General features: G+C 70.9%; 101 protein-coding genes and 1 tRNA gene. 55 read left to right on the forward strand and 47 right to left on the reverse strand.

All coding sequences use genetic code 11. The features are described 5' to 3' along the window. The first annotated feature begins 214 nt into the window (after positions 1-214). The 6 genes from ACWDRW_RS26470 to ACWDRW_RS26495 all read left to right on the forward strand — a co-directional run bounded on the left by ACWDRW_RS26470 (position 215) and on the right by ACWDRW_RS26495 (position 3,949). On the forward strand, positions 215-505 hold the full coding sequence (locus tag ACWDRW_RS26470; protein WP_451726549.1) for a hypothetical protein: 291 nt from the start codon (positions 215-217) through the stop codon (positions 503-505). Positions 506-683: 178 nt separating this feature from the next. Continuing rightward, positions 684-1,181 carry a DUF5949 family protein gene (locus tag ACWDRW_RS26475; protein ID WP_451726550.1) on the forward strand — a complete coding sequence of 166 codons (498 nt, stop codon included), beginning with the start codon at positions 684-686 and terminating at the stop codon, positions 1,179-1,181. Then, positions 1,181-1,786, forward strand: a complete 606-nt coding sequence (locus ACWDRW_RS26480; RefSeq protein WP_451726551.1) for a vitamin K epoxide reductase family protein — start codon at positions 1,181-1,183, stop codon at positions 1,784-1,786. The genes ACWDRW_RS26475 and ACWDRW_RS26480 overlap by 1 nt, the downstream gene beginning before the upstream one ends. A gap of 109 nt (positions 1,787-1,895) precedes the next feature. Beyond that, positions 1,896-2,408 carry a hypothetical protein gene (locus ACWDRW_RS26485; RefSeq protein WP_451726552.1) on the forward strand — a complete coding sequence of 171 codons (513 nt, stop codon included), beginning with the start codon at positions 1,896-1,898 and terminating at the stop codon, positions 2,406-2,408. Between the two features lie 202 nt (positions 2,409-2,610). After that, entirely contained in the window at positions 2,611-3,099 is a 489-nt protein-coding gene (locus ACWDRW_RS26490; RefSeq protein WP_451726553.1) for a tyrosinase cofactor, read from the forward strand. Next, positions 3,083-3,949, forward strand: coding sequence for a tyrosinase family protein (locus ACWDRW_RS26495; RefSeq protein ID WP_451726554.1), 867 nt, complete (start codon positions 3,083-3,085; stop codon positions 3,947-3,949). The genes ACWDRW_RS26490 and ACWDRW_RS26495 overlap by 17 nt, the downstream gene beginning before the upstream one ends. A gap of 125 nt (positions 3,950-4,074) precedes the next feature. On the opposite strand, the gene ACWDRW_RS26500 is transcribed toward ACWDRW_RS26495, so the two are convergent. Both ACWDRW_RS26500 and ACWDRW_RS26505 read right to left on the reverse strand, forming a co-directional pair. Continuing rightward, positions 4,075-4,389, reverse strand: a complete 315-nt coding sequence (locus tag ACWDRW_RS26500; RefSeq protein ID WP_451726555.1) for a chaplin — start codon at positions 4,387-4,389, stop codon at positions 4,075-4,077. Positions 4,390-4,519: 130 nt separating this feature from the next. After that, positions 4,520-5,479: a D-2-hydroxyacid dehydrogenase family protein gene (locus ACWDRW_RS26505; RefSeq protein WP_451726556.1), complete on the reverse strand. Its 960-nt coding sequence runs from the start codon at positions 5,477-5,479 to the stop codon at positions 4,520-4,522. Between the two features lie 254 nt (positions 5,480-5,733). Here ACWDRW_RS26505 and ACWDRW_RS26510 point away from each other — a divergent pair, with 254 nt between their 5' ends. Then, positions 5,734-6,165 (forward strand): DUF6416 domain-containing protein, encoded by a 432-nt coding sequence (locus ACWDRW_RS26510; protein WP_451726557.1) that lies wholly within the window; start codon positions 5,734-5,736, stop codon positions 6,163-6,165. Between the two features lie 58 nt (positions 6,166-6,223). On the opposite strand, the gene ACWDRW_RS26515 is transcribed toward ACWDRW_RS26510, so the two are convergent. The 3 genes from ACWDRW_RS26515 to ACWDRW_RS26525 form a co-directional block, all read right to left on the reverse strand. Next, entirely contained in the window at positions 6,224-6,673 is a 450-nt protein-coding gene (locus tag ACWDRW_RS26515) for a hypothetical protein (RefSeq protein ID WP_451726558.1), read from the reverse strand. 344 nt (positions 6,674-7,017) lie between these two features. After that, the gene (locus ACWDRW_RS26520) at positions 7,018-7,215 is read right to left on the reverse strand and encodes a hypothetical protein (protein ID WP_451726559.1); all 198 of its coding nucleotides are present in this window, start codon (positions 7,213-7,215) and stop codon (positions 7,018-7,020) included. A 50-nt stretch (positions 7,216-7,265) separates the two neighbouring features. Continuing rightward, a complete protein-coding gene (locus ACWDRW_RS26525) occupies positions 7,266-8,021 on the reverse strand; it encodes a GntR family transcriptional regulator (protein ID WP_451726560.1) in 756 nt (251 codons plus the stop codon). Positions 8,022-8,099: 78 nt separating this feature from the next. Between ACWDRW_RS26525 and ACWDRW_RS26530 the strand changes: the two genes are divergently transcribed. The 4 genes from ACWDRW_RS26530 (at position 8,100) to ACWDRW_RS26545 (ending at position 10,179) form a co-directional block, all read left to right on the forward strand. Continuing rightward, a complete protein-coding gene (locus ACWDRW_RS26530) occupies positions 8,100-8,378 on the forward strand; it encodes a hypothetical protein (RefSeq protein WP_451726561.1) in 279 nt (92 codons plus the stop codon). 516 nt (positions 8,379-8,894) lie between these two features. After that, positions 8,895-9,140 carry a hypothetical protein gene (locus ACWDRW_RS26535; protein WP_451726692.1) on the forward strand — a complete coding sequence of 82 codons (246 nt, stop codon included), beginning with the start codon at positions 8,895-8,897 and terminating at the stop codon, positions 9,138-9,140. Between the two features lie 8 nt (positions 9,141-9,148). Next, on the forward strand, positions 9,149-9,880 hold the full coding sequence (locus tag ACWDRW_RS26540) for a GntR family transcriptional regulator (RefSeq protein WP_451726694.1): 732 nt from the start codon (positions 9,149-9,151) through the stop codon (positions 9,878-9,880). Further along, positions 9,877-10,179 carry a hypothetical protein gene (locus tag ACWDRW_RS26545; protein ID WP_451726562.1) on the forward strand — a complete coding sequence of 101 codons (303 nt, stop codon included), beginning with the start codon at positions 9,877-9,879 and terminating at the stop codon, positions 10,177-10,179. The genes ACWDRW_RS26540 and ACWDRW_RS26545 overlap by 4 nt, the downstream gene beginning before the upstream one ends. Positions 10,180-10,554: 375 nt before the next feature. Here the strand turns inward: ACWDRW_RS26545 and ACWDRW_RS26550 are convergent, their stop codons facing one another. The 3 genes from ACWDRW_RS26550 to ACWDRW_RS26560 form a co-directional block, all read right to left on the reverse strand. Beyond that, a complete protein-coding gene (locus ACWDRW_RS26550) occupies positions 10,555-11,028 on the reverse strand; it encodes a Pycsar system effector family protein (RefSeq protein WP_451726563.1) in 474 nt (157 codons plus the stop codon). A 266-nt stretch (positions 11,029-11,294) separates the two neighbouring features. Beyond that, positions 11,295-11,612: a winged helix-turn-helix domain-containing protein gene (locus tag ACWDRW_RS26555; RefSeq protein WP_451726564.1), complete on the reverse strand. Its 318-nt coding sequence runs from the start codon at positions 11,610-11,612 to the stop codon at positions 11,295-11,297. A 280-nt stretch (positions 11,613-11,892) separates the two neighbouring features. Then, entirely contained in the window at positions 11,893-12,183 is a 291-nt protein-coding gene (locus ACWDRW_RS26560) for an Imm32 family immunity protein (RefSeq protein WP_451726565.1), read from the reverse strand. Between the two features lie 307 nt (positions 12,184-12,490). On the opposite strand from ACWDRW_RS26560, the gene ACWDRW_RS26565 reads away from it, so the two are divergent. Continuing rightward, positions 12,491-13,771: a DNA sulfur modification protein DndB gene (locus tag ACWDRW_RS26565; protein ID WP_451726566.1), complete on the forward strand. Its 1,281-nt coding sequence runs from the start codon at positions 12,491-12,493 to the stop codon at positions 13,769-13,771. A 271-nt stretch (positions 13,772-14,042) separates the two neighbouring features. On the opposite strand, the gene ACWDRW_RS26570 is transcribed toward ACWDRW_RS26565, so the two are convergent. The 3 genes from ACWDRW_RS26570 to ACWDRW_RS26580 all read right to left on the reverse strand — a co-directional run bounded on the left by ACWDRW_RS26570 (position 14,043) and on the right by ACWDRW_RS26580 (position 16,260). Beyond that, positions 14,043-14,726, reverse strand: a complete 684-nt coding sequence (locus ACWDRW_RS26570; RefSeq protein WP_451726567.1) for a hypothetical protein — start codon at positions 14,724-14,726, stop codon at positions 14,043-14,045. A gap of 779 nt (positions 14,727-15,505) precedes the next feature. Next, positions 15,506-15,808 (reverse strand): hypothetical protein, encoded by a 303-nt coding sequence (locus tag ACWDRW_RS26575; RefSeq protein ID WP_451726568.1) that lies wholly within the window; start codon positions 15,806-15,808, stop codon positions 15,506-15,508. Beyond that, a complete protein-coding gene (locus tag ACWDRW_RS26580; RefSeq protein WP_451726569.1) occupies positions 15,805-16,260 on the reverse strand; it encodes an NUDIX hydrolase in 456 nt (151 codons plus the stop codon). Before ACWDRW_RS26580 ends, ACWDRW_RS26575 begins: the two co-directional genes overlap by 4 nt. Before the next feature lie 30 nt (positions 16,261-16,290). On the opposite strand from ACWDRW_RS26580, the gene ACWDRW_RS26585 reads away from it, so the two are divergent. The 12 genes from ACWDRW_RS26585 (at position 16,291) to ACWDRW_RS26640 (ending at position 23,856) form a co-directional block, all read left to right on the forward strand. Beyond that, positions 16,291-17,070: a GntR family transcriptional regulator gene (locus ACWDRW_RS26585; protein ID WP_451726570.1), complete on the forward strand. Its 780-nt coding sequence runs from the start codon at positions 16,291-16,293 to the stop codon at positions 17,068-17,070. A 138-nt stretch (positions 17,071-17,208) separates the two neighbouring features. After that, positions 17,209-17,568 (forward strand): SCO3933 family regulatory protein, encoded by a 360-nt coding sequence (locus ACWDRW_RS26590; RefSeq protein ID WP_451726571.1) that lies wholly within the window; start codon positions 17,209-17,211, stop codon positions 17,566-17,568. Positions 17,569-17,570: 2 nt separating this feature from the next. Continuing rightward, positions 17,571-18,926 (forward strand): FtsK/SpoIIIE domain-containing protein, encoded by a 1,356-nt coding sequence (locus tag ACWDRW_RS26595; protein WP_451726572.1) that lies wholly within the window; start codon positions 17,571-17,573, stop codon positions 18,924-18,926. Positions 18,927-19,010: 84 nt separating this feature from the next. Next, positions 19,011-19,187, forward strand: coding sequence for a hypothetical protein (locus ACWDRW_RS26600; protein ID WP_451726573.1), 177 nt, complete (start codon positions 19,011-19,013; stop codon positions 19,185-19,187). After that, complete coding sequence (locus ACWDRW_RS26605; RefSeq protein ID WP_451726574.1) at positions 19,187-19,861, forward strand: DUF2637 domain-containing protein; 675 nt, start codon at positions 19,187-19,189, stop codon at positions 19,859-19,861. Before ACWDRW_RS26600 ends, ACWDRW_RS26605 begins: the two co-directional genes overlap by 1 nt. Positions 19,862-19,878: 17 nt before the next feature. Beyond that, entirely contained in the window at positions 19,879-20,067 is a 189-nt protein-coding gene (locus ACWDRW_RS26610; RefSeq protein ID WP_451726575.1) for a hypothetical protein, read from the forward strand. Positions 20,068-20,072: 5 nt separating this feature from the next. Next, positions 20,073-20,264 (forward strand): mobile element transfer protein, encoded by a 192-nt coding sequence (locus ACWDRW_RS26615; protein WP_451726576.1) that lies wholly within the window; start codon positions 20,073-20,075, stop codon positions 20,262-20,264. A 13-nt stretch (positions 20,265-20,277) separates the two neighbouring features. Further along, the gene (locus tag ACWDRW_RS26620) at positions 20,278-20,433 is read left to right on the forward strand and encodes a hypothetical protein (protein WP_451726577.1); all 156 of its coding nucleotides are present in this window, start codon (positions 20,278-20,280) and stop codon (positions 20,431-20,433) included. Between the two features lie 24 nt (positions 20,434-20,457). Next, the gene (locus tag ACWDRW_RS26625) at positions 20,458-20,772 is read left to right on the forward strand and encodes a SpdD-like protein (protein WP_451726578.1); all 315 of its coding nucleotides are present in this window, start codon (positions 20,458-20,460) and stop codon (positions 20,770-20,772) included. A 128-nt stretch (positions 20,773-20,900) separates the two neighbouring features. Next, positions 20,901-22,268, forward strand: coding sequence for a replication initiator protein RepSA (gene repSA / locus ACWDRW_RS26630; RefSeq protein WP_451726579.1), 1,368 nt, complete (start codon positions 20,901-20,903; stop codon positions 22,266-22,268). Further along, entirely contained in the window at positions 22,265-22,465 is a 201-nt protein-coding gene (locus ACWDRW_RS26635; protein WP_451726580.1) for a helix-turn-helix transcriptional regulator, read from the forward strand. The genes repSA and ACWDRW_RS26635 overlap by 4 nt, the downstream gene beginning before the upstream one ends. A gap of 83 nt (positions 22,466-22,548) precedes the next feature. Next, a complete protein-coding gene (locus ACWDRW_RS26640) occupies positions 22,549-23,856 on the forward strand; it encodes a tyrosine-type recombinase/integrase (protein WP_451726581.1) in 1,308 nt (435 codons plus the stop codon). Positions 23,857-24,039: 183 nt separating this feature from the next. Here the strand turns inward: ACWDRW_RS26640 and ACWDRW_RS26645 are convergent. After that, positions 24,040-24,115, reverse strand: a tRNA-Arg gene (locus ACWDRW_RS26645). Positions 24,116-24,435: 320 nt separating this feature from the next. On the opposite strand from ACWDRW_RS26645, the gene ACWDRW_RS26650 reads away from it, so the two are divergent. The 4 genes from ACWDRW_RS26650 to ACWDRW_RS26665 all read left to right on the forward strand — a co-directional run bounded on the left by ACWDRW_RS26650 (position 24,436) and on the right by ACWDRW_RS26665 (position 30,329). Continuing rightward, positions 24,436-26,043, forward strand: a complete 1,608-nt coding sequence (locus ACWDRW_RS26650; RefSeq protein WP_451726582.1) for a dynamin family protein — start codon at positions 24,436-24,438, stop codon at positions 26,041-26,043. Between the two features lie 3 nt (positions 26,044-26,046). Further along, positions 26,047-27,954: a GTPase gene (locus tag ACWDRW_RS26655; RefSeq protein WP_451726583.1), complete on the forward strand. Its 1,908-nt coding sequence runs from the start codon at positions 26,047-26,049 to the stop codon at positions 27,952-27,954. A gap of 223 nt (positions 27,955-28,177) precedes the next feature. After that, the gene (locus ACWDRW_RS26660) at positions 28,178-28,636 is read left to right on the forward strand and encodes a single-stranded DNA-binding protein (protein WP_451726584.1); all 459 of its coding nucleotides are present in this window, start codon (positions 28,178-28,180) and stop codon (positions 28,634-28,636) included. 253 nt (positions 28,637-28,889) lie between these two features. Beyond that, a complete protein-coding gene (locus ACWDRW_RS26665; protein WP_451726585.1) occupies positions 28,890-30,329 on the forward strand; it encodes a Cys-Gln thioester bond-forming surface protein in 1,440 nt (479 codons plus the stop codon). A gap of 114 nt (positions 30,330-30,443) precedes the next feature. Here ACWDRW_RS26665 and ACWDRW_RS26670 read toward each other — a convergent pair whose 3' ends face one another. Further along, entirely contained in the window at positions 30,444-30,827 is a 384-nt protein-coding gene (locus ACWDRW_RS26670; protein WP_451726586.1) for a hypothetical protein, read from the reverse strand. Positions 30,828-31,017: 190 nt separating this feature from the next. Here ACWDRW_RS26670 and ettA point away from each other — a divergent pair, with 190 nt between their 5' ends. The 3 genes from ettA to ACWDRW_RS26685 are packed head-to-tail and all read left to right on the forward strand — an operon-like array spanning position 31,018 to position 33,788. Then, positions 31,018-32,682, forward strand: coding sequence for an energy-dependent translational throttle protein EttA (gene ettA / locus ACWDRW_RS26675; protein WP_451726587.1), 1,665 nt, complete (start codon positions 31,018-31,020; stop codon positions 32,680-32,682). A gap of 6 nt (positions 32,683-32,688) precedes the next feature. Beyond that, positions 32,689-33,102, forward strand: a complete 414-nt coding sequence (locus ACWDRW_RS26680) for an acyl-CoA thioesterase (RefSeq protein WP_451726588.1) — start codon at positions 32,689-32,691, stop codon at positions 33,100-33,102. Further along, positions 33,099-33,788: a hypothetical protein gene (locus tag ACWDRW_RS26685; protein WP_451726589.1), complete on the forward strand. Its 690-nt coding sequence runs from the start codon at positions 33,099-33,101 to the stop codon at positions 33,786-33,788. The genes ACWDRW_RS26680 and ACWDRW_RS26685 overlap by 4 nt, the downstream gene beginning before the upstream one ends. Before the next feature lie 59 nt (positions 33,789-33,847). Here the strand turns inward: ACWDRW_RS26685 and ACWDRW_RS26690 are convergent, their stop codons facing one another. Beyond that, complete coding sequence (locus tag ACWDRW_RS26690) at positions 33,848-34,252, reverse strand: globin (protein ID WP_062720712.1); 405 nt, start codon at positions 34,250-34,252, stop codon at positions 33,848-33,850. A gap of 93 nt (positions 34,253-34,345) precedes the next feature. Here ACWDRW_RS26690 and ACWDRW_RS26695 point away from each other — a divergent pair, with 93 nt between their 5' ends. Next, positions 34,346-35,329, forward strand: coding sequence for a methyltransferase domain-containing protein (locus ACWDRW_RS26695; RefSeq protein WP_451726590.1), 984 nt, complete (start codon positions 34,346-34,348; stop codon positions 35,327-35,329). A gap of 6 nt (positions 35,330-35,335) precedes the next feature. On the opposite strand, the gene ACWDRW_RS26700 is transcribed toward ACWDRW_RS26695, so the two are convergent. The 14 genes from ACWDRW_RS26700 to ACWDRW_RS26765 all read right to left on the reverse strand — a co-directional run bounded on the left by ACWDRW_RS26700 (position 35,336) and on the right by ACWDRW_RS26765 (position 54,706). Next, the gene (locus ACWDRW_RS26700) at positions 35,336-36,694 is read right to left on the reverse strand and encodes an FHA domain-containing protein (RefSeq protein ID WP_451726591.1); all 1,359 of its coding nucleotides are present in this window, start codon (positions 36,692-36,694) and stop codon (positions 35,336-35,338) included. Between the two features lie 106 nt (positions 36,695-36,800). Next, a complete protein-coding gene (locus ACWDRW_RS26705) occupies positions 36,801-38,147 on the reverse strand; it encodes a vWA domain-containing protein (RefSeq protein WP_451726592.1) in 1,347 nt (448 codons plus the stop codon). Positions 38,148-38,249: 102 nt separating this feature from the next. After that, positions 38,250-39,530 carry a protein phosphatase 2C domain-containing protein gene (locus ACWDRW_RS26710; protein ID WP_451726593.1) on the reverse strand — a complete coding sequence of 427 codons (1,281 nt, stop codon included), beginning with the start codon at positions 39,528-39,530 and terminating at the stop codon, positions 38,250-38,252. 3 nt (positions 39,531-39,533) lie between these two features. Next, positions 39,534-42,008 (reverse strand): tetratricopeptide repeat protein, encoded by a 2,475-nt coding sequence (locus ACWDRW_RS26715; RefSeq protein ID WP_451726595.1) that lies wholly within the window; start codon positions 42,006-42,008, stop codon positions 39,534-39,536. Next, positions 42,005-43,336 (reverse strand): hypothetical protein, encoded by a 1,332-nt coding sequence (locus tag ACWDRW_RS26720; protein WP_451726597.1) that lies wholly within the window; start codon positions 43,334-43,336, stop codon positions 42,005-42,007. The genes ACWDRW_RS26715 and ACWDRW_RS26720 overlap by 4 nt, the downstream gene beginning before the upstream one ends. Before the next feature lie 58 nt (positions 43,337-43,394). Further along, the gene (locus tag ACWDRW_RS26725; RefSeq protein WP_451726599.1) at positions 43,395-44,438 is read right to left on the reverse strand and encodes a glutamate ABC transporter substrate-binding protein; all 1,044 of its coding nucleotides are present in this window, start codon (positions 44,436-44,438) and stop codon (positions 43,395-43,397) included. 14 nt (positions 44,439-44,452) lie between these two features. Next, the gene (locus ACWDRW_RS26730) at positions 44,453-45,823 is read right to left on the reverse strand and encodes a hypothetical protein (RefSeq protein WP_451726696.1); all 1,371 of its coding nucleotides are present in this window, start codon (positions 45,821-45,823) and stop codon (positions 44,453-44,455) included. A gap of 866 nt (positions 45,824-46,689) precedes the next feature. Continuing rightward, on the reverse strand, positions 46,690-47,655 hold the full coding sequence (locus tag ACWDRW_RS26735; RefSeq protein WP_451726601.1) for an N-acetylglucosamine kinase: 966 nt from the start codon (positions 47,653-47,655) through the stop codon (positions 46,690-46,692). After that, positions 47,652-48,917 carry a 6-phospho-beta-glucosidase gene (locus tag ACWDRW_RS26740; RefSeq protein WP_451726603.1) on the reverse strand — a complete coding sequence of 422 codons (1,266 nt, stop codon included), beginning with the start codon at positions 48,915-48,917 and terminating at the stop codon, positions 47,652-47,654. The genes ACWDRW_RS26735 and ACWDRW_RS26740 overlap by 4 nt, the downstream gene beginning before the upstream one ends. Before the next feature lie 5 nt (positions 48,918-48,922). After that, the gene (locus tag ACWDRW_RS26745; RefSeq protein ID WP_451726605.1) at positions 48,923-49,813 is read right to left on the reverse strand and encodes a carbohydrate ABC transporter permease; all 891 of its coding nucleotides are present in this window, start codon (positions 49,811-49,813) and stop codon (positions 48,923-48,925) included. Then, complete coding sequence (locus tag ACWDRW_RS26750; RefSeq protein WP_451726607.1) at positions 49,813-50,748, reverse strand: carbohydrate ABC transporter permease; 936 nt, start codon at positions 50,746-50,748, stop codon at positions 49,813-49,815. Before ACWDRW_RS26750 ends, ACWDRW_RS26745 begins: the two co-directional genes overlap by 1 nt. 6 nt (positions 50,749-50,754) lie before the next feature. Beyond that, on the reverse strand, positions 50,755-52,086 hold the full coding sequence (locus ACWDRW_RS26755; RefSeq protein WP_451726609.1) for an ABC transporter substrate-binding protein: 1,332 nt from the start codon (positions 52,084-52,086) through the stop codon (positions 50,755-50,757). Between the two features lie 49 nt (positions 52,087-52,135). After that, positions 52,136-53,347 carry an ROK family transcriptional regulator gene (locus tag ACWDRW_RS26760; RefSeq protein ID WP_451726611.1) on the reverse strand — a complete coding sequence of 404 codons (1,212 nt, stop codon included), beginning with the start codon at positions 53,345-53,347 and terminating at the stop codon, positions 52,136-52,138. A gap of 267 nt (positions 53,348-53,614) precedes the next feature. Then, on the reverse strand, positions 53,615-54,706 hold the full coding sequence (locus ACWDRW_RS26765; protein ID WP_451726613.1) for a mechanosensitive ion channel family protein: 1,092 nt from the start codon (positions 54,704-54,706) through the stop codon (positions 53,615-53,617). A 299-nt stretch (positions 54,707-55,005) separates the two neighbouring features. On the opposite strand from ACWDRW_RS26765, the gene ACWDRW_RS26770 reads away from it, so the two are divergent. Further along, the gene (locus ACWDRW_RS26770) at positions 55,006-55,542 is read left to right on the forward strand and encodes an HNH endonuclease (RefSeq protein WP_109498769.1); all 537 of its coding nucleotides are present in this window, start codon (positions 55,006-55,008) and stop codon (positions 55,540-55,542) included. 65 nt (positions 55,543-55,607) lie between these two features. Here the strand turns inward: ACWDRW_RS26770 and ACWDRW_RS26775 are convergent, their stop codons facing one another. From ACWDRW_RS26775 to ACWDRW_RS26795, 5 genes are read right to left on the reverse strand one after another with little or no spacing between them, the layout of a single operon-like run. Beyond that, the gene (locus tag ACWDRW_RS26775) at positions 55,608-56,210 is read right to left on the reverse strand and encodes a hypothetical protein (RefSeq protein ID WP_451726615.1); all 603 of its coding nucleotides are present in this window, start codon (positions 56,208-56,210) and stop codon (positions 55,608-55,610) included. Next, positions 56,207-57,511: a hypothetical protein gene (locus ACWDRW_RS26780; RefSeq protein WP_451726617.1), complete on the reverse strand. Its 1,305-nt coding sequence runs from the start codon at positions 57,509-57,511 to the stop codon at positions 56,207-56,209. Before ACWDRW_RS26780 ends, ACWDRW_RS26775 begins: the two co-directional genes overlap by 4 nt. After that, positions 57,508-58,287, reverse strand: a complete 780-nt coding sequence (locus tag ACWDRW_RS26785; protein WP_451726619.1) for an ABC transporter ATP-binding protein — start codon at positions 58,285-58,287, stop codon at positions 57,508-57,510. The genes ACWDRW_RS26780 and ACWDRW_RS26785 overlap by 4 nt, the downstream gene beginning before the upstream one ends. A 48-nt stretch (positions 58,288-58,335) precedes the next feature. Beyond that, entirely contained in the window at positions 58,336-59,289 is a 954-nt protein-coding gene (locus ACWDRW_RS26790) for a zf-HC2 domain-containing protein (RefSeq protein WP_451726621.1), read from the reverse strand. Further along, positions 59,286-59,888, reverse strand: coding sequence for an RNA polymerase sigma factor (locus ACWDRW_RS26795; RefSeq protein WP_451726623.1), 603 nt, complete (start codon positions 59,886-59,888; stop codon positions 59,286-59,288). The genes ACWDRW_RS26790 and ACWDRW_RS26795 overlap by 4 nt, the downstream gene beginning before the upstream one ends. A 296-nt stretch (positions 59,889-60,184) precedes the next feature. Here ACWDRW_RS26795 and ACWDRW_RS26800 point away from each other — a divergent pair, with 296 nt between their 5' ends. The 3 genes from ACWDRW_RS26800 to ACWDRW_RS26810 all read left to right on the forward strand — a co-directional run bounded on the left by ACWDRW_RS26800 (position 60,185) and on the right by ACWDRW_RS26810 (position 62,995). Further along, complete coding sequence (locus tag ACWDRW_RS26800) at positions 60,185-60,490, forward strand: hypothetical protein (protein ID WP_451726625.1); 306 nt, start codon at positions 60,185-60,187, stop codon at positions 60,488-60,490. Continuing rightward, positions 60,491-62,647 (forward strand): 4-alpha-glucanotransferase, encoded by a 2,157-nt coding sequence (gene malQ / locus ACWDRW_RS26805; protein WP_451726627.1) that lies wholly within the window; start codon positions 60,491-60,493, stop codon positions 62,645-62,647. A gap of 75 nt (positions 62,648-62,722) precedes the next feature. Next, entirely contained in the window at positions 62,723-62,995 is a 273-nt protein-coding gene (locus ACWDRW_RS26810) for a hypothetical protein (protein WP_451726629.1), read from the forward strand. A 180-nt stretch (positions 62,996-63,175) separates the two neighbouring features. On the opposite strand, the gene ACWDRW_RS26815 is transcribed toward ACWDRW_RS26810, so the two are convergent. Beyond that, complete coding sequence (locus tag ACWDRW_RS26815; RefSeq protein ID WP_451726631.1) at positions 63,176-63,775, reverse strand: TetR/AcrR family transcriptional regulator; 600 nt, start codon at positions 63,773-63,775, stop codon at positions 63,176-63,178. 133 nt (positions 63,776-63,908) lie between these two features. Here ACWDRW_RS26815 and ACWDRW_RS26820 point away from each other — a divergent pair, with 133 nt between their 5' ends. After that, positions 63,909-65,375 (forward strand): FAD-dependent monooxygenase, encoded by a 1,467-nt coding sequence (locus ACWDRW_RS26820; protein WP_451726633.1) that lies wholly within the window; start codon positions 63,909-63,911, stop codon positions 65,373-65,375. Positions 65,376-65,394: 19 nt separating this feature from the next. Here ACWDRW_RS26820 and ACWDRW_RS26825 read toward each other — a convergent pair whose 3' ends face one another. Next, positions 65,395-65,916: a MarR family winged helix-turn-helix transcriptional regulator gene (locus ACWDRW_RS26825; protein ID WP_451726635.1), complete on the reverse strand. Its 522-nt coding sequence runs from the start codon at positions 65,914-65,916 to the stop codon at positions 65,395-65,397. A 171-nt stretch (positions 65,917-66,087) separates the two neighbouring features. Here ACWDRW_RS26825 and ACWDRW_RS26830 point away from each other — a divergent pair, with 171 nt between their 5' ends. From ACWDRW_RS26830 to ACWDRW_RS26840, 3 genes are read left to right on the forward strand one after another with little or no spacing between them, the layout of a single operon-like run. Beyond that, complete coding sequence (locus ACWDRW_RS26830; protein ID WP_451726637.1) at positions 66,088-67,035, forward strand: EamA family transporter; 948 nt, start codon at positions 66,088-66,090, stop codon at positions 67,033-67,035. A 43-nt stretch (positions 67,036-67,078) separates the two neighbouring features. Further along, a complete protein-coding gene (locus ACWDRW_RS26835; protein WP_451726698.1) occupies positions 67,079-67,990 on the forward strand; it encodes a DMT family transporter in 912 nt (303 codons plus the stop codon). Positions 67,991-68,004: 14 nt separating this feature from the next. Beyond that, a complete protein-coding gene (locus ACWDRW_RS26840) occupies positions 68,005-68,928 on the forward strand; it encodes a LysR family transcriptional regulator (protein ID WP_451726639.1) in 924 nt (307 codons plus the stop codon). Positions 68,929-69,120: 192 nt separating this feature from the next. Here the strand turns inward: ACWDRW_RS26840 and pepN (ACWDRW_RS26845) are convergent, their stop codons facing one another. Continuing rightward, positions 69,121-71,697, reverse strand: a complete 2,577-nt coding sequence (gene pepN / locus ACWDRW_RS26845) for an aminopeptidase N (RefSeq protein WP_451726641.1) — start codon at positions 71,695-71,697, stop codon at positions 69,121-69,123. 102 nt (positions 71,698-71,799) lie between these two features. After that, positions 71,800-72,816 carry an aspartate-semialdehyde dehydrogenase gene (locus ACWDRW_RS26850; protein WP_451726643.1) on the reverse strand — a complete coding sequence of 339 codons (1,017 nt, stop codon included), beginning with the start codon at positions 72,814-72,816 and terminating at the stop codon, positions 71,800-71,802. A gap of 472 nt (positions 72,817-73,288) precedes the next feature. Here ACWDRW_RS26850 and ACWDRW_RS26855 point away from each other — a divergent pair, with 472 nt between their 5' ends. Beyond that, the gene (locus ACWDRW_RS26855; protein ID WP_451726645.1) at positions 73,289-73,834 is read left to right on the forward strand and encodes an RNA polymerase sigma factor; all 546 of its coding nucleotides are present in this window, start codon (positions 73,289-73,291) and stop codon (positions 73,832-73,834) included. 1 nt (position 73,835) lies between these two features. Further along, positions 73,836-74,576 (forward strand): hypothetical protein, encoded by a 741-nt coding sequence (locus ACWDRW_RS26860; RefSeq protein ID WP_451726647.1) that lies wholly within the window; start codon positions 73,836-73,838, stop codon positions 74,574-74,576. Positions 74,577-74,639: 63 nt separating this feature from the next. Here the strand turns inward: ACWDRW_RS26860 and ACWDRW_RS26865 are convergent, their stop codons facing one another. Together ACWDRW_RS26865 and ACWDRW_RS26870 are read right to left on the reverse strand one after the other, a co-directional pair. After that, a complete protein-coding gene (locus ACWDRW_RS26865) occupies positions 74,640-77,930 on the reverse strand; it encodes a S8 family serine peptidase (RefSeq protein WP_451726649.1) in 3,291 nt (1,096 codons plus the stop codon). A 164-nt stretch (positions 77,931-78,094) separates the two neighbouring features. Beyond that, positions 78,095-78,628 carry a CGNR zinc finger domain-containing protein gene (locus ACWDRW_RS26870; RefSeq protein WP_451726651.1) on the reverse strand — a complete coding sequence of 178 codons (534 nt, stop codon included), beginning with the start codon at positions 78,626-78,628 and terminating at the stop codon, positions 78,095-78,097. Positions 78,629-78,757: 129 nt separating this feature from the next. Here ACWDRW_RS26870 and ACWDRW_RS26875 point away from each other — a divergent pair, with 129 nt between their 5' ends. The 4 genes from ACWDRW_RS26875 (at position 78,758) to ACWDRW_RS26890 (ending at position 83,399) form a co-directional block, all read left to right on the forward strand. Next, entirely contained in the window at positions 78,758-79,201 is a 444-nt protein-coding gene (locus ACWDRW_RS26875; protein ID WP_451726653.1) for a VOC family protein, read from the forward strand. A gap of 2 nt (positions 79,202-79,203) precedes the next feature. Beyond that, the gene (locus tag ACWDRW_RS26880; protein WP_451726655.1) at positions 79,204-80,094 is read left to right on the forward strand and encodes a pyridoxamine 5'-phosphate oxidase family protein; all 891 of its coding nucleotides are present in this window, start codon (positions 79,204-79,206) and stop codon (positions 80,092-80,094) included. Positions 80,095-80,341: 247 nt separating this feature from the next. Beyond that, positions 80,342-82,099, forward strand: coding sequence for a TIGR03767 family metallophosphoesterase (locus ACWDRW_RS26885; protein WP_451726657.1), 1,758 nt, complete (start codon positions 80,342-80,344; stop codon positions 82,097-82,099). A 157-nt stretch (positions 82,100-82,256) separates the two neighbouring features. Continuing rightward, positions 82,257-83,399: a serine hydrolase domain-containing protein gene (locus tag ACWDRW_RS26890; protein ID WP_451726659.1), complete on the forward strand. Its 1,143-nt coding sequence runs from the start codon at positions 82,257-82,259 to the stop codon at positions 83,397-83,399. A gap of 113 nt (positions 83,400-83,512) precedes the next feature. Here ACWDRW_RS26890 and ACWDRW_RS26895 read toward each other — a convergent pair whose 3' ends face one another. Then, positions 83,513-84,562 carry a hypothetical protein gene (locus tag ACWDRW_RS26895; protein WP_451726661.1) on the reverse strand — a complete coding sequence of 350 codons (1,050 nt, stop codon included), beginning with the start codon at positions 84,560-84,562 and terminating at the stop codon, positions 83,513-83,515. A gap of 206 nt (positions 84,563-84,768) precedes the next feature. Further along, positions 84,769-87,345 (reverse strand): aminopeptidase N, encoded by a 2,577-nt coding sequence (gene pepN, locus ACWDRW_RS26900; RefSeq protein ID WP_451726663.1) that lies wholly within the window; start codon positions 87,343-87,345, stop codon positions 84,769-84,771. Positions 87,346-87,467: 122 nt separating this feature from the next. Between pepN (ACWDRW_RS26900) and ACWDRW_RS26905 the strand changes: the two genes are divergently transcribed. After that, positions 87,468-88,127: a mycothiol-dependent nitroreductase Rv2466c family protein gene (locus tag ACWDRW_RS26905; RefSeq protein WP_451726665.1), complete on the forward strand. Its 660-nt coding sequence runs from the start codon at positions 87,468-87,470 to the stop codon at positions 88,125-88,127. Between the two features lie 3 nt (positions 88,128-88,130). Here the strand turns inward: ACWDRW_RS26905 and ACWDRW_RS26910 are convergent, their stop codons facing one another. Further along, positions 88,131-88,367 (reverse strand): hypothetical protein, encoded by a 237-nt coding sequence (locus ACWDRW_RS26910; RefSeq protein WP_451726667.1) that lies wholly within the window; start codon positions 88,365-88,367, stop codon positions 88,131-88,133. 189 nt (positions 88,368-88,556) lie between these two features. On the opposite strand from ACWDRW_RS26910, the gene ACWDRW_RS26915 reads away from it, so the two are divergent. Both ACWDRW_RS26915 and ACWDRW_RS26920 read left to right on the forward strand, forming a co-directional pair. Beyond that, positions 88,557-89,990, forward strand: coding sequence for an FGGY-family carbohydrate kinase (locus ACWDRW_RS26915; protein ID WP_451726669.1), 1,434 nt, complete (start codon positions 88,557-88,559; stop codon positions 89,988-89,990). Between the two features lie 117 nt (positions 89,991-90,107). Beyond that, positions 90,108-90,722 carry a histidine phosphatase family protein gene (locus ACWDRW_RS26920; protein ID WP_451726671.1) on the forward strand — a complete coding sequence of 205 codons (615 nt, stop codon included), beginning with the start codon at positions 90,108-90,110 and terminating at the stop codon, positions 90,720-90,722. 103 nt (positions 90,723-90,825) lie between these two features. On the opposite strand, the gene ACWDRW_RS26925 is transcribed toward ACWDRW_RS26920, so the two are convergent. After that, entirely contained in the window at positions 90,826-91,467 is a 642-nt protein-coding gene (locus ACWDRW_RS26925; protein WP_451726673.1) for a superoxide dismutase, read from the reverse strand. A gap of 106 nt (positions 91,468-91,573) precedes the next feature. After that, complete coding sequence (locus tag ACWDRW_RS26930; protein WP_451726675.1) at positions 91,574-92,953, reverse strand: amino acid permease; 1,380 nt, start codon at positions 92,951-92,953, stop codon at positions 91,574-91,576. Positions 92,954-93,305: 352 nt separating this feature from the next. Here ACWDRW_RS26930 and ACWDRW_RS26935 point away from each other — a divergent pair, with 352 nt between their 5' ends. Then, on the forward strand, positions 93,306-93,887 hold the full coding sequence (locus ACWDRW_RS26935) for a biotin transporter BioY (protein WP_451726677.1): 582 nt from the start codon (positions 93,306-93,308) through the stop codon (positions 93,885-93,887). Positions 93,888-94,130: 243 nt separating this feature from the next. On the opposite strand, the gene ACWDRW_RS26940 is transcribed toward ACWDRW_RS26935, so the two are convergent. Next, positions 94,131-94,862, reverse strand: a complete 732-nt coding sequence (locus tag ACWDRW_RS26940) for an LPXTG cell wall anchor domain-containing protein (RefSeq protein ID WP_451726700.1) — start codon at positions 94,860-94,862, stop codon at positions 94,131-94,133. Between the two features lie 240 nt (positions 94,863-95,102). Between ACWDRW_RS26940 and ACWDRW_RS26945 the strand changes: the two genes are divergently transcribed. Then, on the forward strand, positions 95,103-96,896 hold the full coding sequence (locus ACWDRW_RS26945; protein WP_451726679.1) for a protein kinase domain-containing protein: 1,794 nt from the start codon (positions 95,103-95,105) through the stop codon (positions 96,894-96,896). A 63-nt stretch (positions 96,897-96,959) separates the two neighbouring features. Here ACWDRW_RS26945 and ACWDRW_RS26950 read toward each other — a convergent pair whose 3' ends face one another. Beyond that, positions 96,960-98,441 carry an amino acid permease gene (locus ACWDRW_RS26950; protein ID WP_451726681.1) on the reverse strand — a complete coding sequence of 494 codons (1,482 nt, stop codon included), beginning with the start codon at positions 98,439-98,441 and terminating at the stop codon, positions 96,960-96,962. Between the two features lie 229 nt (positions 98,442-98,670). Here ACWDRW_RS26950 and ACWDRW_RS26955 point away from each other — a divergent pair, with 229 nt between their 5' ends. Then, positions 98,671-99,156, forward strand: coding sequence for a ribose-5-phosphate isomerase (locus ACWDRW_RS26955; protein ID WP_451726683.1), 486 nt, complete (start codon positions 98,671-98,673; stop codon positions 99,154-99,156). Between the two features lie 491 nt (positions 99,157-99,647). Further along, entirely contained in the window at positions 99,648-100,463 is an 816-nt protein-coding gene (locus ACWDRW_RS26960; RefSeq protein ID WP_451726685.1) for an Fpg/Nei family DNA glycosylase, read from the forward strand. A gap of 7 nt (positions 100,464-100,470) precedes the next feature. On the opposite strand, the gene ACWDRW_RS26965 is transcribed toward ACWDRW_RS26960, so the two are convergent. Next, positions 100,471-101,742, reverse strand: coding sequence for a GNAT family N-acetyltransferase (locus ACWDRW_RS26965; protein WP_451726687.1), 1,272 nt, complete (start codon positions 101,740-101,742; stop codon positions 100,471-100,473). Positions 101,743-101,904: 162 nt separating this feature from the next. Between ACWDRW_RS26965 and ACWDRW_RS26970 the strand changes: the two genes are divergently transcribed. Then, positions 101,905-103,095, forward strand: coding sequence for a PP2C family protein-serine/threonine phosphatase (locus ACWDRW_RS26970; RefSeq protein ID WP_451726689.1), 1,191 nt, complete (start codon positions 101,905-101,907; stop codon positions 103,093-103,095). Continuing rightward, positions 103,092-103,532, forward strand: a complete 441-nt coding sequence (locus tag ACWDRW_RS26975; protein ID WP_451726691.1) for an HD domain-containing protein — start codon at positions 103,092-103,094, stop codon at positions 103,530-103,532. Before ACWDRW_RS26970 ends, ACWDRW_RS26975 begins: the two co-directional genes overlap by 4 nt. Positions 103,533-103,643 lie beyond the last annotated feature (111 nt).

Below are 103,643 nucleotides of genomic sequence, written 5' to 3' on the forward strand. Positions count from 1 at the left end.
AAGTCCCGTCCGGGGGGGCCCGGACACGGCTCCCCGGCACCACGGCTTTCTCGATGTTCACCGGGATTCCCTCGACGTCCCCGAAACTCCTGCCGCGCGCTCCCCGGATCTCATATGAGGATGAGCGCCCGGGGTTTCCGCTCCGGTACCAGGTCGTTAGGCACGGCGGCAGAATTTCCTGTGGTGACTGTGAGTTGCCGAAGAGAGGAACACGATGAAGTCCCTGAAGGCCGCCGCTGTCGTTGCCGGTTCCCTGGTCGTCGCCGGGGCCGCCGCGCCCGCGTTCGCCCACAGCCCCGCCGACCTCACGCCGACCAGCCTCAACGGCGCGGTGAACACCCTCACCAGCGGCCGTCTGACGGCCGCCGACGCGATGCCGCTGCAGCACCAGTCGGAAGCCCTCGACACCGAGAACAGGGACTCCGTGCTCCACACCGTGAAGGGCGCCACCACCGCGCTGAACCAGGGCGGCGGACTGCTCGGCGGACTTCCACTTCAGCACTGAATTCTCCATTTCCGCGCCGTGCGGGCCGATTCCGTTTCCGTGCGGAATCGGCCCTCGGCCTTTCCGCCGTCGCTGTTCGAGGTGTGCGTAACTCGTTCGTGTGGACCGGCCGTTGGTCGTCGCCCGGTCGGGTGAGAAGGGCCCCGGCGCCCTTCCGGGGCGTCGATAAGGTCGCGCGGTGACCTCAACCTCAAGCGAAAACCGCGCCTTCAGCGCCGCCGACCTCGGCACGCTCGTCGTGATGGCCTGGAGCGGCGAGGCCCCCGGCGGCGACATGCCCTATCTGCTCGCCTACACCCTCGGTGACGGCGCCGCGGGGCCGGAGGGCTCGACCAACGCCGTGGAAGCGCTGCTGGAGAACAACGGACTGCCGGTCGGCGGTGACCTCGTCGACGGCAACGCCCGCCCCACCATCCCGGTCAGCCTGCTCGTCGAGTCCGGGCGGGCCGTCGTCAGCATGACCGGCTTCAACGCCACCTGCACCCCGCCGCCGGAGTGGCTGGAGGCGGTGGCCGAACGCGGCTTCGCCTACTTCGTGTTCACCTCCCGCCCCTGGCCCGAGGCCGAGCCCGGCAAGCCGATCCAGCCGGAGGCCCTGGCCGAGTTCGCCGGCGCCGACGAGACCCTGAACGCCGCCGCGCACGTCGTGCTGCCGGCCCGGAGCCTGCGCGGCTGATGGCCACCACCGCGGGACGGTCCGCGCGGACCGTGGGCGCGGGGCGGGGGTTCGCCCTGTTGCTGGTGCTCACCGGCGCCGCCGGACTGCTGGCCTCCTGGGTCATCACCCTCGACAAGTTCAAGCTGCTGGAGGACCCGGACTTCACCCCGGGCTGCAGTCTGAACCCGGTGGTGTCCTGCGGCAGTGTGATGGAGAGCGACCAGGCCGAGGCCTTCGGCTTCCCCAACCCGATGCTGGGCCTGGTCGCCTACGGCATCGTCATCTGTGTCGGTGTCAGCCTCTGGGCCGGTGCCGCCTTCCCGCGCTGGTACTGGCTCACCTTCGAGGCGGGTTGTCTGTTCGGCGTCGGGTTCGTGTCGTGGCTGCAGTTCGAGTCGCTGTACCGGATCAACGCCCTGTGCCTGTGGTGCTGTCTGGCGTGGATCGCCACGATCATCCTCTTCTGGTACGTCACTTCGCTCGTCGTGCGCCGCGAACTCCTGCCCGCCCCCGGCTGGTTGGTCTCGTTCTTCGGCGAGTTCACCTGGGTGCTCGCGGTGCTGCACCTCGGCATCGTCGGGATGCTGATCCTGACCCGCTGGTGGGACTTCTGGACGAGCTGATCGACGTACTACTGCGGCAGTCGGGGGAATCTTGCGCTGGTCGTGAGTGCGGAGTCGTTGTGCGGTACGGACGTCGAACCACCGAACCCTGGAAGGGACCGTAGCTGAGATGAAGTCGACCACCCGAGGAACCCTTGCCGCCGTCGTCACGGGCGTCGCGGCCGCGGTGGCAGCCGCCGCCCCCGCCGCCGCGGTCGGCACGGTCCCGGTCCCGGTGCCGCTGGACGGCGTCGAGAAGTCCCTCAACATCGAGCTGCCGAAGATCGGCGGCGAGGTGCCGGTGCCGATGCCGGGTGCCCCCGACGGCCCCCGGTACGTCGAGGGGCGGCTCATCCCCGAGCGCGTCGTCCCGCAACTGCCGGTCACCGGCGGGCTCCCCGGCGTCGGCCTGCGCGCCCCGCTGCCGCACCTCCTCGGCGACGACTTCGACCACGTCGGTGTCCACGCCCCGGCCTCCGACCTGCGCACCCTGGCGCCGGGCCTCACCGTGGACGCCCCGCTCACCCCGCCGAACCCGGACAACTTCGGCCTGCCGGAGCTCAAGCTGCCGCAGGCGGGGCTGCTCGCGCCGGTGCTGCAGACCGCGTCGGCGGCGGACCTGGCGATGGGACCGGGCCTGTAGGTCCAGTCGGCAGGTCCTGCCGGCCGCGGCTCCTGGTTCGTGGCTCCGGGGTCGCAGCCCTCGGTTGTCGCCGAGCCTTCGTCAGGGCCCGGGGCGCGTGTCGCGTCGGCCGGGCCCTTCGGCTGTCCGGGGCACGGACGGTGACCGGGGCGCCCCTCGGGGGGTTACCGCTACGACAAACCAACCGGATGAGGAGCACACGATGGTGGTCGGCGTCGGTGGAGTGGCCGTGGGGGCGGAACCCGTAGCGCAGGGCAAGGCGAGACCCGTGCGGGGCGGCAGACGGGACGTGCTGCGCGGCTTGTTCGCCGCGGCCGGCGCGCTGGCCCTGGCGCCGGTCGTCGCCGCCTCCCGGCCGGCGGCCCAGGACCGGGGCGCGGACCGGGCGTCGGGCCGGGACAACCCCGGCGAGATCGCCTTCGACGAGACCTACCGCGGCCGCCAGATCCGCGGCATCTACACCTCGGCCGGTGGCACCTTCGGCGCCGACGAGTGGCACGTCACCGTCGACGGCGTACGGCTGCACCTGATGCGGCGGGCCGACGGCACCTGGCTGAGCATGGTCGACCACTACCGCTCATACGACACACCGCTGGAGGCGGCCCGGGCGGCCGTCGACGAACTCGGGCCGGGGGAGCGGCTGCGCGACTGGAAGAAGAGGACCGGGGAACATCATGGCGTACACGCGTAAGGACGTCAGCACGCTCACCCGTGCCGAGCGGCGGCGACTGGTGAACGCGCTGCTGGAGCTCAAACGGCGGGGCGAGTACGACGAGTTCGTGCGCACGCACATCGACTACTACGTCTCCGACGGCGAGGACGGACTGCGTACGGCCCACATGGCGCCCTCCTTCCTGCCCTGGCACCGGCAGTTCCTGCTGGAGCTGGAGCGGGCGCTGCGCCGGGTGGACTCCTCGGTGACCCTGCCGTACTGGGACTGGACGAAGGACCGTACGGCCGGGGCCGCGCCCTGGACCTCCGACCTGCTCGGGGGCAACGGGCGGCGCACGGACCGGCAGGTGATGACCGGCCCCTTCGCCTACGCCCAGGGCAACTGGACGATCAGGGAAAGCGTGACGGACGGCCGGTTCCTCACCCGGGACCTCGGCCGGGCCCGTGATCCGATCGCGCTGCCGACGAAGCGCGACCTGGAGTGGGCGATGGCGGATCCCGTCTATGACGCGCGGCCGTGGAACTCGACCGTCCGCAAGGGCTTCCGCAACAAGCTGGAGGGGTGGGGCGAGGGGCGCGGCCCGGTGGCCTGGCGCAACCACAACCGGGTGCACCGCTGGGTGGGCGGTGACATGGTCGGCGGTGCCTCGGTCAACGACCCGGTGTTCTGGATGCACCACGCCTTCATCGACCTGTGCTGGACGCGCTGGCAGCGGCGGCACCGCACGCACCGTTATCTGCCGGCCACGCCCCCGGCGATCGGGGACGAGCAGCGGGGGCGGGTCGTCGCGCGGCACGAGAAGCTGCCGCCGTGGAATGTGACGCCGGACCAGTTGGAGGACGTGAGCCGGATCTACCGGTACGCGTGAGGTGCGGCGGGTGTGAGGTGAGCCAGGTGTTGGGTGAGCCGGGTGTGAGGTGAGCCGGCAAGGGGAGAGCCCCGGCGCTCGAGGTGCCGGGGCTCTCTTCCGTACGGGGAGGTACGGGCGGGGCTTCAGTCGCCGTAGCCGCTGTTGCCGTGGCCCTTGCCGTGTCCGTGGCCGTAGCCGCCGTGCTTGTCCTTGTCGTCACCGTTGTTGACGCAGGTGTTGCCGAAGGCGGGGTTCAGCAGACCGATCACGTCGACGGTGTTCCCGCACAGGTTGATCGGGATGTTGACGGGAACCTGGATGACATTGCCCGACGCGACGCCGGGCGAGTGCTCGGCCTTGCCGTGGGCGCCCGCGTCCGCCAGGGCCATTCCGGCCCCGCCGATCACCATGGCACCGGTGCCGACGGCGACAGCGGCTGTCTTCGCGATGCGCGACATCACGTTCTCCTTCTGAATCGGTGAGCTCGGCGGCAGGGTGCGCCGCCGCACTCCCCGTTCAACGCCGGTGATCGCGGGTGGTCACGCCGATCGTGCCGGGATCACCCCCGGCGTAACCCGTGCGGCGGTGTCAGGGCAGCCGCCGTACGGGCGAGCCCGCGAGGTAGGCCCTGATGTTCTCCACGGCCTGGCCGTAGTACGTGCGGTAGTTGGCCTCGGAGACATAGCCGAGGTGAGGGGTGGCCAGCAGGCGTGGGGCCGTGCGCATCGGGTGGTCGGCGGGGAGCGGCTCGGTGTCGAAGACGTCCACGGCGGCGCCCGCGATCCGGCCCGCGTGCAGGGCGGCGAGCAGGGCGTCCTGGTCGACGATGGCCGCGCGGGAGGTGTTGACCAGATACGCCGTCGGCTTGAGGAGGGCGAGTTCGGGGGCTCCGAGCAGGCCGCGGGTGCGGTCGCCGAGGGCGAGGTGGACGGAGACGAAGTCGCTGTCGGCGAGGAGGTCCTCCTTGCTGCCGGCGAGTTCGACCCCGACTTCGTCCGTGCGCTCCTTGGTGAGGTTCTGGCTCCAGGCGCTGACGCGCATGCCGAAGGCGAGGCCGACCTGCGCGACCCGGCCGCCGATCTTGCCGAGCCCGAGCAGACCGAGCCGGCGGCCGTGCAGATCGGCGCCCACGGTGGACTGCCAGGGCCCGTTCGCACGCAGGGAGTTGCTCTCGGTCACGACACCCCGGGCCAGGCCCAGCAGCAGTGCCCAGGTCAGCTCCACGGGCGGGGTCGAGGAACTGGCCGTACCGCAGACGGTGACGCCGTGAGCCTCGGCGGCGGCGTAGTCGATGACGCTGTTGCGCATGCCGGAGGCGACCAGCAGCCGCAGCCGGGGCAGCCGGGCGAACAGGGAGGCCGGGAAGGGGACGCGCTCGCGCAGGGTGACCACGATGTCGAACTCGGCGAGCGCGGCGGCCAGGGCGTCCTCGTCGGCGAAGTGGAAGCCGAAGGAGACCACTTCGACGTCCTCGGCGATCGGCGCCCAGCCCACGAGCCCGGTGGCGACCTGCTGAAAGTCATCGAGCACGGCACAGCGCAGCGGCACAGCGAGGTCCTTTCGGCGGGGCGGGATCCCCGACTCTACGCCGAACCCGACCGCCCAGCCCCCTGAACAGCGCAAACGCCCTCCCGAGGGAGAGCGGAGACGGGGCGCGTCCGGCAGGACTCGAACGCGCGGCCAAGGGCGTAGACGTCGCCTTGCGGATACCACCCTCGCCTGACCTGGAGCCCTTCCCTGATGGAGCTCTGGGCCGGTAGAACATCGACACGTACTCGACAGACGCGGGATGTGGGGCGGACGTGACGGTGTATCTGACCGAAGCCGATCCGAGATGGTCTGCGCATTCCGGTGAAGCGGGCCACCACGACGCTCCGGAGTGGGGACCCGCGGATCTTGAGCGCGCGGCGGCCTTCCTGGCCGAACTCCCCTCCCAGGCGGGACGAGTGTTGGAGTACTTGCTGCGCAATCCCGGCCGGACGATCCACTGCACCGAGTTGGTGGACAAAGTCCTGGGCGGACCGAATGAGGGTGATCCGGCGCGGCGCGTGGCAGGTGTGCTGTCTGGGATGACCAAGGCGCACCACAACAGTGGGCGGCGCTATCCGTTCTACTGGTGGGAGGCGCCCGAGGGGAGTGCGGGCGCGACGTACGCTGTGCGCCCCTCGATGGCAGCGGTGTTCCTGGCGGCCCGTCTCGGCCACGGGCAGGCAGCGCACTACCAGTTGCCGTAGCGCGCGCCCCGCTACGGCTTGAGCACTCCTCCGCGGCGCGGGGCGGTCTCGCTCCCGTTCAGAGGGCGTCGATCCGCCAAGCGATCACACCGGTTGATCCCTCGGCGCCGTCCACGTGGATCCGAACGGGCTTGTCCCCACTGATTCGTTGCTGCACCACTGCCTCATCGCAAGGCACGGAGGTCTCCGTGCCGGCCTTCGAGGGCACGAACTCCAGGTGCGCACTGCCACTGCCCACGCAGACCAGGTTGAGCCGGTAGGTCCGGCCCTTGCTCAACCCGGGCTCGGTGTGGACGCCATCGGTCACACGCTCGACCCCGGATTCGACGAGGGTTCCGCTGTGGACTGAGGCGATGGCCGCTTGGGCCCGACCGGTGAGATCCCTCTCCGACGGCTCGGCCGCTGTGCGGGACGGGCTCGACGCGGGCGGCGTCGGCCGGGAGGCCGAGGTGTCGTCACCGTCGTCGGCTGACGTGCACGACGTGAGCAGCAACGTCGACAGCACCACAGCGCATCCGGCGAGCCCGGACCGTCTCGGGCGTGAACGGATCATGACGGGGCTTCCCAGTACGGCCGTACGTGTTCCGGCTGATCTCACGCGTCTCCCATGATCGGCGGAGGAGTGCCCGGGCTTCCTCGCGCCGGGTGAAACAGGCCCTGACCAGCAAAAAAGCCCTCCCGGAGGAGAGCTGTGAAATGGCGCCCCCGGCAGGACTCGAACCTGCGGCCAAGCGCTTAGAAGGCGCTGGGTGCTACGCGATGGGCACCCACTCTGACCTGCCCGTTCCCTGGGTCGGGCTGGCTTGGCGGACGCTCTTCGACACACATGCGACACGGCCTCGCTGAAGCTCGCTACGGGCGTCGGTAGGCCGACGGATCGACACCGTCCTGAGGGTCCCTGCTGATGCTCACATAGGCGGGATGCTCTGGATCACCCACCTGCATGAGGGCGAAGAGATCAAGGTCATGGTTCGCGAACCGGTGGAGGTACTGAAGGAACAGCTCCAACTCGTCGTCCGACAGCCGTTCGTCGTGTCGCTCGTTGCGCATGCGTGCACGATACGTGCGAGGGTCGCGAGTCTTGCCGTGAGGGCGATCGGCTAACGGTTGATCGGGATTTCGTAGACGATTTCGCAGTGAGCGACGGGCACGACGATGTCCGCTGTCTCGACGGGGCGTCCCTGGTCGCTGTAGTAGGTCCGCCGGATGTGCGTCACGAGTGCGGCCTTCTGGATGCCGAGCAGGGACGCTTCCTCGGCGGTCGCTGTCCGCGGCTCAGGCTGCTCGACGGCATGGCTGACGGTGACGCCGATGGCGGCCATACGGTTCACAACGCCGACACCGGCGTGAGGGCCTCCTTCGGGGAGGACGACGAGTGAACCCGCGGTGAGGTCGTACGGCTCCCAACTTGTCGAGAGCTGAACCGGCTTGCCGTCTGCCAGGAACTCGTACGTCGTCCTGACGCACAGTTCGCCCTCTTCCATCCCCAGCCGAGCGGCGATGTCGGCAGGCGCCGGCACCTTGGCGTCCGTACGGCTCTCCCAATCGCCTTGCTTGCCCACGGCCCTCATGTCCGTCCGGAAGGGCGACTCGTCGGGGTGCTCCCGTGCCGACGACCGTACGACCCGCACCCGCTGACGGGGCTCGGCAACGTAAGTCCCCGATCCGGCACGGCCCTCCAGCACTCCGTGGGAGATCAGCAACTCCTGCGCCCGGCGGACCACGTTCTCGCCCACTCCGCACTCCTGGCCGATCTGAGCACGGGAGGGCAGGCGGTCGCCCGGCTCCCAGACGTGCTCCGCGATCCGGCGCCGGAGTTCGTCGGCGATGCGGAGATAGGGCGGCTGCTCAGGCATATGGAAAATCTAGTCCACTAGCTCTAATCTAGTTAACTAGCTTCACTCAAAGTGATCGCTGGTGACGGAGGCTGTCCTGTGCCCGCTTCGGGAGTTAGCGCGGCGGCCATCGCCGCCCGGCTGTCCGCCCTCGGGCTTCCCACGCGAGTGGAGGAACAGGACCGTCACACGTCGGTCGAAGCGGAGGTGCCGGACGAGCTCTCCGCCGAGTTATGGCGGGCGGTCCTGGACGTGGTGGCTGAGGCCGATCGGTTCGGACTGCTCGCCACCAGCTTGAACGACCGCACCCTTTGGGCGGTCGTACGCAGAACGGTCCCCGCGACGGGCGATGTCGGGGGACCGGGCCATCAGCGATAGGAGCTGATTCAGCGTGCTCAACCGTATCCGCCGCGCCCTCGCCCTCACCAGGGTGCGGACCGCCTCCCGGGGCAGGCACCGCCGCCCGTTAACTTCGCCGCGTCCGGTGTCTCCTGGCGCTGCCTCCCCCGAGCTCTCTGTCCTCTCGCATCTGAATTTGAGCCAGACTTCCTTCCGGGCTGCTGGCGGTTCGCTATTGCCGGGTGAGGAAGTCGCGCTCGTCAGGCCGTACGTGCTGGCCTGGGAGAAGAGCACGCGGGCTCGCACAGTCATCGTCGCGCCCCACATGCCGAATCCCGCGTGGCCTGAGGCCCTCATGGGGGTCTGCTGATGTCCCCCGGCCGAAAGTCGAACGCCACAGACTCGCCGCTCGTCCCCTACCGCTCGGCCGCCTGCCGGATCGGTACGCATCCCACCTGCGCCGAGTCCGATCCGGCGGCTGCACCGACCGACGTGCCGGTGATCTATGAGGCGTGCGACTGCTCGTGCCATTCGACGGCCGGCCTGTCCGCGCCCATGGGGGTGGGCGGGACCGTCGTGATCGCACGGATTCCAAGCGGCGCCCTGGTGGCCAACGTCGAGATCACGGCGGCCACTGTGCAGCGCGGCGACGTCATCCAAGTCGGCGGTCGGGCTTGCCGGGTGAGAGACCTGTTCCAGCTTTCCCGGGGTGCGAAGCAACTGATCTTCGACTCGGGTGAGTTGCTGACGATTCACGCGCGTACCCGGCTCGTCGCCGTGCGGACGCTGAGAAGGCGGTGAGCGTTCTCGTGCCTCAACGTCACCTCGACATCGCCGACGACCTTCGGCAACAGATTACGAACGGCCGTCTTCAGCCGGGCGAAAGGCTGCCGTCGGAAACCGTTTTGGCCGAGCGGCACGCGGTCAGCACGGTCACCCTGCGACAGGCTCTCGCGGTGCTTCAAGGCGAGGGACTCCTGGAGAAAATCCACGGCAAGGGCAACTTCGTGCGCCGCCCACCACGGAGGATCACCTACGTGGGCAGCTGGGGCACCCTGGACCCTTGGACCGCCGCTGAGCCGTCCTTGCGTGTCACGGTTCGCAGCGCCACGGTTCAAGCTGCTGCGGACCTGTCGGCGCTCCTGAGAGTCCCCTCCGGGAGTCCCTTGGCGGAGTTCTCCTGCCTCGGCCTCGAAGGGGAGTCACCGCGCGGGCTGGCCCGCATCTACATGCCGCGAGACCTGGCCCCGGCCGGCGTGCTGGACGACGACTCCGACCGCCGAGAGGCGGCTACACGCTTCGCCATTCTCGGTCCGCCGCCGGCCGCCGTTCGGGAGACGGTGTGCGCTCGCCCTCCGACACCGGAGGAAGCAACGGCTCTCCGTATCGGCTCCATGACAGCCGTACTAGCGATTACCCGCCTCGCGACCGATGCCGCGGGCCGTGTCGTTGAGGCTGCACTACTGGCCTTCCCAGGAGACCGCGTCGACGCCGTCTTCACAGCCCACCACGCGACCCACGAGAGGGAGACTGAGGGATGACAACGCCGAATGGACTGCGGCTACTCCCATGGACGGGTCCTGAGGGCAAGCCCTGCTACCTGAGCACCGACGACCAGGACGGCTACATGTCCCGCTTGGCGGACAACGTCGAAGCGGTCCAGCTCGGAACTGCAACCGACCTGCTGGAGCAGGCGACAGACGCCCTTGCTGACCGGGACGTTGACCCGACGGAAGTGCAGCGGCTGGCGAGAGAACTGCTCGGAGCTCTCCGAGACGTCCTCCGCGTGGTTGCCAGTCGCGGCAATCCTCTGGCAGCGGACGAGCTTCAAGAGCGCTGAGGGACGTACTCGAAGAGTGCACCCCCTTTGACGCCAAATCTTCCGAGGGGGAGGGGAGCCGGGTACTCGCTGCGGCTCGCCTCCCCCTTGGGCATGTAGCTCCCAGGTCAGGCCACTTGGCGTCGATGAGGTGCCGGGCGCTACTGCTGTAGTGCGCCCCGCTACGGCTTGAGTGCTCCTCGGCGGTGCGGGGCCGTTTTACTCCCATTCAAAGGGTGTCGATTTGCCAAGCGATCAAGCCGAAACCTTGGCGGAGATCGTGGCCTTGGCCCTGGTGATCAATGCACCGGCCGAGAACTCACCTTGGCCCGAGATTTCGACATGCGCTGGTCAGTGCCGGGCACGAATCCGGCGCGGTGCTGTGCTCTCGCCGTTCTACAGGACCAGGCTCAGCATAGCTGCGGCAAACAGCAGGCTGACTCCAGCGAGGATGAGGTTGATTCCGAGGCGGAGTCGGCGGAACTTGATCACGACTGATCGGGAGAGGAAAGCGACTCGCTCAGCTCGGAGATCTGCGCGCATGTGGTCGCGTAGCGACTCGGGTTCCAGAGTCGCCCATCGAGACCAGCCTTCGGCTGTCACAGTGCCGATGTGGACTGGTCGGACCGTGATCAGTAGAACTACGACGGCGATCACGAGGCACATCGCGCCAGCCGCGCCGACAGCTAGCACAGTGCTCCCCTGGTGTTTAGAGCCCTGTGTCACCACGAAGCCAAGGCCTACGCTCGTCATCGCCAGCACGATGCTTGCTTTGGCGTCGGCCCGCGCAAGTTCGCTGGTCAGCGTCCTGAGCGCGTCATTCAAGTTGTCGGACGAGTGGTCCGTATCACTGTTCGATCCCTGCGCCATGAGGCCTCCGTCCCTGACACGGAGACGTTGACGGACGGCTACCGGTTCTTCTGAGTCAAGCAGATAGTGGACGCGCCATACCCGCAAACCTCTTTGTCCCGAGAGAACTTGGGTGGGTTGCTGCCGCGGGCTGGTGTGCCTCTCGCTTGAGCTGACGGTCAACAGCCGTTCGTATTTGTCCGCCGTTGCACGTCGGCGTTGTCACGCACTTACACACTCACTGATTGACTGACGAGGCCGTCCGCCGGAGTCGGCGTATCCCAACTTCAAGCGGATCCTCGCTCACCGGACACAAGAGCGCGGTGAGCTGCCCAGCCTGCCTCGGTGAGCGCCCACGGATCACCGTGCCTTGTGTACGGTTTGAGGAGTCCTGCCTTGACCATCCGATTCCGCTGCCAGGCGGTCCGGTTCTCCCACTTGACTTCCCCGTTAGAGGGTTGCGGCAGGTGGTCGGTTTCAGTGAGCTGCGAACCGTATCGCTCCCGGATTTGCCAAAGCACGGCTTGCTTGGAACCTGCGCCGCCCATCTTGCCAAGCGTTATGAGAAGCCAACGGCCTAGGACGTCGTGGGGTGTCAGCTGCATGCTGGCGATCGTAGGTTGCCGCAATGGATCGTGTTACGCCCTCCACCCAAGAAGTTGACCCGTTTCAGTGGTAGTTGGCACGCCGAAGCCCGCTGGGAAGAAACACCCCATCCTGCCTGACCGTCAGCCCCGGGAGCGAATCAGTAGGTTGGGGGCCTGCTGACCTGTGCGTTTCCGGGTCACCTTGAAGCCGACCTGTCACCATTGGTCGCCATCGGGCACGCCTGAGCCCCCTCGCACGGCCCAGCCAGCGCCGTTCGCGAGCCGCGCGCTGGCGGTACTACTCCTCGTCGCTGCGCTCCAGCACCAAGCCGACGGATCCGTCATCCAGCCCGTTGCTGTCTTCTAGGTGGAGGTGAGCCCCATCAGGGACGCGATCACCGGCCAGCACCAGCAGGTGCCCGGCCAGCGTCCGGAGGCCCGCAGCGTTCGCCTCGATGACCACCTCTCGCCCGAGGTTCCGCACCTGGATCCGCGCGTCCGCGTCCCATGTGAAGACCAGCCCGGCACCGTCCGCCACAACCGCGACATGGGTGCTCTCCATCGGGGCATTGCTGAATTCAGGGGCCATGCCGACCATGATGACGCCAGCCGCACACGGCTCCGGAGGGGCCTTGTGTGTCACGCGTCTCCGCTAATCAGAGCCTTGCTGAGCGCTCTCAGGGGCACCTCCGTCCACAGATAGTCCGCACCCGGACCCTGCCCGCGGGTTGCCCCCTCCACCGGGTTTCGCTCCTTCGATCACAACAAGCTCCCTGTTGATCGACCATGACTCCACGCGATCACGGGTGACTGTTTTTGCAAACATTTCAGAATCAGTGGCAAACTGTATACGCAAACAGGTACCGTGGAGCCGCAAACAACCCCAGGAGGTAAGCGTGGCAACTCTCCACACGGCCATCCGGGCCCAGATGGGCTCGACCCCGTACTACGTGACCACCATGAAGGTGAGCGATCTCGTTCAGGTCGCCCGGCCGGCGAGCGAGCAGGAGGAATGGGCCACCACGGGCCTGACCGAACGCTTGCAGCGCGAGCTCAACGAGAATCGGGTGCGCACCGAGATTGCTCCGTACCTGGCTAACTCTCCCGACCGGTTCTTCGGCGCCCTCATCCTGCTGCTGGACTCCGATGAGGAGCCGGAGTTCGAGCCGTTCAGTGAGCTGGCTAAGAGCCTGCCGAAGGCGTACCGGTCCACCATGGGCAAGGACTCGTTCGGCTTCCTGACCATCGATAGCGGCGAGCGCATCATCCTCGACGGCCAGCACCGTTTCGCCGCCCTGCGTGAGGTGCACCTCACGCGCACCGTCGAGGGTGAGTACGCCAAGGACGTCGGGGACGACGAGGTGACCGTCATCATCGTCCCGCGCATCAGCACGCAGCACACCAGGAAGATCTTCAACAAGGTCAACCGCTACGCCAAGAACACCAGCCGCGGTGACAACATCCTCACCAGCGAGGACGACGGGTTCGCGATCCTCACCCGGCGCCTGGCGGATGACGACGGCCCGCTGGCCGGCAAGAACCACAAGGGCGAGTCGCTGGTCAACTACAAGAACAACACCATCGCCGAACGCAGCACCCAGCTCACCACCCTGAGCGCCATCTACGAGACCGTCCGCATCATCGCCGAGCACTACGACATGGCGGACGAACTGAACGAAAAGAAGACCCACGTCCGCCCCCCGGAGGACACCATCGACCAGGGCTACGAGCATGTCGAGGGCTGGTGGACGACCGTCCTGGACGGCATGCCGAAGCTGAAGTACGGCCGGGACAACACCAAGCTCCTCCCCGAGCTGCGCGCCAAGGAGGCCGACTACGGATTGCTGTTCAAGCCGGCCACCCACATCGTGCTGTTCCAAGCGCTGTCCCAGATCCTCAAGGCCAACCCCGAGCTGCTCTTGGAGGAAGCCGTTGAGCGCACCTACCGGCTCGACTGGAAGATCACGGACCCTCTGTGGCGCGATGTCCTGATCAACTCGGCGCACAACATCCTGACGAAAAAGGAGAACTACAACCTCGCCGCCGACTTGATCACCTACCTGGTCGTCGGTGCCAAGATGCCCGCCAGCCACATCAAGGAGCTGACCGAACGCGTCGCGAAGGCACGCGGCGAGGACGAAGCGACGTTCCAGCTTCCGGAACCGCTCGGCGACTGACTGGCCTTCTCAGCCCACCAGCGGATACAGCACTCCAGGGCTGACGGATGGCACCCAACGGCAGCCCTGGACAATCGCAGGCCCGACGCGTCAGTAGCGTGCCCGTCAGGCACGCCACACGACGCGGCGGGCCTGCCGTCCCGACAGCTGCTTTCGACGAAGAATGCCCGCCGCTGCTGTACGACCGCGGCAAGAAGCACGCCATCCTGTCTGAATCGTCGTTCAGGTTCGGGCACCACACATCTTGTACAGGTGTCACTGACTTCACACCCTATAGCTCTCCGTAAAGATGCAAGTGCGAGGCGGCTAGATACTCGGCAGGCGTGACAAACGTTACCCAGTTCTCTTCGTCGCCCGAAGTGGGAACCGGGTCGTCAAGTTCGATCTCTTCTTCGTCATACCCGAGGTTGCCTTCGCTGTAGGCGACGTGCAGAATCGTTTGAGCAGCCATGAGCAAGGAAGCGGTGCCCTTTTGGGCGATGCATGTCATGTTCGCCCCGCCAACCTTCCATCCTTTACTGTCCGCATCTGGCGGCGGTAGATGAAAAATTCCGTGGGCCAATAAATGGCGAAGCTGCGCCCCGACTTGAAGCGGCAACGAGATTTTCCCTTTGGATATTTGAAAGCTCTCCTCCAGCCGCTTATGTCGATTTAGCCGTGGGTCATTGCGGCAGTGATCATAGAGATGGTCCACGATGCAGAGGAAGTGAGGCGGTACAGCGCTGGTGTACCTGCTCACTATTGGCTTGGCATGCTTGACGAGCTTGCCATCATCGCCATACGCGGGATCCATTGCGCGCGTCATGCTCTCGACCGCGCAGTAAGCGTAGAGAAGGCGCGTCAATTTAAGGTGCACTTTCGATGCAGTAGCGTTCTGGGCATCTTCATAGGGCCAGGCCGCTGAGCACATATAGTTAGCGCGCTGGTTGACGGTAAGATCGATCTTTAGATCCATGACTCCAGACGCCAGAGTTAGCCATGTGACGGCGCTTCCCCAATGCTCTTCCGCGGTGACATCCGAGCCCCCTGCATCTGTCCGCATGAGCCAATTACTGAGTCGACTCGCATGCCTTTCTGGGGTAACCACGTCCGGGCCCCCCGGACACTTGTTTGCTCCCCACGGCTTCCGTGCCCACATTGTTCGCATCTATCGATTATGCACGCGGCGCCAAGCGATGTCCGCGTTTTTACGGTCCCGCATGCCAGGTGATCGTTTTGCTATTAACGCCAGGCCTTGCGGCCCTCTGCACCTACCGCTACCACCACTAACCCAGCTCCCATCCCGTCCGCCGTCGACCCACACACCGTGGAGCGGGCGTGGTCCAGGGCGTCCAGGTGGAGCGCGCCGCTGTACGAACGACCTGGACGCCCTGGGCCGCGTCTGCTCGGCTCTGCCTGGGTCGACGGTGGTCGGGATGGGAGCACCCCACGCACGCCCCTACGGACCCGCGGTCGGCAACGGCGCCCCTCCATCCCGGTGCCGGCCGATCCCCCGCCGGAGGCATCGTCTTTGACCGCGCCCCGTTCTATGCGGTGATCGACTCATGGCTTCCGGCCCTATCCACATGTGGGCGCGCGTCGGCGCAGCGCGGGCGGAGCGGGCCGAAGGCAGGAGCGGCGCCCGGAGCGGAGCCGGGAAGCGCGCCCGGCGGAGCGGAGCGCAGCCGGGGCTTGATGAAGTAGAGAAAGTTTTATCCCGCTGGGGCCAGGGTGATGTGGTCTTGCCTGGTGGGCTCAGGACTGCGAGACCCCGCTGCCGTCGGATTCAGCCGGTCGTTGGTGGCCGCATGCGAGCTTCTCGCCGTTCGCCCCTGTCACCTGGTAGTCGAGCAACACGTTGTAGGGGTCGCCGTCTTGGTAGAGCCAGACCGTGAACACGTGGTTGGTGACGACCACCGAGAACTGGACGCTGGCGTCGGTCAGTGGCACGACCTCGAACGCGTCCCCGGGCTTCAGCCAGAAGTCTTCCCCGTACGGCTCGATGAACAGGCAGATGTCCGCCTTGCCTGCGTTCTCCACGGGCAGCGTGGACTTCACGCGTTCTCGTCGAGAAGGCGTTGTCCGTCGTGATTGCGGACGTGGGGGCCGTTGCCGTCCAGCGCGTCCAAGAGCCTCACTGCGAATGCCTCGGACATGCGGTTGCTCACCTCGTCCGGCGTGAGCCATGAGACTGCCGTGGACTCCGTAGAGGTGCGCTCGGTGCCGCCGGATGGCTTGCAGCGGAAGACCAGGGCGATAATTCCGCGGGTCATGTTCTTGTAGACGCCGGTGAGTGTGTCCACCTCGACGTGGATGCCCGTCTCCTCCAGGACCTCGCGGGTGACGCCGGCCTCCGGAGTCTCGTCGAGTTCGAGGATTCCGCCCGGGAGCTCCCAGTTGCCGTTGTCGGCTCGGCGGATAGCCAGGAGGCGGCCGTCCTCGCGCACCACTACTCCGGCTACGGACACGGAGTGCAGGGGAGGCGCTGCCGCTTCCTGTGGTTGACTCATGTAGAGGAGCTTAGGAGGCAGAGAAGGACTATGGGAACTGCTGCTGGGGGGGGCGCGTCTGGGCCTCGGTACGTGCAGATCGCGGAAGAGATCGTGCGGCAGATCCGGGCGGGGATCATGAAACCCGGAGACATGGTGCCGAGCGAATCCGAGCTGGTGGACCGCTACGGCGTGTCCGGCGGCACGATCCGCAAGGCCATGGTCGAGGTGCGGGCGAGCGGGCTGGTCGAGACCCGGCACGGCAAGGGCTCGATCGTGAAGGACCGGCCCCCGGTGCGCCACCGTTCCTCCGACCGCTTCCGGCGCTCACTCCGGCAGGGCGGCCAGGCGGCCTACCTCGCGGAGTCCACGCAGTCCGGAGCGACGGCCAAGGTCAGCGTGCTCTACATCGGGCCGATGGACGCGCCGGAGGATGTCGCCCAGCGCTTGGCTGTCCCGGTTGGCGCTCAGGTGCTTGCTCGCCGGCGCCTCTACTTCCGCAATGGCACCCCGGTTGAGGTCGCCACGTCCTACCTCCCGTGGGACGTCGTGAAGGACATTCCCGAGCTGTTCGCCGAGAACCCTGGCGGCGGTGGCATCTACGCCCGACTCGAAGACCACGGGCATGAGTTCGCGGAGTTCGTGGAGACGCTGCAGGCGCGGCCGGCCTCCAAGTCTGAGGCTTCGGAGTTGGCACTGAATCAGGGTGCGGCCGTGGTTCATCTGGTCCGGGAGGCCCGCACGACCGAAGGTCTCGTGGTCGAGGTGTGCGACACCCTCATGGCCGCTGACCAGTTCGTCTTCGAGTACCGCATCCCTGCCGCTGACTGACGGTTCCTCAACTTCCCGCAGCCCGCCGCGAGTTTCTCTCTGCGGCGGGTTGACTCATGTATAGGAGTGGGGCACTCTTCTTCATGTCACTCATATACATGAGTGACGGAGTCCATCATCTGTAGAGGAGTACGCGCTGTGCGTCAGATCCCCGTCGACACCTCCACCGCCGTCGTCATGGTCGCCAAGACTCCGCAGGTCAAGGTCCGTGACCGGCGTACTGGAGAGATCGCCACCGACACCGAGACCGGAGCCAGGCTCATGACGGTCGACGTGATGTTCGCGGCGAACGAGGAAGTGGAGATCCTCTCCGTCACGGTTCCGGAGCCCGGAATCACCGGTGAGCTGGCCATGGGCACGCCGGTCGCGCTCACCGGTCTCATTGCCCGCCCCTGGGAGAACGACTTCAACGGTCAGAAGCGGCACGGCATTGCCTTCCGTGCCGTCGCGGTCACCTCGCTCGCTGAGGCTGCCGCAGCAGGGCCGAAGGCTGCCTGATCATGACCGCTCTCACGGTCGCACTGGTGCTGGTCGTCGTCACCGCGGGTGTTCTGCGGTGGCGGCGTCCCGCCTGGTACTGGTTGGCCTTCGGGGTCACGCTGGCCGCGTTACGGGTCCTGGTGCGGTACGGCACTGTCATGGATGCGTGCGGCCTGACCGTCCCGCCCTCGCGGTGGCGACTCGCCCTGGCGCGGGCCACCAACCGGCCCATGCCGGAGTCACGTCCGCCGCGCATCCTGCGGTTGCGGCCGACACGTACGGGTCTCGTCCTGCGGCTCAAACTCCGTCCCGGACAGGACGCGTTCGACGTCGCTGCCGCCTCGGACCGGCTTCGGCACTCGTTCTCGATGTACGGCGTCAACTCCCGTGAGCTGCGCTCCGGTGTCGTCGAGGTGCGGATGACCGGCTACGACGTACTCAAGCGGGTGCAGATGCCCGCCGAGACCGATACCCGACCCATGCGGGTCCCCGTCGCCCTGCGCGAGAACGGCACCGTCCACTACCGCGACTACCGGGCCATTCCCCACGCTCTCACCCTCGGCGCCACGGAATCCGGTAAGTCGGTCTACCAGCGGAACCTGGTCGCCGGCCTTGCCCCGATGGACGTCGCCCTTGTCGGCATCGACTGCAAGCAAGGGGTTGAACTGTTCCCGTTGGCTCGCCGGTTCTCCGCTCTCGCCGATACTCCTGACGCTGCGGCTGAGCTCCTCGACGCGCTTGTGGAGCGGATGGCGGAGGTCTATCAGCTCATCCGTTCTCAGCAGCGAATCACCGCCGCTGTCCCGGACGCGGAGATCGCTGCCGACATCTGGGACCTGCCCGACCATCTGCGCCCGGTGCCGGTCGTGGTCCTGGTCGATGAGGTTGCCGAACTCGCCCTGTTCGCCAGCAAGGATGAGGAGAAGCGCCGGGACCGGATCATCACCGCCCTGGTACGTCTCGCCCAGCTCGGCCGTGCGGCTGGCATCTATCTGGAGATCTGCGGGCAGCGCTTCGGATCCGAACTCGGCAAGGGCATCACCATGCTCCGTGCCCAGCTCACCGGCCGCACCGCCCACCGCGTCAACGACGAGACGAGCGCGAACATGGCCTTCGGGGACATCTCCCCGGACGCCGTCCTGGCTGCCATCCAGATCCCGGCCGAGTTGCGCGGGATCGCCATCGCCGGGGACTCCTCCGGAGGCTGGCACCGCATCCGCGCCCCGCACACCTCCCTGCGCCAGGCCGTCAACACCTGCAACCGGTACGCCGACCGCACCCCGGACCTCCCCGAGCTGGCGCCGTTCCGGCCGGTGCTGAGCGGCCCCCGGCAGAGGCCGGTCCCGCTCTCCAAGACGTTCCCCGTCACCACCTGACGCCTCTTCCCACCTTGGTCGGCGCGGCCTTCTCCTGCGCCAAGTCCCTACCCCCGCCATGCCTGCTGAAGGGAGATCCACGCCATGTGCCCTGACTGCGAGGACCTCGCCCGCACGTTCCTGCTGCTGGGCCAGCTCGCTCTCTACGCCGACTCCGACGATGCGGACCTCAGCTTCGTCGAGGCGGTCAGCCCGGCCCTGGCCGCCTCGCTGCCCACGCCGCCCGGTACCTCGGACGACACCCCGGGGGAGGTGTCCTGATGGGCGTCCGTCACGGACTGCGCGTGGACGCCATCCTCATTCAGGCCGTCATCGCCGGAGCACTGTCCTTCGCTCACCTTCACGACCTGGCCGCCGCTGCGGGACAGGACGGCTGGAAGGCGTGGGCCTACCCGGTGAGCGTGGACCTGCTCTTGGTCGCGGCCTGGCGGCGCCTGCGGACGGAAGGCCCGTCCCGGCTGGCCTGGTGCTGGTTCCTCATCGCGCTGTTCGCCTCACTGGGCGCCAACGTCGCCACCGCCGGATTCCTCGACCTGGCCGACCCGCCCGCCCTGCTCCGCCTCGGCATCGCCGGTTGGCCCGCCCTCGCCTTCCTCGGCGGCACGCTCCTCGCCCACTCCGCTGGCCACCCCGCGCCCCCGGCCCCGGAGCCCACTGCAAGCCCCGAGTCCGCGGCCTGCCCGGCCGAGCCGGACCCCGATCCCATCCCGGCGGCCCCTGCCCCTGCGGCGGCCGAGGAACCACCGGCCCTTCCGCCCACTGACCCCGCTTCCGACGCCGGGCCCGCGGTTCCCGCCGTCCTCCTCGACCACGCCCGCAAGGTCGCCGCCGAGTACCGCGACCGGACTGGCGCCCCGATCGACACCGACACCCTGCGCGCCCGTCTCGGCGTCCCGCCCCACCTCGCCGACGCCATCGCCGCCCAGCTCGCCTGACCCGAGAGAGACGACAGATGGCCTTCGACCCCTCTGACCTGACCGCTACGGACCACCTCGACGGCGCCCGCGAGATGGCCGCCGCCAACCGGCCCTACCTCGCCTACCTGCTCGCCGAGGAAGCCGCCCGGCGCACTGCCGACCCGGCCGCCGCTGCCGACATCCGCGCCGCCTTCCCCAATCCCACCAAGTCCCGGAAGGACTGACCGCCATGCCCGCCCGCGACCACTTCCACTCCGTGATGCGGATCGGCCCCGTGCAGATCGGCACCCACCGCGACCGCAGCGGCCGGACCGCGCACGCCGCCGTCTGCACCGCCGACCGCTGCGGATGGTCCGCCGACTACTCCAGCCAGACCGCCGCCCAGCTCGCCGCCCGCACCCACCGCTGCCGCGTCCGCTAGGAGACCGCCCGCCATGCAGGTTCCGCTCTGGTTCGTCCTGCTCGTCGTCGGCTACCTCGGCGTCAAGCTCATTCGTCCGCCCGCCTGGCTTCTCGGAGTCCTGCTGCTCGGCGGCTTCCTCCTCGCCGACAGCGTGCTCGCACCCGCCATCAACAGCTTCCTCAAGTAGGTCGCTCCTGAAGGGAGTCCGCCGATGTTCCGTCCGAAGATCCCGACCATGCCCGTCCCGACCGGGCAGGTGACGCCGGCCGTCTTCGTCGAGCCGACCACGGTCACTACCTCGGCCCATGCCGTGCCGCCGACCGCCCCCACGCAGACCCGGCGGCCGGTCGTCCAGCTCACCCCGGGTACCGCGCTCGCCCTGATCGGTGGCGGCACCGCCGCGGTTCTGGTCGTAGGCGCCGTGCTGGTCTCCATGCTCCTGGCGGTCGCCGTCACCGGAGCCTCGATCGCCGTCTGCGCCCTCGTCGTCCGCTCGCTCATCAGCGCTGAGACCCGTCGGCGCTGAGCGGCCCCCGGGCGGCCTCGATACCGCCAAGCATCCGCCGCCCGGGCGCCGTACCCGTCCGATCTCGCAACCGGAAGGAAGCATCCAGCATGGCCCACCGCGCCTCAGCTCCGATACCGAGTGCGCCCGTGCCCGCCACATTCCTCGACCCCATCACCCTCGGCGACCTGCTCCGAGTGGCGTCCGCCTCCGACTTCGCCCGGTGGGAAGACCAGATCCGCCGCACCGGAGGCTGCTCCGACCCGATCCACCTCACCGGCTGGGTCCTCCACAAGGACAAAACCACCGGTGAACGACTGCACCACTACTCCACCGAGGACGAGCCCGGCGGGCGGCTCCGCCTCGCCTGCGGCAACCGCCGAGCCTCCCGTTGCCCGTCCTGCGCTTGGACCTACGCGGGGGACACCTACCACCTCATCCGCGCTGGCCTCGCCGGTGACGACCGCCGCGACATCCCCGAAACCGTCCGCGAACACCCACGCGTCTTCGCCACCCTCACGGCACCCTCGTTCGGCCCGGTCCACAACCGTCCCGACCACGGCGCCTGCCGCTGCGGTACACAGCACACGGTCGACGCGCCGGAGTTGGGCACCGCCCTCGACCCGGACACCTACGACTACGCGGCCGCCGTGCTGTTCAACAACCACGCCGGGCAGTTGTGGCAGCGCTTCACCACACGGCTCCGCCGCGAGATCGCCGTCCGCGTCGGCCTGACCCGCCGGGAGCTCTCCGAGCACCTCCGTGTCTCGTACGGCAAGGTCGCCGAGTTCCAGAAGCGAGGTGCCCTGCACTTCCACGCCGTCGTGCGCCTCGACGGCCCGGAGGGACCGGGGACACCTCCGCCCGACTGGGCCACGGTCGACCTCCTCACGAGCGCGCTACGGGCTGCCGCCGCGCACTCCTACACCTCGGTGTCGGTACCGGCCGCCGAAGACGAACCGGCCCGTACCTTCCGCTGGGGTCGACAGCTCGACGTCCGCCCGGTGAAAGCCTTCGGTGACGGCTCCGACATCACCGAACAGGCCGTCGCCTCGTACGTCGCCAAGTACGCCACGAAGGCCGCTGAGAACACCGGCACCCTCGACCGCCGCATCGGCGAACTCGCCGAGCTCGACCGCCACCAGCTCCCCGACCACACCCGGCGCCTGATCACGGCGTGCCGTGACCTGGACGGCCTGTACCCGGAACGGCGCCTCTGGGCCTGGGCGCACATGCTCGGCTTCCGCGGGCACTTCTCGTCCAAGTCGCGCACCTACTCGACCACCCTCGGTGCCCTCCGTAAGGCGCGCGCCGACTACCGAGCCGCCCAGGAGGCCGCCGCGCGGGGCCTCGACGAGCGCGAGCCGGACACCGTTCTCGTCCTCAGGGACTGGCAGTACGCCGGCCATGGCCACACGCCGGGTGAGGCCGCCCTCGCCGCGACCATCGCCCGCGACCTCCAGACCAACCGCGAGACCGCCCGCGACGCCCTCCTGACCGAAGGGAGCATGGAATGACCACGGCCATCCGGTCTCGGCGCACGATGCTCACCCTCGCGGAGGTCTGCGAGGAACTGGCCATCTCCCGCTCGACCTTCTACGACTGGCGGGCCAAGCGCCGCGCGCCCCGCTGCATCAAGCTCCCGAACGGCGACCTCCGTATCCGGCGAAGCGACCTCGACCACTGGCTCGACGACCGCGAGGAGGCCGCCTGATGGAGACCACTTTCGATGTCAAGATCTACAAGATCCTGGTCTACAAGGGCGCCCGGAAGACCACCTACACCGTGAGGTGGGTCGTGGCGGGCAAGCGTTGGCGCGAGCCCTTCGACACCGTCGCGCTCGCCGAGGGCTTCCGCTCCGGACTCATCCAGGCCACGGGCAAGGGTGAAGCCTTCGTGGTCAGCACCGGTCTTCCGGTGTCCCACCGCTCCAAGGCTGCCGAGATGAGCTGGTACCGGTTCGCCGTCGAGTACGTGGATGCCCGCTGGCCTCAACTCGGCGGCAATAGCCGTAAGAACGTCGCCAAGACCCTGACCGCGACCACCATTGCGCTCCTCCGGGCCAAGCCCACTCAGTTCGCACCCGCTGACGTGCGCACGGCCCTCCGCGAGTGGGCGTTCAACACGAACCGACGACCGGACGCGCCCCGAGAGGTGGCGGCGATCCTCAGGTGGGTCGAGCGGAACTCCCTCCCCATCTCGGTCTGGGAGGACCCTGAGCGCGTCGAGCAGATCCTGCGCGCCATCGACACCCGTCTCGACGGCAAGCAAGCTGCGGCCTGGTCCAGGAAGCGCAACCGTCGCATCCTCAACGTGGCCTTGGAGTACGCCGTCCGGCGGCGAATCTTGCGGGCGAACACCCTGCCCAAGGGCAAGGAATCGACCAGCGCCACGAAGACCACGAACGCCGTCGACAAGCGGTCCTTGCTGAACCCCGAGCAGGCGGCCGCGATCCTCGACTGGATCCGCCGCCGGCCCCGGGGCGGCAAGCGACTGCACGCCTTCTTCGCCACGCTCTACTACTGCGGGCCCCGGCCGGAGGAAGCCGTGGCGATGCGGGTCGAGGACGTGACTCTCCCACCCCGCCAAGCCGCCGACCAGTGGTGCGAGTTGCTGTTCCACACCGCGACGCCAGAGGTCGGTAAGCAGTGGACCGATACCGGGGAGATCCACGAGCAACGCCATCTGAAAGGGCGTGCGGAGGGTGACACGCGCACCGTCCCAGGACATCCCGACCTGACCCGCATCCTTCGCCAGCACATCGAGGACGAGCAGCTCCGGCCCGGTGATCTGCTGTTTCAGGGCGAGTTCGGTGGCATCCTCGCGGGGTGCGTCATCCGGCGGGCCTGGCGCAGCGCCCGTAAGGCCGTGCTGTTGCCGCACGTCTTCGACTCGCCAACCGGGCGACGTGTCTACGACAACCGCAACACGCGGTTGACCAAATGGCTCAACGACGGCATCCCTCCCGCTCAGGTCGCTGAGTGGGCCGGGAACAGCGTCGCTGTGTTGCTTTCCACATACGCCCGGTGCGTCGACGGGCAGCTGCCGGACCTGAAGCGGCGACTTGAAGCCGCCGGAGATCTTCCCGAGTTGCCGCACGGCTGAGTGACGGTCTCCGGCGGCGAGAACTTCGACACGTATTCGACACGGCCACCCGCGAAATCCCGGTGACAGCCGGACGGCCCCGGAGTGCTTCCATGATCGACGGGGGAGTGCCCGGGGCTCCGGCGTGTCTGGTGAAACAGGCCCTGACCAGCAAAAAAGCCCTCCCGGAGGAGAGCTGAGGAATGGCGCCCCCGGCAGGACTCGAACCTGCGGCCAAGCGCTTAGAAGGCGCCTGCTCTATCCACTGAGCTACGGGGGCCGGTGTGGTGGCCTCTGTCGTGGTGCCCGGGTGTGGGCTGATCCGTGACGTTGCCGGGGACAAGGATAGGGCTCCCGCGTCCTTGTCCCTGCTGCTTCGCCTCCGTGGCTCGATGTGGAGGTTCAGTGAAGCGGTCCTGATAATCGCAGGCAGGTACGAATCGTGCACCGCTTTTGGCGTCTCGCGCACCGGGTGTTGTGCACTCGTTATGCCTGGACTATGCCGGTGTCCCGGTCGCCCCTTCCGTCCCTTGTGTTCTGTCGGCGCGCAGACATGCTCATATGCTTCAGAATTCCCCTAAAATTGGGCATTCTTCGCATGTGGTGACCTTGGACGTACGGCCTCAGTTGATCGACGCACTCTCCGCTCTGCGCGACCGAGTCGCAGCCGCACGCTTTCCGCTGCCCCTGGCGGGGGCGCCACGCGCGCGTGCCAACCGCGACGAACTGCTCGCCCAGCTCGACGACTACTTGGTGCCCCGGTTGAGAGAGCCTGAAGCGCCCTTGCTGGCCGTCGTGGGAGGTTCCACGGGCGCCGGCAAGTCGACGCTGGTCAACTCCCTCGTGGGACGCAGGGTCAGTGAGGCGGGGGTGTTGCGGCCCACGACACGGACGCCCGTGCTTGTCTGCCATCCGGAGGATCATCACTGGTTCAGCGGGATGCGCGTACTGCCCGACCTCACGCGGGTGTGGGTGCCTCAGCAGGACCCCGGCGACGACCTCCTGCTGCCCGGCGAGGACCCCGCGCGCGTGCTGCGCGTCGAGACCGCCGAAACGCTCCCGCCCGGCCTCGCCCTCCTCGACGCGCCCGACATCGACTCCCTGGTCGCCGACAACCGCGTCCTCGCCGCCGAGCTGATCTGCGCGGCCGACATCTGGATCATGGTCACGACGGCCGCCCGCTACGCCGACGCCGTCCCCTGGCACCTGCTGCGCACCGCCAAGGAGTACGACGCCACCCTCGTCACCGTCCTCGACCGCGTCCCCCACCAGGTCGTCTCCGAAGTCTCCCGGCAGTACGGCGCCCTGCTCACCAAGGCCGGGCTCGGCCATGTGCCCCGCTTCACCGTCCCCGAGCTGCCCGAGTCGGCCTGGGGCGGCGGACTGCTGCCCGCCACCGCCGTGGCCCCGTTGCGCACCTGGCTCGTCCACCAGGCCCAGGACCCGGCAGCCCGCCAGCACGTGATGGCCCGCACGGCCTACGGCGTCCTCGACTCCCTCAAGTCCCGGATGCCGGAGCTGGCCAGCGCCGCCGCCGCCCAGTACTCCGCCGCCCTGCGGCTCACCGCCGCCGTGGACTCGGCGTACGACAGCGAGCACGCGCGCGTGCGGGGCCGGCTGCAGTCCGGCGCCGTCCTCGCCGGTGACGCCCTCAAGCGCTGGCGCGCCTTCCCCCTCGACTGCTCCGCCGGTGAACTCCTGGACGCCCTCGTGGGGAGCCTCGCGGCCCTGCTGCTGTGCGCGGTCACGGCCGCCGACGAGCGCGTCGAGGACGCCTGGCGCCGCGAACCGGCGGCTGCCGACCCCACCCTCCGGGACCGCGACCCCACCCTGGAGAGCGCCGAGCACCGCATCGGTCTGGCGGTACGGCGCTGGCGGCGCGAGCTGGAGGAGTACGCCGAGGAGGAGGTGCGCGGCCTCGAGCGGGGCGCGGCGCCCGATCCCGAGGTCGTCGCCGCCCTGGTCGCCACCACCCTCCTGGGCGGCCGCAGGGCCCGCTCCGCGGGCGAGGGGCTCGCCGAGCGCATCGGGGCCCATGGCGCGCTGCGGCTGCGCGACCGGGGCGGCCGGTTGCTCGCCGACCATCTCGACCGGGTCATGCACACCGAACGCGAGCGCCGGCTCGCCCCCCTCGACGCGCTCGACGTCCACCCGGAACCGCAGGCCGAGCTGATCGCCGCGCTGTCCGTACTGCAGAAGGAGAGGTGACCGGTGACCGCCGTGACTGATCAGGACCACGACCCGGGGCACACGGAGCCCGCCGAGGGGGGCGCCGAAAAGGACGCTCCCGAGGGCGCGCAGGAGGAGAAGGCCGCCGAGGAGGCCGTAGAAACCGAGACGGCCGAGGAGAGCGGCGGCGAGCCCGAGGCCGGTGCGGACGCCGATGACGACGAGCACGCGCGCGTGGAGGCCGAGAGCGGCCCCGCGTGGGACGACGGGCTGATCGCGCGGCGGGTGAACGAGACGGCCGCCGGGGAGCAGCCCGCCGCCGTGGTGGAGACGCGGGCCTCCGCCCCGCAGACGGCCGCGCCACTGGCGTACGACGGAGCCCTGCGGTCGCGGCTCGACGCGCTGCGGGAACTGGTGGGGCTGTCCCGGACCCGGCTCGACAGCCGCACCCTCGCCGAGGCCGGGCGGGTGCTCGACGAGGCCGCCGCGCGGCGCAGGCTCTCCGGGCAGCACACCGTGGTCGCCATCGCGGGCGCCACCGGCAGCGGGAAGTCGCAGCTGTTCAACGCGCTCGCCGGGGTGACCATCTCCGAGACGGGCGTGCGCCGGCCGACCACCTCCGCGCCCATCGCGTGCAGTTGGAGCGACGGAGCGGCGAGCCTCATCGACCGGCTCGGCATTCCGCCGCGGCTGCGCCGGCGTCCCGCGCAGCACGCGGACGCCGAGGGGCAGTTGCGCGGACTGGTCCTCGTCGACCTGCCCGACCACGACTCGGCTGCCGTGCAGCACCGCGAGCAGGTGGACCGGGTGCTCGCCCTCGTCGACGCCGTGATCTGGGTCGTGGACCCGGAGAAGTACGCCGACGCCGTCCTCCACGAGCGCTACCTGCGGCCCATGGCGGGGCACGCCGAGGTCATGTTCGTCGTCCTCAACCAGACCGACCGGCTGCCCGGGGAGGCCGCCGACCAGGTCCTCGACGATCTGCGGCGGCTGCTCGACGACGACGGCATCGCGCTCGGCGAGTACGGCGAACCGGGCGCGACCGTGCTCGCGCTGTCCGCGCTCACCGGGGACGGCGTCGGCGAACTGCGCGAACTGCTCGGCCAGTTCGTGACGGAGCGAGGCGCCGCCGCGCGCAGGATCTCCGCGGACGTGGACGCCGCCGCGTGGCACCTGCGGCCCGTCTACGCCACCTCCCAGCGCACCGGGCTCAGCGAGGAGGCGCGCGACGAGTTCGCCGCCCGGCTCGCGGACGCCGTCGGCGCCACCGCGGCGGGCGAGGCCGCCGAACGCGCCTGGCTGCGCAACGCCAACCGTGCCTGCGGCACGCCCTGGCTACGGCTGTGGCGCTGGTACCAGGACCGACGCGAACCCCCCACCGGACGGCTTCCGCTGCGCGCGCAGGCGGACGAGGAGGCCACCGCGCGTCAGCGCGTCGAACAGGCGGTGCGCACGGTCGCGGAGCGGGCCTCCGCCGGGCTGCCGACACCGTGGGCGCAGGCCGTGCGCGAGGCCGCCGTACGCGGCTCGCAGGGGCTGCCCGAGGCGTTGGACGAGCTGGCCGCGCGGGCCGGACTGCCTCCCGGGCGGCCGCCGCGGCCGGGCTGGTGGCCCGCGGCCGTGCTGGTACAGGCCTCCATGACACTCCTCCAGGTGATCGGCGGCCTGTGGCTGGTCGGCCAGATCGTGGGCGTCATGGCGCCGAACCTGGGCGTGCCGGTGCTGCTGATGGTGGCCGGGATCGTCGGCGGACCACTGGTGGAGTGGAGCTGCCGGATGGCGGCGCGGGGGCCGGCCCGGCGGTACGGGCTGGAGGCGGAACGGCGGTTGCGGGAGGCGGCCGCGGGGTGCGGGCGGGCGCGGGTGCTGGACCCGCTGGCGGCGGAGTTGCTGCGGTATCGGGAGGTGCGGGAGCAGTACGGGCGGGTTACGGGGGTGGGGGTGGGGTGACGTCCGGCTCCGCGTGATGCGGAACGGGTCGTTCGGGTGACGGGGTTATCCACAGGCTGGGGGTTGATCCACAGCGCTCGGCGGGCTCGGCTCGGCGGAGGCAGTCTGGCCGCACGGCGATTCGCGAGGGACGCGGTCGTCGGTGCGACGGACGCAGCCGTACGGGACGGGCCCGTCGGCGTATCCGCTCGGGCCCGGAGCCCGGGCGAGGGAGGGGTGCACGATGAACGAGACGATCATCTCGGTCGTGGGGAACGTGGCCACGCAGCCGGTGTACCGGGAGGTCGCGACGGGACCGTCCGCGCGGTTCCGGCTGGCGGTGACCGCGCGCTATCTGGACCGTGAGAAGAACGAGTGGACGGACGGGCACACCAACTTCTTCACGGTGTGGGCCAATAGGCAACTCGCGACGAACGCGGCGGCCTCGCTGACCGTCGGCGACCCGGTGCTGGTGCAGGGCAGGCTGAAGGTGCGCTCGGAGGTGCGCGAGCAGCAGACCTGGACGTCGGCCGACATCGAGGCGGTGGCGATCGGCCACGACCTCGCGCGGGGTACGTCCGTCTTCCGCCGCCCGGGCCGGCCGGAACCGGCGGTGAGCGGACCGCCGCCGCGTCCCGAGCCGGACTGGGAGACTCCGCAACCGGCGGATCAACCGGGCGCGGAACCGGTGGTGATGACGTGACGTCAGAGCTGTGGAGGGTGGTCTGACCGAACTGCGGCTTATCGGGGAGTGCGCACGGTGGATTTGTCGATAAGCCCTGTTCGCGGCAGGACGCGGCGATAACGATTCCGAGTCGGATCGCTTGTCCCACGGGATCCCTGGGAAGCGTGGTGCGCCCGGTCCTTAGGATGCCGAACAAGGCTCTCGGGGCTTGAAGTTCTGCTGGTGGGACCGTACCCCCCACGTCAACGGGTCCTGCTCGAAGGGGAATTCTGTGCTTTGTTCTTTCTCCGCGCTGTCCGGGCGCGGGCGAGGGGCGGCCCGGCTCGGCGCCGCGACGCTGGTGTCCGGCCTGGTCACCGCCGGTGCGCTGGTGGCTGGTGCCGGCCAGGCTGCCGCCGCGGACGGTGGGACGCGGAACGAGGGCGGGGCGACCGCGACCATAGGCGGCCTGAAGACCTACGGCACCGCCGTCATACACGCCGAGACGGGCGACCAGGAGATCTCGGCGGGCCTGTTCGAGATGTCCGTGGACGGCGGCGGCACCCTGCAGACGTACTGCGTGGACCTGTTCAACCCCACGCAGAAGGACGCCAAGTATCACGAGACGCCGTGGAGCGGGACCTCGCTCGGCGCCAACGCGAACTCGGGCCGCATCCGCTGGATCCTGCAGAACTCCTACCCGCAGGTGAACGACCTGGCGGCGCTCGCCCGGAAGGCGGGGGTCCGGGGCGGTCTCACCGAGCAGGACGCGGCGGCCGGCACCCAGGTGGCCGTCTGGCGCTACTCGGACGGCGCGGACGTCGACGCCGTCGACCCGCAGGCCGAGAAGCTCGCCGACTACCTGGAGAAGAGCGCCCGCGACACGGCCGAGCCCGAGGCGTCGCTGACCCTTGACCCGCCGGCGCTCTCCGGACGCCCCGGTGAGCGGCTCGGACCGGTGACCGTGCACACGGGCGCGGGCGGGGTGCGGGTGCTGCCGCCGGCGGACGCGGCGATGAGCGGCGTGAGGATCGTGGACAAGGCGGGACGGCCCGTCACCGCCACCACCGACGGCGGCCAGATCTACTTCGACGTGCCCGAGGACGCGGCGGCGGGTACGGCGAAGCTGACCGTGCAGACCACCACGACCGTGCCGGTGGGCCGCGCCTTCACCTCCGAGAGCCGCAGCCAGACGCAGATCCTGGCGGGCTCCAGCGAGTCGACGGTGTCCGCCACGGCGAGCGCGACCTGGGCGGAGAAGGGGGCGATACCGGCGCTCTCGGCGACGAAGAACTGCGCGAAGGGCGGCGTCGACCTCACCGCCGCCAACGAGGGCGACGAGAAGTTCTCCTTCGAGCTGCTGGGCGTCGAGTACGCGATCGCGCCGGGCGAGTCCCGCACGGTGACGATCCCGCTCCAGGAGGACCAGGCCTACGACTTCACGATCGAGGGCCCCAGCGGTTTCTCGCAGCGCTTCACGGGCGTCCTGGACTGCATGACCCAGGCGGCGGAGCTGGCGGAACTGGCGGAATCGGCGGACAACACGACCACCCAGACCCTGACGGAACCCAGCCCCGCGACGGTCGGCGGCACCGCCGACGACACCAACCTCGCAGCGACAGGCAGCTCCAACGCGACCCCGGTGATCGCGGGCGTGGCCATAGGCCTGGTCCTCCTCGGCGGCGCGTCCCTGCTGATCGTCCGCCACCGCAGGCCCCCGAACCAGGACTGACGCTCGCCGAGGCCGCCGGCCGGACCTGCCTCGGCGCGGACCAGCCGGAGGGCCGCCTCGGCTGGGGCGTAGCCCATGTGTCAGGCGCCTCAGGGCACTTCCCCCGGGCCCTGGTCACGGGCCGTCGAGCGCGGTCAGCGAGCCGTCAGGGCCCGTCGTGGAGAAGCGCGGTGGGCCCATGGACTCCGTAGCCCTGCGCAGTAGTGCTTCCTGCTTCGCGGGGTCGGGGCCCTGGGGTTTCCGTACCCGGAAGCCGTGGAGGCGGATGGTGGCTGCGTCGATGTCGTTCGGGTCGGGGCGGCCCTCCTGGACGAAGCCGCACAGCGCTCGGAGCGCGTCCTCGCCCAGGGAGCGGATCAGGTGCCCGTCCTCCCAGACGGCGAACGCCAGACAGTCGACGAGGCAGCCCCGGCACCTCCCCGTCGGCGTACACCAGCAGTCCGGTCTTGGCTCCCGAAGCCCCTCCCCGGAGCGTCGCCGTGATGGCGCACGCACCATAGCCGTGAGCACTGACAACGAGCCCACTCGATGCGCCCGTGCGCCCAGGGGGACCGTGAGCCTGCCCTGCCAACGACAAAACCCCAGGTCAGAGGCGCCCGACTATACGGGTTTCCCCCCAGGGGTAGCAGTCGGGCAAGATGGGGTGTATCTGCCCACTGCCAGATTTCAAGCTGCCGGACGGTTTCTCTTGGCTGAGTTCATTTACACCATGCGCAAGGCGCGCAAGGCGCACGGCGACAAGGTGATCCTCGATGACGTCACCCTGAACTTCCTCCCCGGAGCGAAGATCGGCGTTGTCGGCCCGAACGGTGCCGGTAAGTCGACCGTGCTGAAGATCATGGCGGGGCTCGAGCAGCCCTCCAACGGGGACGCCTTCCTGTCGCCCGGGTACAGCGTCGGCATCCTCATGCAGGAGCCGAAGCTGAACGACGACAAGACCGTCCTGGAGAACGTCCAGGAGGGTGTCGCCGAGGTCAAGGGCAAGCTCGACCGGTTCAACGAGATCGCCGAGCTGATGGCGACCGACTACTCGGACGCGCTGCTCGACGAGATGGGCAAGCTCCAGGAGGAGCTCGACCACGCCAACGCCTGGGACCTCGACGCCCAGCTCGAGCAGGCCATGGACGCCCTCGGCTGCCCGCCCGGCGACTGGCCCGTCACCAACCTCTCCGGTGGTGAGAAGCGTCGCGTCGCGCTCTGCAAGCTGCTGCTGGAAGCCCCGGACCTGCTGCTGCTCGACGAGCCCACCAACCACCTCGACGCCGAGTCCGTGAACTGGCTGGAGCAGCACCTCGCCAAGTACGCGGGCACCGTCGTGGCCATCACCCACGACCGGTACTTCCTCGACAACGTCGCCGAGTGGATCCTCGAGCTCGACCGCGGTCGCGCCTACCCGTACGAGGGCAACTACTCCACGTACCTCGAGACCAAGCAGACCCGTCTCAAGGTCGAGGGGCAGAAGGACGCCAAGCGGGCCAAGCGGCTCAAGGAGGAACTCGAGTGGGTTCGCTCCAACGCCAAGGGGCGGCAGGCCAAGTCCAAGGCGCGTCTGGCCCGCTACGAGGAGATGGCCGCCGAGGCCGAGAAGATGCGGAAGCTGGACTTCGAGGAGATCCAGATCCCGCCGGGCCCGCGGCTCGGCAACATCGTCGTGGAGGTCAACAACCTCAGCAAGGCCTTCGGCGAGAAGGTCCTCATCGACGATCTCTCCTTCACGCTCCCGCGTAACGGCATCGTCGGTGTCATCGGCCCCAACGGTGCCGGCAAGACCACCCTCTTCAAGATGATCCAGGGCTTCGAGACCCCGGACTCCGGCTCCATCAAGGTCGGCGACACGGTCAAGATCTCCTACGTCGACCAGAGCCGCGAGAACATCGACCCGAAGAAGACCCTGTGGGCGGTCGTCTCCGACGAGCTCGACTACATCAACGTGGGCCAGGTCGAGATGCCGTCCCGCGCGTACGTCTCCGCCTTCGGGTTCAAGGGTCCCGACCAGCAGAAGCCGGCCGGGGTGCTCTCCGGCGGTGAGCGCAACCGGCTCAACCTCGCGCTCACCCTCAAGCAGGGCGGCAATCTGCTGCTCCTCGACGAGCCGACCAACGACCTCGACGTCGAGACCCTGTCCTCCCTGGAGAACGCCCTGCTCGACTTCCCGGGCTGCGCCGTGGTCGTCTCCCACGACCGCTGGTTCCTGGACCGGGTGGCCACCCACATCCTCGCCTACGAGGGCGAGTCCAAGTGGTTCTGGTTCGAGGGCAACTTCGAGTCCTACGAGAAGAACAAGATCGAGCGCCTCGGTGCGGACGCGGCCCGTCCGCACCGTGCCACCTACAAGAAGCTGACCCGGGGCTGATCGATCTTGCGGCACATCTACCGCTGCCCGCTGCGCTGGGCGGACATGGACGCGTACGGCCACGTCAACAACGTGGTCTTCCTCCGCTACCTGGAGGAGGCCCGTATCGACTTCCTGTTCCGCCCGGACAGGGATTTCCAGCAGGGGTCCGTGGTGGCGCGCCATGAGATCGACTACAAGCGGCAGCTCGTGCACCGCCACCACCCGGTGGACATCGAGCTGTGGGTCACCCAGATAAGGGCCGCCTCCTTCACCCTGTCCTACGAGGTCAAGGACGGTGATGAGATCTACGTCCGGGCGTCGACGGTGATAGTGCCGTTCGACTTCGAGGCCCAGCGGCCCCGTCGGATCACCGAGGAGGAGCGCGAGTTCCTCAGCGAGTACACGGACGACGACGAGGAGGAGGCCGTCGCCGCATGACGGTGCTCCACCTCGCCGACGAGGGGGAGGCGGCGGACCTCGTCGCCTTCCTCTCCCGGTTGCTCCACTACGACCGTGGAGCCGCGGTACGCCTCCAGGCGGCCGGTACCGCGCTCGCCGTCTTCGGGCGGCCGCCGTCCTTCGAGGTCCTGGCGATCCGGACGGCACGGCTGGCCAAGCCGTACGAGAACGGCCTCGACGTCACTCTGGACCTGACCGTGTCCGCCGGGGAGCTCCTGGAGGCGGTGGACGAGTCGGCGGCCACGGCCGTCGTTCCCGGCGCCGTCACCGGTCCGCCCTGGGCCGGTGTGCTGCCCCCTCGGCGTGACTGGCGTCCCGAGCCAGGGCTGCCGGCGCCCGACGCGTTGCGGGCCGTGGTCGGTGCGGCGGTCGCCGAATTCCGGGCGCGGACCGAGGAGTTGGGTCCTGAGCGGCGTACCAGAGCCGAGCTCGACCGGATCGGGCGGGACATCTGGTCCCGGGCCGTCGGGGACACGCGTCTGCCGGTGCGGGCCGTGCACGCGGCACAGTCCCTCGGCTTCCTGCGCCCCGGTGCGCAGGGCTCCGACGAGTCGTCGCTCGCGCTGTTCTCGTCGGGTGCGTGGCTGCGGTTGCGCACGCCGTACGGGTCCGTCGCCGTGCGGCGCGCGGGGCTCGGGGCGCTGGATGTGAGCGTCTCCCGCTAGCTTCGGGGCGGGGTCGGGGGCGCGTCTGCGCTCGGCGGGGTGTCCCCGTCCGGTTTCGGTCAGCCCGCCGTGTTCACCATCGACGCCGCCGCGTACGTCAGGTAGTTCCACAGCGTGCGCTCGTGTTCCTCGGAGAGGCCGAGTTCGTCGACGGCGTCCCGCATGTGCTTCAGCCAGGCGTCGTGGGCCGCTCGGTCGACCGTGAAGGGGGCGTGGCGCATCCGCAGGCGGGGGTGGCCGCGGTTCTCGCTGTACGTGGTCGGGCCGCCCCAGTACTGGATCAGGAACAGGGTCAGGCGCTCCTCCGCCGGGCCCAGGTCCTCCTCGGGGTACATCGGCTTGAGGATCGGGTCCTCGGCGACACCCTCGTAGAAACGGTGGACGAGGCGGCGGAAGGTCTCCTCCCCGCCGACCTGCTCGTAGAAGGTCTGCTCCTGAAGCGTGCCGCGCCGAATCTCATTCACCTCCCCATGGTCTCAGACGCCAGGACCGAGGACCGCAGACTTAGGACCCTCCCGGCACTCGCCCCGCGCCGCGTCCCGCAGGACAGTGGAGGCATGAGCGCGCACGCTCTCGACAAGGACCTCGACGCCCTCGCCGCCACGGCGCGGGCGGAACTCGTGCGGCAGATCGACCGGAGCGGGGCCTGGGCCGGGGACCCGGTGTGGCGGGAGGTGTTCGAGGCCGTCCCGCGCCATCTCTTCGTGCCGTACTACTACGTCGGTGTCGTCGGCGGCTACGAGCGCCGCTGGGGCGAGAGCCCCGACCCCGTCGCCCGGGAGCACTGGATGCGCGGCGCCTACGCCGACGTACCGCTCGCCACCCGGCTGCGCGACGGGGAGCTGCTCTCCTCCAGCAGCCAGCCCTCGCTGATGGCGATGATGCTGGCCGCCCTGGGAGTCGAGGACGGGGACCGGGTGCTGGAGATCGGCGCGGGCACCGGGTACAACGCCGCCCTGCTCGCCCGGCGGCTCGGCGACGACGACCTCGTCACCACCATCGATCTGGACCCGGAGATCACCGAGTCCGCGCGGCGGCATCTGGCCGTCGCCGGCCACCACCCCGTCGTCCTCACCGGGGACGGCGCCCGCGGCGCTCCGGAGCGCGCGCCCTTCGACCGGATCATCGCGACCTGCACCCTGCCGTCGATCCCGCGCGCCTGGCTCGCCCAGTGCCGGGCCGGCGCCCGGATCCTGGCCCCGATGGCCACCGGGCTGCTGACCCTGACGGTCGAGGACGCCGAGCGCGCCGAGGGCCGGTTCCTGCACACGCCCGCCTACTTCGTCCCGTTGCGCGGCGGCGACCGGGCCGACGCCGAACCGGCACCCCTCGGCGGAGTGCCGCGCCGGGCCAGGGAGCACGAGCTGTTCCGCTTCCTGCTGGCGCTCAGCCGGGACAGCCTGGACCCGCAGGAGGCGTACGCGATGTGGGACCGCGAGGGCGCGCCCGAGCGCGGGCGCTACGGCATCACCGTCAGTGGTGAACGCCAGTGGGCCTGGCTGGACGACCCGGAGGGGCCGTACGCCTGGCCCCTCCGGTGAAGGGCCTCAGCCCCGGCGGATGGTGATCGTCGTCCACGCGCCCACGTGGACGCGGTCGCCGTCCTGGAGCGGTACCGGGACGAACGGCTGGATCGGGTCCTCGGAGCCGTTCACCGTGGTGCCGTTCGTCGAGTTCTGGTCGACGACCGCCCAGGTGCCGTCCGGCTGCTGGACCAGCACCGCGTGCTGGTGCGAGACGCCCGGGTCCTCCGGCGGCACCGACAGGTCGATGTCGGGGGTGTCGCCGGTGGAGTGCCGACGGCGGCCGATGGTGACCTGGTTGCCGGTGAGCGTGCGCTGTTGCTCCGGCGAGTACGCGGGCAGGTTCAGGCCCGCGGCCTCGGGGCCGGAGCGCTGCATCATCGCCATGAAGTACTCACGGTCCGGGCCGATCGTCGCCGTCCAGGTAGCCGGCTGCTGCGAGTAGGCCGGTCCGGGCGGCGCGGTGCCGACGCCGGGCTGGGGGTAGCCGTAGCCGCCGCCCTGGGGCGGACCGCCGGGGGCGCCGGCGGACGGGGGCGAGATCACCCAGTCGTCCTCGCCGCCGCCGAAGGACGGGCCGCCGGGCTGCTGGCGGTGCGTCTCCTGCGGGAAGCCGGGCGGGGGAGGGGACTGGAACGCCTGCGGAGCGCCTCCGGGACCGCCGTGGCCACCCGGGCCACCGGGACCGCCAGGACCCGCGGGCGGCGTGGGACCGGGCGGGGGCGGGACCGGACGCGAGGGGTCACCACCGAAGCCGGACGGACCACCGGGACCACCGGGGCCCTGGCCTCCGGGGCCACCCTGGCCGCCGAAACCGGGACCGCCGGAACCGCCAGGACCGCCGGGTCCACCGAAGGGACCCGGACCACCGGGCGCACCCGGGCCGCCAGGTCCGCCCGGTCCCGCGGACGGATCCGTCCCGAACGGCGGGATCGGCTCGGCCGGTCGGTTCATCTGCGACGGCCGGGAGCTCTGGTAGTCGTACGCGTCACCCCCGCCGTAGGACGGCCCGGGCGGCTGCTGGAAGCGGGCGGCCGGGCTGGGACCGGGACCGGGGGCCGGCGGGCGCGGGGCGGCCGGGGTGTACGAGGTCGCCGTGTTGGTCAGGAAGTTCCACCGGCACTCCTCGCAGAAGGGCGCACCGCCCTCCCGGGGCGTACGGCACTGCGGGCACAGCTCCGGCTCGGGGTCCGGTACGGCGGACAGATGACCCCGCGGGCCACCGGGCTGTCCACCGGGGCCGCCGGGCGGCGGCGGGAAGCCGTAGCCACCGCCGGGCGGGGGCGGCGGAGGGGGTGGAGGCACGGCACCCGCCATGCGGTGACCGCAGACCTCGCACCAGTCGTCGGAACCCGACTGGTGTCCGTTCGGGCAGGTCGGCATGTCGGCGCTTCCCCCTCTCCTTTCCGGCCGTTGTGGCCGGATTTCTCCAACCCCGAGGGGTCAGGCTCGCGTTATGGCTCGGGCACTTCTCAAGGCGCCGGTCGTGTCACTTCTTTACACGAACAGTCTTTGTGGACCGGGTCTCGAGAGTCATCTCGTCGGCCTCCGCGACCTTCGCCTTCAGTCGCACAGTACCTGCCGCGGCGTCGACCACGTCCACCACCTTCGCAAGGAGTTTCGCCGTATCGGCGTTTCCGGAGGCGCTGGCGAGCTGAACGGCCCGGCCGAGTTTGGCGGTTGCCCCGTCCATATCGCCCGCTTTGCGCAGATCGAGCCCTTGTTGAATGGCTTGTGCCAGTTCGGCCTGCCCGGTGTAGTGGGCGACCTGGGGGTTGATCGACGTCGAGGCGACCATGTCGTCGGTCCACACGGCCCGTACCAGGCCTTGCGCGCCTAGGTTCTGGACGCTGCCGTCCGGCTGCGGGACGACCAGCGATACCCGGGCCGCGAGCATCTCCCGGCCCAGGTCGGCGGCCGGCACCTCCACACATACGTGGTAGTCACGGGACTCGTCTCCCCAGGAGCCGGTGGGGTAGTCCCCCGAGCGCGGCCCCGACTCGGTCCGCCGGTCGGTCAACTCCTCCACCGTTGGAGCGACTTGCTTGACGAACTTGATGGTCGTGCCCACCGGCGTCCACACCCGCAGGGCGACGTCGGCGACCTCCTTGCCCATCGCCGTCTCCATCATCTGCGTGAAGTCGGCGGCCAGGCCCGCCGGGTCGGCGACGATGTCGGCGGTGCCGAGGAGCGCGGAGGCGATGCCTGTGACTTCTTTCACTTCCCAATCGGTGCCCACACCGCGTGCGTCACAGGTGAAACGGCCGGCACAGGCGTCGAGCGCGGCCCGCAGATCCTCCGGTGACTCGTGTTCATTGCGGCCGTCGGTGAGCAGGATGCCGTGGCGGATGGCGACGTCCGCGGAGGACAGCAGCCGGTCCGCGAGCCGCAGCCAGGTGCCGATGGCCGTACCGCCGCCCGCGCTGAGCGCCCGCAGCGCCCGCTTGGCCTGCTCCCGGGTGGTGGCGTCGGCGACCGCGAGCCTGCCGCCGCCGGGGTAGACCTCCTTGGCGACGTGCGTGCCGCCGACCACCGCGAAGTGCACCCCGTCGCGCAGGGTGTCGATGGCGGCGGCCGTCGCGTCGCGCGCGTTGCGCATCTTGGTCGGCGGGTAGTCCATCGAACCCGAGCAGTCGACCATGATCGCCACCGCCGCGGACGGGCCCTGGCCCGCCGTGAACAGGTGGGGTGCCGCGACCGCGCTGCCGATCGTGCCGCCGCCGGTCGCGGTGACCGTGACGATGGCGTTGACCTCGCGGCCGCCCTCGGGGAGGTACTCGTTCTGGTACACGTCCATCGAGAACTGCGGCACGTTCGACTTCGAGAAAATGGCCATGCCTTGTCTGACTCCCCCTGAAGCACCCCACCGGGGTGGGGTGACGGCTGATGACGGACCGGTCCCCTCCGGCCCGTCGAGGCTGTTCCCCGCTGCGTGGCCTCAGGCCGATCCTGCCCCCATCGGCGGGGCCGGGAACGGCAGCACGGCCACTGTTACGTTGTCGTGGCCCCCGCCGTCGAGCGCGTGCCCGACCAGCACCTGGGCGCTGTGCAGGGGCCGTACGGCCGCGTCGAGTGGCACCACGTCGGCCATCTCCTCGGCCGCCTCGGCGTAGTTCCACAGGCCGTCGGTGCAGACCACCACCACACCAGGGCGGTCCGGCTTGAAGGAAGCGGTGTGCGGCTCCAGTTCGTAGGCGTCCGCGCCGAGCCACCCCGTGATCGCGTGGGCGCGCTCGTCGGCGTAGGCCTCGGCCTCGTTCATCAGGCCCGCGGCGACCATCTGCGCGGCCCAGGAGTCGTCCTCGGTGAGCCGGGCCGGGGGTGTGCTGCGGTCCACCGGGACCCAGTAGGCGCGGCTGTCGCCGACCCAGCCGACGACCAGCAGCCCCGAGGTGATCACGGCACCGACCAGGGTGCACGCGGGGGCGTTCTGGTGCGGGGCGTGCTCGCGGGCGGTAGCGGGCTCGCCGGCCAGCGCGTTGACCGCGCGGGAGGCGGCCACGATCGCCTCGTGCATCGCCTGCTGCGGATGGGTGCCCTGCGGCAGGGCGGCCAGCAGCGCGTCGCTCGCGGCCCGGGACGCGGCCAGCGAGGCGTCGTCGGGGCGGGTCGCCGAGGAGACGCCGTCGCAGACGACCGCCAGCAGGGCGGGGGAGCCGTCGGCGAGGGCCGTGCACCCTACGGCGAAGGCGTCCTCGTTGCGGTGGTGGCGCAGTCCGCGGTCGCTGACGGCCGCGAGAGGGCCGCACTCCTGCTCCATGTGGTCGCGCTCGCGGGGCTGGGCGTGCCCGCAGTTCTCGCAGTAGCCGTCGTGGTCGACGCGCCCCGCCCGGCAGGCCACGCACGTCTTCACCGCCTCGGCGGGGGCGATCCGCGGGTCGGGCGCCTGGAGCGGGTACTCCTCGGGCTCCGGCGCGCGGTCGAACCGCACGCCCGAGTGACCGCGGCCGTCCGACTCCAGGCCCTGCAGCTCGCCGGGCAGATGGACCGCCGGCGGGGTGTCGGAGCTGTCCGGCTCGGAGGCGTGCGGCCAGGCGACGTCGGCGGCGCCGGGCGGCGGGGCCGGCAGGGGCGGTTCCGTGCCGTTCACGGCGGTCGGCGCCTCGGCGAGCGCGGACAGGTCGTATCCGCACTTCTCGCAGAAACGGTCACCCGAGAGCAGCGGTTCCGCGCAGCTCGGGCACTTCGACAGAGCGGCCTGCTGGGGCATCTGCGACATCAACTACACCCACGTCCGGGGGCGGTAACGATTGGCACGTTCCACCAGGTCGATCCTCTCCTCGCCGCCTTGCGCGAGCCGGGCCAGCATGCGGTACGAACGCTCGAGGCCGAACCGCAGTCCCCGCTCGTCCAGACCGCTGCCGAGCAGCGTCCGTCCCCCGGCGGCGGTGGGAACGGAACCTTGGCCACCGGAGAGTATCCAGTCCAAGGCACAGCCGAGCACCTCCGCGGCCAACTGCTCGCGGCGCGCCGGATCCAGGCCGTACGCCTGCAGCGCCTCCACCTGTCCGGCCGCGGCGGTGAGGTCCTCCTGGAACGGTACGTCACCGGCGACCGCCGTGCGCTGCCGCAGCCGGGCCCGTACGGCCGCCACCCGCGCGGCCGTGTAATGGATCGAGCTCTCCGGCACCGACTCCAGCGTGGTGACGGCGCTGCGCCGGTCGCCCGTGGCGAGCTGGACGCGCGCCAGGCCGAACGCGGCGCTCACATAGCTCGGATCGGTGGACCAGACCAGGCGGTAGTACTCGGCGGCGTTGTCGAGCTGGCCCAGCACCTCCGCGCACAGGCCGAGGGCCAACTTGGGCGCGGGCTCGCCGGGGAAGGCGTCGTAGACGGCGTCGAAGGCGAGCGCGGCGCCCTCGTGATCGCCGGTCACCAGGGCGGCCACGCCCCGGTACCAGACCACCCGCCAGTCGTCGGGCCGCTCCGCCTCCAGATCCAGCAGGGTCCGGTGGGCGGTGCCCGCGTCGCCGTTCTCCAGCCAGGCCCGCACCTGCCGCAGCCGGGTCTCGGTGGACGGCGCCGGGGCCGCGGCGAGCGCGCCGGCGAGTTCGGCGGGCGCGGAGGCCAGCAGGCCCGCGAGGAAACCGGCGTTGGGGTCGCCGGGGTCCACGTGCGGCACCGGCAGCGCGAGGGCCGCGGCGGCGGTGTCGACAGGCTTGACCAGGCCGGCGGAGAGGGCGGGGGCGGCCGTACTCCGGTCCCGCGCCCCGAGCCGGGAGACCTCGCCGTCCAGCTTGGGGAACAACTCCGTGTCCGTGACCCTGACTTCGGGTCCGAACAGCGTCGACAGCGCGGGCCTGGCCCGTCCCGTCTGGAGCGACACCACCTCCCGCAGCACGCCCGTCAGCTGCTCCGCCATCTCCTGCGCGGAGGCGAACCGGCGGGCCGGGTCCGGGTCCGTGGCGCGCACCAGGAGCCGGTAGAAGGACTCGTACTGCCGGAAGACCTCGATGTTGTCCGGGTCGGGCAGGGAGTCCACGAAGACGTTGGTGTAGCCCTGGAAGTCGAAGGTCAGCACCGCCAGGGTGCGGGCGACGGTGTACAGGTCGCTGGCCACCGACGGGCCCACGTCCGCGACCTCCGGTGCCTGGTAGCCGACCGTGCCGTAGATGGCCGACTCCTCGTCGTCCATGCGGCGCACGGCGCCCATGTCGATGAGCTTGAGCTGGCTCTCGGTCTGGATGGCGTTGTCGACCTTGAAGTCGCAGTACAGCAGGTTGCGGCTGTGCAGATGACCGAGCGCCTCCAGGGCCTCGATGCCGTAGGCGCACGCCTGCTCCACCGGCAGCGGATCGCGTTTGCCCGCGCCCGTGCGGCGGTCGTTGGCGATCTCCTTGAGGGACTTGCCGCCGACGTACTCCATGACGATGTAGCCGTCGAGGGAGCCGGTGCGCTGGTCGAGGTGTTCGACGAAGTTGTAGATCCGCACGATGTTGGCGTGCTCGATCTCCGCGAGGAAGCGTCGCTCGGAGATCGCGGCGGCCATCGCGTCCTGGTCGCCGGTGTCCAGCAGGCCCTTGAGGACCACCCAGCGGTCGGAGACCGCGCGGTCCACGGCGAGGTAGACCCAGCCGAGCCCGCCGTGCGCCAGACAGCCCACGACCTCGTACTGGCCGTGCACCACGTCCCCGGACTTCAGCTTCGGGACGAAGGAGTACGGGTGCCCGCACTTGGTGCAGAAGCCCTCCGTACGGCCCGGCCGGTCACCGCGCGAGCGGCCCACCGGCGCCCCGCAGTCCGAGCGCGAGCAGAACCGCTTGCGCTCGGGCACCTCGGGGTTGTCCAGGACCATCGCGCGCGGGTCGGGCCGCGGCACGTCCGGCACGTCGACCAGGCCCACCCCGATCCGCCCCCGGCCGGAGGCGCTCGCCGCCGCGCCGGAGCTGCGCACCGACACCGAGCGACCGGTGGACCGGCCGGACAGCGACCGCGAGAGCCGCCCGGACACCGAGCGGCGCGACTTCGACGACTGCGACGACGTACGCGAACTCGCGCGGCTGCTGGAGCGGGAACTCGAACTGCCGGAACCGCCCTTGCCGCCGCCGGACACCCCGGTCGGGGCGGAGCCGACCGCGCCGGAGGCGGAGACCACCGGCGCCAGACCGCAGGTGTCGCAGTACAGCTCGCCGCCGCCCACGTCCTCGTAACTGCCCTCGCAGCCGGGCCGCTGACAGGTCCGCTGTGCCTGACTCATGACGTCTCCCCCCGACGGTCCTCAGGGCCGCCCTGCCCCGGCACACGCGGGGCGCCCAGCTGTTCGGCGGCCGCCTGCTGGTAGCGCAGGACGGCCTGTTCCGCGACCCGCAGGTCGCAGGGCGCGCTCCACAGCATGCGCCGGGCCGCGTCGTACCGCTCGATCAGGAACGGGTCCTCGGCCAGGCCGTGCCGGGCGACCTTCGCCTTGTACGCGTCCAGCCGGCCGCGCAGCTCCGCGCGGACCGCGAGCGGCGCGGTGACCGCGGTCAACGACTCGCGGGCGCGCAGCAGTTCGTCCTCCGCCTTCTGCTCCAGGGACTCCAGCAGCGGCGACAGACGGTGCCACTGGCCGTGCCTGCGGTACTCGGCGGCCGTCGCGAGCTGTTCCTGGAGCACGGTCGGCGGGCCGCTGACGACCGGCACCTCGGTGGCGGCGATCTTCGCGAGGACCTCGCCGCGCGCGGTGCGGGCCTCGGCGAGCGTGCGGTCCGCGCGGGAGAGCACGTCCCGCAGCTTCACCAGCCGCGCCTCCGCGTCCTGCCGGACGGTGAGCACGGCGTCGATCTCCCGGCGCACGTCCTCCAGGGCGCGCGCCTCACGGTCGTAGACCGTGGTGTCCGGCTTGCCGCCGCCGGGGGCCGAACTGCCCTGGGTGGGCAGCCAGTGGGCGAGCGGGTCGGAGACCACCTCGGAGCGCAGCTTCGTCAGCGTGCGCGTGATCCGCTCCAGATCGTCGCCCGCCGGGTGCTCGCCCGGGCGGACGCCGACGGAGTGCGCGAGCTTGCGGGTGCGCTGGAGCTCCGCGGCCAGTAAATCGATCCGGGCGGGCAGCGCCGACCAGACCGCGTCGGCGGCGACCACCATGTCCAGCGAGGACGCGTACAGCTCGTTCATCCGGTCCACCAGCGTCACCAGCGAGAACCGCTCGCTGAGCTTGCCCGAACCGCCGTGCAGGGTGGGCGCGTTGGCGGTCGCGGTGGTGGCACCGGCGACCGTGACCGACTCGCCGCGCAGCAGCTCGGTCAGCTCCACCAGGTCCTCGCGGCTGGACCAGCGACGCCGGGAACGGATCTCACGAGCGCCGCGCAGGGCGGCCGTGTAGGCGTCGAAGTAGGCCCACAGCAGGGTGATCGATGCCTCGGCGGCCGTCCAGCGCTCCTTGGTGACGCCGGTCAGCTCGGCCCCTTCGAGGAGTCGGCGGCCCGCGTGGTCCTGGAGGGCGAGCAGCGAGGTCTCGATCGCCTCGTGCTCCGCGCCGAGCCGCGCCAGCGCACGGTCCACCTCGTCCCGGTCCATCACCGGCCCGGGGGGTCCCGTGACGCCCATCGATCACCTCTCGCTGCTGTGTTGTGTGGCTGGGGGAGTTGTTGCTCGGACGTGCGGTTCAGCTCGTGCGGAGGTACTGCGGTGCGGGCGGCTCCGAGTCCTTCGACTCCGCTCCCAGTGTCGCCGAGAGCCACTTGTCGTACGACGCCTGCCAGCCGCCGGAGGTGTCCTTGCGATAGTCCACCAGGATCCGGTTGACCCGGCGTACCAGATCGTCGGCGTCCTTCTTCATCGCCACGCCGTAGTACTCGGTGGTGAACGCGGCACCCTTCAACTCGACCGTCGGGTCCTGCGCGGCCTGGCTCGCGGCGAGGGCGCCGTCGGTCACCACCGCGTCCACCTCGCCCAGTTGGAGCCGGACCAGGCAGTCCAGCTGGTTGGGCACGGTGTGGGAGATGTCGGCGGAAGGGGGCAGTTCGCCGTCCTTCCGGCCCTGCTCCAGGGTGGAGTACGCCGTCGAACCCTCCGCGGTGCAGATCGTGCGGTCGGCGAGGGTGTCGTCGTAGCCCGTCACAGGGGAGGACTTGGGGGCCAGGACCTGTTGGCCGGTCTTGAAGTAGGGGGCGGAGAAGGCGACGTCGGCGAGCCGGTCGCAGTTGATCGTCATGGTGCGCACCACCATGTCGACCCGGCCCTCCTGGATCGCCGGGATGCGCTGGTTGGTGGGGATCGCCTTGAACTGCACCGCGTCCGGGTCGCCGAGGATGTCCTCCGCGATCCGGTGCACCAGGTCGATGTCGAAGCCCTCCAGCTCAGCGGTGCCGGTGCTGTTGGGGTTGCGGTAGCCCCAGCGGTAGCTGTTCTGGTCGACGCCGACGATCAGCTTGCGCTTCTCGCCCTGCCGGTTCTTGATCGCCTCGATGGTGGGGCCGTTCGCGCCGGACGGGGAGAGCGTCTGCTTCTCCGGGTCCACGCACTCCTCCTCGGCGCGCGCGGGCCCCGCCTTCCCGACGCCCTGACCGCCGACGCCGGTACTGCCGTCCCCGGCGGCCTGCGTGAGCGGCAACAGCAGCGCGAGCAGCACCGCCAGGGCGCACACCGCCGCCATCGCTCCCACTCCGCCCCAGCCCTTCAGACTGGCCCGCAGCCGTCGCGCATGCATGGTCACGCCCCCTCTCACCGGTACTCCGACAGCCTGCGGCCGATGCCGAGGACCGCGCCCACCGCGCCCAGGACGGCGAGTACGGCGGCGCCCGTGGTCAGGCCCGACATCGCGTCCCGGCCGTCGCCGGCCGCCGACTTGAACTCGGTCGTCTCGTGCTTCAGCGCGAGGGCGAGGTTCGCGTCGACGCTGTCGAAGCACTCGCCGGTGGTGCCCTTGGCGCCGATCACCTTGTCCAACGCCTGCTGGTACTCGCCGTTCTCGTCCTCCGCGCGGGCGGCCGAGTGGCGCTTCTTCCACTCCGCCATGTTCCCCACGGCCGCGGTGACCGGCTGCTCGCCCGCCCGGTCGTCGGCGAGGTCCTCCGCGAGGGCGAGGCCCTTGCCGAGGGTGTCCATGTCCTGCTGGAAGTCGTAGTCGTAGGCGTCGTACGTCTCCTCGCCGACCTTCTTCGTCTCGGCGCCGCGGGAGACCAGGGTCAGGTTCTCGTTGCCGCGGGCCTTCAGGGAGGCGATCCGGGCGTCGTGCAGGACGTTCAGCGAGCGCACGCCGTGGTCGTAGGAGTCGTTCAGGCTCGCGCGGGCCACCGCGTGGCCGACCACCAGCCAGAGCAGGACCACGGTGGCGGTGGCCGTGGCGGCGACCAGGCCGTGGTTCAGGACGCGGTTGGTACGGCGGTAGTTGCGGTGCTGGGCCCAGGCGAGGGCGGCGAGCGCGAGGACGCCGAGGGCTATCGCGGCCCAGGGGTACGGAGTGGCGTCGGCGTAGTCGGCGCGCAGCCGCTGGTTCTCCTTCTTGTAGAGATCCTCGGCGGCCGGGAGCATCTCCTGCTGCATCTTCTCGTTGGCGTAGCGCAGGTAGGCGCCGCCGACGGGGAAGCCCTGGCGGTTGTAGGTGCGGGCCTGTTCGACGAGGCCCTTGTACTCCGGGAGCAGGCGGTTGAGCTTGGCGATGGCCTGGGCGGAGGGGGAGTCGGGGTCGGAGTTGGCGGCGGCCGTGACGAGCTTCTCGGCGGCCGTGCGGATGCCCTTCTCGTACCGGACGCGGTTGACGCCGGTCTCCTGGCGGCCGGCCAGGAAGCCGCTGGAGGCGGCGGTGTTGGCGTCGGCGAGCGAACGGTAGATGTCGGCGGCGTCGGAGCTGAGCGGCTGGCTGCTGTGCAGGACGTCGTCGGCGGCGGCGGTGCGCTCGGTGACCTGCCAGGCGGTGACGGCGCCGAAGGCCACGACGAGGAGGGCGAGGACCGCGCCGATGATGCGGAGTCGGCCGGGCTCGGTGGTGGCGGCGGCCCGAAGCCGGTCGAGGCCCTCGGCGAAGGCGGTGCGGCGCGTGTCCGGCGGTGCGGTGTGGACGCTCCGCGCATGCTGCGGCGGCACCGACGGCATGGTGGGCACGCCGGGCTGCGGTGGTGGTGGCGCGGTACGTGTCTCCGGCTGTGTCACTTCGACCTCCCCCATGGTCATCCGTCGCCCGCAAGTATCACTGGCGGGACCGACATTCGTCACGGTGGGTCCGCCGGCAGCCTCGCAGTATCCCGGATCACCCCCTGCCCATGAATACGCCCCACGAATCGGTTCGGTTCCGACGGGGGCGGTCCGGTGCGGGGAGGGGGGAGGCGGGGGGCTCCGGCGCGGCGCCTTGGCGACGGTGGGCGGCGGGCTCGGCGTTGTGGGTGACGGCGGTGGCGTGGGTGGTCGGGGGGCGGTGGGCTTGGCGTGGGTGAGCGAATGCCCTGGCGCGGGTGGATGACGGGCTTGGTGTGGGTGGGGGACGTCCCGTGGTGCGGTGGGCGAAGGCCGTGGTGTGGGTGGGGGACGGCCGTGGTGCGGGGAAGGCATGCCGCCCTGCGGTTCGAGACCGCGGGTGGTGCGCGGGTGCTCAGCCGGTGGGCGATGGCTGTGGCGTGGGTGGGCGACCGGCCTGGCGCATGTGGGCGAAGGGTTGGTGTTGGTGGGGGACGGCCGTGGTGTGGGTGGGGGACGGCCGTGGTGCGGGGAAGGCATGCCGCCCTGTGGTTCGAGACCTCGGGCGGTGCGCGAGGTGCTCAGCCGGTGGGCGATGGTTGTGGCGTGGGTGGGCGACCGGTCTGGCGCAGGTGGGCGAAGGGTTGGTGTTGGTGGGGGACGGCCGTGGTGTGGGTGGGGGACGGCCGTGGCGCGGGGAAGGCATGCCGCCCTGTGGTTCGAGACCTCGGGCGGTGCGCGGGTGCTCAGCCGGTGGGCGGCGGCCGTGGCGTCGGTGCTCGAAGTGCTCACCGTTCGAAGTGGTCCCGTGCTCTTCTCTCCGGTTCCGGTCCCGCACCCACGTGGTCCAGCCCCAGCAGCAACGCCCCCAGGACCGGTGGGGCCGTCACCACGCTCGGGGTCGCCTTCGGGGCCCGGTCCGCCAGCAACTCCCTTATGCGGCCGTCCAGTAGGGGGTGTCGAGCCGCCAGAACACTGCCGCCCAGGATTACCGGGGTCTCCTCCGTCAGGAGGTCCAGCCGGGTCAGGGCCACCGTCGCCATCGTCACCACCTCGTCCGCGAGGCGGTCGATCAGGGAGCCGGCCACCCGGTCGCCCGTCACGGCCGTGGCGAACAGGACCGGGGTCAGCTCGTGCCGGCGGCTCTGCGGGATGTGCTCCAGGTGCAGGGCCTCGATCAGCGCGGGCATGTCCGCCAGGCCGAAGTGGGCCGGCAGCGTGCGGGCCAGTGCCGTCCACCCGCCCCGGCCGTCCTCCGCCCGCGCCGCGTGCCACAGCGCCTCCTCCGCCAGGCCCCAGCCGCCGCCCCAGTCACCGGAGATGCGGCCCAGCGCCGGGAAGCGGGCCGTGCGGCCGTCGGGAAGCATGCCCACGCAGTTGATGCCCGCTCCGCAGACGACGGCCACTCCTCGCGGCTCGGCCACCCCCGCCCGCAGGATCGCGAACGTGTCGTTGCGGACCTCGACCGTCGCACCCCACCCGCGCGCGTCCAGCGCGGCCGTCAACTGTTCCTCCTCCACCGGGAGATCCGCGTTCGCCAGGCACGCCGACACATGCGTCACCGCGTCGACGCCCGCCTCCGCGAAGGCCCGCCGCACCGCCTCCTCGACCTTGTCCACCGCCGCCGTCACCCCGACAGCCGGCGGCCGGAACCCGCCCGCGCGCGCCGTGCCGATCACCTCGCCGTCGGCCGTGACCACCGCCACGTCGGTCTTGCTGTTCCCCGCGTCGACGGCGAGAACACTGCCCGTCATGCCCACGCGAGGTGCTCCCGGTTGTGTGCGATCAGTCGGTCGGTGAGCGTCTCGGCGTACGCGTACTGACCGATGAGGGGATGCGCCAGCAGCGCCCGGAACACCCGGTCCCGTCCGCCCCGCAGCGCGGCCTCCAGCGCCAGTTCCTCGTACGCCGTCACGTTCGCCATCAGTCCCGCGTACAGCGGATCCACGTCCGGCACCGGCAGCGGCGCCGCCCCCTGGGTGCTCACCGCGGCCTGCACCTCCACCACCGCGTCGTCCGGGAGGAAGGGCAGCGTGCCGTGGTTGTAGGCGTTGACCACCTGGTACGGGCTGCCGCCCCCGCCCAGCAGTGCCGCCGCCAGGTCCACCGCCGCCTCCGAGTAGTACGCCCCGCCCCGGCGGGAGAGCAGCTCCGGCTTCTCGTCGAGAGCCGGGTCCGCGTACAGCTCCAGCAACTCCCGTTCCATCGCCGCCACTTCGGCCGCCCGGGACGGCTTCTCGCGCAGTTCCCGCACCACCTCGTCATGCGCGTAGAAGTAGCGCAGGTAGTACGACGGGACCACGCCCAGCCGGTCCAGCAGCGGGCGCGGCAGCCGGAGGTCGTCCGCGATCCCTCCGCCGTGCTCCGCCAGCAGTTTCGGCAGGACGTTCTCGCCCTCGGGGCCGCCCAGCCGTACCCCCGTCTCCCACGTGAGGTGGTTCAGGCCCACATGGTCCAGGTGGATGTCCGAAGGGGCCACGCCCAGCAGGTTCGCGAACCGCCGCTGGAAGCCGATCGCCACGTTGCACAGCCCCACCGCGCGATGCCCGGCCTGGAGCAGGGCCCGCGTCACGATCCCCACGGGGTTGGTGAAGTCGATGATCCACGCGCGCGGGTTGGCCCGCCGGACCCGTTCCGCGATGTCCAGCACCACCGGCACCGTCCTGAGCGCCTTCGCCAGGCCTCCCGCGCCGGTGGTCTCCTGGCCCACGCAGCCGCACTCCAGCGGCCAGGTCTCGTCGTCGTCGCGGGCCGCCTGGCCGCCGATGCGGAGCTGGAGCAGCACCGCGTCCGCGTCCGCCACCGCCCGGTCCAGGTCGCTCGTCGTCACCACCCGGCCCGGGTGGCCCTGCCGGGCGAGGATCCGGCGGGCCAGACCGCCGACCAGCTCCAGTCGCTCGGCCGCCGGGTCCACCAGGACCAGTTCCTCCACCGGCAGGGCGTCCCGCAACCGGGCGAAGCCGTCGACGAGTTCGGGCGTGTAGGTCGAGCCTCCGCCGACCACGGTCAGTTTCATCAGAGTCAGCCCTTCACTCCGGTCAGCGTGACGCCCTCGACGAACGCCTTCTGGGCGAAGAAGAACACGAGGATCACGGGGGCCATGACCAGCACGGTCGCGGCCATGGTCAGGTTCCAGTCGGTGTGGTGCGCGCCCTTGAAGGACTCCAGGCCGTAACTGAGCGTCCAGGCACCGGGGTTCTCGGAGGCGTAGATCTGCGGGCCGAAGTAGTCGTTCCAGGCGTAGAAGAACTGGAACAGGGCCACCGCGGCGATGCCCGGCTTCGCCATCGGGACGACGACCCTCAGCAGCGTCCTGAACTCGCCGCAGCCGTCCACGCGGGCCGCGTCCAGATACTCGTTCGGGATCGTCAGCAGGAACTGGCGCAGCAGGAAGATGGAGAACGCGTCCCCGAACGCCATCGGGATGATCAGCGGCCACAGGGTGCCCGACAGATCCAGCTGCTTCGCCCAGAACAGGTACATCGGGATGATCACGACCTGCGGCGGCAGCATCATCATCGCGATGACCAGCATCAGCGACAGATTCCGGCCCCGGAAGCGGAACTTGGCGAGCGCGTACGCCACCGGGAGCGACGACACGACCGTGAGCAGGGTGCCGAGACCGGCGTACAGGAGCGTGTTGCGCCACCAGGTGAGGAAGCCGGGGGTGTCCCAGACCCGGCGGTAGTTGTCCCACTGCCAGGTGTCGGGGACGAGGTCGCGGGTGAGTGCCTGCTGGTCGCTCATCAGGGAGGTGAGGACCACGAAGACGAAGGGGAGCGTGAAGAAGAGCGCCGCCGCGACGCCCAGGGCGTGCACCGCGATCCACTCCAGCAGCGAGCGGCGCCGGGCGGTGCGTTCGTCCTCGCTCGGAGGGTTCAACCGGACGGGTTTGTCGAGTACTTGAGTCATCAGTCACCTGCCCCGAGCAGCCCGCCGCGGCGGCGCATCAGCAGTGCCGTGAACGCCATGGCGAGGGCGAAGAGGACCAACGCGACCACACAGGCGGCGCCGTAGTCGAAGCGCTGGAAGCCGAGGTTGTAGACGAGCTGGGGGAGCGTCAGCGTCGACTTGTCGGGGTAGCCCGGCTCGAAGGACTGCCCCGACCCGCCGATGACACCGGAGGCGACCTTCCCGGCCACCAGCGGCTGGGTGTAGTACTGCATCGTCTGGATCACACCCGTGACCACCGCGAACAGCACGATCGGGGAGATGTTCGGCAGCGTCACGTACCGGAACCGCTGCCACGCCGACGTACCGTCCAGCTCGGCGGCCTCGTACTGCTCCTTCGGTACGTCGAGGAGCGCGGCCATGAAGATGACCATCAGGTCGCCCACGCCCCACAGGGCGAGCGCGGTGAGCGCCGGCCTGGACCAGTCGGGGTCCGTGAACCAGCCGGGTGCGGGCAGGCCCAGGCCGTCCAGGACCGAGTTCACCGGTCCCGTACCGGGGTTGAGCAGGAAGACAAAGGCGAGGGTGGCGGCGACGGGCGGGGCGAGGTAGGGCAGGTAGAAGAGCGTGCGGAACACGCCCGCGCCCGTCTTGATCTTCGTGATGAGCAGGCCGACCCCGAGTCCGAAGGCCACCCGGCAGGTCACCATCACCAGCACCAGCCACAGGGTGTTCCCCAGCGCGGGCCAGAACATGGGGTAGTCGGAGAAGACGTAACTCCAGTTGTCCAGGCCCCGGAACTCCGGGGTGTTGAAGCCGTCGTACTTCATCAGCGAGAAGTACGCCGTCGAGATCAGCGGGTAGGCGAAGAAGACCGAGAAGCCGATCAGCCAGGGGGAGAGGAAGGCCAGCGTCCGCAGGGCGGATCTGCGGCGCCGTACGGCGAGCGTGGACATGGGCGGCTACTTCGCCTGCTCGATGTCGCGGTCGATCTGCTCGGCGGTCTTCGCCAGGCCCCCCTTGAGGTCCTTGGCCTTGCCGGACTCGTACTGGTAGCTGAAGTCCTGGAGGGTCAGCTGGTAGGCGTCTCCGTTGACGGCGTTCGGGCTGGTCGTGGACTCCGGGTGCTGGGCGATGTCCAGGAAGGTCTTGAAGGCCGGTTCCGTCTTCAGATCGGGGGACTTCAGCGCCTCGAAGGTGGACGGCACGTTGTGGATGGCGTTGGAGAAGGCGACGACCGCCTCGGTGTCGGTCGTCATGTACTTCAGCAGCTCCCAGGCGGCGTTCTGCTTCTTGCTCTGGGGGGCGATGCCGATGATCGTGCCGGAGAGGTAGCCCTTGCCGTACTCGTCGGCCTCGTCGTCGGCGACCGGCAGCGGCGCGGTGCCGATCTCGAAGCCGAGCCCCGCGGCCTCGGCCATGCCCAGCCGCCACTCGCCGTCGAGCTGCATGGCCACCTGGCCGGTGTGGAAGGGGTGCTTGGCGCCCCACTCGTCGCCGAAGGTGTTGCGGTACTTCTCCAGCTTCGTGAATCCGCCGAGGTCGTCGACGAGCTTCTTCTGGTACGTGAACATCTCCGCGAAGGCCGGGTCCTTGGCGACGTTCGACTTGCCGTCGGCGTCGAAGTAGGCGTGGTCCCACTGGGACATGTAGTGCGAGACGACCGTCTCGTAGCCGTGGTAGGTCGGCATAAACCCGAGCTGTTCATAGGAGTCGCCCTTGGGCTTCGTCAGCTTCTTCGCCACCTCGGCGAACTCCGACCAGGTCTTCGGCGGGGCCTTGATGCCGGCCGCCGCGAAGGCGTCCTTGTTGTAGTAGAGGCCGTAGGCGTCGCCGAGCAGGGGCAGGGCGCAGCGCTTGCCCTCGAACTGGGTGTAGTCGAGCATCGGCTTCGGGATCATCGCGTCCAGGTCGAGCCCGGACTTCTCGATGAACGGCTTCAGGTCGAGGAAGGCTCCCGAGGAGCAGAACTTGCCGACGTTCGACGTGGTGAAGGACGACACCACGTCGGGTCCGTTCGAACCACCCGCGCGCAGCGCCTGGTTGAGCTTGTCGTCGTTGATGTTGCCGACGACCTTCACCTTGATGTTCGGGTGCGCCTGCTCGAACCGGTCCACGTTCTCCTGGACGGCCTTCACCTCGGCGGGCGCGCTCCAGCCGTGCCAGAAGGTGATCGTGGTCTCGGCGTTCGGGTCGTCGTTCGCCCCGGATTCCGAGGATCCGGTGCAGGCGGTGGCGAGCAGAGCGAGGGACGCGGTCAGGACGCAAGCCGCATTTCGGGTGGATATGGGCATGGCGAGGTCTCCCTGGAGGGAAGGGTGGTGGTGGGACGGTTGCTGATGCTCAGCGCGAGGTGTCGAAGACCTCGTCGCGGGTCGTGGCCAGCGCGCTCTCCAGCGCGCCGCGCAGCACGGGCTGTTCGGTCACATCGCCCAGCACGAGCTGGGGCCGGGAGGCGGCGAGTTCCGCCAGTTCGGCCTGGACCAGGGCCAGCAGCCGCTCGCCCCCGGAGGCGAGGGCGCTGCCGCTGAGGACGACGAGTCCGGGGTCGAGCACGGAGACGAGCGAGGCGAGACCGGTGGCCAGACCGGTCGCGTAGGTGGCGAGGAGCTGCCGTTCGGGTCCGGCGCCGCTGTCCGCGGCCCGCGCCAGCACGGCGGCGGCGACCTCGGTGTACGGCCCCTCGGGGATGCCGCCGACGCCCAGCTCCCGGGCCAGCCGAGGGATGACCTGGGCGCCGGCCAGCTCCTGGTAGCCGCCGCTGTTGGTGCGGGTCACCTGGCGCACCAGGGGTGCGCCCGGCACCGGCAGGAAGCCGACCTCGCCGGCGCCGCCGGTGAAGCCGCGGTGCAGCCGGCCGCCGAGGACCAGGGCGGCGCCGAGTCCGGCCTCGTTCCACAGCAGCACGAAGTCGTCGTGGCCGCGGGCCGCGCCGAGCCGCTGTTCGGCGACGGCGACGAGATTGACGTCGTTCTCGTACTCCACCGGCATCGGCAGCGCGGCGGCCAGGTCGTCGAGGAGGCTCGGGGCGTGCCAGCCGGGCAGATGGGCGGCGTAGCGCAGCCGGCCGGTGCTCGGGTCGAAGGCGCCGGGGGTGCCTATGACCAGGCGCCGGATGTCGTCCCGGGCGAGCCCGGCCGCCTTCACGGCGCCGTCGAGGGCGTCGGTGACCTGCTGGACGACCGGCCGGGCGGGCCGCCGTCCCGGGGTGGGGAGCTCGAAGCGGCCGACGGTACGGCCGGTGATGTCGGCCACGGCGGCGAGGACGCGCTCGGGGGTGACGTCGAGTCCGCCCGCGTACCCGGCGGCCGGGTTGACCTCGTAGAGCTGGGCGCTGGGGCCCGGGCGACCCTCCGTGGTGCCGGTGGCCAGGACCAGTCCCGCGGCCTCCAGGCGGGCCAGCAGCTGGGAGGCGGTCGGCTTGGACAGCCCGGTGAGCTTGCCGATCCGGGTGCGGGACAGGGGCCCGTGCGCCAACAGCAGATCCAGGGCGGCGCGGTCGTTCATGGCGCGCAGGACGCGCGGGGTACCGGGCGTACCGGCGGTTCCTGCCATGGGATCTGCACCTGCCTTTCGGGGGGAAAGCCTCTCACGCCGCCGCGGGCGCCGGGAGGCGCCGTGAGCACCGCCGGGAGCACGGTCGCGTGCACTGTTAGGAAACTTTCCTATCGACTGACGAGGAAGGTAGGCCCGTGGGCCGGGGCCGTCAAGCCCCGGCGGCGAAACGGCCGACAACGGCGAAGCCCCGCCGGTGTGGTCCGGCGGGGCTGGGTCCGTCGCGTTCGGTGTGGTCCGGCGGGGCCTGGGTCCGTCGCGTTCGCGTTACTTCGTCACGCTCGGCGGAGTGAGGGGCGTCGCCGCCTGGGCCTGTGGGGAGGAGGTGTTGGCGTAGGCCGAGGGGGCGGCCACGGCCGCGGTCGGGTCGGCCAGGGACACGTCCTCCACGGCCAGCGGCGGCCGGCCGACGATCTGGATGTCCGCGGCGTCGAAGGCCCGCTTGATCCGCCAGCGCAGCTCGCGCTCCACCGTCAGCGCCTTGCCCGGCATGGTCTTCGCCGAGACCCGCACGACCATGGAGTCCAGCAGGACGCTGTCCAGACCGAGGGTCTCGATCGGGCCCCACAGCAGCTCGTTCCAGGGCTCTTCCTTGCTCATCCGCTCGGCGACGTCGGCGATCACGGCCTTCACCTTGTCCAGGTCCTCGGACGGCTGGACGGTCACGTCGACCCCGGCCGTCGACCAGCCCTGGGAGAGGTTGCCGATGCGCTTGACCTCGCCGTTGCGGACGTACCAGATCTCGCCGTTGTCGCCGCGCAGCTTCGTCACGCGCAGGCCGACCTCGATGACCTCACCGGAGGCGACGCCCGCGTCGATGGAGTCGCCGACTCCGTACTGGTCCTCCAGGATCATGAAGACGCCGGAGAGGAAGTCCGTGACGAGGTTGCGGGCGCCGAAACCGATCGCGACGCCCGCGACACCGGCCGAGGCCAGCAGCGGGGCGAGGTTGATCTCGAAGGTGCCGAGGATCATCAGGCCCGCGGTGCCCAGGATCAGGAAGCTGGCCACCGAGCGCAGCACCGAGCCGATCGCCTGCGAGCGCTGGCGCCGGCGCTCTACATTGACCAGCAGACCGCCGATCGCGGTGCCGTCGACCGCCTGGGCCGTGCGGTTCATCCGGTCTATGAGCTTGGTGATCGCCCGCCGCACCGCCACCCGCAGCACCGCCGCGATCACCAGGATCAGCAGGACCCTCAGACCGATCGCGAGCCAGGTCGACCAGTTCTCCTCGACCCAGCTGGCGGCGTTGGTGGCGCTCTCCTGGGCGTCCTGGAGCGACGGCACCGCCGGAGTCGTCTGCGAGGGCGACGGCGACGGGGTGGGACCGGCGGCCAGTAGGACGGCGGACAAGGACACGGCGGGTACCTCCAGGTGCGGCTTCTGCCTCCCGGTACGGCGGTCAAGGTCGGCTACGTAGCAAGGTCACGAAAGGGTCACCGAGGGGGCAGACCCACCACACTAACGGTGCATCGTGTGTGGATCGTTGCAATGTTCGGGGGAGAGACCGTACTCACCTGGGGATGAAGAAAGGTGTGGTCGAAAACACTCTCAGCCCGTTACCTGGACATGGTGGCGCTTTCACCAGGCCTGAGGGGAGACTGACTACAGATCGTCCCGGCGCGAGCCACGCGCCGCCGACGCCCAAGGAGGCATCCGTGCCGCATGTCCTGGTCCTCAACGCGTCGTACGAGCCACTCGGCGTCGTACCGCTCCGCCGCGCGCTCGTCCTCGTGCTCGAAAACAAGGCCGTATGCCTCGAGGAATCCGGCGCCTTCATGCACAGCGCAACCGTCACAGTCCCCGCACCAAGCGTGGTCCGGCTCAAGCGATTCGTCCGGGTTCCCTATCGGGGGCCCGTTCCTCTTACCCGCAGGGCGCTCTTCGCCCGCGACGGGGGCCGGTGCATGTACTGCGGTGGCGTCGCAACCAGCGTCGACCACGTCATCCCGCGCAGCCGCGGGGGCAAGCACGTCTGGGACAACGTGGTGGCTTCCTGCCGCCGCTGCAACCACGTGAAGGCCGACCGTCATCTGTTCGAGATCGGCTGGCGGCTGCGGCACAAACCGGCTCCGCCGACCGGTCTGGCCTGGCGCATCATCGGGACCGGGCATAGGGATCCGCGCTGGCTGCCGTACTTGCAGCCGTTCGGCGCGGATGACGCGTTGGCCCGGATCGACGGCATCTCCGCCTGAGGATCCGGGCCCTTTGTGTGTTGTCCGCGGGTGGCTGGGGGCTGTGCGCGCAGTTCCCCGCGCCCCTAAGTGACTCGACGCGCTCCCTTCAGCACGTACAGGGTGCCTCCCAGCAGGAAGAGGGCGGCGGCCGTGTTCCAGGCCGCCCCTCCCGCTTCCGGCTCCAGCAGCCATGCCCAGGGCGGGAGTGAGCCGCCGCCCCTCGTCCCCGATATCCCCAGGTACATCGCGCTCACGTACCCGAACACCGGGAGCCAGCTCAGTCTCGCGCCCAGGACCACCGCCGCCGCTGCCGTCAGGCCCGTGCAGCCGAGGGTGTTTCTGATCATGGCGGGTGGGCCGAAGGTCTGGGCGCTGGCGAGGACCGCCAGCGGGAGCAGGGCCGTGGCCAGGGCGGTCAGGGTCAGGAGGTGGATCGCGCGACGGCGCCACCAGGGGCGTACCGCCGTGCGGTCCAGTTCGTCGGAGGGGGAGTGAAGGCTGGTGCCGATCGCCGCCGAGGCCGGCAGGGGGGCCAGGGCCACCAGCGGGACCTGGCGGTCGGGGTCCAGGTAGGAGTCCAGGGCGTGGGCCGAGACGACCGCGAGGACGGTGGTCGCGGCGAGGGCCGCGAGCGTCTGCGGGAGGGTGCGGGAGCGGGCGTAGAGGAGGAGGCCGGTCGCGGTCACAGGGTCGGCACTCCCTTCGGGTCGCAGCGGTCCGCTGTCGCGAAGTACTCCGACAGCCAGGCCCTGCGCTCCTCGTCGTCCATCGCGAGCAGGCGGGCGCGGGCTCGCTTCTTCGTCTCGATGTCGGGGTCCAGCTTGTCGAAGTCCTCCTCCAGCGGGTTCGGCGCCAGGTAGTGCTCCACGGCGCTGTCCGTCCGGTCGAGGGCGGGGTCCGTGCGGTCGCAGTAGGCGCGGCCGCGCAGCATCATCCCGGCCTCCCAGGCGTACTGCTCGGGATCGGTGAGCTTTCCGCGTACGACCGACCAGCCCAGCGGCGTGACCATCGGCAGCCGGACCTCCTCGTCGCGTGCCTGGCCCGGACCGTCCTCGAAGCGGACCGGCACGTTCTGCACGCCCTCCAGGCGGCCCGTCAGTCCGGACAGAGCGTCGGTGATCTGCGGCAGGAGCTTCTCGTAGCGGGCGTTCACGCAGATCTGCGGGGTGGTGGAGGTGTCGCACACCTGGCGGCGGGCGACCGGGGTGGTGTGGCTCATGCCGTCGTCGCCGGTCTGCACGAGCAGTACGGCGGCGGCTGTCGCGGCGGTCAGCGGCAGCAGGGCCGTGACGCGGCGGCCGGCGGTGTGGGCGAGAACCGCGGCGGTGGCGAGGCCGCCGATCCAGGCCACCGTCACCGGGGGGTGCCACCACACCGGCGCCTCATGGTCGGCCGTGTCCAGCAGCGGGGACAGGGCGGCGAGCGCGCCCCGGCTGTCGTAGGACAGGGTGCCGAGGACGACGTACGCGGTGATCGCCAGCAGCGGGGCCGTCAGACGCCAGGGCAGGACGCGGCCCGCGACCTGGCCCGCGACCGCCGCGCTGCCGAGGACGAGGCTGTCCGCGAGCGGGACGAGGAGGTAGGGGCTGTCCCCGGTGGCGCAGTACGCGGTGGCCAGCAGCGCCAGTGCGGCTGCGGCCAGGTGTCCCGCGGCCACCCACAGGGCGAGCGGCAGGGCCGAGGCGAGGAAGCGGGGGAGCGGGCCGCGTACGGAGGTCTCCATCAGTTCGCCGGTACGGCTCCGGCGTTCCCGTCCGCCCTGCCAGCAGCCCGCCGCCAGCGCGAGCGGGATGCCGAGCAGTACCGCCGCCCCGTGGGTCCGGTTTCGGGTCTCCGCCCAGCCGCCCTGCCAGGTCTCGGCCGGTACGGCCAGCGCGACCAGCAGGGTGAGCAGGACCGCGCCGCCCGCCCAGGGGGCGAAGCCGCGCCGGACCTCGGGGCGCAGGGGGTGCCCGGTGACGCGGGGTCGCTCCGCGAGGAGGGTCATCGGACCGTCACCTCCCGTACACCGCCGGAGGCCCGGTGGACGCGCAGGGCCGCCGTGTAGCCGCGCTCGATGGGGTTGTCGCCGACGCCGTCCGCCGTCGTGCCGAGCTCGGTGAGGGACTCGGGGGTGCCGCGGTAGGCCAGGCGGCCGGCGGCGATCAGCGTGACCTCCGTGCAGGCCGCGGCCACGTCCTCCACCAGGTGGGTGGAGACCAGGACGGTGGCCGAGGCGCCCAGTTCGCGCAGCAGCTCGCGGAACTCCACCCGCTGCTCCGGGTCGAGGCCGGCCGTCGGCTCGTCCAGGAGCAGCACGCTCGGCTCGTTGACGATGGCCTGGGCGATGCCGACGCGGCGGACCATGCCGCCGGACAGCGTCTTGATCTTCGCGTCGATCCGGTCGGTGAGCCCGACCCGGGCGACGGCACGCTCCACGGCGGCCGGGGTGCCGGCGGCGGGCATCTCCTTCAGCCAGGCCATGTAGGCGACGAACTCGCGCACGGTGAAGCCGGGGTAGTAGCCGAACTCCTGCGGCAGATAGCCGAGCCGACGGCGGACGGCGGCCCGGCCGCGGGGGTCGCGGACGTCCTCGCCGAGGATGCCGACGTGGCCCTCGGACGGGGCGGCGACGGTGGCGAGGACCCGGATCAGCGAGGTCTTGCCCGCGCCGTTGGGGCCGAGCAGACCGTGCACGCCGAGGCCGAAGTCGAGGTCCAGTGAGTCGAGGGCGAGCGTCTTGCGGTGCCGGACACGCAGACCGGCCACCTGGATCGTGGTCAAGGGGGCTCCTTGAGAAGGGAGGTACGTCCTTCGTCGACTGAGAGGGGTTCAGCGCCGTTCGAGGCGGTCGTACGCGGTGCGGCGGGCGGCCAGCAGGGCCGCGCACACGACGGCGGCCGCCGCCCAGCCGCCCTGCGCCGGGGCGCCGCCGACGTAGGCGGAGAGCTGGTCCGTCAGACGGGCGGACAGCGCGTCGTCGGGGACGGCGAGCACGGGCGCGAGTACGGCGCACAGCCAGCCGCCGCCGGTCACGGCCGTCGCCGTGCGCAGCCCGAGCCAGCCGCCGAGGGCCAGCGAGGCCAGCGTCAGCGCGAGCCCGGGCAGCAGCCAGGCGGCGGCGCCCGGGGCGCCGTAGGACGGCAGGACGAGTCCGGCGAGGGTCAGCGGCGGCAGGCTCACCGCCAGCACGACCGCGGTCCGGGTCAGCACCAGCCGCAGGCCCGCGGAGGGCGTGGCCGCGGCCAGTTCGTGCAGGGGGTCGGCGTGGGCGCCGTAGGACAGGGCGACCCCGGCCACCGGCACGACGGGCGCGACGGCGAGCAGCAGCGGCCGCGCCCCCGCGAAGTCGGCCCCGTAGGCCAGCACCACGGCACCGACCGCCACCAGCAGCAGAGCGGGCAGCCAGGCACCCCGCACAGCGGGCCCGGCGGCCCAGAGCAGGCGGGCGGTACGGAGGCGGGCGGCAGGAGTCGGGGACTCGGCCGGGGAGGGGGGCCGCCTGCGGGGGGCGGCCCACCGGGGGCGGGAGGGGCGGAGACGCGCGGCTGAAGTCGGTGACTCGGCCGGGGAGGTGAGGTGCTTGTGCGGGGCGGCGCCCAGTACCGCCTCGCGTACGTCCGCCAGCACCGGGCCCGCCGCTGTCGCGGCGACCGCGCGGGAGACCCGGGTCGCGCAGGACGGGCAGGACTCCAGGTGCTTCTCCAGGGACCAGGCGTCCGGGTCGGGCAGGGTGCCGTCGGTGTAGCGCGTGACGAGGGCGTCCGGCGCGTGCCAGTCGGTCATGCCGGGCCTCCCAGCGGGGACGGGGTCAACTGGGCCAGAGCCACGCGCAGTTCGGCGCGGGCGCGCATCGCACGGGACTTGACGGTGCCTTCGGGGATACCGAGCAGGCGGGCCGTCTCACGAGTGGTGAGCCCGTCGACGACCGTGGCGCGCAGCACCTCGCGCAGCTCCGGGGAGATGCGGTCGAGTGCGGTGCCGACATCGCCGTACTCCAGTCCCGCCAGCACCCGCTCCTCGGCGGACGGCGTGGACGGCGCGGACGCGGTGGGGCCCTCGTCGATCGGTGTCGTCTCCAGGCGCCCGGCGCGCTCCTGCGCCCGCCGCGCGTCGATCAGCCGGCGCGCGGCGATCGTCCACAGCCAGCCGCCGGCCTCCTCGCCGCGGTGTGCCTCGGCCGAGCGCCACACCGTGACGAAGGTGTCCTGGAGGACTTCGCGCACCACCTCGGCGTCCGCGCAGCGCCGGGTCAGCCGGGCGTGCAGCCAGCCCGCGTGCCGGTCGTACAGCGCGGCCATCGCCGCCGAGTCACCGGCCGCGACGGCCCGCAGCAGCGCCGCGTCCGCCGGATCCCCGTCGTCCTTCTCCCGCTGGCCCCCCATGGGGCGGAACAGTCTCACACCCCGTCTATCGACGGCCTCGGCGGAGCCGGTTCACGGCTGCTCGACAGGGGCTCGAGCGCCGCTGTCGCCGAGGTGGGGCGCCGGTGGCCGCAGGGGCGGGATTGCCCCAGTCTGGAGGTGTCACGGCGGAGCGGAGTGTGACGAGAGGCACGTTGTCCGGCTGGGCACGTCTGCCGCCGCGCCCGCTGGGTAGGGCTGCGATAACCCGCAAGGGCCTGGCCGGCGGCGCCCCGCAGGACAGGCCGTAGGTCGCCGTACTCGACAAGGAGGCCCCCGTGGCCGCATCGGCACACCTTCTGCTCACCGCCCTGTCCAAACCCGAGGCGCTCACCGGGCCCGAACCGCACGCGTGCGTCTTCAGCGCGGAGAGCGCCTGCGCCGAAACCCCGCTGACCAGCGAACCTCCCCTGCCCGCCGCCGAGCCGCTGACCAGCGAGCCGGCCCTGCACGAGACCGCGCCGCTGACCAGCGAGGCGCCGATGTACGCGGCCGAGCCGCTCACCAGCGAGCCCCCGTTCGCCGCCGCCGAACCCCTCGCCGGTGAGGTCCTCCCCTTCGACCCGGACCCCGCGAGGTCGTAGATGGCAGAGCAGCGGTCGGCCGAACCCTCCCCGGAGCCCGAGTCACGGTCCGCGTCACCGTCCGCGTCGCGATCCGAGTCCGGATCCGACGGCACCCCGTCCCAGGACCTGGCGCGGCTCGCCGAACTGCACGGCGTCGCCACCTCCTACCGACCCTCCCCGGACCGCACGGTCCGCGCCTCGGCCACCGCGCTCACCCTGGCGCTCGCCGCGCTCGACGTCGACGCGCACACCCCCGAGGCCGTACGGCGCAGTCTGGCCGCACGCGAACACGAGCTGAAGCAGCGGCTGTTGCCACCGACCGTGGTGTGCTGGCACGGTTCCGGGCCGCCCGCCGCGCTCACCGGTCTGCCGCCCGGCACCCGGCTGCGGGTGCAGACCGAGCAGGGCGAGACCCGCGCCGCCGCCGACCGCCTCCCGCCCGGCGTCCACCGGCTGACCGCCACCGCGCCCGACGGCCGCACCGGCACCGCCCACCTCGTCGTCGCCCCGGCCCGGCTGCCCGTCGCCGCCGGCCGCTCGCACGGACTCCTCGTCCAGCTCTACTCCCTGCTCTCCCGGCGCTCCTGGGGCATGGGCGACCTCGGTGACCTCGCCGAACTGGCCGGCTGGGCGGGGCGGACGTTCGGCTCCGGCTTCGTCCAGGTGAACCCGCTGCACGCGGCCGTACCCGGCGCGCCCACCGACCCCTCCCCCTACCGGCCCTCCTCACGCCGCTTCCCCGACCCGGTGCACCTGCGCGTCGAGGACATTCCGGAGTACGCCCGGATCGAGGACCGGGAGCGGCTGCGGGCGCTGCTGGAACGCGCCGAGCGGCTGCGCGAGTCGGTGCTGGAGAAGGGCGCGCTGATCGACCGCGACGCCGTGTGGGAGCTGAAGCGGGAGGCACTGGAACTCATCCGCGAGGTGCCGCTCGGCCCCGGCCGGCGCGCCGCCTACGCCGACTTCCTCGCCGAGGAGGGCCAGGCCCTGGAGGACCACGCCACCTGGTGCGCGCTCGCCGAGGTGCACGGCTCCGACTGGCGCCGCTGGCCCGCCGCGCTGCGCGACCCCCGGTCGCCGGAAACGGCCCGGGCGCGCGGCGAGTTGATGGACCGCGTCGACTTCCACTCGCTGCTCGTCTGGCTCACCGACGCCCAGCTCACCGCCGCGCAGCGCACCGCCCGCGACGCCGGGATGGCCGTCGGGATCGTGCACGACCTCGCGGTCGGCGTGCACCCCGAGGGCGCCGACTCCTGGGCGCAGCAGGAGTACTTCGCCGTCGGGATGTCGGTCGGGGCGCCCCCGGACGCCTTCAACGCGCGCGGCCAGGACTGGGGCCTGCCGCCCTGGCGCCCGGACCGCCTGGCCGAGTCCGGCTACGCGCCGTACCGCAGACTGCTCAAGGCCCTCTTCCGGTACGCCGGGGCGCTGCGCATCGACCATGTCATGGGCCTGTTCCGGCTCTGGTGGGTCCCGCAGGGCCATCCCCCCACGGAGGGCACCTACGTCCGCCACGACGCCGAGGCCATGCTCGCCGTCCTGGTGCTGGAGGCCTCCCGCGCCGGGGCGTCGGTGATCGGCGAGGACCTGGGCACGGTGGAGCCGGGCGTGCGGGAGGCGCTGCGGGCGCGCGGAGTGCTCGGCACCTCGGTCCTGTGGTTCGAACGGGACTGGGAGGGCGACGGGCGTCCGCTGCCGCCGGAGACCTGGCGGTCCGACTGTCTGGCCACCGCCACGACCCACGACCTGCCTTCGACGGCCGCGCGGCTCACCGGTGACCATGTCGAACTGCGGCACAGCCTGGGCCTGTTGACCCGATCCCTGGAGGAGGAACGCGCGGAGGCCGCCGCCGACACCGGCGAGTGGCTGGCCCTGCTGTCCCGGCTCGGCCTGCTGCACGGCACGGGCGGTGGGCACGGTACGTCGCAGGAGGAGGCCGAGATCCAGGCCGTCCACCGCTTCCTGCTGCGCACCCCGGCGCGCATGGTCGGCGTCTGGCTCCCCGACACGGTGGGTGACCGCCGCCCCCAGAACCTGCCCGGCACCTGGGACCAGTACCCGAACTGGCGCCTGCCGATCGCGGACGCGGACGGCAGGCCGGTGACGCTGGAGGACCTGGCGTCGTCACCGAGGCTGCGCGCGCTGATGGAGGTGCTCAGACACCCGGAGGGGTAGGGCGGCGGAGGGCCCTCGCCTCGTATGCACCCCCCGGGCGAGCGCCCCCCGGAGCCATTCGATACTTTTGGCACCGTGGACAAGAAGAACGCCCTGCGCGCCGGCGCCCTGGCCGCCGGTACGACGCTGATGATGCTGCTCATGTCGTCCCCCGCGCTCGCGCTGACCCGCGACGACGGTGACGACCCCGGCTCCGGTCTGAGCGTCATCCAGACGCTGGGTCTGTTCGTCGTGGCCCCGATCGTCCTGTTCGCGGTCATCGCGGGCCTCGTCATGGTCCTGGACCGCTCGCAGGAGGCCCACCGCGTCAAGACCAAGCCGAAGGCGAAGGCCCCGGCGAAGGCCTGACCTCTCCCGAACTCTTCGAGGGCGCCGCTCCCACGGCCCGTACGCGCAAACCGCCGTACGGAGCCGGGGGCGGCGCCTTCCGTGTCTCCGGGGCCTCTTCGAGGTCCCCTTCCTCCGGCGTCTCGTCGAGCTCCGGCTCGGGCTCCGCCGCTGCCTCGGTGCCGGCGGTCCGCACCTCGTTCACGGGTTCGGAGCCGTCAGGTACCTCTGCACCGTCGGTGCCAGCCATGCCACCACCTCCTCGGCGGTGAGCGCCACGGCCGGCGGCAGCCGCAGCACGTAGCGGGTGAGCGCGAGCCCGAGCAGCTGTGTTGCGATCAGCGCGGCTCGCGCGGGGCTCTGCTCGGGGTCCGGGCAGACCTGCCGGGACAGCGGCAGCAGCTGCTCCCGGAAGATGTCCTGCATCCGCTCGGCCCCGGCGTGATTGGTGACGCCGACCCGGAGCAGGGCCGTGAGCACCTCGTTCTGCTCCCACAGATGCAGGAAGTGCAGCACCATCGCCTCGCCGACCTCCTGGCGGGGCAGTCTGTTCAGGTCCGGCAGTTTCAGGTCGACTGAGACGGCCGCCGCGAACAGCCCCTCCTTGTTGCCGTAGTAGCGCATCACCATCGACGGGTCGATGGCCGCGTCCTTGGCGATGGCCCTGATGGTGGCCCGTTCATAGCCGTCAGCTGCGAATCGTTCGCGGGCCGCGGCGAGGATCGCGTTGCGGGTGGTCTCCGATCGGCGCCGGCCGCCGCCGCCGGAATCGGTCACGGAGCTGCGTTCATTTCCAGTCATGCCAACAAGCGTAGGCCAACACACGTGGGCCAACAAGTGTTGACTCTGGATGGGGAGCGCCGTATCGTCGTCAACGAGCGTTGGCAAACAAGCGTTGGCGAGTCGTCGGAGGCGTCGGCTCTAGGAGGCCACCATGAACACCCCCCACTCCGTGATCGTCGTCGGCTGCGGCCCCACCGGCCTTCTGCTGGCCGGTGACCTCGCCGCCGCCGGTGTCCCCGTCACCCTCGTCGAGAAGCGCCCGCACAAGATCAGCAACCTGTCCCGGGCGATCGTGGTCCACGCCCGCACCCTCGAACTCCTCGACGCCCGCGCGCTCTCCGACGAGGTCGAATCCCTCGGCCGCCGGCTGGACCGGATGAACCTCTTCACCCGGCTCACCGTCGAGTTCGACACCCTCCCCTCCCGCTTCAACCACATCCTTCTTCTCCCCCAGTACGAGATGGAGCGGATCCTGGAGCGGCGCGCGTTCGAGGCCGGGGTCCGGTTCCGGTACGAGACCGAGGTGACCGGGCTCCGCCAGGACGAGGACGGCGTCACCGTCGCGACCCGGGGGCACGACGGGACGAGCGAGGAGCTGCGGGCGGCGTACGTCGTCGGCACCGACGGAATGCACAGCACCGTGCGCGGCGCGATCGGTCTGCCCTTCCCGGGCCGCTCCGTGATCCGCTCCGTCCTCCTCGCCGACGTCAAGCTCGCCGAGGAGCCCAAGGACCTGCTCTCCGTGCACTCCAACGGGGACGCCTTCGTCTTCTTCGCCTCCTTCGGCGACGGGTACTACCGCGTCGTCGCCTGGAACCGCAGCCGGGACATCCGGGAGAGCGAGCCGCTGCACCTGGAGGAGATCAGGGAGACCGTCCGGCTCGCGGCGGGCCGTGACTTCGGGATGCACGACGCCCGGTGGCTGTCCCGCTTCCACAGCGACGAACGCCAGGCGCCCTCCTACCGGGTGGGCCGGGTCTTCCTCGCCGGCGACGCCGCGCACGTGCACACCCCGGCCGGCGGCCAGGGCATGAACATCGGGATGCAGGACGCGGCCAACCTGAGCTGGAAGCTCGCCGCGGTGGTCCAGGGCCGTGCGCGGGACGCGCTGCTCGACACCTACCAGGCCGAGCGCCACCCCGTCGGCACCGAGGCCATGCGCAGCAGCGGCGCCATCGTCCGTCTCGCCATGGCCAAGCACTCCTGGACGCTGGGCCTGCGGGCGGTGGTCGCGACCACCCTCAACGCCCTCACCCCCGTCCGCCGCAAGCTGGCCCTCCAGATCACCGGCATCGGCGTGAAGTACGACGCCCCCTCGGGCGCCCACGCTCTCACCGGTTCCCGCGCCCCCGACGTGGAACTCGTGGGCGGTCGCCTCTACGAGGCCCTGCGCGGCGGCCGGTTCGTCCTGATCAGCCCGCAGGAGTGCGCGGACAAGACGGGCCTGGAGGACGTCCTGACGGTGGAGCGCCGGTCGGGCCGCGGGCGCGACAGCCGTACGACGGTGCTGGTGCGGCCCGACGGATACGTGGCCTGGGCGGCGGACGACGCCGACCCGGCGGCGGTCGAGGCGGCCGTCGAGGCGCACGTGGGGGAGCGGATCAAGCTGGCGCGCTGAGGCGTCGGGGGCCGGCGCCTCAGCCCTGCGGGGACTCGCGCGTCCCCGCCAGCAACTCCCTCAACAGGTCGGCCAGGTGGCCGGCCTGTTCGGCGTCGAGGGCGGACAGCGCCTCCGTCTGGACGGCGAGCCCCAGGCCGACCGCCTCGTCGACGAGCCGCAGCCCTTCCTCGGTGAGGGTGACCTGGAGTGCGCGCCGGTCGTGCGGGTCGGGGGACCTGCGCAGCAGCCCCGCCCGTTCCAGCTTGTCGAGGCGGCCGGTCATCCCCCCGGTGGTGAGCATCAGCGTCGCCGAGAGCTGGCGCGGCGAGAGGGTGTAGGGGGCGCCGGAGCGGCGCAGCGTGGCGAGGACGTCGAACTCGCCCCGGGCGAGGCCGATACGGCCGTACGCCTTCTCCATGCGATCGCCCATGGCGCGCGAGAGACGGAAGATCCGCCCGAAGACCTCCATCGCCGCGGTGTCGAGGTCGGGCCGTTCGGTGGCCCACTGGTCGATGATCGCGTCGACGGCGTCTCTGGGCTGTTCGGGGCGTGCGTCCATGGGCCGAGTATCGAGGCCGGGAGGGTCGGCCGCAAGAAAGTGGCTTGCTGGAAAGTGATGGACGGGAATGTAGCTTGCGAGAAAGTAGCTTAGAGGTAAGCTACTTTCCATCGACCTGGTCGACCCGCTGTCGTCGCCCCGCTGACGCCGACCTCCCGAAGGGTGCGCCCCATGGCCACCAGCCGACCCGCGCTCATCGCCCTCACCGCCCTGGCACCCGTCTCCTGGGGCACCACCTACTTCGTCACCACCGAATTCCTGCCGCCCGACCGCCCCCTGTTCACCGGCCTGATGCGCGCCCTGCCCGCGGGACTGCTGCTCCTGGCGCTGGCCCGGGTGCTGCCGCGCGGTGCCTGGTGGTGGCGGGCCGCGGTGCTCGGAGCCCTCAACATCGGCGCCTTCTTCCCGCTGCTGTTCCTGGCCGCGTACCGGCTGCCCGGCGGCCTCGCGGCGGTCGTCGGCTCCGTGGGGCCGCTCTTCGTGGTCGGCCTCTCGGCGCTGCTGCTCGGGCAGCGGCCGACGCCGCGGGCGCTGCTCACCGGGGCGTTCGCGGCCTTCGGGGTCAGCCTGGTCGTCCTGGAGCGGGTCGGCGCGCTGGACGTGCCGGGTGTCCTGGCGGCCCTCGCCTCCACCGCGTCCATGTCCACCGGCACCGTGCTGGCCAAGCGGTGGGGCCGCCCCGAGGGGGCCGGTCCGACCGCACTGGCCGGCTGGCAGCTCACCATCGGCGGTCTGCTCATCGCGCCGGTCGCCTTCCTGGCCGAGGGAGCGCCGCCCGCGCTGGACGCCAGGGCGCTCGGCGGCTACCTCTACCTCGCCGTGGCCGGTACGGCGGTGGCCTACTGGCTCTGGTTCCGCGGGATCGGCCGCCTCACGGCCACGCAGGTCACCTTCCTCGTCCCCCTCTCCCCGCTCACCGCGGCGGTGGTCGGCTGGGCCGCTCTGGGTGAGTCGCTGACGCCGGTGCAGCTGATGGGGATGGTGCTGGCGTTGGGGGCGACGGTGGCGGGGCAGTTGGTGCCGGGCGGGGATGGCCGGAGCGGACGATCATTCAGTTTCACTGCAAAGAATGCTCGAAAAGATTCGATGGACGTGACAGGTCCCGCGCTGCGACGGTAGATCCGACCGCGATCACCGAAGCGAAAGGGCCTTTGTGGCTGACCTGGCCGAGCACGTCTCCCGTACGACCTCCCGCGCGTCGATGCCGAGGGCGGCGGCCCCCGTCCTCGGTATCGCCTTCGCCGCCCTCGCCACGCTCGTCTGGTCCGGCAGTTTCGTCACCTCGCGGGCGCTGCACGACAGCGTGCCGCCGGTCCAGCACGCCTTCTGGCGCTGGGTCGTGGCGCTCGTGGCCGTCGCGCCCTTCGGGGCCCGGCAGGCCTGGCGGCAGCGGAAGGCGGTCCGTCGGCATCTCGGTTTCGTGCTGCTCGCCTCGCTCCTCGGGGTCACCCTGTACAACACCTTCGTCAACCAGGCGGGGTTGACCACCCCCGCCGCCAACATGGGCATGATCATGGCCGCTTCGCCGGTGCTGATGGCGGTGTTGGAGCGGACGAGCGGGGTGCGGCTGGGCGCGCGGCGGATCTGCGGTCTGTTCGTCGCGTGTGCCGGGGTGCTGCTGCTCGTCCGGGGTGGGGAGCGGTTCGCGGCGGGCGACCTGTGGATGATCGCCGCGGCCTGCTGTTTCGCCGGGTACAGCGCGCTGCTGCGGCGCAAGCCGGCGGAACTGGGCGGTGCGGCCTTCCTGTTCACGACGTTCCTCGTCGGCGCGGTGCTGCTGCTGCCGGCGCAGGGGGTGAGCCTCGCGGTGCAGGGCGGTTTCGAGCCCACGGCGGGCACCTTGCTGCCGCTTCTCTACGTCGGAGTCGTCTCCTCCGCGGTGGCGTTCTTCGCCTGGAACCGGGCGATCTCGCTGATCGGCGCGGGCCGTGCGGGGGTTGTCTACTACCTCCAGCCGGTGTGTGTGGCGCTGCTGTCGTGGGTGCTGCTCGGGGAGGCGGTCGGAGGGGCGCAGGTGCTGTCCATGGCGCTGATCCTGGGCGGGGTGGTGCTGGGTGCGGGGGCGCGGCGGTGACGTAGGTTGCCGCCATGGTCGAGTGGGACGTCCGGAAGCTACGGATTCTGCGGGAGTTGCGGGAGCGGGGGACGGTGACCGCCGCCGCCGAGGCCTTGCGGATGACTCCGTCGGCGGTGTCGCAGCAGCTGACGAATCTGGCGAAGCAGCTCGGGGTGCCGCTGCTGGAGGCCCACGGGCGGGGGGTGCGGCTGACGGACGCGGCGCGCTTGGTGCTGCGACATGCCGAGGCGGTGTTCGAGCAACTGGAACGGGCGGACGCGGAGTTGGGGGCGTATCTGCACGGGGAGGCCGGGGAGGTGCGGGTCGGGGCCTTCGCCACGGCGGTGCCGGCGCTGGTGGTTCCGGCGGTCCGGGCGCTGCGGGCGGCGCACCCCGGGGTGCGGGTTCAGGTGCGGGAGTCCGAGGCGGGGGAGGCGTACGAGCTGCTGGGGGCCGGGGAGGTCGACCTGGCGCTGTCGCTGGCGGCGCAGGCGCCGAGCGCGGTGGATCCCCGGTTCGCCCGGGTGACGTTGCTGGCGGATCCGCTGGACGTCGCCTTGCCGCGGGGGCATCGGTGGGCGGAGGCCCAGGAGGTACGGCTGGCCGATCTCGCCGAGGAGTCCTGGATCTTCGGGGAGAGCGGTCCGTGGTCGGAGATCACGCGAGGGGCGTGCGAGGCGGCGGGCTTCACCCCGCACCGAGGCCATGCGGCGACTGGCTGGACGGCGATCCTGGCGATGGTGGAGGCGGGCATGGGGGTGGCGCTGGTGCCCAGGATGGCGGCGGTGCCCCGGGGCGGCGTGGTGATGCGGGAGCTGGGAGCGGACCGGCCCGTACGGCATGTGGTGGCGGCGGTCCGAAAGGGCGCCGACGCCTCACCGGCGGTGGGTCGGGTGCTGGAGGCGCTGCGGGGGGTCGCTGAGGGGCTCGGCCAGTCGGGGCTGGGGCTGGGCTAGCTGGGTCTGCGGCTGCGGCTGCGGCTGTGGCTGGGTGTGGGGCGGGTTTCGCTCGCCCGTGCCGACGGGGTGCCTCCCCCAGAGGGGGCCCGTGCCGCCCCGGCGCCGCGACTGTCCGCAGTGACGCGGATGTGCATGGCGAGGGGCGCCCGGCACGGTACCGGGCGCCCCTCCTTGGGTCGTGCGGGCCGATTACTCGGCTGCCGCCGCGTCCGCCGCCTGGGCCTTCAGGGCCCGGTCCACCCCGGCTCGGGATTCCGAGATCAGGCGGCGCAGGGCCGCGTTCGGCTCGGCGGACGCCAGCCAGGCGTCCGTCTTGGCCAGGGTGTCCGCGGAGACCTGGACGGTCGGGTAGAGGCCCACCGCGATCTGCTGGGCGATCTCGTGGGAGCGGGTGTCCCAGATGCCCTTGACCACCTCGAAGTACTTGTCCGTGTACGGCGCCAGCAGCTCGCGCTGGTCCGTCTGGACGAAGCCTCCGATCACCGCCTCCTGGACCGCGTTCGGCAGCTTGTCGGACTCGATGACCGAGGCCCAGGCCTCCGCCTTCGCCTCCGGGGTCGGCCGGGCCGCACGGGCCGTCGCCGCGTGCCGCTCGCCCGCCGCCGTCTTGTCCCGCTCGTACTCGCTCGCGATCTCCGCCTCGTCGAAGCGCCCCACCGCCGCGAGCCGCTGCACGAACGCCCAGCGCAGCTCGGTGTCGACGACCAGGCCCTCGATCGCCTGCGAACCGTCCAGCAGCGCGTCCAGCAGGTCCAGCTGCTCCGGCGTCCGGGCCGTCGCCGCGAAGGCGCGCGCCCACGCCAGCTGGTGGTCCCCGCCCGCCGGCGCCGAGCGCAGGTGGGCCAGCGTCGCGTCCGTCCAGCGGTTCAGCAGCGCCTCCCGGCCCGCCGGGTCGGCGTACAGCTCGATCGCCAGCTTCACCTGGCGGTGCAGCGACTGCACCACGCCGATGTCGGACTCCTTGCCGATGCCCGACAGGACCAGGGACAGGTAGTCGCGGGTGGCGAGCTCCGCGTCGCGCGTCATGTCCCACGCCGACGCCCAGCACAGCGCCCGGGGCAGGGACGCCTCGAAGTCACCCAGGTGCTCCGTCACGAAGGCCAGCGACTGCTCGTCGAGCCGGACCTTGGCGTACGACAGATCGTCGTCGTTCAGCAGCACGACCGCCGGACGGCGCCTGCCGGTCAGCTGCGGTACGGACGTCAGCTCGCCGTCCACGTCCAGCTCGACGCGCTCGGCACGCACCAGCTTGCCGCTCGCCTCGTCGGGCTCGTACAGGCCGACCGCGATCCGGTGCGGACGCAGCGTCGGTTCACCCTGCGCGCCGACGGGCAGCGCCGGGGCCTCCTGGCGGATGGCGAAGGAGGTGATGACACCGTCCGCGTCCGTCTCGATCTCCGGGCGCAGGATGTTGATGCCGGCCGTCTCCAGCCACAGCTTCGACCAGGTCTTCAGATCCCGCCCGGACGTCTTCTCCAGGGCGCCGAGCAGGTCCGACAGACGGGTGTTGCCGTACGCGTGCGCCTTGAAGTAGGCCTGCACGCCCCGGAAGAACTCGTCCATGCCGACGTACGCGACGAGCTGCTTCAGGACCGAGGCGCCCTTGGCGTACGTGATGCCGTCGAAGTTGACCAGGACGTCGTCCAGGTCCCGGATCTCCGCCATGATCGGGTGGGTCGACGGGAGCTGGTCCTGGCGGTACGCCCACGTCTTCATGGAGTTGGCGAAGGTCGTCCACGCGTGCGGCCAGCGCGACCCGGGCGCGGAGGCCTGGCAGGCGATGGAGGTGTAGGTGGCGAACGACTCGTTCAGCCACAGGTCGTTCCACCACTCCATGGTGACCAGGTCGCCGAACCACATGTGGGCCAGCTCGTGCAGGATCGTCTCGGCGCGCACCTCGTACGCCGCGTCCGTCACCTTGGAGCGGAAGACGTACTGGTCGCGGATGGTCACCGCGCCCGCGTTCTCCATCGCGCCCGCGTTGAACTCCGGCACGAAGAGCTGGTCGTACTTCTGGAACGGGTAGTCGTAGTCGAACTTCTCCTGGAACCACTCGAAGCCCTGCCGGGTGACCTCGAAGATCGCGTCCGAGTCGAGGTACTCGGCGAGCGAGGGGCGGCAGTAGATGCCGAGCGGGACGGACTGGCCGTCCTTCTCGTACACGCTGTGCACGGAGTGGTAGGGGCCGACGATCAGCGCGGTGATGTAGCTGGAGATCCGCGGGGTCGGCTCGAAGGCCCAGACGTCGTCCGTGGGCTCGGGCGTCGGGGAGTTCGAGATGACCGTCCAGCCGGTCGGCGCCTTCACCGTGAACTGGAAGGTGGCCTTGAGGTCCGGCTGCTCGAAGGACGCGAAGACCCGGCGGGCGTCGGGCACCTCGAACTGGGTGTAGAGGTAGGCCTGGTTGTCGACGGGGTCGACGAACCGGTGCAGGCCCTCGCCGGTGTTGGTGTACGCGCAGTCCGCGGTCACCCGCAGGACGTTACGGCCCTGAAGCAGCCCGGGGAGCGCGATCCGGGAGTCCTTGAAGACCTCGTCCGGGTCGAGCGCGTCGCCGTTGAGCGTCACCTCGTGCACCGCCGGGGCCACCAGGTCGATGAAGGACTCGGCGCCGCCCTCCGCGACGTCGAAACGCACCGTGGTCACGGACCGGTAGGTGCCGCCCTCCTGCGCGCCGGAGAGGTCGAGATCGATCTCGTACGAGTCAACGGTGAGCAGCTTCGCCCGCTGCTGCGCCTCTTCGCGAGTCAGGTTTGTGCCAGGCACGCGGTCATCTCCTCGTTATGTGTGGGTTCGGTCATCCTTCCACGAACTGCGGAAAGGGCGGTCACCTCGGTGAGGTGACCGCCCTTTCGACTGTGACCGGCGTCAGGCCTTCAGCTCGGCCGCCACCAGCTCCGCGATCTGGACCGCGTTCAGCGCGGCGCCCTTGCGGAGGTTGTCGTTGGAGATGAACAGGGCCAGGCCGTTCTCGACGGTCTCGTCGGTGCGGATGCGGCCGACGTACGAGGCGTCCTTGCCGGCCGCCTCGAGCGGCGTCGGGATCTCGGAGAGCGCCACACCCGGCGCCCCGGCGAGCAGCTCCGTCGCCCGCTCCGGGCTGATCGGGCGGGCGAAGCGGGCGTTGACCTGGAGGGAGTGGCCGGAGAAGACCGGGACCCGGACGCAGGTGCCGGAGACCTTCAGCTCCGGGATCTCCAGGATCTTGCGGGACTCGTTGCGGAGCTTCTGCTCCTCGTCGGTCTCGTTCAGGCCGTCCTCGACGAGGTTGCCGGCGAAGGGCAGCACGTTGAAGGCGATGGGCCGCTTGTAGACCTGCGGCTCGGGGAAGTCGACCGCGCCGCCGTCGTGGGTCAGCTTCTCCGCGTCCGCGACGACCTTTTGGACCTGGCCGTGCAGCTCCGCCACGCCCGCCACGCCCGAGCCGGACACCGCCTGGTAGGTGGTGGCGACCAGCGCCTCCAGGCCCGCCTCGGCGTGCAGCGCCTTCAGCACCGGCATCGCGGCCATCGTGGTGCAGTTCGGGTTGGCGATGATGCCCTTGGGCCGGTCGGCGATGGCGTGCGGGTTGACCTCCGACACCACCAGCGGGACCTCGGGGTCCTTGCGCCAGGCCGAGGAGTTGTCGATCACTACCGCGCCCTGCGAGGCGACCTTCTCGGCCAGCGCCTTCGAGGTCGCGCCACCCGCGGAGAACAGCACGATGTCCAGGCCCGTGTAGTCGGCCGTCGCCGCGTCCTCCACCGTGACGCCGTCGAGGACCGTCCCCGCCGAGCGGGCCGAGGCGAACAGGCGCAGTTCCGTGACCGGGAAGTCGCGTTCCGTGAGGATCCTGCGCATGACCGTGCCGACCTGACCGGTGGCTCCGACGATTCCGACCCTCACGGTGACTCCTTCGCTGTGGCGATTGCGTGGCCTGGACGTTTCCATGATGCGTCCCATCCAGGCCGTTGTGTCCAATCGTTTGCCCGAGTGATGGGACGCCACTCCTGTCAGGGGCGCGGTTCGATCACCCACTCCCCGAGCGCCCTGACGTGCAGGATCGAGGTCCCGACGCGGTGCGGGCCGGAAGAATTGGTGGTTTTCCGCTGGGGGAACAGGTTTTTCGTCCAGCTCGTAGACGTGCCTGAGGCCGCTCGTGCCGACCAGCACCATCTCGCTCTCGGCCCCGATGTGACATACGACTCCGTTCCAGCCACCCGGACCGCCCCAGACGGGACCTGCGAGGTCCGCCGCAGGGTCATCAGTGTGGGTGGCCCCTGGTAGCGCAGGACCAGATGTGAAGAAAAGATTCCGCGGTTCGGATCGAACGTTTCCCTTCCGACCGGCGTCATAGGGGAAACGCGGCGAGGGGAGGGTGGCTGTGCTGCGCAGATTGGCCCGTCGTGGCCAGGGGGACGGTGCGCCGGAGGCGCCGGACGATCCCCTGGACGCGGCTCAGGAACGTCGGGTGCGGGCGGTGCTCGCGCTCGGCGGGGTGCCGCAGGCGGACCTGCCGGACGGGGTGCAGCAGGTCCGCCTGCGGCTGTTGGAGCGGGCGGCGAGCGGACGGGAGGCACCCCGGGACGTCTCCGCGTGGGCGGCGGTGGTCGCCTCCAACCTCGCCATGGACTGGCACCGGGCCAAGCGCCGCCAGGAGCGGCTCGGCGAACGCCTCGCGTCGCTGCGCCAGTCGGAGCATCCCTCCGGCGAGGACACCAGCGTGCTCTCCCTCGCCGTCGCCCAGGGCCTGGACGAACTGCCCGACGCCCAGCGCCAGGTGGTCGTCCTGCGCTTCTTCGCCGACCTGCCCGTGCGCGACATCGCCGAGCAGCTCGCGATCCCCGAGGGCACGGTCAAGAGCAGGCTGCACACGGCGGTACGGGCTCTGCGCGCCCGCTTGCACGAGGACGAGGTGGTGTGACGTGACCGCCGAACACAGCGGCATCGACGCCTTGATGGCCGCGATCACCGACGAACCCCTGCCCGAGGAGGCCGACGCCGCCTTCCTGGCCGAACACCGCCGGGCCACCGCCGACCTCGCCGTGCTGCGGGAACAACTGGACATCATCGGCCGCGTGCTGGCCGAGCCGGGAGAACCCGCTCCGGCACCCCGACCGGCTCCCGCCCCTCGTCCGGTACGACCGGTCAGGCGCCGGATGTTCCGTATCGCCGTCGGCTCGCTCGCCGTGGCCGCCGCCGCGAGCGTGGTCGCGGGGCTCGGCTGGCTGGTGGCGCAGTCCGGGTCGGGTGCCGCGGACAGCAGCGCCGACTCGGCGGCGAGCGGCGCCAAGGAGGCGCAGCAGGACAGCGCAGGTGTCCTGTTCGGCAGCCCTCGCTACCTGTCCTGCGCGTACCTGGTCGCCGAGGGCACCGTCACCTCCGCCGAACCGGTCGGCGAGCCCACCGCCGACCCCGCGCTGATCCGGGTGAGCGTCCACGTCAGCCGTTTCCACAAGCCGGAGAAGGCGGGGGAGAAGGACCTCACCTACGTCATCGACGAGAACACCGCGCCCCCGCTGCGCGCGGGCGACGAGGTCCTGTTCGGCGTTCCCGAGAAGGGCGCCCCACCCGACATGTGGGTCGTGGGAGAGCGGGAGATCGCCATGGAGCGGGAGTGGGTCACCCGGTCGCTGCCCGAGTCCCGGTCCCTGAAGTGCGGATGAGCGCGTGAGAAAGGGCGGGCGCCCGCGACCGGACGCCCGCCCCTTTCGCAGCCGTGGAACCGACTACGGAATGACCTTCTCGATCTTCACGCTGCCCGCGCCCGCGACCGTGCCGCGTGCGTTCAGCAGCTGGACCTGGCCGAAGAACTCACGGCCCTCCGGCGCGGCGGCCGCGGCGGTGACGCTCGCCGAGACCGTGGCCGAGCCGCCCGTGCCCAGCTTCACCGGCGTCGAGTCGTCGACGGTGACCGAGCCGAGCGCGGCGGAGAAGAACACGTCCAGGTAGTCGTAGGCGGTGGAGCCGGACGGCACCGAGTAGCCCACGACCTCGATCGTGTAGGTGCCGGCGGCGGGCTTGGCGATGGAGACCGCCTCCTCCGAGTCACCGTCGGCGGCCTGCGCGACCTGGTTGCCGTCCTTGTCGTAGACGGTCAGGTCCAGGTCGGCGGCGTTGTCCGAGACATTGCCGATCGCCACGTCCAGGGAGGTGGCGCCCTCGGGCACCGCGACCGTGGTGGTGTGGGTCTCGTGGTCGGCGATGGTCGGGCGGGCCGTCTTGGACGAGCCGAGCGGACCGCCCGCGAGCTTGCCGTCGATGGCGGCGAACTTGTTCGTCACCTTCCAGGAGGCCTCGACCGGGGTGCCGACCTTGGCCTCGGCCACGGTCACGGTCTCCGGGTCGAAGGCCGCGCCGAGGACGGTGACGTCCAGCTTGTAGGGGTTGTCGAGCAGCGGCGACGTACGGCGCGACTCGACCTCGATCTCCCAGACGCCGGGCTGCGGGTCGGCGTACGAGCGCACGTCCGGGCGGCAGCCGTTGCCGTCGAGGTAGTTGTTGTAGCAGTTCGGCGTCGACGTCGTGTCGGACGGGGTGCCGTAGGGGTGGATGGCGATGAAGCGGGTCTGGCTCTTGTCCTTGAGCCCGCCGATCGCGACCTCCAGAGACTTGGCGCCCTCGGGCACGGTCACGAAGTAGTGCTTGGTGCTGTTGCGCTGGACCGTGCCGGACGCCGAGTAGGTGTACTGCAGCGGCGCGGCGACCACGACCGTCGACATGACCTGCTTGTCGATGCCCTCGGTGCGCGGGTCGTCGACCTCGAGGATCGCGCTCTTCAGCCCGGCGGACCGCGGCGCGGCCTGCACCTTGACGGTGACCGGCTGGTTCAGCGGCAGGTTCACCTCGTCGGAGCCGACGATCCGGAAGGTGTCACCGGCGTTGTTCTCGAAGTGGAGCTCGTGCCGGATCGCGCGGTCGGCGCCGGACGTACGGGTCAGGGTGATCTCGTACGTCTTCTTCTGGCCGGCCTTCAGACCGCCCTCGCGGTCGTACAGACCGGTGCCGAAGCCGGGCGTCTTCAGGAACTGGTCGATCGCGGTGTCGACCGGCGCCTTCACCGTGTAGGTGTGCGCGGTGGCGTCGTCCTTGATCGACTCCCAGGCGTCGGGGATGTTGATCAGGCCCGCGCCTTCCTCGTACGCCTGGACCCCGCTGATGTGGTCGGCGGTCGAGGTGAGCGCGGTGCGCAGGGTCGCCGGGGTCAGCTCGATGCCCGCGCGCTTGGCGGCGCTCAGCAGCAGCGCGGAGGCACCGGCGGCCTGCGGCGAGGCCATCGAGGTGCCCTGGAGCATGCCGTAGCCGGCCGGGAGCGAGTAGCCCGCCTCGGCGACCGGGGCACCCGGCAGCCAGGTCTGGATGGTGTTGACCGCGGCACCCGGCGCCACGAGCGTCGGGGTGAAGCCGCCGTCCTCACGCGGGCCGCGGGAGGAGAACGGCATCATCGCGTACCGCTTCTCCACCTTCGAGCCGTAGTTGGCGGCCCAGGTCTCCCGGGAGACGGAGGCGCCGACCGAGATGACCTTGTCGGCCAGGGCCGGGTCGCCGATGGTGTTGGCGCCGGGGCCGGAGTTGCCCGCGGAGATCACCAGCTGCACGCCGTAGGTGTCGATCAGGCGGGTGTAGAGCTCGGCGCGCGCGTTGTTGCCGTCGTTGAGCGCCGGCAGACCGCCGATGGACATGTTGACGATGTCGACGCCGCGGTTGACGACGAGGTCGATCATGCCCTCGGTGAGCGCGACGTTGGTGCAGCCGCCGGTCCAGGTGCAGGCGCGCGAGGAGACGACCTTCGCGCCGGGCGCGGCGCCGTTCATCTCGCCGCCGAACAGGCCGTTGGCGGCGGTGATGCCGGCCACGTGCGTGCCGTGCTCGGACTCGATGACGCCGATGTTGACGAAGTCGCGCTTCTGCCCGACCCAGTCACCGCCGTAGGGGTCCATCGGGACGTCCTTGCGGATCTCCACGACGAACGGCTGACGCTCGGCGACGTCGGTGCCCGGGTTGTCGGTGCCGAACCAGCCGATCTGGAAGCCGTCCTTGTACGGCTTCATCGGGGTGTCGTCACCGAAGTCGAAGTTGTTGTTCAGGTCGACCCGGACCGTGCCGGCCGCGGCGTCGTACAGCACGCCCCAGACGTCGGTCGTGTCGCCGTCCCGGTTGGCGTCGCCCTTGGCGTCGCCGCCCGTGGTCGCGGACTCGCGGAACAGGTTGACCTGGTACGACCCGGCGGGTGCCGTCCAGGTGCGGCCGCTGAAGGTGAAGCTGGGCCCGGCGACGTTGGTCGTCATCGCGCGCCAGGTGGCGTCGCTGTCGACGATCGGGTCGGTCGCGGTGACCCAGTCGACGATCTTGCGCTCACCGGTCGTGGTCTTCTGGAGCGCCGGGTGGGACAGGTCCACGCCCGAGTCCAGGACACCGATGGTGATCCCGCGGCCGTCCGCCTTCGGGTGGTCGTCGACGAAGTCGACGGCGCCCGTCTCGAAGGAGGGGTTGTACGGGTTCTCGGCCGGGGTGTTCTTGCCGGGAGCCGGGTAGGCGGCCGCGGTCGACGCCGACTTCCTGGTGTCGACGGCCGGGTCGTCCAGCGGGATCTCCTCGCGCAGGTCGATGCCGTGCACGGAGGAGAGCTTGGCGGCGGCGGCGATGGCCGCGTCCGCCCCGCCGGTCGGGACGGTGGCCCGGACGTAGCCGAGCTTGTCGTAGGTTCGGCCCACGGAGCCGCCCTTGACCGCGTCCAGCTCCTGGGCGACCTGCTCGGTCTTCCCGGGGGCGGTGGCGATCATCATCGTGACGTTCTTGTCGCCGGCCGCCTTGGCGTCGGCGAGCAGGTCCGCGTCGTCGGAACCGAGCTTGTCGTGCGCGGACTTGACGGCCGGGTCGGCCGCGGCGGGGGCATCCTCGGCGAAGGCCAGGGGTATCGGCCCGGCGGCGGACAGCGCTGCCACGAGTCCCGCGGCCACCGCTATGCGGGCCGCGCGTCTCGCACCCGATATGGGTTCACGCTGGGGGGTGAGGGTCATCGGCATCCCTTGTAGGTAAAGGAACGAGCGTGGAACGACCGCTCAGCCTTACGCAAGGGACAGATGTTTGGGGAGAGTTGGCCCGAACGAAATTGAGGGATGGGGAAAACCCGCTATCCCTTTCCGCCTGATCTCCGGCAAAGCGCGCAAGTCGCCCGGTGCGGTCAGTCCTCCTTGGTCCGGGCGTAATGCCGGGACGCCTTGGCGCGGTTGCCGCAGGTCGCCATGGAGTGCCAGCGGCGGGTGCCGTTGCGCGAGGTGTCGAAGAAGTACAGGACACAGGCCTCGTGGGCGCAGGCGCGGATCCGCTCGGGCGCGGTGTCGAGCAGCGTCAGGTAGTTCCGGGCGGCGAGCCAGGCCGGACCCCAGGCGGGGGAGCGGAACTCGGGCAGCTCGCCGGGTCCTTCCGCGGTGAGGGTGGCCCGGATCCGGCCGTGCGCGAGGACGGCGTCGACGAGCGGTGCCGCGTCCCGCGGTGAGCCGTCGACGGCCGCCTTGATCGCGTCCCGGGACTGGAGCAGATGGCGCAGGGCCGTGTCGTCGGCGGCACAGACGTCGGCCAGGTCGTTCGAGGCGAGCCAGATCGCGAGGCCGTCGGTGTCCGTGAGCAGGTCCTGCGGGACCCCGTCCCGCATCCAGCGCGTGTTCAGCAGGTCCAGCGCGAGCGGCTCGCCGACGTGCGGGCGGGGGTCGGACATGTGGGGCTCCCTCTTCCGTACTAACCGGTCAAGGGTACGTGACCGGTTGACACCCCTCGTTTCTAACCTCTAATCTCAATTTAAGAGGTTAGAACAACAGATGCGGAACCACTTCTGATGGGGGTAGTCATGACCTTGAGCACCGGCCACGTCGGCCTGAACGTCACCGATCTGAACCGCTCGCTCGCCTTCTACCGCGACGTCCTCGACTTCGACCTGCTGGTCGAGGGCAAGGAGGAGGACCGGCGGTTCGCGCTGATGGGTGTGGGCGGCACGCTCACCCTCGCGCTGTGGCAGCAGGCGGACGGGGCCTGCGACACGTCCCGGCCCGGTCTGCACCACCTCGCCTTCCAGGCGGACTCCGTCGAGCGGATCCGCGCCTACGAGAGCGCCCTGCGCGAGTACGGCGTGGAGTTCGCCCACGAAGGGATCGTGGCGCACGCCGAGGGCGCCGACTCCGGCGGCATCTTCTTCCTCGACCCGGACGGCATCCGCCTGGAGATCTCCGTGCCGAGCGGCGTCAAGGGTGCTCCGGCCCCCCACGAGTCGGCCCCCACCTGCGGGTTCTTCTAGTCATGGGCGTCTATCACGAGGGCTCGCTCGCCGTGCAGGACCGGCTCGGCGTGCGGGATCTCGCCGCGCACGTCGGCCGGTCCATCGGGGAGGGCATCAAGCCGGTGGCCGCCGCCTTCCTGGAACTCCAGCCACTGCTGGTGATCGGCGCCGCCGACCCGGCGACGGGTGGGGTGTGGGCGGCGCCGCTGGCGGGGGAGCCGGGCTTCGTCCGGGCGACCGGGCCACGGCAGATCTCCGTCGCGAGCGGGGGCGACCCGGCCCCGGCCTCCCCGCTCGCGGCGGCCACGGCCGCCGAGGGCACCCCGGTCGGCACCATCGCCCTCGATCCGCGCACCCGGCGCCGGATGCGTCTGAACGGCAGGCTCCGGCCCACCGTGCGAGGGTTCGCGATCGAGGCGGACCGGGTCTTCGCCAACTGCCCGAAGTACCTGCAACGAAGGGAGGCGTACGAGTTCCTGCCCGACCGCGTGCCGGGGGAGGCTCGCAGCGGTGCTGAACTCACGCCGGAACAGGAGCGGTTCATCGCCGCGGCCGACACCTTCTTCCTGGCCAGCGTCCACGAGGGCGGAGCCGACGCCAGCCATCGGGGCGGCAACCCCGCCTTCGTGCGCGTCGATTCACCGCGCGAGCTGAGCTGGCGCGACTACCCGGGCAACTCCATGTTCCTCAGCCTGGGCAACCTCGCCGCCGACCCGAGGGCGGGGCTGCTCTTCCTGGACTGGACGTCCGGGACGGCGCTGCAGCTGACGGGAGAAGCGCGTACGGAGTTCGCCGGGGACGGCGAACGCCGAGTCCGTTTCATGGCCTTTGAGGTGGTGGAGACCCGGGCTGCCGTCCCCCTGCGCTGGTCCGCGCCGGAGTACTCCCCCGCGAACCCGGAGCGCCCCTGAACACCTCCTGAACACCCCCGGATACCCGCGAAGATGAACACGGAGTAGCCGTGTCCCGGCCGCCCGAGGAGCGGTCGGGGGCGCGCGGGGTAGGCCAAGATCCACGTACGGTGATCGGCGCTGCGCGTTGCCGCCTCGTTCACGCGCAGGTCATCCCCGGTGCCAACGATCCAGAGCGAGCGGGTCGTTCGCGACAGCGACGCCCGCGACCACTGCCGACGCGTCACGCACTCGGGGAGACCGCGCCATGTCGCGCACACGCTCTGTCGCCAGCTCCGCGCTGGGCGTCCACCGCCGTTCCGTCCTCGCCGCCGCCGGTGCGGTGTCCCTCTCCGCCGGCGTCGGCTACGCCCTGCGGCCCACCGACAGCCAGGCCGCCACCACCGCCGAGCCGAGGGCCGTCGCCTCACGGGAGGCGCCGGTCGCCTCCTCCAGCCGGGCGCCCTCGTTCCCGCTGCGCCCCTACACCCGGGGCACCACGATCGCGGGCGTCGCCGCCCCGCGGGGCACCTCCGGCTACCGCCGGCTCGTGAGCGGGCCCGGCTGGCGCCGGATCGTCCGCAGCGAGCTGGCCGCCGCCCGGTCCGGCCGAGAGAACCGCCGTACCGCGCTCGCCGCGTTCGTCCAGCTGACGGACCTGCACATTCTGGACGTCCAGCACCCGATGCGCCTCGAGTTCCTGCGCTCGCACGACGTGCACGCCTGGCGGCCCCAGGAGGCGCTGACCGTGCAGGGTGCCGTCTCCCTCGTGGAGCGGGTGAACGCGCTGCGGGGCGCTCCCGTCACCGGCGCCCCGCTGCACTTCGCCATGACCACCGGCGACAACACCGACAACAACGCCCGCACCGAGCTGGACTGGTTCCTCACCGTCATGAGCGGCGGCCGGATCACCCCCAACTCCGGTGACCCGCGTCAGTACGAAGGCGTGCAGAACAGCGGCCTGAAGCAGTTCTGGCAGCCCGACTCGGCCGTCCGCGACACGGACAAGCAGCTCGGCTTCCCGCAGCTCGACGGCTTCCTCGCCGCGGCCCTGAGGGAGGTGAACAGCCCTGGCCTGAACATGCCCTGGTACTCGACCGTCGGCAACCACGACTCCCTGCCGCTCGGCACCTACGCCTCGCACCGCGATCCCTACCTCACCGACTTCGCGGTCGGCGGCAAGAAGCTGATGAGCCTGGCCGCGGCCGAGGCCAAGAAGCTCCAGGACGCGCTGAAGCAGGCCAGGGACCCCCAGGGTGTGCAGTACCGCGAGCTGCTCAAGGCCCACACCCGTGACCTGCGGTCGGTCACGTCGGACGAGCGGCGGGCGCCGTACACGCCCACCGAGTACCTCAAGGCCCATTTGGACGCGGCCTACCTCGGCATGGGGCCGGTCGGCCACGGCTACTCCACCGCCAACCTCGACGCCGGCACCCAGTACTACAGCTTCCGCATCGCCGACGACGTCATCGGCATCAGCCTCGACACCACCGACCCCGGCGGCCACCACGAGGGCTCCATCGGCACGGCCCAGCTGAAGTGGCTGGACCGGACCCTGAAGGACCACCAGGACGCGTACGCGATTGTCTTCAGCCACCACACCAGCGAGACGATGGACAACACCAACCGCGATCCGGACCGGCCGACCGAGCGGCGCCACAACGGCCAGGAGGTGCTCGCCCTCCTCGGCGGTCACCGCAACGTGCTCGCCTGGGTCAACGGTCACATCCACCGCAACGCGATCACCCCGCGCGACGGCTTCTGGGAGATCTCCACCGCCTCGCACGTGGACTACCCCCAACTCGCCCGGGTCATCGAGCTGGTGGACAACAAGGACGGCACGATCTCCCTGTTCACCACCTGTGTGGAGTCCGCCGCCCCGCACCGCACGGACTTCTCCGATCTCTCCCAGACCGGCCTGGCCGCCCTCTACCGCGAGATCTCCTTCAACGCCCCCGGCGCACGCACCGACCTGGCGGGCGGCCGCGCGGACCGGAACACGGAACTGGTGCTGAAGAAGGGCTGACGGGGGAGAAGGGCTGACGCCAGGTAGGCCTGATGCCGAGAAGGGCCGAAAGTCACTCAACCGGCCCACACCCGCTCAACCCTCCCGAACGATCACGGGTCTGCCTTCCCGACCGGCCCGACGCGACCGGCGCGTCGGGTGAACGAAGGGGGAAGACATGACCACACGCGTACGCCCGCTCCTGGTGGCGGCGACGGCGGTGGCGCTCTCGGCGGCCCTCGTGGGTCCCGCGGTGGCGGCGGACACGACGACCGGCCACGCCGCCACCCGCGACGCGATGCGGGCGGCGGTCGAGGCGGGCGTGCCCGGCGTGACCGCCACCGCCCGCGACCACGGCCGCACCTGGTCGGCGACGGAGGGCGTCGGCGACCTGAGGACGGGCAAGTCCCGCTCGGCTCGGGACCGTTACCGCGTCGGCAGCATCACCAAGACGTTCGTCGCCACGGTGCTGCTCCAACTGGAGGCGGAGGGCCGGCTGTCGCTGGACGACAAGGTCGACCGGTGGCTGCCGGGTCTGGTGAACGGCAACGGCCACGACGGCGCCCGGATCACGCTCCGGCAGCTCCTCAACCACACGAGCGGCATCTACAACTACACGGACGACGAGGACTTCGTCCGCACCTACTTCCTCAAGGACGGTTTCCTCGAGCACCGCTACGACAGGCTGCCGCCCGAGGACCTGGTCGCCCGGGCCATGACCCACAAGCCGACCTTCGAGCCGGGTACGTCCTGGTCCTACTCCAACACCAACTACGTCCTCGCGGGCATGGTGATCGAGAAGGTCACCGGACACGCGTACGGCGACGAGGTGCGTGCCCGCATCCTCGATCCCCTGGGCATGCGCGCCACCTCCGTCCCCGGGACCCGGACCGGCCTCCCGCAGCCGAGCAGCCGCGGATACTCCAAGCTCGCCGAGACGGCCGAGGGCAAGACCTACGACGTCACGAAGCTCAGCCCCACCCTGGCCTACGCGGCGGGCGAGATGATCTCCGACTCGGCCGACCTGAACCGCTTCTACACCGCCCTGCTGAAGGGCAGGCTGCTCCCCGCCGAGCAGCTCAAGGAGATGAAGACCACGGTCAAGGTCGCCGAGATCCCGAACGCGGGCTACGGCCTCGGCCTGATCGAACGCGAACTCACCTGCGGCACCACGGTCTGGGGCCACGGCGGCGGCATCCACGGCTCGGTCTCGGAAGCGGTCACCACAGCGGACGGCCGCCATTCCCTGTCCTTCAACTTCAACGGCGACTGGGCGGGCGACACGGACGCGATCCTGGAGGCGGAGTTCTGCGGCGAGTAGGCAGGACGTAAGAGCCGGGCCGACGTGAGCGCGGGCACGACATGAGGAGGGGCCGCCCGGGATGACCCCGGCGGCCCCTCCGCTCCCCTCCTGCTGCCTCCCCGGTCCCCCTCCTACCGGGGCAGCACCACGACGTACGCGGCGGGATCGCGGTCCGTCGAGGCCATCAGGGCCGTGCGGATCACCGCGGCCTGCTGCTCCAGGGAGTCCCGGAGCTTCTTGGGCGTGAGGTGGACGACCGTGATGCCGAGGCGCTCCAGGTGCTCGCGCTTGCGGGCGTACTCCGTCCACTGGGCGTCGTCGTCCTGACGATGTCCCTGGCGCGGCGCCCGGGTGTCCAGTTCCACCGCCACCGCGTGCTCCGGCCAGTACGCGTCCAGGCCGCCGAGGTGCGGGCCGCCCGGCAGCCGGAGGTCGATGTTCCAGACGGGGTCGGGGAGGCCGTACTCGCGGACCATCCGGTAGAGCCGGTCCTCCGCGATGGCGCGGCCCTCCGCCAGCAGCGACTCCACCGCGTCCACCACGTGCGGGCGGCCCAACAGCTTGGCCTGCGTCAACTCCCGTACCACCGCGGCCGGTTCGCAGTGGCCGCCGCGCACCGCCTCGGTGAGCAGCCGGCGTACGGCGCCCGCGTCGGAGAGTTCGGCCACCGCGTCGGCCAGGGCGCGCGGGACCGGGGCCACCGGCAGGCCCGTGACCTCCTGGGGCGTCGGCAGGCAGGGGGTGCGGACGATCCGGGCGCAGCCCGTCGAGCGCAGTCGGCGCAGCCGGGGGACCAGGACGTCGATCGAGTCCAGGGCGGTCAGCGGGGGCGTCGCCGCGAAGCCGTGCAGGGTCAGGGCCGCCAGGCCGGTGATCACCGCCTCCACATACACCGGACGGTGCGGCTCCTCCCCGTCCGGCTGCGCCGGGACCCCGGTGGTCCGCTCCCGCGCCGCGTACTGCAGTACCGCGTGCAGTCGCTCCTCGCTGGTCGGGGGGCCGGGGTGGAGCAGGTAGACGCCCGGGAGGATCTGCTGCCAGGGCCCGCCGGCCCGGCACTGCTCGTTCGTCTCGGCGGCCGCGACTCCGTGCGTCCGGAGCTGCGCGGCGGTCAGCACGCGGCGCCGGACGTCGGTGAGCTGGTGGAGGGGACGGGGGGAGAGCGGGGGGTTGTGGTTCATGACCCGGGGATTCCCACGTCCGGTCCGCCTCTTAACCGCTGTTACACGCCCGTCGGCAAATCCGGACAAGCTCGCCCTAAAGGACGGGTGTTCGGTTGCCGAGTAGGCACCGAAAACCCCTGGTCCGTTCGGGTGGGACCAGGGGTTACGGCTGCTATTGCCTGAATTCCGTAACGGTCACGGAGGCGGAAAGCATTGGCCAGAGATCAGGCCCCCGCCGCCGCGTCGCACGCCTGCCCACGCAGGGCCCGTGCCAGATCGTCCCGCGCCTCCAGGACCAGCCGGCGCAGCGCCGGGGCCGCCTGCTCGTGCGAGGCCAGCCACGCGTCCGTCGCGTCCAGCGTCTCCCGCGACCCCTGGAGGGACGGGAACAGCCCCGACACCACGACCATGCCGATCTGGATGGACCGCTCGGCCCACACCCGCTCGATCGCCGCGAAGTACTTCTGCGTGTAGGGCGCCGTCAGCTCCCGCTGCGAGGGCCGGGCGAAGCCCGCGATCGTGGCCTCCACCAGCGCGTTGGACAGCTCGTCGGACTCCACCACCTGCGCCCACGCCTGCGCCTTGACCGAGGCTTGCGGCCGGGCGGCGAGGCAGCGCACCTGATGACGCTTGCCGGACGCGGTGTCGTCGCGGGCGAGTTCGGCGGCCAGCTCCTTGTCGCCGACCACGTCATGGGCGGCGAGAGCGTCCAGGAACGCCCAGCGCAGCTCCTGGTCGACGTCCAGGCCCGGCAGGGTCACCGTGCCGTCGAGCAGCTCGCTCAGCATCTCGAAGGAGGGAGCCGCGTTCGCCACCCGGGCGAAGAACCGCGCCCACGCCAACTGGTGCTCGCTGCCCGGCTCGGCGGTGCCCATCTGGAGCGCCGCGCCCTGGGCGAGCAGCTGGTCGGCCTCCGGGCGCCGCTCGGGGGCCGTGTAGTGCACCGCCGCCGACTCCGCCCAGGCGTGCAGCATCTGGAGCACGCCGATGTCGGACTCCTGGCTCGCGAACCTCAGCACCAGGTCGATGAACTCGCGGGCCGGAAGCAGCGCGTCCCGGGTCATGTTCCACAGCGCCGACCAGCACAGCGCCCGCGCCAGCGGGTCGGCGATGTCGCCGAGGCCCCGCCGCAGCGCGACCAGCGAGGTCTCGTCGAAGCGGGTCTTGCAGTACGTCAGATCGTCGTCGTTGACCAGCACCAGCTCCGGCGCCTCGGCCCCGGCGAGCTCCGTCACGACCGTACGCGGACCGTCGACGTCCACCTCCACCCGCGCGTACCGCTCCAGCACGCTGCCGGTACGGCGGTACAGGCCCACCGCGACCCGGTGCGGCCGCAGCTCGGGGTGGGACTCGGGTGCCTCCTGCACCACCGCGAGCTCCGCGATCCTGCCCTCCGGGTCCAACAGCACCTGCGGGGTCAGGGAGTTGACCCCGGCCGTCTGGAGCCAGGACCGCGACCAGGCGGCCATGTCCCGGCCGCTGGTCTCGGCGAGCACCGAGAGCAGGTCGCCGAGCCGGGTGTTGCCGTAGGCGTGCCGCTTGAAGTAGCGGCGGGCGCCCTCCAGGAACGCGTCCTGGCCGACGTACGCCACGAGCTGCTTCAGCACGGAGGCGCCCTTGGCGTAGGTGATTCCGTCGAAGTTGAGCTTGGCGTCCTGCAGGTCGCGGATGTCCGCCGTGACGGGGTGCGTCGAGGGCAGCTGGTCGGCGCGGTACGCCCACGCCTTGCGGCGGTTGGCGAAGGTGATCCAGCCGTCGGTGAAGCGGGTCGCGCCCACGGTGGCGAAGGAGCCCATGAAGTCGGCGAAGGACTCCTTCAGCCACAGGTCGTCCCACCACTCCATGGTGACCAGGTCGCCGAACCACATGTGCGCCATCTCGTGCAGGATGACGTTGGCCCGGCTCTCGTAGGACGCCTGCGTCACCTTGCCGCGGAAGATGTACTCCTCGCGGAAGGTCACCAGGCCCGGGTTCTCCATCGCGCCGAGGTTGTACTCGGGCACGAAGGCCTGGTCGTACTTCCCGAACGGGTACGGGTAATCGAAGTGGTCGTGGAAGAAGTCCAGGCCCTGCTTGGTGACCAGGAAGACGTCGTCGGCGTCGAAGTGGGGCGCGAGACCCTTGCGGCACATGGCACCGAGGGGGATCTCCAGCGTCGTACCGTCCTCGAGGGTACGGCTGTAGGAGTCCGTCACGTAGTGGTACGGGCCCGCCACCACACACGTGATGTACGTCGAGATCGGCTTGGTCTCGGCGAACCGCCACACGCCGTCCGTCTGCGAGCCGGCCCCGTTGCTCCACACCGTCCACCCCTCGGGCGCCCGCACCTCGAAGCGGAAGGGCGCCTTGAGGTCCGGCTGCTCGAAGTTGGCGAAGACCCGGCGGGAGTCGGCCGGCTCGTACTGCGTGTACAGGTACACCTCGCCGTCCTCGGGGTCGACGAAGCGGTGCAGGCCCTCGCCGGTGCGGGAGTAGGCGCACTGGGCGTCGACGATCAGCTCGTTGTCGGCGGACAGGTCCTCCAGAGCGATCCGGGACCCGTCGAAGACCTCGCTGGGGTCGAGGTCGCGGCCGTTGAGCGAGACCGCGGTCACAGCCGGGGCGATCAGGTCGGCGAAGGACGAGGCGCCGGGCTCGGCGCAGCGGAAGCGGATCGTGGTGACCGAGCGGAAGGTGCGCGGCCCGTTCTCCGGTTCCCCGCCGAGCGCGGAGCGCAGGTCGAGGGACACGTCGTACCCGTCGACGGACAGCAGCGCGGCCCGCTCGCGGGCCTCGTCGCGGGACAGATTCTCACCGGGCACGAGTGTCTCTCCTCACAGAGTGTTCAGTATGCGGACGGGGCTGATCCTGCCATGCGGGGCGGGGAATGGCGGAGGCGGTCACCGGTGTTGCCGTGGTCAAAGACCGCTTCCCTAGGAGAGCCATGTCCGAGTCCGTCGAGTCCGCGAAGACCCCCGTCGACTTCTGGTTCGATCCGCTGTGCCCCTGGGCGTGGATGACCTCGCGCTGGGTGCTGGAAGTCGAGAAGGTCCGCGACATCGAGGTCCGCTGGCACATCATGAGCCTGGCCGTGCTGAACGAGCCGAAGATCGACGAGCTGCCCGAGGAGTACCGCGAGCTGCTGGAGACCAAGGCCTGGCAGCCGATCCGGGTCGTCACCGCGGCCTGGCAGAAGCACGGCGCCGACGTCCTGGGCCCGCTGTACACCGCGCTCGGCACCCGTATCCACAACGAGGGCCAGGGCCCGACGCGTGAGGCCGTCGAGGGCGCCCTGGCGGACGTCGGCCTGCCCGCCGACCTGATCGAGTACTTCGACCAGAAGGACTTCGAGTTCGACGCCGAGCTGCGCGCCTCCCACAAGGAGGGCATAGACAAGGTCGGCCAGGACGTCGGCACCCCGGTCATCGCGGTCCCCGGCGACGACGGCGAGCAGATCGCCTTCTTCGGCCCGGTCGTCACCCCCGCCCCGAAGGGCGAGGAGGCCGCCCGCCTCTGGGACGGCACCCTCGCCGTGGCCTCGGTCCCCGGCTTCTACGAGATCAAGCGCTCCCGCACCAAGGGCCCGGACTTCAGCAACCTGTAGGGCTCACCCCGGCTCCGTGGCGGTCCCCTCCTCGCGGAACTCCTCGGGGAGGCGGCCGTAACCGGCCTTGTTGAACTGGGGGTAGTACGTCAGGCACCCCGCGGCGGTGCAGCGCCAGAGGTTGTCCAGAAACAGCTGCGGCCCCTCCCTCTTGCGCAGCGCCGCCTTCTCCCGGTCGTCGAGGAACCGGAAGGCCTGCATGGAGCCGCAGGTCGGGCAGTCCAGCGTGCGGGTCCTCATCCACCCCTCCTCACTGTCGCGGATGCGTTCCGGCACCCAATTCCTGCCCTTTGTACGTCAGTTCAGCTCTCCACCCGCTCCCGCGCCGCTTCCCGTCCACCGCTAGTACGGCACCTTGTGCTCCCCCGCGTACGCGAAAATGGCGGCACAGGGTGAGAAGTTCACGGTGGGTGGTGTTCTGGAGGTGCGATGACAGCGTGGCTCGGGGTCGACCTCGGTACGCAGAGTGCGCGCGCTCTCCTGGTCGAGGCGGACGGCACCGTCCTCGGCTCGGGCTCCGCCCCGCTCGGTGGCCGGCGGGACGGTGTGCGGCACGAGCAGGATCCCGGGCAGTGGTGGCACGGGGTGTGCGCGGCGGCCCGGGCCGCGCTCCAGGGCCGGTCGCGGGTACGGGTCGGCGGGCTCGCGGTGTGCGGGACGTCCGGGACCGTGCTGCTGACGGACGGGGCGGGGCGGCCGATGAGCCCCGCGCTGATGTACGACGACGGCCGCGCGGCCGAGGAGGCGGCCCGGGTGCGGGCGCTGGGGCTCGCGGTGCAGGACACCTGGGCGCTGCCGAAGGCGCTGTGGCTGCTCGGGGCGTACGGCCCCGGCCGGATCACCCACCAGCCGGACCTGATCGTCTCCCTGCTCACCGGCGAGCGGCCCCCGGCGGACTCCAGTCACGCGCTGAAGACCGGGTACGACCTCGAACGGGACTCCTGGTCCGCGCTGTCCGCCCTCGACCTGCCCGAGCGGGCGCTGCCCGACGTCGTCCGCCCCGGCACCCGGCTCGGCGAGGTCTCCGCCACGGCGGCCGAGGCCACCGGCATCCCCGCCGGCACCCCCGTCGTCGCCGGGATGACCGACGGCTGCGCGGCCCAGATCGCCTCCGGCGCCCTGCGCCCCGGCTCGTGGAACTCGGTGCTCGGCACGACGCTGGTCCTCAAGGGCGCGTCCCTCACCCCGGTCCGCGACCCGACGGGCGTGGTCTACAACCACCGCGGGCCCGACGGCCTCTGGCTGCCGGGCGGCGCCTCCAGTGCGGGCGCGGGAGTCCTCACGGCCGCCTTCCCGGCCGCGGATCCCACGGCGATGGACGCGCGGGCGGCGGCGCACGAACCGTCGGGCGCGATCAGCTACCCGCTGGTGTCGCCGGGGGAGCGCTTCCCCTTTCTCGCCCCGGAGGCCACGGCTCTCCTCCTCGGCGAGCCCGAGAACGACGCCGACCTGTGGGCGGCCCTGCTCCAGGGCGTGGGGTTCGTGGAGCGCCTGTGCCTGGACTACGTCCACCACCTGGGCGCCCTGGTGGAAGGGCCCCTCACCTTCACCGGCGGCGCGGCCCGCAGCCGGTACTGGAACCAACTCCGCACCGACATCCTGGGCCGCCCCTCCCGGGTCCCCCGGCGGACGGAACCGGCTCTGGGGATGGCGGCACTGGCGGCCTACGGGACGGGCGGGGTGCCGGGGACCTTGGCGGACGCGGCGAAGGCCATGGTGACCATCGGCACGAGGCTGTCCCCGAACCCGGCGAACACGGCCCGCTTCAAGGAGCCGTACGCCAGGCTGCTGACCGAACTGGAAACGAGGGGCTGGCTGCCGGAAGAGGTGGCGGGTCATGCGCGGACCCGGCTGGACGCGTAGCCTGCGGGCCGTCGCGCCCCGGGGGCGGCACGGGTGGGCGCGGGCCGCACCCCGCCATGGCCGGGCGAGCGCGACCACCCCACGTCAGCACCGACCCCGACCAGGACAGGACCGGCCATGACTGCGACCAGCCTCCTCCTCGCCCGCCACGGACAGACCGTCTGGCACGCGGAGAACCGCTACGCCGGAATCAGCGACGTCGAACTCACCGACACCGGCCGCGCGCAGGCGGAGGCCCTCGGCCGCTGGGCCGCGGCCCACCCCGTGGACGCGATCTGGACCTCCCCTCTCTCCCGGGCCGTCGCCACCGCCGCGCCCGCCTGCCGAGCGCTCGGCCTCACTCCGCATCAGGACCCCGGCCTGCGCGAATGCGACTTCGGGGTGGTGGAGGGCCGTACCCTCGCCGAGTTCGAGGCGGAGCACCCCGCCGCGGCACGGGCCTTCCGCGCGGACCCGGTGGCGCACCCTTTCCCCGGCGCGGAGGACCCGCGCGCCGCGGCGGCGAGGGGCACGGCGGCCCTCCGCCGTATCGCCACCGCACACCCCACCGCCCGAGTGCTGGTCGTCGCCCACAACACCCTCCTCCGGCTGGTGCTGTGCACGCTGCTGCGGATCCCGGCACGCGACTACCGCAGGGTCTTCCCCCGGCTGCGCAACACGGCGATCACCGAAGTCCTCATGACCAGCGAGGGAGAGGCCGCGCTGCTGTCCCTCAACGTCCCCTGCGAGTAGCCCCGGGGACCAGGAAGCCCCCGCGAGTCACGTCCTCGCGGGGGCTTCCGTCATTCCGCCCGCCTGCGTGAAGGGTGAGAAGACGATCACGAGGCAGGACGTATCACGGAGCGAGCAGCAGTACGTCCGTACGGGACTTGGCGGCCGTGTAACGCCGGGCCACGTCCTGCCAGTTGACGACCTGCCACATGGCCTCGACGAAGTCGACCTTCTGGTTCTTGTACTGGAGGTAGAAGGCGTGCTCCCAGGCGTCGAAGACGAGGATCGGCGTGGCGCCCTGGCCGACGTTGCCCTGGTGGTCGTAGACCTGCTCCACGATCAGCCGCCCGCTGAGCGGCTCGTAGGCGAGGACGCCCCAGCCCGAACCCTGCGTGGTGGCGGCGGCCTTGGACAGTTGCGCCCTGAATCCGGCGAACGACCCGAAGGACTCGGTGATGGCGTCCGCGAGCTCACCGACCCCGTCGGCGGCCAGCGGCTCGCCACCGCCCTCTCCGGTCATGTTGTGCCAGTAGATGCTGTGCAGGATGTGCCCGGACAGATGGAAGGCCAGGTTCTTCTCCAGGCCGTTGACCGACCCCCACTGCCCCTTGTCCCGCGCCTCGGCGAGCTGCTCCAGGGTGTCGTTGGCCCCCTTCACATACGCCGCGTGGTGCTTGTCGTGATGCAGCTCGATGATCTCGGGGCTGATCACGGGCGCGAGCGCGGCGTAGTCGTACGGCAGTTCAGGGAGTGTGTAGACGGGCATGGCGATCCCCTCGGAGTGGCTTATTGCAACTAGCTCGCAATAACAAGCTAACAGCAAAAAGCCCCCGTGCGGATCACACGGGGGCTTTCGTGCCGGAGGCAGGCGCTCAGCTCCGGGCGCGCGCCCGCTGCCACGCGTATCCCACGACCGCCAGGAACAGCGTCATTCCACCGGTCGAGTACAGCTGGACGCGGGTGTCCGGTTCGCGGGCCATGAGGACGAAGATCGTGGCCATGCCCGCCAGGGCGACCCAGGTCAGGATCGGGAAGGCCCACATGCGGACCGTCAGCTTCTCGGGGGACTCGCGCTCCAGGCGGGAGCGGAGCCGCAGCTGGGAGACGGCGATGAAGATCCAGACGACGAGGATCACCGCGCCGATCATGTTCAGCAGCCAGGGGAACACGTCGTCCGGGCGCCAGTAGCTCAGCAGCACGCACGCGAAGCCGAACACCGAGGAGGCCAGCACCGCGATCCGCGGGACGCCCGAGGTCACCCGGCCCAGCGCCTTCGGGCCCTGGCCGCGCTGGACCAGGGAGTAGGCGATGCGCGAGGAGCCGTAGATGTTGGCGTTCATCGCGGACAGCAGCGCGACCAGCACCACCACGTTCATCAGCTGGCCCGCGCCGGGGATGCCGAGCTCGTCGAGGGCCGCGACGTACGGGCCCTTCTCCACGACCTCCTTGGAGTCCCACGGGACCAGGGTCACGATGACGGCCATCGAGCCGATGTAGAACAGCGCGATCCGCCACATCGCCGTACGGACCGCGCTCGCCACGCCCTTGACCGGGTTCTCCGACTCGGCCGCCGCGATGGTCACCGTCTCCATGCCGCCGTACGCGAAGACCGAGGCGAGCAGGCCGATGATCAGACCCTCGCCGCCGTTGGGGAGGAAGTCGGTCAGGTTCGAGGTGCCGGGGGAGTCCGTGCCCGGCAGGACGCCGAAGACGGCGAGGCCGCCGAGGACCAGGAACAGGCTGATCGCGCCGACCTTCAGGGCGGCGAACCAGAACTCGAACTCACCGAAGTTCTTCACGGCGGCCAGGTTGGCGCCGCAGAACACCACCATGAACAGCGCCACCCACGCCCACTCCGGCGTGCCCGGCAGCCAGCCGGTGACGATCTTCGCGGCGCCGATGCCCTCCAGGCCGACCGCCGTGCAGAGCAGGACCCAGAAGGACCAACCCGCGGTGAAACCGGCCCAGGGTCCGATCGCCCGCTCGGCGTGCGCGGAGAAGGAGCCGGAGGACGGATACGCGGCCGACATCTCGCCGAGCATCCGCATCACCAGCATCACGAGGAGGCCGGAGACGGCGTAGGCGACGACGATCGAAGGGCCCGCGGCGGCGATACCGGCGCCGGAGCCCACGAAGAGACCGGCGCCGATGACCCCGCCGAGGGCGATCATCGACAGATGGCGCTGCTTCAGGCCATGGGAGAGGGAGGCGCCGTCCTGCTGCGGCGGCGTCTCGACTGTGGTGCTGGGCATGGGAGCGGCTCGTCCAATGCGTGAGATGGGCAAAAACCCCGTCAGTCTGTGGGCCGTGTCCGCTCAGGCGAAGAGGTTGCCCACTATGCGGACAGGTACGGCACGGAGCGTACGGGACCCCTCACCACTCCCGGATTGGGGGAAACCTACAGATCACCCCACACCCCCTCCGTGACCTGCGCGGCCTCACGTCAGTGACCGGTGTCACGCCGTACCGCGTGTAACGGCCACTCTTTGTACGGAGCCCACCAAGCCCACGTTCCGGCCTTTGTCGACCACTGACGGTGATCGGCTCAAGGCCCCTGGGATAGCGTCGCCGTGTCCCGATCTGCCCTCACCTCGCGGAGTCCCCATGAGCACCGCCGCTGTCGCCGCCCCCACCCGCACCGGACAGGTCCTCGCCGACCTGCTCCCCGCCTCCCGTGTCCGCGACCTCGCGCTCGTGGCGGGCGGCGCCGCGCTCACCGGGCTCGCCGCGCAGATCGCCGTGCCGGTGCCCGGCTCCCCGGTCCCGGTGACCGGCCAGACCTTCGCCGCGCTGCTGGTCGGCACCTCCCTCGGCGCGAGCCGGGGTGTCGCGGCGCTGGCCCTGTACGCGCTGGCGGGCCTCGCGGGCGTCCCGTGGTTCGCGCAGGGCGGCCACGGCTTCAGCGTCTCCTTCGGCTACATCCTCGGCATGCTGCTGGCCTCCGCCGCCGTCGGCGCCCTGGCCCGCCGCGGCGCCGACCGCTCGGTGCCGCGCATGGCCGGCACGATGCTCGTCGGCGAGGCGATCATCTACGCCGTCGGCGTCCCGTACCTGGCCTTCGCGGCCGACATGTCGCTGTCCGCCGCGGTCGCGGCGGGCCTCACCCCCTTCCTCATCGGTGACGCCCTGAAGGCGGCCCTGGCGATGGGCCTGCTGCCCACGGCCTGGAAGCTGCTCAAGAAGTAGCCGCCGCGGAAGCACCGTTTCGGAAGAGGCTCGCCGGGTCGAGATCGGCCTTCGGCCCGGCGGGCCTCTTCCGCGTCTCCGGGACGAACACCGGGGTCGGTGGACCCGGTCCGGAAACCCGCGAGTTCGCCGTCGCGCCGGGCTCGGCGGGACGCGGGACGAGGAGGTCTCGCGAGGTCGTGGGCACAGCTCGGCCGGACAACCTGACAGGTGCCGTCAGGTTGTCCGGCCGGCTGTCGGGGGTCAGTTCTCCTGACGCACCGGCCGCGGCCGCCGGAACTGGGTCCACCAGAGTCCGGCCGCGCCCGCCGCGATCAGGGCCGCCCCGGCCGCGCCCAGCGGCAGGACGTCCCGCTCGACACCGGTCTTCGGCAGCTCGTCACCGCCGGGCGCCACCGGCTGATTGTCGGTGCCCAGCAGCAGCGGGGTGGCCGGGGCGTTCGGTGACGGATTCGTCGTACCGAACGGCACCGGGCCCTGCTGCCAGTACGTCTTGTCCCCGGACGCGGACTGGACGGGCAGGCAGATCTTGCCCGTCTTGCTCAGGTCGTACGTCGCCTCGACGTCGTACGATTTCGAGTCCCCGGCGGCCAAATTGTCCACGGCGCAGGCGAATCCGCTGTTCGAACCCTCCGGCAGATCGCTTTCGGCGATCGGTGAACAACCCTGAACATTCTTGACCGTTAGGCCGTCGAATCCGACGACCAGAAGCCTGATCTCTCCGCTCTCCTCGGTTCCTTCGTTTTTCACCGTGGCGGTAATCGCCGTCTCCTGGGACTTGTTGTCGACGGAGATCTTCTCGGGCAGCGTCGTGGTCAGTTCCACCCCCGCCGGTGCCTCGTCAACGGCCTTTCCCCCCTTGCTGCTCTGGGGCCCCTGGTCATCCGCGGCTGCGGTGAACGGAAGGATCACCACGACCGAGAAAGATGCTGCAACCAGCGATCCCGTGATGGTCGTCATACGACGAGAACTCATGTTCGTCCCCCTTGGCTGCGCCTGAATTCGCAGTACTTGAAGAGGTACCACAAGATTTCTCCGCACTATGCTGGTGTGGCGCGAAGTGTGACCATCGTGTTTCAAACGGACAGGCTCCGTGGGGAATTGAGGGGGTGCAGCGGATTGCCGGGGAATACGGGAAACACGAGGAGCGGTGGAGTTCCAGGGCTCCTGGTGACCGGACGCTATCGATTGGTCGAGAGCATCGGTCAGGGGGGAATGGGACGGGTGTGGCGAGCCGCCGACGAGATACTCGACCGGCCGGTCGCGATCAAGGAAATGCGGATAGACGGACTCGACCCGGAGGACACCCGCACCCGCCGCGAACGCACCCTGCGCGAGGCCCGCGCCACCGCCCGCATCGACCACCCCAACGTGGTGCGCGTGTACGACGTGGTGGACGAGGGCGAACGGCTCTGGATCGTCATGGAGCTGGTCGCCGGGCGCTCCCTGGAACGGATGCTCGTGGAGGACGGACCCCTCGGCCCGGCCGAAACGGCACGCATCGGGCTCGGCCTGGTCGCGGCACTGCGCCAGGTGCACGAACGCGGCGTGCTGCACCGGGACATCAAGCCCGGCAACGTCCTGGTGGAGACGGGAGCCCGGCGCGTGGTCCTCACGGACTTCGGCATCGCGGCGATCCAGGACGCCAAGGCGCTCACGATGGTGGGCATGCTGGTCGGCTCCCCGGACTACATGGCCCCGGAGCGCATCTCCGGCCGCCCCCAGGGCCCGCCCTCCGACATCTGGTCCCTGGGCGCCACCCTCTGCGCGGCCCTCGGCGGACGTTCCCCGTTCTCCCGGGACACCACGCTGGCCACGCTGCACGCGGTGCTGTACGAGGAGCCTGAACTCCCTCCGGTGACCGGCCCGTTGAGCGGGATCCTGGCGGCGCTCCTGGAGAAGGAGCCGGAGATCCGCCCGGGGCTCACGGACCTGGAGACTGCCCTCCAGCCGATCGCGTTCCCACCGCCCACGCCGACGGTCACGGTGGGCGGTACGGCGGAGCGGACGGCGGAGGAGCCCGCCGAGCCGGAACCGGAGCACGAGCCGGATCCGGAGCCCGAGCCGAACCCCGTACCGGAAGAGCCGGCCGAGCCGTTCGACAGCCCGCCCCCCGGCCAGCAGCGGCCCACCCATGACTTCGGCCTGCGCCGCCCGGACACCCCGGTACCCGGTGCCGGCGTCTCGCTCGTCCGGGCGGAGACGAGGTCGGCGGCCGCGCTCCACGCGGAGGCCGAGACGAGGTCGGCGGCAGTGCCGCACGCGGAGGCGGAGACGAGGCCGGCGGCCGTGTTCCACGCTCAGGCGGAGACGGAACGGCGGCAGGCCCCCGCCCCCGACCCGCACCCGATGCCCCAGGGTGAGCTGCCCGGCCCCGCGGTTCCCGCCCGCCCCGCGTCGCGCCGCCGCCCCGGGATCCTCGCCGCGGTGGGACTGGTCACCGTCGGAGCCGTGGTGGCCGTCGCCCTGGTCCTCAACTCGGGGTCACCGGACGACGACGACAAGGCGGCCGGCTTCTCCCCGTCCGCCGCCTCCTCGTCGGCGTCCCCCTCGCCGACGGTGGAGGGCACCTCCCGTCCGCAGACCCTGCCGCCGGGGGCGCGCACGGAGGCAGGCGGCTTCGCCTGGGTGACCCCCGAGGGCTGGCGACGGGACGTGAAGACCGGCGCGGAGGTGCACTACACCTCTCCCGACGGCAAGCAGGAGCTCGTCGCCAAGTCCTCCCTCGCCCGCGGCGACCTGATGGAGACGTGGGAGACCTCGGAGCAGAACGCCCACCAGGGCCAGGCGTACAACAAGATCCGCCTGGAGGAGACGACCTTCCGCGACCATCCGGCGGTGGTCTGGGAGTACACCTTCACGCTCCAGGGCGTTCCCTGGCACGCGCAGTTGCTGGGCTTCAACGTGGAGGGGAAGTCGTACCAGATCAACACCTGGTACCAGCCGGACATCGAGGAGCGGGCGCTGGGGACGTACGAAGAGGTGAAGGACAGCTTCACGATCCTGTGAGCACGGGAAAGGGGGCCCCGAGGGGCCCCCTTCCGCGTACCGCGTCCGCTTGCCGCGGACGGATCAGCCGACGTTGACCTCGTCGGCGTCGATCTCGGACCGGACGGTCGTGGTGGTGGCCGCCCGGCCGCCGCCGACCTTGTTCTTGATGAAGGCGATGGCGAGGACGACCGCCGCGACCAGCAGCGACAGCAGGACGGTCTTGCGGCCGTCGTGCTCGGTGTCGGTGAGCATGTAGCCGAGCACGAACACGATCAGCGCGGCCGCCGCCCAGGTGAGGTACGGGTACAGCCACATCCGCACGACCAGCTTCTCCGGCGCCTCGCGCTCGATGATCTTCCGCATGCGCAGCTGCGAGAAGCAGATGACGAGCCACACGAACAGGGCGACCGCACCGCTGGAGTTCACCAGGAAGAGGAAGACGGAGTCCGGGAACTTGTAGTTGAAGAAGACGGCGACGAAGCCGAACACGACCGAGGCGACGATCGCGATGACCGGCACACCGCGGCCGGTGGTCTTCGCGAACGCCTTGGGCGCGTCCCCGCGCTGGCCGAGCGAGAAGGCCATCCGGGAGGCCGTGTACAGGCCGGAGTTCAGGCAGGACAGCACCGAGGTCAGCACGATGAAGTTCATGATCTGACCGGCGTGCGCGATACCGAGGGAGTCGAGGGCGGCGACGTAGGAACCGTCCTCGGCGATCGACTTGGAGTCCCAGGGCAGCAGGGTCACGACCACGAAGATCGAGCCGAGGTAGAAGACACCGATACGCCAGATGATGCTGTTGGTCGACTTGGTGACGGCCCGCTGCGGGTCCTCGGACTCACCGGCGGCCAGGGTGGCGATCTCGCTGCCCATGAAGGAGAAGACGACGAGCAGCACACCGGTGAGGATGGCGCCGGGCCCGTTGGGCAGGAATCCGCCGTGCTCGGTGAGGTTGGCCAGTCCGGCCTGGTCGGAGTCGACACCGGGGAGGAGCCCGAACACAGCCAGTCCGCCGACCACGATGAACGCGCCGATGGCGACGACCTTGATACCGGCGAACCAGAACTCGAACTCGCCGTAGGAGCCGACGGAGACCAGGTTGGTGGCGGTCAGCACCACCATCACGATGAGCGCCCAGCCCCACTGCGGGACGGCCGGGATCCAGCCCTCCAGGATCACCGCACCGGCGGTCGCCTCGACCGCGAGCACGACGACCCAGAAGAACCAGTAGAGCCAGCCGATGGAGAACCCGGCCCAGGGACCGAGCGCGCGGTCGGCGTGCGCGGAGAACGAACCGGACGTCGGGTTGGCGGCGGACATCTCACCGAGCATCCGCATCACCAGCACCACGAGCGTGCCGACGAGGGCGTACGACAGCAGGATTCCGGGGCCGGCGGTGGCGATACCGGAGCTGGACCCGACGAAGAGTCCGGCGCCGATGACACCACCGATGGCGATCATCGACAGATGGCGGTTCTTGAGCCCGGCCTGGAGGCCATTGCCGGGATCGCCGGTGGCTCCAGGGTCCTTTTCAGCCTTCGACAGGGTCGGCTGCGAGGTCATAGGGGGGATTCCTTCGTGCCGGGTGAGGGGTTTCCCGTACGAGCGGAGTACGGGGTGGCTAACAAGTTGGTCCAGTGAATCGGAGGCAAAGAAAGAATTGAACCTTTGAATCCGGATCGTTACTTGAGGTTTCCCTGAGGTTCTGTAGTCTTACTCACACTTCTCGAGCCGGTGTCGGGACCAACCCCCGCCGCGCCTGCCCGCTTCCGGGCGTGTCACACTCGTGCCCATGCGCGTGTATCTCGGCTCGGACCATGCGGGCTACGAACTCAAGAACCACCTTGTCGAGTGGCTCAAGGCGGCCGGCCACGACCCCGTGGACTGCGGCCCCCACATCTATGACGCCCAGGACGACTACCCGCCCTTCTGTCTGCGCGCCGCCGAGCGCACCGCCGCCGACGCCGACGCCCTCGGTATCGTGATCGGCGGTTCCGGCAACGGCGAGCAGATCGCGGCGAACAAGGTCAAGGGCGTCCGCGCGGCCCTCGCCTGGAGCGAGGAGACCGCGGCCCTGGGCCGCCAGCACAACAACGCGAACGTCGTCGCCGTGGGCGCCCGCATGCACACGCAGGAAGAGGCCACGAAGTTCGTGGAGACCTTCCTCGGCACCCCGTTCTCGGGCGACGAGCGCCACATCCGCCGCATCGACATGCTGGCCGACTACGAGACCACGGGCGACCTCCCCCCGATCCCCGCCCACCACCCGCAGCAGTAGGAGAGGCCGCGCCTCTCGACACGAAGGCGCTCCGCCCCGAGACGCCGGTCCGGCATGTTCATCCCGTCCGGCGTTGGAGGGCGAGCGCGACCCCACCCACCCGTAGAGGGCTGCGGAGGTCGAGCCCGTCCGGCGTCTGAGGACGAGCGCGGCCGTCCCGATCCCCCACCACCCGAGGGGCCCGAGCCTCTCGACGCCGGTCCGGGAGGTCGAGCCCGTCCGGCGTCTGAGGACGAGCGCGGCCGTCCCGATCCCCCACCCACCCGTAAGGGGCTGCGCCTCTCGACGCAGGTCCGGGGAATTCAGCCCGTCCGGCGTTTGAGGACGAGGCCCCTTCAGGGCCGATGGGGGTCCAGGGGGCGGAGCCCCCTGGGGCGGGGCCGAAGGGGCGGCAGCCCCTGGGGGATGGGACGGGTAGGGGCGGCGGGGGCGACAACACCCACGCACCCCCACCCGCCGCACCGATCCACGACCGACCAAGAAGGAGCACCGTGCCGGAAGGGCACACGATTTACCGGCTGGCCAAGGACTACGCCGCCGCCTTCACCGGCACAGCCCCCCACGTCACCAGCCCCCAGGGCAAGTTCAGCGACGCCGCCGCCCTCCTCACCGGCACCCCCCTCACCACCACCGAGGCCCACGGCAAACACCTCTTCCTCGGCTTCACGGAGTCCTGGGTCCACATCCACCTGGGCCTGTTCGGCAAGGTCGCCTTCGGCCCCACCCCCGCACCCCCACCCACCGACACGGTCCGCCTCCGCCTCGCGAACACGACGTCGTACGTGGACCTCCGCGGCCCCACCACCTGCTCCCTGATCACCCCCGCCGAGAAGCAGGCGATACACGACCGCCTCGGCCCGGACCCCTTGCGCGACGACGCCGACCCCACCACGGCGTACCGCAGGATCTCCCGCAGCCGCACCACGATCGCCGCCCTGCTCATGGACCAGAAAATCCTCGCGGGCGTCGGCAACGTCTACCGGGCCGAGGTCCTCTTCCGGCACGGCATCGACCCCTACCGCGCCGGCAAGGACATCACCCCCACCGAGTGGGACGCGATCTGGACGGACCTCGTGGAGCTGATGCACGAGGGCGTCCGCAACAACCGCATCGACACCGTCCGCCCGGAACACACCCCGGAGGCCATGGGCCGCCCACCCCGCGTGGACGACCACGGCGGCGAGGTCTACGTGTACCGCAGGGCCAACCTCCCCTGCCACATCTGTGGCGGCGAGATCCGCACCGCCGATCTCGCCGCCCGCAATCTCTTCTGGTGCCCGAACTGCCAGCGGCGAAAGAAGAACTGACGGCAGCTCAGAACCCGTGCGCCAGCCATGGCGCCACCACCGAACCGAACCCCACCGAAGCCTCGGCCAGCGCCCCCTGCCGCAGCTCCCGCACCCGCCCGGCGGCCGCCAGCCCCGCGAGGCTCACCCCACCGAGATACGCCGAGGCCAACTCCCGTACGGACAGGGCCAGATCCGCCGCGTCCCGGGTCGGCGCGCAGGACGCCCCCTTCGCGTCCCCCGACAGCCGCCAACGCCCGCTGTTCCAGGGGCAGAAGGAGTCCTCCACCTCCAGCACCACATCCACCGGCGCCTGATACGTCCGTGCCTGGAGCGCGGCCCCGACGTCGACGAGCCGCACATACAGTCCGTCCCGGAACCGCGGCCGGCACCGACGGATGTCCGACACCTGGTACTGCCAGGCCTCGTCCACCGGCCGCCCGGACACCCGCAGCGTGGTCGTCAGGTCGATGTCGAACAGGAACCGCCACAGCGCGGCCTGCGCGGCGGCGTCCACTCCGGCCAGCTCCCGCAGCAACACCGTGCCGTTGTGCCCGGAGACCTCCCACTCCGGCTTGACGGCGAAGCGCGCGTATCCGACGGTCTCGCCGTCCCGCTCGGCCAGCACGCACTGCAGCGGCGAGGCCCCGTCCCGCCCGTCCTCGGGATCGAGCACCCCCACCCGCTCCCACCCGGGGCGCACCCGGGCCAGCGTTCCGGGGCGTACCGGTACCAATGCCGCGTACACCGCCTCGCACGCTTCGATCACCTCGGCGTCGGCGGGTTCCGCGTAGCGCAGCCGTACGTCGTCCGTACCGTCCGGAACCGTCAGCCGCACCCTGCTGGTGTCGATCTCGGCGGCCAACTGGTCGGCCCCCACGCCGTACCCGAACCGCCCGTAGATGGCGGGCTCGGACGCCGTCAGCACCGCCAGGGGCTCACCCCAGGACCGCACATCGTCCAACTGCTTGCGCATCATCGACGTAAGGACCCCACGCCGTCGGTGCGTGGCGGCGACCCCGACCATCGTCACGCCCGCCGCGGGCACCGAGGCCCCGCCCGGCACGGTGACCGCGAACGGGAACGCCCCCGCGGAGCCCACGCACAGTTCACCGTCCCAGGCCGCGAAGAAGCGGTCGAACTGGGTGAGACTCCGGTACAGTTCACGCTCCTCGGCGGGCTCGGGCACCCCGCCGAAGGCACGCAGCAGGACGTCGTAGAAGGTGTCCCACTGCTCGGGCAGCAGCTCGCGCAGCTCGATGGCGCCGGTCGCGGATCCGGTTGTGACGTATGTCCCCATGCGCCATGCCTACCAGGGCATTGCGGGACGAGCCAGGGAATTTCCGCTGGGTGGCCGCACGATGGCTTCTCGTGAAGTTCACTGTGAAGTTGAGCCTCGGACGGGGGACAAGTGGGACCTCCCGTGCCAAGCGGCTGGTCCGATGGATAGGGTCCCGAACTAATGGCAGCAGGACGAGAGCGGCGCGCGGCCGCTGACACGTTCGCGGCCCGGTTGCGGATGCAGTGGCACCGGGTCCGCGTCGGCCTGCGCAGAAGCGCCGTGGACTACTTCCGCGGCGACGGCTCGGACTGGATCGCGCTGGCCGGACTGCTGCTCACCGTCCCGCTGATCGCGGCCACCACCCTGGCCAACTCGGTCTGGTGCTCACCGGCCGCGCTGGTCCTGCCGATCGTCGCCGGCGGACTGCTGCTGCGCCCGGCCAGCCTGCTCGGCCTGTACGCGGCCGCCGCCACCGCTCTCATCGTGGAGTCGGTGCAGCTCGGCCCGTACACCGAGGGCGCCGCCCGGGTCACTCCGGGCGTGGTCCTGGTGGTCGCCGCCTGCGGTTTCGTCGGGCTGCTCATCGCGCAGTTCCGCAGCCGGGTCGGCGTGCCCTGGCGGCGCGGCGGCACCATGCTCTTCGACCTGCGCGAACGGATCCGGGTGCAGAGCAAGCTGCCGCAGCTGCCGAACGGCTGGCACCGGGAGATGGCGTTGCGCCCGGCGGGCGGTCAGTCGTTCTCCGGTGACTTCGTTGTCGCGGCCCGGACCAACGGCGGCCGCACCCTGGAGGTCGTCCTGACGGACGTCTCCGGCAAAGGCATGGACGCGGGTTCGCGGGCGCTGCTGCTCTCGGGTGCCTTCGGCGGCCTGCTGGGCAGCCTGCCCCCGCACGCCTTCCTGCCGGCCGCGAACGGCTACCTGCTCCGCCAGGACTGGGACGAGGGCTTCGCGACCTCGATCCATCTCGTCCTGGACCTGGACTCCGGCGACTACGAGCTCTACTCCGCGGGCCACCCGCCGGGCCTCCAGCTCAGCGCCGGCAGCGGCCGCTGGGAGGAGAAGGCCGCCGAGGGACCGCTGCTGGGCGTGTACGACGGCGCCCAGTTCGACCCCGTGAAGGGCTCGCTGCGTCCCGGGGACGTGTTGATGCTGTTCACGGACGGTCTGGTGGAGACCTCGGACCGCGACATCGTCGAGGGCATCGACCGCCTCACCGGCGAGGCCGACCGCTATGTCTCGGGCCGCTTCCACGGCGCCGCCTGGCATCTGATCGAGGCGGTCGCGAAGGACGTCAACGACGACCGCGCCCTGCTGCTCATCTGCCGCGAGGGCCCTACGGTGACGGCGCAGGCGGGGGTGCACGCATGAACCTCTCGGACATCGAGTCCACGGCCCGAGCCGCCCACCAGGGCCAGACCGACAAGGCGGGCCGCCCCTACGCCGAGCACCTGGCGGCGGTCGCCGCCGGAGTCCGCGCCCGCGGCGGCGACGAGGAGCAGATCGCGGCGGCCTGGCTGCACGACGCGGTCGAGGACGACGCCCTCTCCGAGCACTGGCTGCACGAGGCCGCGCTGAGCGACCGTACGAAGGCCATCGTCCTGGCCCTCACCAAGCGGCCGGGGGAGCCACCGGAGGCCTACGCCGCGAGAATCCTCGCCACCCCGGGCGCCCTGCTGGTGAAGGAGTCGGACCTGGCGCACAACGCGGATCCGGCGCGACTGGCGGTGCTGGACGAGCAGACGCGCGTACGCCTGACCGAGAAATACACGAGGATGCGCGCACTTCTCGGCCTGACCGCCCGCTGAACCGGCCCGCGGTGAACTAGTGCCGCGTCAGGCAACGTTTGCCCGTCAAGGAGCGGCGTCCGGTGCGTGCTCTCGGCGTGCCGGGTGCAAGCCCTCGTACTGGATGTACTT

Source organism: Streptomyces sp. NPDC003635 (genome assembly GCF_053587635.1).

Excerpts from the sequence above, each read along its gene's own strand:
- ACWDRW_RS26610 (WP_451726575.1), top strand. The coding sequence starts at position 19,879 with ATGGCCTTCGACCCCTCTGACCTGACCGCTACGGACCACCTCGACGGC.
- ACWDRW_RS26795 (WP_451726623.1), bottom strand. The coding sequence starts at position 59,888 with ATGGGGGGCCAGCGGGAGAAGGACGACGGGGATCCGGCGGACGCGGCG.
- ACWDRW_RS26880 (WP_451726655.1), top strand. The coding sequence starts at position 79,204 with ATGGGCGTCTATCACGAGGGCTCGCTCGCCGTGCAGGACCGGCTCGGC.
- ACWDRW_RS26525 (WP_451726560.1), bottom strand. The coding sequence starts at position 8,021 with ATGCCTGAGCAGCCGCCCTATCTCCGCATCGCCGACGAACTCCGGCGC.
- ACWDRW_RS26955 (WP_451726683.1), top strand. The coding sequence starts at position 98,671 with ATGCGCGTGTATCTCGGCTCGGACCATGCGGGCTACGAACTCAAGAAC.
- ACWDRW_RS26745 (WP_451726605.1), bottom strand. The coding sequence starts at position 49,813 with ATGACTCAAGTACTCGACAAACCCGTCCGGTTGAACCCTCCGAGCGAG.
- ACWDRW_RS26670 (WP_451726586.1), bottom strand. The coding sequence starts at position 30,827 with ATGGTGCGTGCGCCATCACGGCGACGCTCCGGGGAGGGGCTTCGGGAG.
- ACWDRW_RS26485 (WP_451726552.1), top strand. The coding sequence starts at position 1,896 with ATGAAGTCGACCACCCGAGGAACCCTTGCCGCCGTCGTCACGGGCGTC.
- ACWDRW_RS26500 (WP_451726555.1), bottom strand. The coding sequence starts at position 4,389 with ATGTCGCGCATCGCGAAGACAGCCGCTGTCGCCGTCGGCACCGGTGCC.
- ACWDRW_RS26740 (WP_451726603.1), bottom strand. The coding sequence starts at position 48,917 with ATGAAACTGACCGTGGTCGGCGGAGGCTCGACCTACACGCCCGAACTC.
- ACWDRW_RS26830 (WP_451726637.1), top strand. The coding sequence starts at position 66,088 with ATGGCCACCAGCCGACCCGCGCTCATCGCCCTCACCGCCCTGGCACCC.
- ACWDRW_RS26600 (WP_451726573.1), top strand. The coding sequence starts at position 19,011 with ATGTGCCCTGACTGCGAGGACCTCGCCCGCACGTTCCTGCTGCTGGGC.
- ACWDRW_RS26885 (WP_451726657.1), top strand. The coding sequence starts at position 80,342 with ATGTCGCGCACACGCTCTGTCGCCAGCTCCGCGCTGGGCGTCCACCGC.
- ACWDRW_RS26480 (WP_451726551.1), top strand. The coding sequence starts at position 1,181 with ATGGCCACCACCGCGGGACGGTCCGCGCGGACCGTGGGCGCGGGGCGG.
- ACWDRW_RS26790 (WP_451726621.1), bottom strand. The coding sequence starts at position 59,289 with ATGACCGACTGGCACGCGCCGGACGCCCTCGTCACGCGCTACACCGAC.
- ACWDRW_RS26695 (WP_451726590.1), top strand. The coding sequence starts at position 34,346 with ATGAGCGCGCACGCTCTCGACAAGGACCTCGACGCCCTCGCCGCCACG.
- ACWDRW_RS26585 (WP_451726570.1), top strand. The coding sequence starts at position 16,291 with ATGGGAACTGCTGCTGGGGGGGGCGCGTCTGGGCCTCGGTACGTGCAG.
- ACWDRW_RS26925 (WP_451726673.1), bottom strand. The coding sequence starts at position 91,467 with ATGCCCGTCTACACACTCCCTGAACTGCCGTACGACTACGCCGCGCTC.
- ACWDRW_RS26580 (WP_451726569.1), bottom strand. The coding sequence starts at position 16,260 with ATGAGTCAACCACAGGAAGCGGCAGCGCCTCCCCTGCACTCCGTGTCC.
- ACWDRW_RS26780 (WP_451726617.1), bottom strand. The coding sequence starts at position 57,511 with ATGACCCTCCTCGCGGAGCGACCCCGCGTCACCGGGCACCCCCTGCGC.
- ACWDRW_RS26905 (WP_451726665.1), top strand. The coding sequence starts at position 87,468 with ATGTCCGAGTCCGTCGAGTCCGCGAAGACCCCCGTCGACTTCTGGTTC.
- ACWDRW_RS26920 (WP_451726671.1), top strand. The coding sequence starts at position 90,108 with ATGACTGCGACCAGCCTCCTCCTCGCCCGCCACGGACAGACCGTCTGG.
- ACWDRW_RS26615 (WP_451726576.1), top strand. The coding sequence starts at position 20,073 with ATGCCCGCCCGCGACCACTTCCACTCCGTGATGCGGATCGGCCCCGTG.
- ACWDRW_RS26535 (WP_451726692.1), top strand. The coding sequence starts at position 8,895 with ATGGGGGTGGGCGGGACCGTCGTGATCGCACGGATTCCAAGCGGCGCC.
- ACWDRW_RS26750 (WP_451726607.1), bottom strand. The coding sequence starts at position 50,748 with ATGTCCACGCTCGCCGTACGGCGCCGCAGATCCGCCCTGCGGACGCTG.
- ACWDRW_RS26495 (WP_451726554.1), top strand. The coding sequence starts at position 3,083 with ATGGCGTACACGCGTAAGGACGTCAGCACGCTCACCCGTGCCGAGCGG.
- ACWDRW_RS26945 (WP_451726679.1), top strand. The coding sequence starts at position 95,103 with ATGGGACGGGTGTGGCGAGCCGCCGACGAGATACTCGACCGGCCGGTC.
- ACWDRW_RS26965 (WP_451726687.1), bottom strand. The coding sequence starts at position 101,742 with ATGGGGACATACGTCACAACCGGATCCGCGACCGGCGCCATCGAGCTG.
- ACWDRW_RS26725 (WP_451726599.1), bottom strand. The coding sequence starts at position 44,438 with ATGCATGCGCGACGGCTGCGGGCCAGTCTGAAGGGCTGGGGCGGAGTG.
- ACWDRW_RS26710 (WP_451726593.1), bottom strand. The coding sequence starts at position 39,530 with ATGTCGCAGATGCCCCAGCAGGCCGCTCTGTCGAAGTGCCCGAGCTGC.
- ACWDRW_RS26555 (WP_451726564.1), bottom strand. The coding sequence starts at position 11,612 with ATGCAGCTGACACCCCACGACGTCCTAGGCCGTTGGCTTCTCATAACG.
- ACWDRW_RS26820 (WP_451726633.1), top strand. The coding sequence starts at position 63,909 with ATGAACACCCCCCACTCCGTGATCGTCGTCGGCTGCGGCCCCACCGGC.
- ACWDRW_RS26595 (WP_451726572.1), top strand. The coding sequence starts at position 17,571 with ATGACCGCTCTCACGGTCGCACTGGTGCTGGTCGTCGTCACCGCGGGT.
- ACWDRW_RS26605 (WP_451726574.1), top strand. The coding sequence starts at position 19,187 with ATGGGCGTCCGTCACGGACTGCGCGTGGACGCCATCCTCATTCAGGCC.
- ACWDRW_RS26560 (WP_451726565.1), bottom strand. The coding sequence starts at position 12,183 with ATGGCCCCTGAATTCAGCAATGCCCCGATGGAGAGCACCCATGTCGCG.
- ACWDRW_RS26635 (WP_451726580.1), top strand. The coding sequence starts at position 22,265 with ATGACCACGGCCATCCGGTCTCGGCGCACGATGCTCACCCTCGCGGAG.
- ACWDRW_RS26660 (WP_451726584.1), top strand. The coding sequence starts at position 28,178 with ATGAACGAGACGATCATCTCGGTCGTGGGGAACGTGGCCACGCAGCCG.
- ACWDRW_RS26840 (WP_451726639.1), top strand. The coding sequence starts at position 68,005 with ATGGTCGAGTGGGACGTCCGGAAGCTACGGATTCTGCGGGAGTTGCGG.
- ACWDRW_RS26720 (WP_451726597.1), bottom strand. The coding sequence starts at position 43,336 with ATGGGCGTCACGGGACCCCCCGGGCCGGTGATGGACCGGGACGAGGTG.
- ACWDRW_RS26975 (WP_451726691.1), top strand. The coding sequence starts at position 103,092 with ATGAACCTCTCGGACATCGAGTCCACGGCCCGAGCCGCCCACCAGGGC.
- ACWDRW_RS26755 (WP_451726609.1), bottom strand. The coding sequence starts at position 52,086 with ATGCCCATATCCACCCGAAATGCGGCTTGCGTCCTGACCGCGTCCCTC.
- ACWDRW_RS26735 (WP_451726601.1), bottom strand. The coding sequence starts at position 47,655 with ATGACGGGCAGTGTTCTCGCCGTCGACGCGGGGAACAGCAAGACCGAC.
- ACWDRW_RS26930 (WP_451726675.1), bottom strand. The coding sequence starts at position 92,953 with ATGCCCAGCACCACAGTCGAGACGCCGCCGCAGCAGGACGGCGCCTCC.
- ACWDRW_RS26865 (WP_451726649.1), bottom strand. The coding sequence starts at position 77,930 with ATGACCCTCACCCCCCAGCGTGAACCCATATCGGGTGCGAGACGCGCG.
- ACWDRW_RS26825 (WP_451726635.1), bottom strand. The coding sequence starts at position 65,916 with ATGGACGCACGCCCCGAACAGCCCAGAGACGCCGTCGACGCGATCATC.
- ACWDRW_RS26625 (WP_451726578.1), top strand. The coding sequence starts at position 20,458 with ATGTTCCGTCCGAAGATCCCGACCATGCCCGTCCCGACCGGGCAGGTG.
- ACWDRW_RS26715 (WP_451726595.1), bottom strand. The coding sequence starts at position 42,008 with ATGAGTCAGGCACAGCGGACCTGTCAGCGGCCCGGCTGCGAGGGCAGT.
- ACWDRW_RS26890 (WP_451726659.1), top strand. The coding sequence starts at position 82,257 with ATGACCACACGCGTACGCCCGCTCCTGGTGGCGGCGACGGCGGTGGCG.
- ACWDRW_RS26705 (WP_451726592.1), bottom strand. The coding sequence starts at position 38,147 with ATGGCCATTTTCTCGAAGTCGAACGTGCCGCAGTTCTCGATGGACGTG.
- ACWDRW_RS26935 (WP_451726677.1), top strand. The coding sequence starts at position 93,306 with ATGAGCACCGCCGCTGTCGCCGCCCCCACCCGCACCGGACAGGTCCTC.
- ACWDRW_RS26700 (WP_451726591.1), bottom strand. The coding sequence starts at position 36,694 with ATGCCGACCTGCCCGAACGGACACCAGTCGGGTTCCGACGACTGGTGC.
- ACWDRW_RS26470 (WP_451726549.1), top strand. The coding sequence starts at position 215 with ATGAAGTCCCTGAAGGCCGCCGCTGTCGTTGCCGGTTCCCTGGTCGTC.
- ACWDRW_RS26915 (WP_451726669.1), top strand. The coding sequence starts at position 88,557 with ATGACAGCGTGGCTCGGGGTCGACCTCGGTACGCAGAGTGCGCGCGCT.
- ACWDRW_RS26730 (WP_451726696.1), bottom strand. The coding sequence starts at position 45,823 with ATGCCGTCGGTGCCGCCGCAGCATGCGCGGAGCGTCCACACCGCACCG.
- ACWDRW_RS26870 (WP_451726651.1), bottom strand. The coding sequence starts at position 78,628 with ATGTCCGACCCCCGCCCGCACGTCGGCGAGCCGCTCGCGCTGGACCTG.
- ACWDRW_RS26760 (WP_451726611.1), bottom strand. The coding sequence starts at position 53,347 with ATGGCAGGAACCGCCGGTACGCCCGGTACCCCGCGCGTCCTGCGCGCC.
- ACWDRW_RS26910 (WP_451726667.1), bottom strand. The coding sequence starts at position 88,367 with ATGAGGACCCGCACGCTGGACTGCCCGACCTGCGGCTCCATGCAGGCC.
- ACWDRW_RS26520 (WP_451726559.1), bottom strand. The coding sequence starts at position 7,215 with ATGCGCAACGAGCGACACGACGAACGGCTGTCGGACGACGAGTTGGAG.
- ACWDRW_RS26620 (WP_451726577.1), top strand. The coding sequence starts at position 20,278 with ATGCAGGTTCCGCTCTGGTTCGTCCTGCTCGTCGTCGGCTACCTCGGC.
- ACWDRW_RS26815 (WP_451726631.1), bottom strand. The coding sequence starts at position 63,775 with ATGACTGGAAATGAACGCAGCTCCGTGACCGATTCCGGCGGCGGCGGC.
- ACWDRW_RS26895 (WP_451726661.1), bottom strand. The coding sequence starts at position 84,562 with ATGAACCACAACCCCCCGCTCTCCCCCCGTCCCCTCCACCAGCTCACC.
- ACWDRW_RS26950 (WP_451726681.1), bottom strand. The coding sequence starts at position 98,441 with ATGACCTCGCAGCCGACCCTGTCGAAGGCTGAAAAGGACCCTGGAGCC.
- ACWDRW_RS26550 (WP_451726563.1), bottom strand. The coding sequence starts at position 11,028 with ATGGCGCAGGGATCGAACAGTGATACGGACCACTCGTCCGACAACTTG.
- ACWDRW_RS26545 (WP_451726562.1), top strand. The coding sequence starts at position 9,877 with ATGACAACGCCGAATGGACTGCGGCTACTCCCATGGACGGGTCCTGAG.
- ACWDRW_RS26490 (WP_451726553.1), top strand. The coding sequence starts at position 2,611 with ATGGTGGTCGGCGTCGGTGGAGTGGCCGTGGGGGCGGAACCCGTAGCG.
- malQ (WP_451726627.1), top strand. The coding sequence starts at position 60,491 with ATGGCAGAGCAGCGGTCGGCCGAACCCTCCCCGGAGCCCGAGTCACGG.
- ACWDRW_RS26570 (WP_451726567.1), bottom strand. The coding sequence starts at position 14,726 with ATGGATCTAAAGATCGATCTTACCGTCAACCAGCGCGCTAACTATATG.
- ACWDRW_RS26970 (WP_451726689.1), top strand. The coding sequence starts at position 101,905 with ATGGCAGCAGGACGAGAGCGGCGCGCGGCCGCTGACACGTTCGCGGCC.
- ACWDRW_RS26940 (WP_451726700.1), bottom strand. The coding sequence starts at position 94,862 with ATGAGTTCTCGTCGTATGACGACCATCACGGGATCGCTGGTTGCAGCA.
- ACWDRW_RS26875 (WP_451726653.1), top strand. The coding sequence starts at position 78,758 with ATGACCTTGAGCACCGGCCACGTCGGCCTGAACGTCACCGATCTGAAC.
- ACWDRW_RS26685 (WP_451726589.1), top strand. The coding sequence starts at position 33,099 with ATGACGGTGCTCCACCTCGCCGACGAGGGGGAGGCGGCGGACCTCGTC.